Source organism: Rhizobium sp. P38BS-XIX (genome assembly GCF_012641435.1).
Lineage (GTDB): Bacteria > Pseudomonadota > Alphaproteobacteria > Rhizobiales > Rhizobiaceae > Rhizobium.
In genome coordinates this window covers 56,356-146,496 of record NZ_JABAIJ010000015.1, presented here as the reverse complement: position 1 = coordinate 146,496, position 90,141 = coordinate 56,356, and the positions used below count along the sequence as shown (strand labels likewise).

General features: G+C 59.8%; 79 protein-coding genes (1 of these 79 only partly in view). 41 read left to right on the top strand and 38 right to left on the bottom strand.

The window, feature by feature from the left end:
- Window positions 1-499: 499 nt before the first annotated feature.
- From hrpB to HGP17_RS30840, 3 genes are all read left to right on the top strand, one after another.
- Window positions 500-2,968 carry an ATP-dependent helicase HrpB gene (gene hrpB / locus HGP17_RS30850; RefSeq protein ID WP_168815326.1) on the top strand — a complete coding sequence of 823 codons (2,469 nt, stop codon included), beginning with the start codon at window positions 500-502 and terminating at the stop codon, window positions 2,966-2,968.
- A 2-nt stretch (window positions 2,969-2,970) separates the two neighbouring features.
- Window positions 2,971-4,308: an ActS/PrrB/RegB family redox-sensitive histidine kinase gene (locus tag HGP17_RS30845; RefSeq protein ID WP_168815324.1), complete on the top strand. Its 1,338-nt coding sequence runs from the start codon at window positions 2,971-2,973 to the stop codon at window positions 4,306-4,308.
- Window positions 4,309-4,383: 75 nt separating this feature from the next.
- On the top strand, window positions 4,384-4,971 hold the full coding sequence (locus HGP17_RS30840) for an ActR/PrrA/RegA family redox response regulator transcription factor (RefSeq protein ID WP_168815315.1): 588 nt from the start codon (window positions 4,384-4,386) through the stop codon (window positions 4,969-4,971).
- A 1-nt stretch (window position 4,972) separates the two neighbouring features.
- On the opposite strand, the gene HGP17_RS30835 is transcribed toward HGP17_RS30840, so the two are convergent.
- Entirely contained in the window at window positions 4,973-5,461 is a 489-nt protein-coding gene (locus tag HGP17_RS30835; protein WP_168815312.1) for an MmcB family DNA repair protein, read from the bottom strand.
- Window positions 5,462-5,642: 181 nt separating this feature from the next.
- Here HGP17_RS30835 and HGP17_RS30830 point away from each other — a divergent pair, with 181 nt between their 5' ends.
- Window positions 5,643-6,317: a L,D-transpeptidase gene (locus tag HGP17_RS30830; protein WP_168815310.1), complete on the top strand. Its 675-nt coding sequence runs from the start codon at window positions 5,643-5,645 to the stop codon at window positions 6,315-6,317.
- A 184-nt stretch (window positions 6,318-6,501) separates the two neighbouring features.
- Here HGP17_RS30830 and HGP17_RS30825 read toward each other — a convergent pair whose 3' ends face one another.
- The 6 genes from HGP17_RS30825 to hslV all read right to left on the bottom strand — a co-directional run bounded on the left by HGP17_RS30825 (window position 6,502) and on the right by hslV (window position 15,500).
- Entirely contained in the window at window positions 6,502-8,670 is a 2,169-nt protein-coding gene (locus tag HGP17_RS30825) for a malate synthase G (protein ID WP_168815308.1), read from the bottom strand.
- A gap of 118 nt (window positions 8,671-8,788) precedes the next feature.
- A complete protein-coding gene (locus HGP17_RS30820) occupies window positions 8,789-10,792 on the bottom strand; it encodes a hydantoinase/oxoprolinase family protein (RefSeq protein WP_168815306.1) in 2,004 nt (667 codons plus the stop codon).
- Window positions 10,793-10,879: 87 nt separating this feature from the next.
- Window positions 10,880-12,274, bottom strand: coding sequence for a cytochrome P450 (locus tag HGP17_RS30815; protein WP_168815304.1), 1,395 nt, complete (start codon window positions 12,272-12,274; stop codon window positions 10,880-10,882).
- A gap of 224 nt (window positions 12,275-12,498) precedes the next feature.
- A complete protein-coding gene (locus HGP17_RS30810; protein WP_168815302.1) occupies window positions 12,499-13,452 on the bottom strand; it encodes a DUF1402 family protein in 954 nt (317 codons plus the stop codon).
- A 162-nt stretch (window positions 13,453-13,614) separates the two neighbouring features.
- Window positions 13,615-14,925 (bottom strand): ATP-dependent protease ATPase subunit HslU, encoded by a 1,311-nt coding sequence (hslU, locus tag HGP17_RS30805; RefSeq protein WP_168815300.1) that lies wholly within the window; start codon window positions 14,923-14,925, stop codon window positions 13,615-13,617.
- 47 nt (window positions 14,926-14,972) lie between these two features.
- The gene (gene hslV / locus HGP17_RS30800; RefSeq protein ID WP_068390505.1) at window positions 14,973-15,500 is read right to left on the bottom strand and encodes an ATP-dependent protease subunit HslV; all 528 of its coding nucleotides are present in this window, start codon (window positions 15,498-15,500) and stop codon (window positions 14,973-14,975) included.
- 212 nt (window positions 15,501-15,712) lie between these two features.
- Here hslV and hisB point away from each other — a divergent pair, with 212 nt between their 5' ends.
- From hisB to coaA, 7 genes are all read left to right on the top strand, one after another.
- The gene (gene hisB, locus HGP17_RS30795) at window positions 15,713-16,321 is read left to right on the top strand and encodes an imidazoleglycerol-phosphate dehydratase HisB (protein WP_015338215.1); all 609 of its coding nucleotides are present in this window, start codon (window positions 15,713-15,715) and stop codon (window positions 16,319-16,321) included.
- A gap of 87 nt (window positions 16,322-16,408) precedes the next feature.
- Window positions 16,409-16,906 (top strand): DUF2628 domain-containing protein, encoded by a 498-nt coding sequence (locus HGP17_RS30790; protein ID WP_168815298.1) that lies wholly within the window; start codon window positions 16,409-16,411, stop codon window positions 16,904-16,906.
- 2 nt (window positions 16,907-16,908) lie between these two features.
- Window positions 16,909-17,559: an imidazole glycerol phosphate synthase subunit HisH gene (hisH, locus tag HGP17_RS30785; protein WP_168815296.1), complete on the top strand. Its 651-nt coding sequence runs from the start codon at window positions 16,909-16,911 to the stop codon at window positions 17,557-17,559.
- 24 nt (window positions 17,560-17,583) lie between these two features.
- Window positions 17,584-18,327, top strand: a complete 744-nt coding sequence (gene hisA / locus HGP17_RS30780; RefSeq protein WP_168815294.1) for a 1-(5-phosphoribosyl)-5-[(5-phosphoribosylamino)methylideneamino]imidazole-4-carboxamide isomerase — start codon at window positions 17,584-17,586, stop codon at window positions 18,325-18,327.
- Window positions 18,324-19,112 (top strand): imidazole glycerol phosphate synthase subunit HisF, encoded by a 789-nt coding sequence (gene hisF, locus HGP17_RS30775; protein WP_168815292.1) that lies wholly within the window; start codon window positions 18,324-18,326, stop codon window positions 19,110-19,112. The genes hisA and hisF overlap by 4 nt, the downstream gene beginning before the upstream one ends.
- A gap of 13 nt (window positions 19,113-19,125) precedes the next feature.
- Window positions 19,126-19,440, top strand: coding sequence for a phosphoribosyl-ATP diphosphatase (locus HGP17_RS30770; protein WP_168815290.1), 315 nt, complete (start codon window positions 19,126-19,128; stop codon window positions 19,438-19,440).
- A 7-nt stretch (window positions 19,441-19,447) separates the two neighbouring features.
- Window positions 19,448-20,443 carry a type I pantothenate kinase gene (coaA, locus tag HGP17_RS30765; protein WP_168815288.1) on the top strand — a complete coding sequence of 332 codons (996 nt, stop codon included), beginning with the start codon at window positions 19,448-19,450 and terminating at the stop codon, window positions 20,441-20,443.
- A gap of 3 nt (window positions 20,444-20,446) precedes the next feature.
- Here coaA and HGP17_RS30760 read toward each other — a convergent pair whose 3' ends face one another.
- The 3 genes from HGP17_RS30760 to HGP17_RS30750 form a co-directional block, all read right to left on the bottom strand.
- The gene (locus HGP17_RS30760) at window positions 20,447-21,055 is read right to left on the bottom strand and encodes an alpha-ketoglutarate-dependent dioxygenase AlkB (protein ID WP_168815286.1); all 609 of its coding nucleotides are present in this window, start codon (window positions 21,053-21,055) and stop codon (window positions 20,447-20,449) included.
- Between the two features lie 289 nt (window positions 21,056-21,344).
- Window positions 21,345-21,779: an alternative ribosome rescue aminoacyl-tRNA hydrolase ArfB gene (arfB, locus tag HGP17_RS30755; protein ID WP_106999661.1), complete on the bottom strand. Its 435-nt coding sequence runs from the start codon at window positions 21,777-21,779 to the stop codon at window positions 21,345-21,347.
- 118 nt (window positions 21,780-21,897) lie between these two features.
- A complete protein-coding gene (locus HGP17_RS30750; RefSeq protein WP_168815284.1) occupies window positions 21,898-23,508 on the bottom strand; it encodes a phosphoenolpyruvate carboxykinase in 1,611 nt (536 codons plus the stop codon).
- 350 nt (window positions 23,509-23,858) lie between these two features.
- On the opposite strand from HGP17_RS30750, the gene HGP17_RS30745 reads away from it, so the two are divergent.
- The 12 genes from HGP17_RS30745 (at window position 23,859) to trxA (ending at window position 41,837) form a co-directional block, all read left to right on the top strand.
- Complete coding sequence (locus tag HGP17_RS30745; protein WP_205926207.1) at window positions 23,859-24,590, top strand: response regulator transcription factor; 732 nt, start codon at window positions 23,859-23,861, stop codon at window positions 24,588-24,590.
- A gap of 194 nt (window positions 24,591-24,784) precedes the next feature.
- Complete coding sequence (locus HGP17_RS30740; RefSeq protein ID WP_205926206.1) at window positions 24,785-26,578, top strand: sensor histidine kinase; 1,794 nt, start codon at window positions 24,785-24,787, stop codon at window positions 26,576-26,578.
- Between the two features lie 8 nt (window positions 26,579-26,586).
- Window positions 26,587-27,039, top strand: a complete 453-nt coding sequence (locus HGP17_RS30735; protein ID WP_168815278.1) for an HPr kinase/phosphorylase — start codon at window positions 26,587-26,589, stop codon at window positions 27,037-27,039.
- Window positions 27,040-27,190: 151 nt separating this feature from the next.
- Window positions 27,191-27,592 carry a PTS sugar transporter subunit IIA gene (locus tag HGP17_RS30730; RefSeq protein WP_004127534.1) on the top strand — a complete coding sequence of 134 codons (402 nt, stop codon included), beginning with the start codon at window positions 27,191-27,193 and terminating at the stop codon, window positions 27,590-27,592.
- Window positions 27,593-27,609: 17 nt separating this feature from the next.
- On the top strand, window positions 27,610-27,885 hold the full coding sequence (locus tag HGP17_RS30725; protein ID WP_168815277.1) for an HPr family phosphocarrier protein: 276 nt from the start codon (window positions 27,610-27,612) through the stop codon (window positions 27,883-27,885).
- 182 nt (window positions 27,886-28,067) lie between these two features.
- Window positions 28,068-29,468 (top strand): adenosylhomocysteinase, encoded by a 1,401-nt coding sequence (gene ahcY / locus HGP17_RS30720; protein WP_168815275.1) that lies wholly within the window; start codon window positions 28,068-28,070, stop codon window positions 29,466-29,468.
- 317 nt (window positions 29,469-29,785) lie between these two features.
- Window positions 29,786-32,371, top strand: a complete 2,586-nt coding sequence (locus tag HGP17_RS30715; RefSeq protein WP_168815273.1) for a PAS domain-containing sensor histidine kinase — start codon at window positions 29,786-29,788, stop codon at window positions 32,369-32,371.
- Window positions 32,368-33,879 carry a tRNA (adenosine(37)-N6)-threonylcarbamoyltransferase complex ATPase subunit type 1 TsaE gene (tsaE, locus tag HGP17_RS30710; RefSeq protein ID WP_168815271.1) on the top strand — a complete coding sequence of 504 codons (1,512 nt, stop codon included), beginning with the start codon at window positions 32,368-32,370 and terminating at the stop codon, window positions 33,877-33,879. The genes HGP17_RS30715 and tsaE overlap by 4 nt, the downstream gene beginning before the upstream one ends.
- 74 nt (window positions 33,880-33,953) lie before the next feature.
- A complete protein-coding gene (locus HGP17_RS30705) occupies window positions 33,954-34,685 on the top strand; it encodes a nucleotidyltransferase family protein (RefSeq protein WP_168815262.1) in 732 nt (243 codons plus the stop codon).
- A gap of 4 nt (window positions 34,686-34,689) precedes the next feature.
- Window positions 34,690-37,881, top strand: a complete 3,192-nt coding sequence (gene addB / locus HGP17_RS30700) for a double-strand break repair protein AddB (protein WP_168815260.1) — start codon at window positions 34,690-34,692, stop codon at window positions 37,879-37,881.
- Window positions 37,874-41,440, top strand: a complete 3,567-nt coding sequence (gene addA, locus HGP17_RS30695; RefSeq protein ID WP_168815258.1) for a double-strand break repair helicase AddA — start codon at window positions 37,874-37,876, stop codon at window positions 41,438-41,440. The genes addB and addA overlap by 8 nt, the downstream gene beginning before the upstream one ends.
- A 76-nt stretch (window positions 41,441-41,516) precedes the next feature.
- Entirely contained in the window at window positions 41,517-41,837 is a 321-nt protein-coding gene (gene trxA, locus HGP17_RS30690; RefSeq protein ID WP_168815256.1) for a thioredoxin, read from the top strand.
- 87 nt (window positions 41,838-41,924) lie between these two features.
- Here trxA and HGP17_RS30685 read toward each other — a convergent pair whose 3' ends face one another.
- The 11 genes from HGP17_RS30685 to HGP17_RS30635 all read right to left on the bottom strand — a co-directional run bounded on the left by HGP17_RS30685 (window position 41,925) and on the right by HGP17_RS30635 (window position 53,846).
- Window positions 41,925-43,253 carry a folylpolyglutamate synthase/dihydrofolate synthase family protein gene (locus HGP17_RS30685; protein ID WP_168815335.1) on the bottom strand — a complete coding sequence of 443 codons (1,329 nt, stop codon included), beginning with the start codon at window positions 43,251-43,253 and terminating at the stop codon, window positions 41,925-41,927.
- A gap of 56 nt (window positions 43,254-43,309) precedes the next feature.
- Window positions 43,310-44,224: an acetyl-CoA carboxylase, carboxyltransferase subunit beta gene (accD, locus tag HGP17_RS30680; RefSeq protein WP_168815254.1), complete on the bottom strand. Its 915-nt coding sequence runs from the start codon at window positions 44,222-44,224 to the stop codon at window positions 43,310-43,312.
- A 108-nt stretch (window positions 44,225-44,332) separates the two neighbouring features.
- Window positions 44,333-45,172: a tryptophan synthase subunit alpha gene (trpA, locus tag HGP17_RS30675; RefSeq protein WP_168815252.1), complete on the bottom strand. Its 840-nt coding sequence runs from the start codon at window positions 45,170-45,172 to the stop codon at window positions 44,333-44,335.
- 10 nt (window positions 45,173-45,182) lie between these two features.
- Window positions 45,183-46,397 carry a tryptophan synthase subunit beta gene (trpB, locus tag HGP17_RS30670; RefSeq protein WP_168815250.1) on the bottom strand — a complete coding sequence of 405 codons (1,215 nt, stop codon included), beginning with the start codon at window positions 46,395-46,397 and terminating at the stop codon, window positions 45,183-45,185.
- The gene (locus HGP17_RS30665) at window positions 46,394-47,068 is read right to left on the bottom strand and encodes a phosphoribosylanthranilate isomerase (RefSeq protein ID WP_168815248.1); all 675 of its coding nucleotides are present in this window, start codon (window positions 47,066-47,068) and stop codon (window positions 46,394-46,396) included. The genes trpB and HGP17_RS30665 overlap by 4 nt, the downstream gene beginning before the upstream one ends.
- Window positions 47,069-47,158: 90 nt before the next feature.
- A complete protein-coding gene (locus HGP17_RS30660) occupies window positions 47,159-47,920 on the bottom strand; it encodes a SprT family zinc-dependent metalloprotease (protein ID WP_168815246.1) in 762 nt (253 codons plus the stop codon).
- A 202-nt stretch (window positions 47,921-48,122) separates the two neighbouring features.
- The gene (locus HGP17_RS30655) at window positions 48,123-48,563 is read right to left on the bottom strand and encodes a DUF2852 domain-containing protein (protein ID WP_168815244.1); all 441 of its coding nucleotides are present in this window, start codon (window positions 48,561-48,563) and stop codon (window positions 48,123-48,125) included.
- Window positions 48,564-48,899: 336 nt separating this feature from the next.
- Entirely contained in the window at window positions 48,900-50,177 is a 1,278-nt protein-coding gene (phaZ, locus tag HGP17_RS30650) for a polyhydroxyalkanoate depolymerase (protein WP_168815242.1), read from the bottom strand.
- A gap of 297 nt (window positions 50,178-50,474) precedes the next feature.
- Entirely contained in the window at window positions 50,475-51,317 is an 843-nt protein-coding gene (locus HGP17_RS30645; RefSeq protein WP_168815240.1) for a fumarylacetoacetate hydrolase family protein, read from the bottom strand.
- 92 nt (window positions 51,318-51,409) lie between these two features.
- Window positions 51,410-52,828: a pyridoxal-dependent decarboxylase gene (locus HGP17_RS30640; protein ID WP_168815238.1), complete on the bottom strand. Its 1,419-nt coding sequence runs from the start codon at window positions 52,826-52,828 to the stop codon at window positions 51,410-51,412.
- Between the two features lie 64 nt (window positions 52,829-52,892).
- Window positions 52,893-53,846 carry a glutathione S-transferase family protein gene (locus tag HGP17_RS30635; protein WP_168815236.1) on the bottom strand — a complete coding sequence of 318 codons (954 nt, stop codon included), beginning with the start codon at window positions 53,844-53,846 and terminating at the stop codon, window positions 52,893-52,895.
- Window positions 53,847-54,005: 159 nt separating this feature from the next.
- Here HGP17_RS30635 and HGP17_RS30630 point away from each other — a divergent pair, with 159 nt between their 5' ends.
- Window positions 54,006-54,305, top strand: coding sequence for a DUF2218 domain-containing protein (locus HGP17_RS30630; RefSeq protein ID WP_168815234.1), 300 nt, complete (start codon window positions 54,006-54,008; stop codon window positions 54,303-54,305).
- 84 nt (window positions 54,306-54,389) lie between these two features.
- Window positions 54,390-54,989: a nitroreductase family protein gene (locus HGP17_RS30625; protein WP_168815232.1), complete on the top strand. Its 600-nt coding sequence runs from the start codon at window positions 54,390-54,392 to the stop codon at window positions 54,987-54,989.
- 65 nt (window positions 54,990-55,054) lie between these two features.
- Here HGP17_RS30625 and gyrB read toward each other — a convergent pair whose 3' ends face one another.
- The 5 genes from gyrB to HGP17_RS30600 all read right to left on the bottom strand — a co-directional run bounded on the left by gyrB (window position 55,055) and on the right by HGP17_RS30600 (window position 60,391).
- The gene (gyrB, locus tag HGP17_RS30620; protein ID WP_168815230.1) at window positions 55,055-57,484 is read right to left on the bottom strand and encodes a DNA topoisomerase (ATP-hydrolyzing) subunit B; all 2,430 of its coding nucleotides are present in this window, start codon (window positions 57,482-57,484) and stop codon (window positions 55,055-55,057) included.
- A 147-nt stretch (window positions 57,485-57,631) separates the two neighbouring features.
- Window positions 57,632-57,997 carry a helix-turn-helix transcriptional regulator gene (locus tag HGP17_RS30615; RefSeq protein WP_168815228.1) on the bottom strand — a complete coding sequence of 122 codons (366 nt, stop codon included), beginning with the start codon at window positions 57,995-57,997 and terminating at the stop codon, window positions 57,632-57,634.
- Entirely contained in the window at window positions 57,994-58,575 is a 582-nt protein-coding gene (locus tag HGP17_RS30610; protein ID WP_168815226.1) for a Smr/MutS family protein, read from the bottom strand. The genes HGP17_RS30615 and HGP17_RS30610 overlap by 4 nt, the downstream gene beginning before the upstream one ends.
- A complete protein-coding gene (locus HGP17_RS30605) occupies window positions 58,575-59,693 on the bottom strand; it encodes a murein transglycosylase A (protein WP_168815224.1) in 1,119 nt (372 codons plus the stop codon). The genes HGP17_RS30610 and HGP17_RS30605 overlap by 1 nt, the downstream gene beginning before the upstream one ends.
- Complete coding sequence (locus tag HGP17_RS30600; protein WP_168815222.1) at window positions 59,690-60,391, bottom strand: Tim44/TimA family putative adaptor protein; 702 nt, start codon at window positions 60,389-60,391, stop codon at window positions 59,690-59,692. Before HGP17_RS30600 ends, HGP17_RS30605 begins: the two co-directional genes overlap by 4 nt.
- A 148-nt stretch (window positions 60,392-60,539) precedes the next feature.
- Between HGP17_RS30600 and HGP17_RS30595 the strand changes: the two genes are divergently transcribed.
- A complete protein-coding gene (locus HGP17_RS30595) occupies window positions 60,540-61,058 on the top strand; it encodes an FxsA family protein (protein ID WP_168815220.1) in 519 nt (172 codons plus the stop codon).
- A gap of 92 nt (window positions 61,059-61,150) precedes the next feature.
- Window positions 61,151-61,627 (top strand): protein-export chaperone SecB, encoded by a 477-nt coding sequence (gene secB / locus HGP17_RS30590; RefSeq protein ID WP_168815218.1) that lies wholly within the window; start codon window positions 61,151-61,153, stop codon window positions 61,625-61,627.
- Window positions 61,628-61,711: 84 nt separating this feature from the next.
- Here secB and dnaQ read toward each other — a convergent pair whose 3' ends face one another.
- Genes dnaQ through HGP17_RS30565 form a run of 5 tightly spaced genes read right to left on the bottom strand, consistent with a single transcriptional unit; the run spans window position 61,712 to window position 65,349 of the window.
- On the bottom strand, window positions 61,712-62,428 hold the full coding sequence (dnaQ, locus tag HGP17_RS30585) for a DNA polymerase III subunit epsilon (protein WP_168815216.1): 717 nt from the start codon (window positions 62,426-62,428) through the stop codon (window positions 61,712-61,714).
- Window positions 62,428-63,045: a dephospho-CoA kinase gene (coaE, locus tag HGP17_RS30580; RefSeq protein ID WP_168815214.1), complete on the bottom strand. Its 618-nt coding sequence runs from the start codon at window positions 63,043-63,045 to the stop codon at window positions 62,428-62,430. The genes dnaQ and coaE overlap by 1 nt, the downstream gene beginning before the upstream one ends.
- Window positions 63,045-63,902: a shikimate dehydrogenase gene (locus HGP17_RS30575; RefSeq protein WP_168815212.1), complete on the bottom strand. Its 858-nt coding sequence runs from the start codon at window positions 63,900-63,902 to the stop codon at window positions 63,045-63,047. Before HGP17_RS30575 ends, coaE begins: the two co-directional genes overlap by 1 nt.
- Complete coding sequence (locus HGP17_RS30570) at window positions 63,895-64,494, bottom strand: Maf-like protein (RefSeq protein ID WP_168815210.1); 600 nt, start codon at window positions 64,492-64,494, stop codon at window positions 63,895-63,897. The genes HGP17_RS30575 and HGP17_RS30570 overlap by 8 nt, the downstream gene beginning before the upstream one ends.
- Window positions 64,495-64,527: 33 nt before the next feature.
- A complete protein-coding gene (locus HGP17_RS30565; protein ID WP_168815208.1) occupies window positions 64,528-65,349 on the bottom strand; it encodes a pyruvate, water dikinase regulatory protein in 822 nt (273 codons plus the stop codon).
- 401 nt (window positions 65,350-65,750) lie between these two features.
- Here HGP17_RS30565 and hemE point away from each other — a divergent pair, with 401 nt between their 5' ends.
- From hemE to HGP17_RS30525, 8 genes are all read left to right on the top strand, one after another.
- Window positions 65,751-66,785: a uroporphyrinogen decarboxylase gene (gene hemE / locus HGP17_RS30560; RefSeq protein ID WP_168815206.1), complete on the top strand. Its 1,035-nt coding sequence runs from the start codon at window positions 65,751-65,753 to the stop codon at window positions 66,783-66,785.
- A complete protein-coding gene (gene hemJ, locus HGP17_RS30555) occupies window positions 66,785-67,330 on the top strand; it encodes a protoporphyrinogen oxidase HemJ (protein WP_205926200.1) in 546 nt (181 codons plus the stop codon). The genes hemE and hemJ overlap by 1 nt, the downstream gene beginning before the upstream one ends.
- A gap of 198 nt (window positions 67,331-67,528) precedes the next feature.
- On the top strand, window positions 67,529-68,794 hold the full coding sequence (gene rho / locus HGP17_RS30550) for a transcription termination factor Rho (RefSeq protein WP_004127423.1): 1,266 nt from the start codon (window positions 67,529-67,531) through the stop codon (window positions 68,792-68,794).
- A 136-nt stretch (window positions 68,795-68,930) separates the two neighbouring features.
- Complete coding sequence (mnmE, locus tag HGP17_RS30545; RefSeq protein ID WP_168815204.1) at window positions 68,931-70,250, top strand: tRNA uridine-5-carboxymethylaminomethyl(34) synthesis GTPase MnmE; 1,320 nt, start codon at window positions 68,931-68,933, stop codon at window positions 70,248-70,250.
- Between the two features lie 108 nt (window positions 70,251-70,358).
- On the top strand, window positions 70,359-72,239 hold the full coding sequence (gene mnmG, locus HGP17_RS30540) for a tRNA uridine-5-carboxymethylaminomethyl(34) synthesis enzyme MnmG (protein WP_168815332.1): 1,881 nt from the start codon (window positions 70,359-70,361) through the stop codon (window positions 72,237-72,239).
- 25 nt (window positions 72,240-72,264) lie between these two features.
- Window positions 72,265-72,882 (top strand): 16S rRNA (guanine(527)-N(7))-methyltransferase RsmG, encoded by a 618-nt coding sequence (gene rsmG, locus HGP17_RS30535; RefSeq protein ID WP_168815202.1) that lies wholly within the window; start codon window positions 72,265-72,267, stop codon window positions 72,880-72,882.
- A 21-nt stretch (window positions 72,883-72,903) separates the two neighbouring features.
- Window positions 72,904-73,701, top strand: coding sequence for a ParA family protein (locus HGP17_RS30530; RefSeq protein ID WP_168815331.1), 798 nt, complete (start codon window positions 72,904-72,906; stop codon window positions 73,699-73,701).
- A 31-nt stretch (window positions 73,702-73,732) separates the two neighbouring features.
- Window positions 73,733-74,617 carry a ParB/RepB/Spo0J family partition protein gene (locus HGP17_RS30525; RefSeq protein WP_168815200.1) on the top strand — a complete coding sequence of 295 codons (885 nt, stop codon included), beginning with the start codon at window positions 73,733-73,735 and terminating at the stop codon, window positions 74,615-74,617.
- 120 nt (window positions 74,618-74,737) lie between these two features.
- Here HGP17_RS30525 and holA read toward each other — a convergent pair whose 3' ends face one another.
- The 3 genes from holA to leuS are packed head-to-tail and all read right to left on the bottom strand — an operon-like array spanning window position 74,738 to window position 78,930.
- The gene (gene holA, locus HGP17_RS30520) at window positions 74,738-75,775 is read right to left on the bottom strand and encodes a DNA polymerase III subunit delta (protein WP_168815198.1); all 1,038 of its coding nucleotides are present in this window, start codon (window positions 75,773-75,775) and stop codon (window positions 74,738-74,740) included.
- 13 nt (window positions 75,776-75,788) lie between these two features.
- Window positions 75,789-76,310 carry a hypothetical protein gene (locus HGP17_RS30515; RefSeq protein ID WP_168815196.1) on the bottom strand — a complete coding sequence of 174 codons (522 nt, stop codon included), beginning with the start codon at window positions 76,308-76,310 and terminating at the stop codon, window positions 75,789-75,791.
- Window positions 76,300-78,930 (bottom strand): leucine--tRNA ligase, encoded by a 2,631-nt coding sequence (gene leuS / locus HGP17_RS30510; RefSeq protein WP_168815194.1) that lies wholly within the window; start codon window positions 78,928-78,930, stop codon window positions 76,300-76,302. Before leuS ends, HGP17_RS30515 begins: the two co-directional genes overlap by 11 nt.
- Before the next feature lie 200 nt (window positions 78,931-79,130).
- Between leuS and HGP17_RS30505 the strand changes: the two genes are divergently transcribed.
- Window positions 79,131-79,790: a YggS family pyridoxal phosphate-dependent enzyme gene (locus HGP17_RS30505; RefSeq protein ID WP_168815187.1), complete on the top strand. Its 660-nt coding sequence runs from the start codon at window positions 79,131-79,133 to the stop codon at window positions 79,788-79,790.
- A 60-nt stretch (window positions 79,791-79,850) separates the two neighbouring features.
- On the opposite strand, the gene HGP17_RS30500 is transcribed toward HGP17_RS30505, so the two are convergent.
- Window positions 79,851-80,558, bottom strand: a complete 708-nt coding sequence (locus HGP17_RS30500; RefSeq protein WP_168815186.1) for a DUF1013 domain-containing protein — start codon at window positions 80,556-80,558, stop codon at window positions 79,851-79,853.
- 222 nt (window positions 80,559-80,780) lie between these two features.
- Here HGP17_RS30500 and acs point away from each other — a divergent pair, with 222 nt between their 5' ends.
- Complete coding sequence (gene acs, locus HGP17_RS30495; RefSeq protein WP_168815185.1) at window positions 80,781-82,739, top strand: acetate--CoA ligase; 1,959 nt, start codon at window positions 80,781-80,783, stop codon at window positions 82,737-82,739.
- A gap of 40 nt (window positions 82,740-82,779) precedes the next feature.
- Here the strand turns inward: acs and HGP17_RS30490 are convergent, their stop codons facing one another.
- Both HGP17_RS30490 and HGP17_RS30485 read right to left on the bottom strand, forming a co-directional pair.
- Window positions 82,780-83,160 (bottom strand): hypothetical protein, encoded by a 381-nt coding sequence (locus HGP17_RS30490; RefSeq protein ID WP_168815184.1) that lies wholly within the window; start codon window positions 83,158-83,160, stop codon window positions 82,780-82,782.
- Window positions 83,161-83,231: 71 nt separating this feature from the next.
- Window positions 83,232-83,459, bottom strand: a complete 228-nt coding sequence (locus HGP17_RS30485; protein ID WP_168815330.1) for a DUF1674 domain-containing protein — start codon at window positions 83,457-83,459, stop codon at window positions 83,232-83,234.
- A 177-nt stretch (window positions 83,460-83,636) separates the two neighbouring features.
- On the opposite strand from HGP17_RS30485, the gene htpX reads away from it, so the two are divergent.
- The 4 genes from htpX to purH all read left to right on the top strand — a co-directional run bounded on the left by htpX (window position 83,637) and on the right by purH (window position 89,649).
- A complete protein-coding gene (gene htpX / locus HGP17_RS30480) occupies window positions 83,637-84,635 on the top strand; it encodes a zinc metalloprotease HtpX (RefSeq protein ID WP_168815183.1) in 999 nt (332 codons plus the stop codon).
- Window positions 84,632-86,041: an RsmB/NOP family class I SAM-dependent RNA methyltransferase gene (locus tag HGP17_RS30475; RefSeq protein ID WP_168815181.1), complete on the top strand. Its 1,410-nt coding sequence runs from the start codon at window positions 84,632-84,634 to the stop codon at window positions 86,039-86,041. Before htpX ends, HGP17_RS30475 begins: the two co-directional genes overlap by 4 nt.
- Window positions 86,042-86,290: 249 nt before the next feature.
- Window positions 86,291-87,937 (top strand): heparinase II/III family protein, encoded by a 1,647-nt coding sequence (locus HGP17_RS30470; protein WP_168815179.1) that lies wholly within the window; start codon window positions 86,291-86,293, stop codon window positions 87,935-87,937.
- Window positions 87,938-88,032: 95 nt separating this feature from the next.
- On the top strand, window positions 88,033-89,649 hold the full coding sequence (gene purH / locus HGP17_RS30465) for a bifunctional phosphoribosylaminoimidazolecarboxamide formyltransferase/IMP cyclohydrolase (protein ID WP_168815177.1): 1,617 nt from the start codon (window positions 88,033-88,035) through the stop codon (window positions 89,647-89,649).
- 67 nt (window positions 89,650-89,716) lie between these two features.
- Here purH and HGP17_RS30460 read toward each other — a convergent pair whose 3' ends face one another.
- A protein-coding gene (locus tag HGP17_RS30460) for an MFS transporter (RefSeq protein WP_168815329.1) crosses the window boundary here: on the bottom strand, window positions 89,717-90,141 show its 3' end. 964 nt of this gene lie beyond the right edge of the window; 425 of the gene's 1,389 nt are visible here — the last part of the coding sequence; the start codon falls outside the window, past its right edge — the gene reads right to left on this strand; its stop codon occupies window positions 89,717-89,719.

Sequence of the window (90,141 nt, the reverse complement as noted above, 5' to 3'; positions counted from 1 at the left end):
CCACAATCCCAGGCACCTAAGCCCAGAACCACAAATCAGCATCGCAGCCAATCTAGGAAACACCAGAGCGAGAGACTTCGTCGCCAGCAGCGCCGCCGCCCTCGTCAGTGATCGGGCTTATAGACCCCCCAACCCGACATAGTCAACACTATCACTGTAAAAATTCTGACATTTTTCTAACCAACTGAATATAAACAATAATTTTAAGAGATGACAGGAAATGGGGCGGTTTATACCGAATCCTATGCGTTTTCCGGATTCATTTTACGTCTTTTGCCGGAATCGCCCAGCTCGCCCCAAAAAGCCGGCCCGAACACCCTCAACGGCCCTGCGCCCGACGTCGCATTGCCAGCAAAACGCCCAGGACCTAATAGACATCAAACAAACAAAGGAAGCGGAGCATGTTGCTTCTTCATAAAGCGCCAGCGCGAATGGCAGCGCGATGCGGATACGGCAGCACCTCATATACAGCGGTATGGAGCCGACAGGCGTGACATATATGGTGCCTCCATTGCCGGAACTTCCGGTCTCACATGTCCTTGCCGATATCAGCACTGCGCTCGCCGGCCACAGGCGTGCCGTGCTGTCCGCGCCGCCCGGCGCCGGCAAGACGACGCTCGTGCCGCTTTATCTCCTCGGCCAGCAGTGGCGCGGTGATGGCCGGATCATCCTTCTGGAACCGCGGCGGCTGGCAGCAAGGGCTGCGGCGGCACGCATGGCTTCGCTGCTGAGCGAACAGGTGGGCGAGACGGTCGGCTACCGCATGCGCCTCGACAACCGCATCTCCGCGAAAACCCGTGTCGAAGTGGTGACGGAAGGCGTGTTTGCGCGAATGATCCTGGACGACCCGGAGCTGTCAGGCATTTCCGCCGTCATCTTCGACGAATTCCACGAACGCTCACTGGATGCCGATTTCGGACTGGCACTGGCGCTCGACGTGCAATCGGCGCTGCGGGACGATCTGCGCATTCTGGTCATGTCGGCGACACTCGACGTGGCACGCGTCGCAGCATTGCTGGAAAACCCACCCATCATCGAGAGCATGGGCCGAAGCTTTCCGATCGATATTCGCCATCAGGACCGGCCGGCGGGCGAACGGATCGAGGATGTCGTGACCCGCGCGATTCTTGAGACACATGCGGAGGAACAGGGTTCGATCCTCGCCTTTCTGCCAGGTCAGGCGGAAATCACCCGCACCGTGGAGCGGCTCGATGGCCGCTTCGGCTCGCATACGATGATCGCGCCGCTTTACGGCAATCTCAGCCAGAAGGAACAGGACGCGGCGATCAGACCGGCTCCGCAGGGTACGCGCAAGATCGTCCTTGCGACCTCGATCGCTGAAACATCCATCACTATCGACGGCGTTCGCATTGTCATAGACAGCGGCTTGCAGCGCCTTCCCGTCTTTGAAGCTTCGACCGGCATTACCAGGCTGGAGACGGTGCGTGTATCCCGCGCCTCGGCCGATCAGCGCGCCGGCCGCGCCGGGCGAACCGAGCCCGGCATTGCCTTGCGGCTTTGGCATCCCGGCCAGACGGCGGCGCTCCCGGCCTTCACGCCGCCGCAGATTCTCTCCAGTGACCTCTCGGGTCTCGCGCTCGATCTGGCCCATTGGGGCGTGCAGGATCCGGCAACGCTTGCCTTCATCGACCAGCCGCCGGCAACGACGCTTGCCGAGGCGCGGACCTTGCTGCGGCAACTGGGAGCGCTCGACACGGACAACGGACTGACCGCACGCGGTCGGCTGATGCGGGAGCTTGCCTTGCCGCCGCGGCTGACGGCCATGGTGATTTCGGCTGCGGAGTTCGGCGAGGCGCGTGAAGCAGCGCTGCTGGCCGTGTTGCTGACCGAACAAGGCCTCGGCGGCCAGAGCATCGACCTGGAAGAGCGGTTGCGGCGCTTCAAGACCGAAAAGGGTGAACGCGCGGACGCGGCCCGCCGATTGGCTGCGAGGCTTGCATCGGCGGCAGGCGGCGGCAAGGATGTCCTATCCACACCGTCACCTCTGGCCGGCTCATTGTTGCTGCATGCCTTTCCCGATCGAATCGCGCTTCAGCGCGGCGGGCGAGGACGCTTTGTCATGGCCAATGGACGCGGTGCGGAGTTGCAGGAGACCGAACGGCTGGCTGGCTCGCAAATGCTCATCATCGCCGATCTGACCGGCAGGGCGGCGCAGGCTCGCATTCTGGCGGCGGCTGAGATTTCCCGTGCGGATGTCGAAGAACACTTGCCGGGAGAGATTCGCACCGAGGAACAGAGCTTCTTCGACAAAGCGAGCCGGCAGGTACGCGCACGGCGCGCGACGCGGCTCGGCGCGATCGTCTTTGAGGAAACGCCCCTGCCGCGCCCTTCCGGCGAGCAGGCCGCCAAGGCGCTGGCCGAAGGCATTCGCGAGCTTGGCATCGACATCCTGCCTTTTTCGAAAGAGGCGGCGCAGCTGCGCGACAGGATTGGCTTCCTATATAGGACCATCGGCGATCCCTGGCCCGATATGAGCGACCAGGCGCTGCTTGCGCGGCTCGACGAATGGTTCACCCCGTTTCAGACCGACGCGCGCGGCCTTTCCGATATCTCGACCGGCGGTTTGTCCAATGGGCTGATGTCGCTGGTGCCGCATGAACTTCAGCGCGACGTCTCCCGCATGGCGCCGACGCATTTCGAGGCACCGACCGGTCAGCGCCACCCGATACAGTATGATGGCGAGGAGCCGCTCCTGACCATTCGCGTGCAAGAATTGTTCGGATTGAAGCAGCATCCGACCATCGGCGGCGGCAGGTTGCCGTTGCTGCTGGAACTGACCTCTCCCGCGCATCGGCCGATCCAGACGACGCGCGATCTACCCGGCTTCTGGGCGGGATCCTGGAAGGATGTGCGCGCCGACATGCGCGGGCGCTATCCAAGACATCCCTGGCCGGAGGATCCGGCCGATGCATTGCCGACGACACGCGCCAAACCAAGGGGGACCTGACGATGGCACGCTTCTTCAGAGGGCTGGAAAAGCTATCGGAAGCCGAGATCAAGGCGCAGGACGACCATCACAGCCGCCGGCGGCTTCGCCTGCAGACACTGGTGCGTCTGCGCTGGCTTGCGGTCGCCGGGCAAACGGCAACGGTGATGATCGTTGCCTTCTGGCTGAAATTCCCCATGCCGCTCATGCCGTGCTGTGTGTTGATTGCATGCCTCGCCTGGATCAATTTCTTCCTGACCTTGCGTTTCCCGCCGACTCACCGGCTTGAGCCGCCGGCGGCCTTTGCGCTGCTCGGCCTCGATCTGCTGCAGCTGTGCGGATTGCTGTTGATCACCGGCGGCCTGACCAATCCTTTCTCGGTGCTGGTTTGCGTGCCTGTGATCATCTCCTTCGCCTCGCAGCCGATCCGTTACAGCATGCCGCTGATCGGTTTGGCGATGATCTGCATTACCGGCCTTGCCTTTTCCCCTTTCCCTCTGCCCTGGTACGAGGGGATCTCGGTCAGCGTGCACAGCGTCATGCAGCTTGGCGTCTGGTGCTCGATCGCCTCGACCATGGCCTTTGCCGCCTTCTATGCCTATCGCGTCTCCATGGAGGCCTCGCAGCTCGCCGATGCGCTGTCGGCGACCGAGTTGGTGCTGCAGCGTGAGAAACACCTGTCGCAGCTGGATGGACTTGCCGCGGCGGCGGCACACGAGCTGGGCACGCCGCTCGCCACCATCAGCGTCGTCGCCAAGGAGATGGAGCGCGAGTTGCGCGAGGACGATCGCTTCCGCGAGGACGTGGCGCTGCTGCGCAGCCAGAGCGAACGGTGCCGCGATATCCTTCGCCGGCTGACGACCCTCTCTTCGGAAGACGAAGCACATATGCGCCGGCTGACGCTCTCTTCGATGATGGAGGAGATCATCGCGCCGCACCGCGAGTTTGGAATCGCGCTTGAGCTGATCGAAAAGAGCCCGCGAGCCGGCGAGCCGGTTCTCAACCGCAATGCCGGCATCATGTATGGGCTTGGCAATCTCATCGAGAACGCCGTCGACTATGCCCGCAAGACCGTGACCGTCACCGTGGAATATACGGTCGAAAAATTGATCATCGCCATAGAGGATGACGGCAACGGCTATTCGCCGGAAATACTGGCGCGGATCGGCGAACCCTATGTCACATCGCGCCAACGCGACGATACGGCCGGCGGCCTCGGCCTTGGCCTTTTTATCGCGAAGACCCTGCTGGAACGTTCCGGCGGCACGCTTTCCTTCAGCAACCGAGATCCGGAAACGCCGGGTGCCCGCGTCCGCGTCGAATGGCCGCGCGTGTTGATCGACAGTAATTCGACAAAATGATTTTCACGGCTTACAACAACCTTCGTCAAAATCGGTAGAATATGCAGGCGGAAGGTCGCCGGGATAGAAGATAGAATGACGGATAAAGAGATCGCTGCCCCGCATGCCGGGGACAAGGACGCCGCAGCCCATATCGGCGCGGATGCGACATTGCTGATCGTCGATGACGACGGCCCCTTTCTGCGCCGGCTGGCCCGCGCAATGGAAACCCGCGGCTTCATGGTCGAGACGGCGGAATCGGTGGCGGAAGGTGTTGCCAAGACCAAGGCCAATCCGCCGCAATATGCCGTGGTTGACCTGCGGCTTGGCGACGGCAACGGCCTCGATGTCATCGAAGCCATCAGACAGAAGCGCGACGACACGCATATCGTCGTCCTGACCGGATACGGCAACATCGCGACGGCTGTCACCGCCGTGAAGCTCGGCGCGCTCGACTATCTGGCAAAGCCAGCGGATGCTGACGACGTGTTTGCTGCGCTGACCCAGCGCCCCGGCGAAAAGGCGGAAGTTCCCGAAAACCCCATGTCGGCGGATCGCGTCCGCTGGGAGCATATTCAGCGCGTCTACGAAATGTGCGAGCGCAACGTGTCCGAGACGGCTCGCCGCCTCAACATGCATCGCCGGACGCTGCAGCGCATTCTCGCCAAGCGCGCGCCGAAGTAGATCATTCCGGCGCGAAAGATTTTCCCGTCGCCCATTCGGCCATCATCAGGCGTTGGGCGGCAGCGCGAGAAAAACTCAAAGTCACGGATTTGCGGGTGGCCGGCGGCAGACGATGCTCCGGCGCCTCGCGGATCATGTGAGCGCCGTAACCATCCGACAGGAATAGACCGCATTCCTCCGGGAAGATATCCAGCGGCACGTCCTTATGCGTCGCAAAGAACAGCCGGTCGCAATGCTGCCGGTATTCGGGCCATTTGCGATCGACGCGAAAATCCTCGATCGAGGTCTTGATCTCGATGATCCAAATCTCGCCCTTTTCCGACAACGTCATGAGATCGGCCCTGCGGCCGCTGGCGAGCGGTAGCTCCGGTAGTACGGAATGGCGCATATCGTGCAGTAATAGTTGCACGCCCTTGCGTACAAGCATGGCCCGCTCCGACTGGCGGCCATCTATTAACGGATTGTTATTGTAAACGTTCAAAATCGTCATGAATTGCCTCAAGGACAGGGCAAGCATTGTTGCAAAAAAGCCATGTCCCCTTAATTTGCGCGGCGGAGCTATTTTGTAGCGCCGCAGCAGCTTGCAAAGTTTAGTTTAATGGAAAATAAACTGTAGACAACGATGGTTGATAACCATCCCGTTCCCCGCCACGAAAATTCAAGAGACTTCCATGCGCATCCGTAATGCTATGACTGCACTCGGCCTTGTCGCAATGCTCGCATCGGCTGGCTATGCCACCACCGCCGCAGCAGCGCCGGCCGCAACCGCAAATTCGGCCACCGACACCATCAAGACCTTTGATGGCGATTATGGTGTGACCAGCGACAACGGTTTTCAACTTCCGGCGATCCCGATCCAGAAGGTGAAGCCGCAGTTCCGCCGCCAGATCGTCGAGTACAAGACGGATGAGGCTGAAGGCACGATCATCGTCAATACGCGCGAGCGTCATCTCTATTACATCCTCGGCAACGGCGAAGCGATGCGTTACGGCATCGGCGTCGGCAAGCAGGGCTTCTCCTGGTCCGGCACGGCTTACGTCGCCTGGAAGCAGGAATGGCCGAACTGGCACCCACCGAAGGAAATGGCTGTCCGCCGTCCGGAAATCGCCAAGTATGTCGATGGCGGCATGAACCCGGGCCTCTCCAACCCGCTCGGCGCACGCGCCATGTATCTCTATAACGAGAAGGGCCAGGACACGCTGTTCCGCCTGCACGGCACGCCGGAATGGGCGTCCATCGGCACGGCTGCCTCCTCCGGCTGCATCCGCCTGATCAATCAGGACGTGATCGATCTCTACAGCCGCGTTCTTCCGGGCCGCAGCACCAAGGTTATCGTTATCCAGTAATCGCTGGATATTCGGATTGAAAAAGGCCGCCGGATAACGATCCGGCGGCCTTTTTGTTGCTGGTCATAGCCCGGGGCTATCCCCGTCCTTGGAAACTCCAGCCCCTCAGGGCTCCCGCACCTGAGGGTGAGATGCGTAGCTCCTTGAAGGCGCGCGCGGCTCGAACCACGAGAGCGGGTGAAGCTCACCCCGCCTGTTTTGCCTTCAGCTCAATACGGCGGCGATGCAGGACCGGTTCGGTGTAACCATTCGGCTGCTCGCGTCCCTTGAGCACGAGATCGAGAGCAGCCTGAAACGCAAACGAACTATCAAAATTGCCAGCCATGGCGATGTAGTTGGCATCGCCAGCGTTCTGCTGGTCGACCACGGCGGCCATGCGCTTCATCGTCTCCAGAATCTGCGCTTCGCTGATGACCTTGTGGTGCAGCCAGTTCGCCATGTGCTGGGCAGAGATGCGCAGCGTGGCCCGGTCTTCCATGAGGCCGACATTGTTGATGTCAGGCACCTTGGAGCAGCCCACGCCCTGATCGACCCAGCGAACGACGTAGCCGAGAATGCCCTGGCTATTATTGTCGATCTCGCGCTGGATTTCCTCCGGCGTCCAGTTTGGCCGTGAGGCGACCGGTACGGAGAGGATATCGGAAAGCTTGGCGCGGCCACGGCTTTTCAGGCTCTTCTGCACATCGGCAACGTTGACGCGATGATAGTGGGTAGCATGCAGCGTCGCGGCGGTCGGCGACGGCACCCAGGCCGTGTTGGCGCCGGCCTTCGGATGGGCGATCTTCTGCTCGAGCATGGCCGCCATCAGATCCGGCATGGCCCACATGCCCTTGCCGATCTGCGCATGGCCGGAGAGGCCGCATTCGAGGCCGATATCGACGTTCCAGTTCTCATAGGCCGCAATCCAGGCCGCCTGCTTCATGTCACCCTTGCGGATCATCGGGCCGGCTTCCATGGAGGTGTGGATTTCATCGCCGGTGCGATCGAGGAAGCCGGTGTTGATGAAGACTACGCGCTCACGTGCGGCGCGGATCGCCTCCTTGAGGTTGACCGTCGTGCGGCGCTCCTCATCCATGATGCCCATCTTCATGGTGTTGCGCGCCATCCCAAGCAGGTCTTCGACGCGCGTGAAGATATCGACCGCGAAGGCGACTTCTTCCGGTCCGTGCATCTTCGGCTTGACGACATACATCGAACCCGCGCGTGAATTTTGGCGACGCCCGTTCGGACCGATATCGTAGAGCGCGATCAGGCCGGTGATGACGGCGTCCATGATGCCTTCCGGCACCTCGTTGCCATCCCGGTCGAGAATGGCCGGATTGGTCATCAGGTGACCGACATTGCGCACGAGCATGAGCGAACGGCAATGCAGATCGAAGGTGCTGCCATCCGGCGCGGTGTAGGTGACATCGGGGTTCAGCCGGCGCGTGAAGGTCTTGCCGCCCTTGGCGACTTCCTCGGTCAGATCGCCCTTCATCAGGCCGAGCCAGTTGCGGTAGACCTCCGTCTTGTCCTCGGCATCGACGGCGGCGATCGAATCCTCGCAGTCCATGATCGTCGTGATCGCCGATTCCAGGCGAACATCGGAAATGCCAGCGGGATCGGCCTTGCCGATCTCTGTGCCGGCGTCGATGACGATTTCAATATGGATGCCGTTCTGCTTCAACAGGACATGCGAGGGGCTGGTGGCATCGCCGAGATAACAGGCGAAATGATCAGCCTCTGTCAGTTTTGCGGCGCCATCCTTCGTGGTGATCGTCAGGGCGCCGTTCTTTACGGCGAGATTGGTGACGTCCTTCCAGCTTGCGCCATCAAGCGGCACGGCCGAATCAAGGAAATCACGGACCCAGGCAATGACCTTCTCGCCACGCTTGGGGTTATAGCCCCTGCCTTTTTCGGCGCCATCGGTCTCGGCAATGGCATCGGTGCCGTAGAGCGCATCGTAGAGCGATCCCCACCGGGCATTGGCGGCATTCAAGGCATAGCGCGCGTTCATGACCGGAACGACAAGCTGCGGGCCGGCGATCTCGGATATTTCCGGATCAACATTGGTGGTCGAGATCGTGAAGGCTGGGCCTTCCGGCACGATATAGCCGATCTCGCGAAGGAAAGCCTCGTAGGCGGCGAGATCGACAGGCGCGCCATTCTTGCGATACCAGTCGTCGAGCGCTTGCTGCATGCGGTCACGCTTGGCGAGCAACTCGCGGTTCCTGGGTGCGAGGTCGTGAACGATCTTGGAGAAGCCGGCAAAGAAGCTGTCGGCATCGACACCCGATCCTGGAAGCGCATCCTTGACCAGGAAATCATACAGCACCGATTCGATCTGCAGCCCGTTTTTCTCAATGCGGCTCATGCCAACTACTCCTCAAGTCCGTTTCACGGCTCATCTTTCACATGCTGCCACTTTGCCGATGGTTACGCTCTCGTCAATTTGGAAATAGTTCGAAAGATTTATGCACTGATGGAAAGAATCAATTTGCCGCAATGCGCGGGCGGCCGCTGGCCGTGGCGATGAAACGCGCCTCGATCAGCTTGCGATTGCCCTCGACTTCCGGCGCATCCACCTGCTCGTCGACCGCCACGACGAGGTCCACCGCGCCGTTGAGTCGCGCCTGGGCCATTGCCGCTTCGATGGCGCGTGCCCGGGCATCGGCGAAACTCTTGTCTTCATCGACAAAGCGCAACGTTTCACCGGCACCGTTCAGCACATAGATGCCATCCTCCGGCATGGTCACGAAGACGATGGCGCTGGTTCGCACCTGTCCGACCACCGCGCCAACGGCGTTGGCAACGTCCGAATCATCCGGGATGGCGCTCTCGGTCGCGAGCATTTCCGCGATCGCGGGATAGTAAACCGGCGCGGACGCACCGAGCCCGACCAGCGGGCGATCGAGCGAGATCGCGAAACGGGCGATACCCGGCACGCGACGAAGCGCCCGATCGATGGAGATCGATTTGGCGGGATCGAGATCCGTAACGCCATCCTCGGCAAGACAGGCGGCAAGAATGACTTCCGAGGACTGTCGGGTGAGACGATCGACGATCTTTTGGGCGAGCTCTTCGACCGACACTGCGATGGCGCGGCCGGATCCATCCTTCAGCCGCATCGCCAGCGCCAATCCGAGGCGGGCGCCTTCGGAATTCCACTGGCTCTGCCGGCCGAGCACATGCATGGCATCCGAGGGCGTCAGGCCACTCAGATGGACTAGGCCTCGCGCGACAAGCCGATCCAGCGTCGCCTTCTGCGATGTCATGGTGAACAGCTTGTCGAGCGCTACGGGGACTGCGCCAATCCGATCGAACAGTGCCTGCTCCGGTCCCGTGAGACCGCTTGCCAGATGATCCGGCACGCCGGTGCGGAGTGCAAAGCGACCGGCATTGCGGGCAAGATGCGGCGCTCGCAGCTGCTGTTCCAGAACCTCCAATACCGCCTCGCCATGCATATGGGCGGCAAGGCTCAATGGCAGCAGCCGGCGCGGGCCAAGCTCGAAAGCCGCGACGAGACCGCGATCGTTAATCTTCACTTCGGAATCGCCGCCGAGTCCGTAAGTGCGCATGGCAACGGCTTCGACCATGGTGCGATAGCCGCCGACCACGGCACCATCGGCATCGAGCCGCGGCCGCCCATCCTCCATGACGGCGACGTCTGTCGTCGTGCCGCCGATATCGGACACGACAGCATTGTCGAGGCCGGTGAGATAGCGGGCGCCAACCAGGCTTGCCGCTGGACCGGACAGGATGGTCTCGATCGGCCGCAGCTTGGCTTCGGCAGCGGAAATGAGGGCACCATCGCCACGGACGACCATCATCGGCGCGGAAATGCCGCGCGTCGCCAAAAACCCTTCGCAGGCGCCGACGAGACGATCGATCATCGAGACGAGCCGGGCGTTCAGCAGCGTCGTCAAGGCGCGGCGCGGTCCGCCCAGCTTGGACGAAAGCTCATGGCTGCAGGTGACCGGCAGATGCGATAGCTCGCGGATGCAATCGCGCACCCTGATTTCATGAGCCGGATTCCGCACGGCGAAATAGCCAGCAACAGCGAAAGATGAGACCGACTTCGACAGGTCCGGCAGGGCGTCCTGCAATGCTGCCATATCGAGCGGGCTTTCATTGCCGTGAACGTTGTGGCCGCCGGGGAGGAACAGCACGGGATCCGATCCCAGCGCCTCGGCGAGACCATCGCGCTTGAGATCTTCGGGACCGAAGCCGATCATGATCAAGCCGGCGCGGCCGCCCTGCCCTTCGACCAAGGCATTGGTGGCGAGCGTTGTCGACAGGGACACCAGCCCGATCGCCGATACGGGAATGCTGGCCTTGGCGATCACGGCATCGACGGCGCCGGCAATGCCGACGGCCAGATCGTGCCGTGTGGTCAGCGATTTCGCCTTGGCGATCACGCCATCGGTTTCATGAAAGAGAACGGCATCGGTGTAGGTTCCACCCGTATCGATGCCGAGCAGGAAATGAGACGTCACGACAATATCCAGCCCTTGAATGCACTGCGATGTCGTTATTGCACCCTTCCCGGCCGGGCCGCTAGCTGGCAAACGGCAAAAACAGTTCTATCGTCTCGTCACCCGCATCGGCAAACCGCCGCGTGGCTGCGTTGTCAGCTTCTGCACCGGCCAAGGGTCGGTCTCTTCGGTGAGATCGAAGCGGAACCGGCGCATCATCACGGCAAGGGCGATGACCGCTTCCTGAAGCGCGAAAGTCGCTCCGATGCAAACGCGCGGGCCGGCGCCGAAGGGCAGATACTGGAAGCGATTGATCTTTGAGCGGTTCTCCGGAAGGAAACGCTCCGGCATGAAGGCGCGCGGCTTATCCCAGTAAAGCTCATGGCGATGGAGCGTCCATGGCATGATCAGGACAGTGATGCCCTTTTCCATCGTCACGCGCTCACCTGTGGCACTGGTCCATTCGTCATCGGCAATAGCGGCGCGGTTGATCGAGGGAGCCGGCGGATAAAGGCGCATCGCTTCCTCGAAGGCGGCGCGGACATGCGGCATCAGATCGAGCCAGGCGACAGGCTCGGCATCGGTTGCGAGGACGCGGTCGATTTCCTCTTCCATCGCGTTGCGAATATGCGGACTATTGGCAACGCAATAGAGCGTCCAGGCCAGTGCACGAGCCGTTGTCTCATGGCCTGCCCCAATGAAGGTGAGGATGTTGTCCTCGATTTCCTCCATGGTCAGCCCGTCGGGGCCGGCCTTTTCGAGCAGTAGCGTCAGAAAATCGTCCGGCGCGCTTGCGCGATCTCTGCGCATCTTTTCCAGACGCTGGTCCATCGTGTTGCGGACGATACCGCGAAACTTGTCGAGCATGCGCTGGCCGCCGATGCGGGTGAGGCGAGGCACCCAGGCAGGCGCGCGCAGCAGATCCATGGGATCGACGCGACCCATCCTGTGCAGCAGCTCGTTGACGTCATCGGAGAAGTGCGCACTTTCGGTGACGATCTCTCCGGAGAACAAGGTCTCTGCGAGAATGACGAACGTCAGCTCGGTCATGTCGGCGGCGATATCGAATACCGCGCCTTCACTCCCGATCTCCTCGTACTTCTGCAGATACTCCAGGCTCTGGCTCAGCATTTGCCCGGCGAAACCCTGGGCGTGGCGTGGCGTGAACACCGGTGCCACAGCCTTGCGCGAACGCTTCCAGACGGGGCCTTCCGCCGTCAGCAGGCCATCGCGCAGAATTGGCCGGAGCACGAGCTGGCGGATATCGGCCATGCGGTAATTGGCTGAATTGTCGACCAGCACATGCTTGATCAGGCCGGGATCGTTGACGATCAGCGTCCGCTCGTTGAAGAATTTCGTCTTGATCCAGGGCAGCGTGTAGGAGGGGGCGCCCCAGAGTTCGAGCGGATTTCGCAGGATCGTGCGGATGATCGTCAACCGCGACGGCGGCACGGTTCGCGGGATCGGCGCCGGCGGGGAGAAGGCTTCCGGAATCATGTCCATTGGATCCATTCTCCTCGAAAACCGCAATATTGGTCGATCTCACACAACGTGAGCGGCGCATCCATCCGATATGGGGAACACCGCCCGCAAAATCCAGACGATAAAACGTCGCGCCGCGCGCCTAAAGCGCATCGCGATCTTTCAGATTCGCTTCTCGCGCTTTAGGTTCTGGATTGTGCGCATGTCGTTGTCGCAAAACCGCTGCGCACTTTTGCACGACATGCCTAGAGCAACGACTTCAGATCGCTCAGCTTATCGTTGATGAGCCAGCCGTAGTAGTTTTCCTCCGGCCAGACCGGCTGCGAAGAGCCGCGGTTCCTGGCGGCAAGGGCGGCTGCGCGTCTGCGGGAATTGCCGAGATTGTAGAGCGTCGCGGTAATGCCGGGATTGCCCGAGATATCCATGCCGGCGATCGAGCGATAATCGTCGATCGACTTGCGGATCGAGGCGGCGACGAAAGCCAGCGACAGATCCGGATCCATGATCGCCTTGTAGACGCCGCCGGCATCCTTCTCGTCCAGCTTCGGGATACCCGAGGTGCGGCTGACGAGATCCGACAGCTCAAGCGCCGTCAACGGGTTGACCTGGCCGAGGCCAAAGGTCTGCCCGGCATAGAAGGGCTGGAAGAAAACCGCGCTGAAGCGATTATCCGGATAGGACTTGCCGCCGACCGTCTTGCCACGGAAATCGTCTTCCCAGACATCCTCTCGGCAGATCCAGAGGCTGTAGGAATCCTTCTTGCTCTTGCAGCTATCGAATTGCGGGCGAGCGATGAAATCGTCGACGTTTTCGCCGTTATAGGCAAACCGGAAGTTCTGGCCGGCATAGGACGCCGCCTTGACGTAGTAGGACTGCAGGCCGTCATAGGCATCGACATTGTAGGTATGTTCGCCCACGAGCGCGCCGATGATGTGGATCGGATCGATACCATAAGCCCGCGCCGTCGATTTGATCTTCGACATCAGCTTCGTATCGGTCGCCAGAAGCTCGCGGACCTTTTGATACTTGCGATCAAAGGTGGAGTTCGTGCCGCGCGTACGGCGCACGGAGGCGCCGGGAACCGGTGGCTGCTCGGCGTTGCGGTTGCCCGGAGGCACCGAAGTCGCCGCGTCCGCATAGGCGGGAATCGAGGAGAGGCTGACAACCGCCAGAAGAAGAGTGATCAGTATACGTCGCAAGATGGCCGTCCTGTCGAAGTTTCAACCGATGTTTCCGTGCGCGTCCCTGACGGATAATCTTGGCCGAATAAAGCCACACCGCACAAGAAACGGGCCCTTAACTAAAAAGTTAACGGCCCGCTGTCGAGTGTTTACTGTTTTAAATCGCTTCCGTCAGTCCACTTAGAGAATGAAGCGGGACAGATCGGTGTTGCTGGCGAGGTCGCCGACATGCTCGCGGACATAGGCGGCGTCGATGTTGACGGATGCGCCGGCGCGATCCGAGGCGTTATAGGAAATATCGTCCAGCACGCGCTCCATGACGGTCTGAAGCCGGCGGGCGCCGATATTCTCGACCGTGGAATTCAAGTGCACGGCGACATCGGCCAAAGCGTCGATGGCATCGTCGGTGAACTCGAGCTTCAAGTCCTCCGTTTCCATCAGCGCCTTGTACTGACGGATCAGGCTTGCTTCCGGTTCCGTCAGGATGCGGCGGAAGTCTTCCTTGGTCAGCGGACGGAGCTCGACGCGGATCGGCAGGCGGCCCTGCAACTCCGGCAGAAGGTCCGAAGGCTTCGAAACGTGGAACGCACCGGAGGCGATGAAGAGGATATGGTCGGTCTTCACCGGGCCATACTTTGTCGAAACCGTCGTGCCTTCGACCAGCGGCAGCAAGTCGCGCTGAACGCCTTCTCTGGAGACGCCGGCACCCATGCCGCCGTCGCGTGCGGCGATCTTGTCGATCTCGTCGAGGAAGACGATGCCGTCATTTTCGGCCGAACGCACGGCTTCGCGCTGGATGGCCTCGTTGTCGATCAGCTTGTCGGATTCGTCGCGGATCAGTTCCTTGTAGGAATCCTTGACCGTGGTGCGGACTTTTTTCGTGCGGCCGCCCATGGCCTTGCCGAACATTTCGGAGAGGTTGAGCACGCCGATATTGGCGCCCGGCATGCCGGGAATTTCGAAGCCGCCGGGCATGCCGGAGCCGGTATCAGCCACTTCGATATCGATTTCCTTGTCGTCGAGCTGACCGTCACGCAGCTTCTTGCGGAAGCTGTCGCGCGTTGCCGGCGATGCGGTGGCACCGACCAGCGCATCGAGCACGCGCTCTTCGGCGCTCATATGCGCCTTGGCCTGCACCTCGGCGCGCTTCTTTTCGCGCACCAGACCAATGCCGACTTCGACGAGATCGCGGACGATCTGTTCGACGTCACGGCCGACATAGCCGACTTCGGTGAACTTCGTGGCTTCGACCTTGATGAACGGAGCGCCGGCAAGCTTGGCGAGGCGGCGGGAAATCTCCGTCTTGCCGACACCGGTCGGGCCGATCATCAGGATGTTCTTGGGCATGACTTCATCGCGCAGATCGGGCTCGAGCTGCTGACGGCGCCAGCGGTTGCGCAATGCGATCGCGACGGCGCGCTTGGCTTCATGCTGGCCGACGATATAACGATCAAGCTCGGAAACGATCTCGCGGGGGGAAAAAGTGGTCATTTCGTATGTTCCCTATCAGGGCTGAAAACTATCAAGAGAGGAACGTCTTACGCTTCGGCATCGAGCGTTTCGACAACCACATTATGGTTGGTGTAAACGCAGATGTCGGCAGCGATATCGAGGGCACGGCGGGCGACATCCTCAGCGGACTTGTCGCTATCCATCAGAGCGAGGGCAGCAGCGAGCGCGTAATTGCCGCCGGAGCCGATCGCGAGCGCACCATGCTCGGGCTCAAGCACATCGCCGTTGCCGGTGATGGCGAGCGTTACGCTTTTGTCGGCAACGAGCATCATGGCTTCGAGGTTGCGCAGATATTTGTCGGTCCGCCAGTCCTTGGCGAGCTCGACGGCGGCGCGCATCAACTGGCCAGGATATTGTTCGAGCTTCTTTTCAAGGCGCTCGAGCAGGGTGAAGGCATCGGCGGTCGCGCCGGCGAAACCGGCGATGACATCGCCCTTGCCGATGCGGCGAACCTTGCGCGCATTGCCCTTCATGACAGTCTGGCCAAGGCTCACCTGGCCATCGCCAGCCATCACGACCTTGCCGTTCTTGCGAATAGTCACGATTGTCGTCATTTAACACCTGTTTGCCCCCGTTCCGGCGGGCTTTCTGCCGGGCCGCGTTTCGGCCCCGTCAGCACCTATGTAAGAGTGCTTTTGGCGATTGCAAATGGCAGCCAAACCGGATTGAGGCATGCCAGCCGGCTAAAGACGCGGGCCCGCGCGTAACTTCTGGATATTTCTCGATACGCCTGATAAGGAACGGCCGTATTCCGATGGAGCAGCCCATGGCAGAGACCGCAGCGAGCCGCACGGCAAGCGTTTCCCGCAAGACCAACGAGACTTCCGTCTCCGTGTCCGTCAACATCGACGGCAGCGGCAAGTCGACGATTTCGACTGGCGTTGGCTTCTTCGACCATATGCTGGAACAGCTGTCGCGACATTCGCTGATCGACATGGAGATCGACACCAAGGGCGATCTGCATGTGGACGACCATCATGCGGTCGAGGATACCGGCATCGCCATCGGCCAGGCCATTGCCAAGGCGCTCGGCGACCGGCGCGGCATCACACGCTATGCCTCGATCGATCTTGCCATGGACGAGACGATGACCAAGGCGGCCGTCGATCTTTCCGGCCGGCCTTTCCTCGTCTGGAACGTCTCGTTCAGCGCCCCGAAGATCGGCACCTTCGACACCGAGCTGGTGCGCGAATTCTTCCAGGCGCTCGCGCAGAATGCCGGCATCACACTGCATATCCTCAACCATTATGGCGCCAACAATCACCATATCGCCGAGACATGCTTCAAGGCCGTTGCGCGCGCATTGCGCACCGCAACCGAGATCGATCCGCGGCAGGCAGGCCGGGTGCCCTCGACGAAAGGCACGCTCGCCTGAGCCAAACAAATAGAGCATGATGTCGTCCGAAAACCGCTCACACTTTTCGGCATCATGCTCTGGGCCCCAACCTGGGGAATTGAGGAAATGGCAAGCTATCTGATTTTGACTCCACCCGGGGCGGCGAACCGATCCAAAGTGTCGGATCGGTATCGCGACGAGACGCGATTCATTCGCGACGGTTTTTCGTGGACAGCGTTCGTGTTTCCGACGCTCTGGATGCTTTTCAACCGTCTCTGGCTGCATGCCGTCGCGGCCGCTCTGCTGCAGGGCCTTGCCCTGGAACTGATGCGTCATCAAGAATTTTCCGCTGCCGGCGCGGCCATTCTGCTGGGGGTCCATCTTCTGGCGGCACTCGAAGGGCGGCATGCGCTCAGCCAGCGGCTTCTGGATCGTGGCTGGAAGGTTGAAAACCTCGTGTCGGCACACGATCTGGCAACGGCAGAGCAAATCCACTTTCCCGAGCTGGAGCAGGAACCAAAACCGGATATCCATCCGAAAAACTGGGATATCTCGGCCACCAACACGAATACCAGCCGCCCGGGCCCGAGCTTCGGCCTTCCCGGCTATGACGGAGGACGCTGACCATGCGGGTCGCGATTATCGATTACGGTTCCGGCAACCTGCGCTCGGCCACCAAGGCCTTCGAACGAGCTGCCTGCGAGGCGGGTATCGACGCTGAGATCGACCTGACCGATGACGCCGAACGCGTCGCCACCGCCGACCGCATCGTGCTTCCCGGCGTTGGCGCCTATGCCGATTGCCGTCGGGGCCTCGATGCGGTGCCCGGCATGGCACAGGCTGTTATCGACGTCGTGGAACACAAGGCCCGCCCCTTCCTCGGCATCTGTGTCGGCATGCAGCTGATGTCGTCGCGCGGACTGGAGAAGACGGTCACGCATGGCTTCGGCTGGATCAAGGGTGACGTCAAGGAAATGACGCCCGGCGACCCAAGCCTGAAGGTTCCGCAGATCGGCTGGAACACGCTGGAATTGCGCCATCCGCATGCGCTGTTCGACGGGATCGACACCGGACCGGACGGCTTGCACGCCTATTTCGTCCATTCCTACCATTTGGCAGCAGAGCACAGCGACGATGTCATTGCCACGACGAGCTATGGCGGCCCCATGACCGCCTTTGTCGGCCGCGACAACATCGCCGGCGCGCAGTTCCATCCGGAAAAGAGCCAGAAGCTCGGCCTTGCCCTCATCGCCAATTTCCTGCGCTGGAAGCCGTAAGGCTCGCGCTAAAAGGACAAAAACATGATTCTGTTTCCCGCAATCGACCTCAAGGACGGGCAATGCGTGCGCCTCAAGCTCGGCGACATGGAGCAGGCGACCGTCTACAATCCCGATCCCGGCGCGCAGGCGAAAGCCTTTGAGGACCAAGGCTTCGAATGGCTGCATGTCGTCGATCTCAACGGCGCTTTCGCTGGCGAGACCGTGAACGGCGCGGCCGTCGACGCCATTCTCAAAGCAACCAAAAACCCGGTGCAGCTGGGCGGCGGTATCCGCACGCTGCAGCATATGGAAAACTGGCTGTCACGCGGCCTTGCCCGCGTCATCCTCGGCACGGTCGCTGTGCGCGATCCGGCGCTTGTCGTCGAAGCTTGCCGCCACTTTCCCGGTCACATCGCCGTCGGCATCGACGCCAAGGGCGGCAAGGTGGCGGTGGAGGGCTGGGCCGAAGCTTCCGAGCTTGGCGTCATCGAACTCGCCAGGAAATTCGAAGGCGCCGGCGTTGCAGCAATCATCTATACCGATATCGACCGCGACGGCATTCTGACAGGCATCAACTGGGACTCGACGCTGGAGCTGGCCGAAGCCGTTTCCATTCCGGTCATCGCCTCCGGCGGCCTTGCCTCGATGGACGATATCCGCCGCATGACGCAGCCGGATGCCCGCAAACTGGAAGGTGCGATTTCCGGACGCGCGCTCTATGATGGCCGGATCGATCCGGAAGAGGCAATGGCCCTGATCAAGCAGGCCAAGGAGGCAGCGCAATGACCCTGAAAGCCCGCGTCATCCCCTGCCTCGACGTCAAGGACGGCCGCGTCGTCAAGGGCGTCAACTTTCTCAATCTCGTCGATGCCGGCGATCCTGTCGAAGCCGCCAAAGCCTATGACGCTGCCGGTGCCGACGAACTCTGCTTTCTCGACATCACCGCTTCCTCGGACAATCGCGACACCATCTTCGACGTGGTGGCCCGCACGGCGGAACAGTGCTTCATGCCGGTCACGGTCGGCGGCGGCGTGCGCGCGATCGCCGACATCCGCAAACTGCTGCTGTGCGGTGCCGACAAGGTTTCGATCAATTCGGCGGCGGTCAACAATCCCGATTTCGTGGCTGAAGCTGCAGACAAGTTCGGCAACCAGTGCATCGTCGTTTCGATCGACGCGAAGCGCCGGCAGACAGAGGTTGCCGGTGGCGACGATTTGAGCGCCTGGGAAATCTATACCCATGGCGGCCGCAACGCGACGGGCATCGATGCCGTCGATTTTGCCCGCAAGATGGTCGAGCGCGGCGCCGGCGAGCTGCTCGTCACCTCCATGGATCGCGACGGCACCAAGGTCGGCTACGATCTGGAACTGACACGGGCAATTGCCGATGCGGTGCGCGTCCCCGTGATCGCGTCCGGCGGGGTCGGCGATCTCGACGATCTCGTTGCCGGCGTCAAGGACGGTCATGCGACTGCGGTGCTTGCCGCTTCGATCTTCCACTTCGGCACCTACTCGGTGGGCGAGGCAAAGCGCTACATGGCCGAGCGCGGCATTCCCATGCGGCTGGACTAGGAGACAGCGAGAGATGAGCGGATTTACTCTTTCCGACCTCGAGCGAATCGTCGAGGAACGCGCGAAGGCTTCGCCGGACGAATCCTGGACGGCGAAACTTTTTGCCGCCGGCCAGCCGAAAGCCGCCAAGAAACTCGGCGAAGAGGCGATCGAGGCCGTGATGGCCGCCGTCGTCAACGATCGCGACAACCTCACCTACGAGGCGGCCGATCTGCTATATCATCTTTTGGTCGTATTGAAGATTGCGGGCATTCCGTTAGAGAATGTCATGGGTGAGCTCGAGAGGCGCACCTCACAATCCGGCCTTCAGGAAAAGGCCAGCCGGTAAGAACGCGATGACGATAGCGACCAAGAGCGAGCCTGCGCCCGAGACACTCGATATTTTCGAGGCGAAGGCCTATTCGCCGTACTACTTCTTTTCCTCGGAAGAATGGGCGAAATTCCGGGCGGACACGCCGCTGACGCTGACATCAGACGAAGTGAAGCGACTGCGTTCGATGGGCGACCCGATCGATCTCGACGAAGTCCGGCGCATCTATCTGTCGCTGTCGCGACTTCTGTCCTCGCATGTGGAATCCTCGCAGATCCTGTTCGAGCAGCGCAATCGGTTCCTCAGCCTCTCCGATGTCGCCAAGACGCCCTTCGTCATCGGCATTGCCGGCTCGGTCGCTGTCGGCAAGTCCACCACCGCCCGTATCCTGAAAGAACTGCTGGGCCGCTGGCCATCGAGCCCAAAGGTCGATCTCGTCACCACGGACGGCTTTCTCTATCCGAACGCGGAACTGCAGCGCCGTAACCTGATGCAGCGCAAGGGTTTTCCGGAAAGCTACGATACGGCCGCGCTGCTGCGTTTCCTCTCAGCCATCAAGGCCGGCCAGCCGAATGTGCAGGCGCCCTCCTATTCGCATCTCGTCTATGACGTGTTGCCGAACGAATTCAAGACGGTCGACCAGCCGGATATCCTGATTTTCGAAGGCATCAACGTGCTGCAATCGCGGCATCTGCCCGCCGACGGCAAGATCGTGCCCATGGTTTCGGATTTCTTCGACTTCTCGATCTATATCGACGCCGAGGAACAGCAGATCCACAATTGGTACGTCGCCCGCTTCATGCGGCTGCGCGAGACCGCCTTCCGCGATCCCAATTCCTTCTTCCATCGCTATGCCTCGATCAGCGAGGATGAAGCGCTGGCGATTGCCGAAGGGCTCTGGAAGAACATCAACCTGAAGAACCTGCGCCAGAACATTCTGCCGACGCGCCCACGCGCCGATCTCATCCTGCAGAAGGGCAAGAATCATCTGATCGAGCAGGTTGCGCTGCGGAAGCTCTGAAGATCAGGGCTGAACACGCCGGAGGGTCAGGTTGATCCGACCGCCGTTCTTCAAGAGCGTCGAGGTTGCCGGATAGATACGATCGACTCCGTGGAAGCAGAGTCTCCCCTCGCCGCCAAGAACGACGATATCGCCGCTCGCAAGCTTGAACGAGAGCGTAGGATCATTGCGGTTGAGACCGCCGACCCGAAAAAGGCAAATATTTCCGAGCGAGACCGAGAGGACGGGTGCGCTGAGATCCTGCTCGTCACGATCCTGGTGCAGGCCCATGCGAGCATCGTCGCTGTAGAAGTTGACGAGGCAGGCTTCGGGCGGCTTTTCATAGCCTGCTATATCGCGCCAGAGGTCCAGAAGCTTCGACGGTATGGCCGGCCACGGACGATCGGTGACCGGATGCGTCGGCTGATAGCGATAACCTCGCTGTTTGTCCGTTACCCAGCCAAGCGAACCGCAATTGGTCATACGCACCGACATCTCCTTGCCGGTGCCCGGCATGACCGGCGTATATAGCGGCGCTTCCGCCACAACGGTGCGGATTGCCTCGACCATCGCCTCCTGGGCGGGGCGGTCGAGATATCCTGGCAGATGGCGAATTCCATTGTGGAGCTGCATCGAGTTGTTCCAGTGAATTGTGCCGGTCAGGTGAATATGCCGATGCCGCGACTTTGTGCGTGGCCCCTCACCCCAACCCTCTCCCCGCAAGCGGGGCGAGGGAGCTATCTTGCCCTAAGCCAGCTCGCAGTAATGGAAAGGCTCGCTGTTTCGTGCTGCCGTCCCTTCTCCCCGCATCGCGGGGAGAGGGCTAGGATGAGGGGCCCGGCATATAGCCTCCGCAAAATCGAACTCACCTGACAAGCCACTTTGGCGGAGCGAAACCAAAAACGCAGCCCGAAAACAAAACCTAGTCGCCGCCGACCTTGCCGCGCATCTTCTTGACTTCGGAACGGCCGGATTTTTCCTTCAGCCTGCGTTCGATGGAACCCTTTGTCGGCTTGGTCTTTCGGCGCGGCGGCGGCGGTGGGGCGGCGGCTTCGAGAATCAGCTCTTTCAGTCGCTCGCGCGCATCCTCGCGATTGCGATCCTGGCTGCGGAAGCGGCTGGCCTCGATCATCAGCACGCCGTCCTTGGACACGCGGCGGCCGGCAAGTCTGATCGCATTCGCCTTGACGCGGTCCGTCAGGGAAGGAGAATTCTGGACGTTGAAGAAAAGCTGGACTGCAGTTGCGACCTTGTTGACGTTCTGGCCGCCGGGACCGCCCGCCAGAACGAATTGCTCCGTCAGCTCCCAGCCGGCGATCGTGATCCGGTCGTTGATGTAAAGCGCTTCGCTGGCCATGATTTTCTCCGCGCCTGTCTATCCCACATTGACGCGCGGTTGAAAACTGCTGCCGGACAAAATGAAACCCGGCGAACTGGCCGCCGGGTTTCACGTGAGTCATTCCCGTTCTGGATGTTTATTGGGCAGCGACACGGATTCCCGGAGCCGCATCGCGGACGTTGCCGTCGACATGGTCTTCGAACTTGGCGAAGTTGGTGACGAACATCTGTACCAGCTTCTTCGCCTGCGCATCATAGGCATCGCCATCAGCCCAGGTGGAGCGCGGGTCGAGGATCGCCGTGTCGACACCATCGACCGCAACCGGCACCGCAAAGCCGAAATTCGCGTCGGTGCGGAATTCGACATTGTCGAGATCGCCCTTCAGGGCAGCCGCGAGCAACGCACGCGTCGCCTTGATCGGCATGCGGCTTCCCTTGCCGTAAGCGCCGCCGGTCCAGCCGGTGTTGACCAGCCAGCAACGGGCGCCGTGGCGAGCGATCAGTTCCTTGAGCAGATTGCCGTACTCGGCCGGATGGCGCGGCATGAAGGGGGCACCGAAGCAGGTCGAGAACGTGGCTTCCGGCTCGACGACGCCCTTTTCCGTGCCAGCGACCTTGGCGGTGTAGCCGGACAGGAAGTGATACATCGCCTGATCCGGCGTCAGCCTGGCGATCGGCGGCATGACGCCGAAAGCGTCGGCCGTCAGCATGATGATCGTCTCGGGATGGCCCGTGATGCCGGACGCCGAAGCGTTCGGGATGAAATGCAGCGGATAGGCGCTGCGGGTATTTTCCGTCAGCGAGCCATCGTCGAGATCCGGCCGGCCATGTTCGTCGAGCACGACGTTTTCCAGCACAGTGCCGAAACGACGTGTCGTTTCATAGATTTCCGGCTCGGCTTCGGCCGAAAGACGGATGGTCTTGGCGTAGCAACCGCCTTCGAAATTGAAGATACCGTTTTCGCCCCAGCCATGCTCGTCGTCACCGATGAGGGTGCGGGTCGGGTCGGCCGAGAGCGTCGTCTTGCCCGTGCCGGACAGGCCGAAGAAGATCGCAGCATCGCCTTCCGGGCCGACATTGGCCGAGCAATGCATCGGCATGACGCCACGCTCCGGCAGCATGTAGTTCAGCGCCGTGAAGACCGATTTCTTCATCTCGCCGGCGTAGGAGGTGCCACCGATCAGGACGATGCCGTTGACGAAATCGCAGGCAATGACCGTCTCGGTGCGGCAGCCGTAGCGCTCTGGGTCGGCGCGGAAGCTCGGCAGATCGATGATCGTCAGCTTCGGCACAAAGCTTTCGAGCTTCGAGCGATCCGGACGGATGAGCAGATTGCGGATGAACAGCGAGTGCCATGCAAACTCCGTCACGACGCGGGTCGGCAGGGCATATTCGTCATCGGCGCCGCCGATCAGATCCTGAACGAACAGGTCCTTGCCGCGGGCATGCGTCAGCATGTCTTCATGCAGCAGCGCAAAGTGCTCCGGCGACATCGGCTTGTTGTTGTCCCACCAGATCTGGTCTTCGGTAGTGGCGTCGCGCACGACGAACTTGTCCTTCGGGGAGCGGCCGGTGTGCTGTCCGGTGATGGCTCTCAAGGCGCCATCGGCAGTCAGATCTGCCTCGCGGCGGCGAATCGCTTCCTCATACAGGTGAGCCTCCATGAGGTTATAGCGCACGCTGGCAGCGGCTCCCAGACCGATCGATCCGAGTTCAGTCGCGGGATTACGGACGCCGAATTGCTCCATCACATTTTCCTCTACAAGGGGCTTTGCCGTTAGAACTAACTAAAGCGTAGAGACGTCTTTTTAAAAGCACAAGAGCCGAAACTCAAAAATATTTAATGATATCAGTTATTTAATCGATTTAAATAAAATCAGCCAATTTTAAATCGTTTGAAAATCGGCGGCCGAGACGTTTCGTCGCACAACCTCCGATCACTCAGCTTTCGCCTCGGCAATCCACCCCTTTATCTTTGCCACAATTTGTTCCACCTTTATCCCCATAAGCGCGCCAGGTTACCGCCGACCGAGCTGGCAGACCGCCTGGGCTGGATTCCAAATCCGGGAGACGCGCACTGATGACGGAGACGAACACCATGCTGACAATCGCGCTCGTTGACGACGACCGCAATATTCTGACTTCCGTATCGATTGCCTTGGAAGCAGAGGGATACAAGGTAGAAACCTATACGGACGGTGCCTCGGCTCTGGACGGCCTGCTTGCCCGGCCGCCTCAGCTGGCGATCTTCGATATCAAGATGCCGCGCATGGACGGGATGGAGCTTCTCCGCCGCCTGCGTCAGAAATCCGATATTCCCGTCATCTTCCTGACCTCGAAGGATGAAGAGATCGACGAGCTCTTCGGCCTGAAGATGGGCGCTGACGACTTTATTACTAAGCCGTTTTCACAGCGCCTGCTTGTCGAGCGCGTCAAGGCCGTGCTCCGCCGCGCTTCGGCACGCGAGGCGGCGAACGCTGCCGGCGGCGCTGCCGCTGCGAAGCCGGGCGCCGCACAGCAGGCCCGCTCGCTGGAACGCGGACAGCTTGTCATGGACCAGGAACGGCATACCTGCACCTGGAAGGGCGAGCCGGTGACGTTGACTGTTACCGAGTTTCTGATCCTGCATTCGCTTGCCCAGCGCCCCGGCGTGGTCAAGAGCCGCGATGCCCTGATGGATGCCGCTTATGACGAGCAGGTCTATGTCGATGACCGCACCATCGACAGCCACATCAAGCGCCTGCGCAAGAAATTCAAGATGGTCGACATCGAATTTGATATGATCGAGACGCTGTATGGCGTGGGTTATCGTTTCCGCGAGGCAGCCTAGAGCCGAAAAGTTTTAGGCCGAACCGGCCTAAAATCGGCCTGCGCTCACGACGCGACCATTCAGCATGATATCGTCCGAAGGTCTCTCATACTTTCGGCATCATGCTCGAATAGTTAACTGGACCATGCAGCTGAGAATGGAATAAGAGCATGCGAACGGGGTCTTGGATCCCGTTCTTCGAAAGGGCCGTAGGCTTGGCACAGCTGGTGCAGGACAGGGATATAGACGACTCGGAAAGCCCGGGCGGCGCTCGAATCGCGCGCCGCCGATGGACGCATCCGTTTGTTCTGATCCGCCGCATCTTCGGCAATGCCGTCTTTTCGAGCCTGACGCGACGCATCCTCTTCTTCAATCTCGCGGCTCTGGTCGTCCTTGTCGGCGGCATTCTCTACCTCAATCAGTTTCGAGAAGGTCTGATCGACGCCCGCGTCGAGAGCCTGCTGACGCAGGGCGAGATCATCGCCGGTGCAGTCTCGGCATCGGCATCGGTCGACACCAACTCCATCACCATCGATCCGCAGAAGCTGCTGGAACTGCAGGCCGGTCAGAGCATCACACCCGTTCCGAACGATGAGGATCTCGAATTCCCGATCGATCCGGAAAAGGTGGCACCGGTGCTGACGCGGCTGATTTCGCCGACGCGCACTCGCGCCCGCATCTTCGACGCCGATGCGAACCTCTTGCTCGACAGCCGCCATCTCTATTCGCGCGGCCAGGTGCTGCGCTACGACCTGCCGCCCGTCGACGACGAGAAGCAGAGCTGGTCCGACTGGTTCAGCGGGTTGCTCAACAAGATGCTGCAGCCGGGCAATCTGCCGGTCTATAAGGAAGCGCCCGGCGGCGACGGCTCGATCTATCCGGAAGTCATGAATGCGCTGACCGGCGTGCGCGGCGCGGTCGTCCGCACCACGGAAAAGGGCGAGCTGATCGTTTCGGTGGCCGTGCCGATCCAGCGTTTCCGCGCCGTTCTCGGCGTGCTTCTGCTCTCGACCCAGGCCGGCGATATCGACAAGATCGTTCATGCCGAGCGCCTTGCGATCATGCGCGTCTTCGGCGTCGCGACGCTCGTCAACGTCGTGCTGTCACTGCTTTTGTCCTCCACCATCGCCAATCCGCTGCGCCGGCTTTCGGCCGCCGCCATTCGCGTGCGCCGCGGCGGAGCGAAGGAACGCGAGGAAATTCCGGACTTCTCCGCGCGTCAGGATGAAATTGGCAACCTGTCGATCGCGCTGCGCGACATGACCTCCGCGCTCTACGATCGCATTGATGCGATCGAGAGTTTTGCCGCCGACGTCAGCCATGAACTGAAAAACCCGCTGACGTCTCTGCGAAGCGCCGTCGAGACGCTGCCGCTCGCCAAGAGCGACGATTCCAAGAAGCGGCTCATGGATGTGATCCAGCACGACGTGCGCCGCCTCGATCGCCTGATCAGCGACATCTCGGATGCGTCACGCCTCGATGCCGAGCTCGCCCGCTCCGATGCGAAATCGCTCGATCTCGAAGTGTTGCTGCGTGACATGATCGATATTTCGCGGCAGGTCGGGCACAGCAAGAAGGCCGTCGAAATCGAGTATGTGGTCGATCGCAAGCCGGCCAACAAGGCGAAGTTCTCGATCGATGGCCATGATCTGCGCATCGGCCAGATCGTCACCAACCTCATCGAGAACGCCCGCTCCTTCGTGCCGAACGATACGGGCAAGATCACGGTGCGCCTGACACGCACGCGAACGCGCTGCGTCATCTATATCGAGGACAACGGTCCCGGCATTCAGGCTGAGAATATCGATCGCATCTTCGAGCGCTTCTATACCGACAGACCTGAATCCGAGGCCTTCGGCCAGAATTCCGGCCTTGGCCTTTCTATCAGCCGACAGATCGCCGAAGCGCATGGCGGCTCGCTGCGGGCCGAAAACATCATCGATGGTGATGGCGCAACGTTGCTCGGCGCCCGCTTCATTCTGTCCCTGCCCGCCGAAACGCACGTTTGAACGGCCGCATGACCGGCGAAGCGATCAATATCCACGCAACGGCAATCCTGATCGGCAAAACCGGGCTGCTGTTTCTCGGACCATCGGGAAGCGGCAAATCCTCCCTCGCCCTATCCTGCCTGGCTGCCGCCAAGCAGCTCGGGCTCGATGCGCGACTGGTCGCCGATGATCGCGTGCTGATCGCTGGAGACGGTGATCGCGTCTTTGCCGAGTGCCCGCCTTCCATCGCCGGCCTGATGGAAATCCGTTATACGGGCATCGTCCGCATGCCCCATATTTCGAGAGCGGAAATGCATTTTGCGGTCCGCCCGGTCGATCCGGCGACGGCAGAAAGGCTGCCTCCCGAGAATGAGCAGATCGACATTGCGCCGTCTATCCGCCTTCCCCTCATCCGTCTGGTTGCAAACTCAGCCAGTCCGCTCGCCATAATAACGGCGAAAATCGGCATCAGACTGGATTAATCGGCAATTTTGGCCCAAACAGGCGTTCAAATCCTGTATTTTAAGCTTGCACTTCGTCTTTTCATCGCCAAGATGTCCCCCCACGGTGGACGGCATTGCTGCATTGCGATATGGGCCACCTGTTTGCATATGCAATGGGAGCAGTAATATCATGATTGGACTTGTGCTTGTCACTCATGGCAAGCTGGCTGAAGAGTTTCGGCATGCCGTCGAGCATGTCGTTGGTCCGCAGAAGTTCATAGAAACGGTATGTATTGGCCCCGAAGACGACATGGACAAGCGCCGGCAGGACATCCTGCAGGCCGTCGCGGGCGCCGATGACGGCCATGGTGTCATCATCCTCACGGATATGTTTGGCGGCACTCCTTCCAATCTTGCAATCTCCGTCATGAATAGCGGCCACACCGAAGTCATCGCAGGCGTCAACCTGCCGATGCTCATCAAGCTTGCAGGCGTGCGCGGCGACAACAACATGGAAAAAGCCCTGGTCGAAGCTTCCGAAGCCGGGCGCAAATACATCAACGTGGCCAGCCGCGTGCTCAGCGGCAAATGACGGATAGCACCGCCTCCATGACCGAGCTTTCCAGGGAACTCCTGATCATCAACAAGCGCGGCCTCCACGCCCGCGCCTCAGCAAAATTCGTGCAGACCGTCGAAGCCTACGACGCGGCGATTACCGTTTCGCGGGACGGAACGACGGTCGGCGGCAATTCGATCATGGGCCTGATGATGCTTGCAGCCAGCCCCGGCTGCAGCGTGCTGGTTACGGCAAGCGGCAACCAGGCGGCCGAAGCGCTCGAGGCTCTGGACCAGCTGGTCGCCAACAAGTTCGGCGAGGAAATGTAGGCCCCGGCCGCCAGCTCCTGCCGAGATATAAAGACATAAAGACTTCTTTATATCTTCATTGATTTCCCTCCTGAAGCCTGATACACGGCATCATCCACACGCTATAGCGTGCAATTCTTGTTGCATTCGGCCAGGGCGTTCAGCCTCGGCGCGATTGCATCGTTCAGGCTGGAGACCAATTGATGAGCACTGAAAAGGACTACATCGTCGCCGATATCGGCCTTGCAGACTATGGTCGCAAGGAAATCACGATCGCCGAAACCGAGATGCCCGGCCTGATGGCTTGCCGCGCCGAATTCGGCGAAGCGCAGCCGCTGAAGGGCGCACGCATCACCGGCTCGCTGCACATGACGATCCAGACGGCCGTCCTGATTGAGACCCTGGCCGCTCTCGGTGCCGATATCCGCTGGGCATCCTGCAACATCTTCTCGACCCAGGACCACGCAGCTGCGGCGATCGCCGCTTCCGGCATCCCGGTTTACGCCGTCAAGGGCGAAAGCCTGGAAGACTACTGGATCTACACCGACAAGATCTTCCAGTGGGCCGATGGCGGTCTTTCCAACATGATCCTCGACGATGGCGGCGACGCCACGATGTACATCCTGCTCGGCGCCCGCGCCGAAGCCGGTGAAGACGTGCTGTCCAACCCGCATTCCGAAGAAGAGGAAATCCTCTTCGCGCAGATCAAGAAGCGCCTGCAGGCTTCGCCGGGCTGGTTCACCAAGCAGCGCGACGCCATCAAGGGCGTGACGGAAGAAACCACCACCGGCGTCAACCGTCTCTACCAGCTCAGCCAGAAGGGCCTGCTGCCTTTCCCGGCAATCAACGTCAACGACAGCGTCACCAAGTCGAAGTTCGACAACAAGTACGGCTGCAAGGAATCGCTGGTTGACGGTATCCGCCGCGCCACCGACGTGATGATGGCCGGCAAGGTTGCCGTCGTTTGCGGTTACGGCGACGTCGGCAAGGGTTCTGCCGCTTCGCTCTCCGGCGCCGGCGCCCGCGTCAAGGTCACGGAAGTCGATCCGATCTGCGCACTTCAGGCTGCCATGGACGGCTATGAAGTCGTTCAGCTCGAGGATGTCGTTTCCTCGGCCGATATCTTCATCTCCACGACCGGCAACAAGGACGTCATCCGCATCGACCACATGCGCGCGATGAAGGACATGGCGATCGTCGGCAACATCGGCCACTTCGACAACGAAATCCAGGTTGCCGCTCTGCGTAACCTGAAGTGGACGAACATCAAGCCGCAGGTCGACATGGTCGAGTTTGCCAAGGGCAACCGCATCATCCTTCTGTCGGAAGGCCGCCTGCTCAACCTCGGCAACGCAACGGGCCATCCGTCCTTCGTGATGTCGGCTTCCTTCACCAACCAGACGCTGGCCCAGATCGAGCTTTTCACCAAGCCCGGCCACTACCAGAATCAGGTTTACGTGCTGCCGAAGCACCTCGACGAAAAGGTCGCCCGTCTGCATCTCGCCAAGCTCGGCGTAAAATTGACGGAGCTCTCCGACGAGCAGGCTGCGTATATCGGCGTGACGACGCAAGGTCCTTTCAAGTCTGACCACTACAGATACTGATCTTCAGATCAATATCCACAACATCTTGTGGCCTCGGCATTGACAAATGCCGGGGCTTATTTTTTGGCCCGCTCCCTTTCCGCAGATTCCCTTAAGCAGTATTGTTTTTGAACTTGATTCGTGACGAACCGGGTAAGCCCGGAGCCATGAAAATGGGATGTCTTGTCAGGATGCGGCACAGTAGAGCCGGGTGATTTCAGGTCTGCTCGACCCGAAGTCTGAATCCGCTCTACAAACAAATAAGTAGAGCATGATGTCGTCCGAAAGCCGTTTAGACTTTTCGGCACCATGCTCTGAAGGACGGAGACAGACCTCTTATGTTTGAAGGGGCAGACAGCCTGTATCAGTCAGCGTTACGTCGGGCGGCGGCGCGGCTGCAACGGGGCGGTGAACAGATGTTTTCGCCATTGGCAAAACGGGGACCCACCAAGGGCCGGTTGGCATCGCTGACCCGTCTTCTGCGGCTGAGCGTTTTCGGCGGCTTCATCGCCGGTATCGCAAGCCCGGTGCTGGCCCAGAGCGATGGTGTGGCCCAGACGACCGTGCGCCTCTTCACCTCTTCGGAAATGGCCGTTTTCTCCATCATCATCGGCGTGATTTCCGCGGCATTGCTGTCGACCGTGTGGATGGTCCGGCAACGCGGCAATATGGAAAGCGAAAGCCGCGAAATCCGCACTGCGCTGTCCGACGCCAACCAGCGCATTTCGCAATACCAGGCCCTGATTGCCGACAAGAACCGCCGCATCGTCATCTGGGACGGCCAGAATGCCCGGCCCGAATTGCTCGGCCAGCTTCCTGTCGAGACTGGCGCCCCTCAGGACAACGAATTCCTTGCCTTCGGACGCTGGCTTAAATCATGGTCCGCCGGCGAACTCGACAAGGCGATCGACAAGCTGCGCGGCAGCGGCCAGAGCTTCGATATCGTTGTCGAAACCAATCGCGACGAGATCCTCGAAGCCCAAGGCCGCATTTCCGGCGGCCGCGCCTTTGTTCGTTTCATCGCGCTCAACAACCTGCGCGCCGAACTGGCGGAGCTGAAGATCGAACGCGACCGGCTGATGACCTCGATCTCGGCCTTCCAGAACCTGCTCGATGCCATCGACCTTCCGGTCTGGCAGCGCGATTCGGAAGGCAAGCTTACCTGGGTCAACCAAGCCTATGGCGAAGCCGTCGAAGCGATTTCGAGCGAAGAAGCCATTCGCGAGGAGCGCGAATTCCTGACGACGGTGGCCCGCGAACGCATTCGTGCATCAACGACGCCGGAATCGCCTTTCCACGACAAGATCTCGACCGTCGTTCATGGCAACCGCACCTTCTTCGACGTCGTGGACGTCAAATCGTCGAACGGCTCGGCCGGCATGGCCATCGATATTTCCGAGGCGGAAGCTGTGCGGGCCGAACTGGCCCGTACGTTGAAAAGCCATGCCGAAACCCTCGATCATCTGGCGACCCCGGTCGCGATCTTCGATGGCGAGCGACGGCTGCAGTTCTATAACCAGGCCTTCGTCCAGCTCTGGGAACTCGATATCGCTTTCCTGGAGAAGCGCCCGGACAACAGCGAGCTTCTGGACCGGCTGCGCGGCGCCAAGAAGCTGCCAGAGCAGCTGAATTGGAAGACATGGAAGGATGGCGTGCTTTCGGTCTATCGTGCGCTCGATACACAGACCGATCTATGGCATCTGCCCAACGGCCAGATCCTGCGCGTCTTCGCGACAGCGCATCCCCAGGGCGGCGCCACCTGGGTATTCGAGAACCTGACCGAACAGGTTGATCTCGAAACGCGTTACAACACACTGGTCAAGGTTCAGGGTGAGACCATCGACCACCTGTCCGAAGGTGTCGCGGTGTTCGGGCCCGACGGGCGTATCCGCCTATCCAATCCGGCTTTCCGTATTCTCTGGAACATCACCGAAATACAGGCAAATCCCGGCACCCATATTCAAGCACTGGCCGAAGCCTGTGCGCCTTCCTATGACCGGCCTGATGGCTGGAAGCGCTTCGCCGAGCAGATCACCAGTTTCGACGACGAGCGCCCATCCTCACAAGGAACGCTGGAGCTCTATTCCAACCTGGTGCTCGATTACGCCGTCATCCCGTTGCCGAATGCGCAGACCATGCTGACCTTCGTCAATAAAACCGACAGCGTACGCGCCGAACGCGCCCTCACCGAAAAGAACGACGCGCTCCTGAAGGCAGACGAGCTGAAGAACGATTTCGTCCAGCATGTCTCCTACGAGCTGCGCTCGCCGCTGACCAACATCATCGGCTTCACGGACCTCTTGAAGACGCCGGGCATCGGCACTCTCAACGATCGACAGGCCGAATATATCGACCATATCTCGACGTCGTCTTCCGTGCTTTTGACGCTGGTCAACGACATCCTCGATCTGGCGACGGTCGATGCCGGCATCATGCGGCTGAATTACTCCGAGATCGTGCTCTCCGACCTGCTCGACGAAGTCTCGATGCAGATCGCAGACCGGCTGCAGGAAAGCGGCGTGACGCTGGAAATCACTGTGCCGACGCATCTCGGCTCCATTGTCGCCGATCAGCAGCGGCTGAAGCAGATCCTGCTCAAGCTTCTGACAAACGCCGCCAATTTTGCCCCAGAGGGATCGACGATCACGCTGAAGTGCGGACGTGAAAGCTCGGATTTCGTCTTCTCGGTGTCCGACAAGGGTCCCGGCATACCGGAAGAGCTGATCCACAGCGTCTTCAACCGCTTCGCTTCCGGCGGCAAAGCCGGCAAACGCAGCGGTGCTGGCCTCGGCCTTTCCATCGTCGAAAGCTTCGTCAGCCTGCATGACGGCGAAGTTTCGATTGAAAGCCAGCCCGGCAAGGGCACGACCGTCACATGCCGGATCCCTTCGGCTGATCTGCCCCACTCCGTCGCCGCAGAATGACAAGCTCCGACAGCAGTATTTCGCTTTTCCTTGCGGATGATGCGGCCACGGCCCAGCTAGGCGAGGACCTGGCGCTCGCTTTGAAAGCAGGCGACTGTCTGGCTCTGTCTGGCGATCTCGGCGCCGGGAAATCCTCGCTTGCCCGCGCTCTGCTGCGGGCCATAGCCGACGATGCCGAACTGGATGTGCCGAGCCCGACCTTCACGCTCGTCCAATCCTACGAGCTGCGCATTCCGGTCTCGCATTTCGATCTCTATCGCCTCGGTGACCCCAGCGAATTGATGGAGCTCGGTTTCGATGAGGCCCTGCAGACCGGCATCTGCCTTGTCGAGTGGCCCGAGATGGCCGAGGGGGAACTACCGAAAGAGCGCCTTGACCTGAAGCTGACGCATGAGGGCGAAGGGCGGCGCGCCGTCCTCACGGCACCGGCCAAGCAGATGGCGCGCATCCAGCGTGTGCTTGATATCCGCGCCTTTCTGGATGCGCGTGGCTATCGCGGCGCACATCGACGCTTTCTGACCGGCGATGCCTCCTTGCGCGCCTATGAGTCCGTTTATCCTGCCGACGGCAGCAGCCGCATCATTCTCATGGACTGGCCGCGCCTGCCGGAAGGGCCGCCGGTGCTTGACGGCAAGCCCTACCCCAAGGTCGCGCATTTGGCCTGGGACAGCTATCCCTTCGTGGCGATCGCCAATATCCTGAGCGAGAATGGTTTTGCCGCACCGGCAATTTTCGCCGCCGATTATGATCAGGGCATCCTTCTGATCGAAGATCTCGGCACCGATGGTGTCCTCGACGCCGACGGCAAGCCCATTGCCGAGCGCTATCGCGCCAGTGTCGCCTGCCTCGCGCATCTGCACGGGCTTTCGATCCCCCACGACATTCCGGTGACATCGGACCACATCCATCATATCCCGGATTTCGACCGGACGGCGATGAAGATGGAAGCGCGGCTGCTTCTCGACTGGCACCTGCCCTGGAAGCGCGGCACCCCGGCGAGCGACGAAGAACGCGCCGAATACCTGGAGATATGGGACGGGCTGATCAATCAGCTCGAAGACTCGGAAAAGAACCTGCTTCTGCGCGACATGCATTCGCCGAATATCATCTGGCGGGCGGAAAAAGAGGGTATCCAGCGCGTCGGCATCATCGATTTCCAGGATGCGATGATCGGGCCGACATCCTATGACGTGGCCTCGCTGGTTCAGGATGCGCGCGTGACGATCGAGCGAGATCTGCACGACCAGCTGATGTCGGACTATCTTGCCTTGCGCCACGCCCAGGGCGGCTTCGACGAAGCGAAATTCCTGAAGAGCTGGGCAATCATGTCGGCGCAGCGCAATTGCAAGCTTGCCGGCCTCTGGGTGCGGCTCCTGCAGCGCGACGGCAAGCCCGGCTATCTAAAGCATATGCCGCGCACGCTCGCCTATCTCGCCATCGCCTTCGAGCACGATGCGCTCGCACCTCTGCGCGAATGGTGCGAGAAGGCCGGTATTGGCCGGGCATAACGGCCAGAGACCGGGCGACGGCTTTCCAGCCTTGTGCTAAGGAAAGCAGACACGAATCGAAAGTTCGAGACGAAATGAGCATCAAGCAAGCCATGATATTGGCGGCGGGGCTTGGAACCCGCATGCGGCCGATCACCGACACCATTCCAAAGCCGCTGGTGACGATCGCCGGCAAGCCGATGATCGACTATACGCTGGATGCTCTGGTGCAGGCAGGCGTCGAGCGAGCCGTGGTCAACGTTCACCATCACGCCGACCAGATGGAAACGCATTTGCGCAATTATCGAGGTCTCGAAATCCTGATCTCCGACGAACGTGATGCGCTGATGAACAATGGCGGCGGCCTCGTCAAGGGCTTCAAGCTGTTGAGCCGCGATCCGGTTTTCGTCATGAACGCCGATCTCTTCTGGATCGGCGAAGAGCCTGGTCATCCCAGCAACCTTGATCGCTTAGCCGGATTCTACGACGCACAGCGCATGGATATGGCGATGCTGTGCGTGGAGCTGGACCGGACCACCGGTCATAACGGCAAGAACGACTTCAGCATGGCAGAGGGCGGAGGGCTTGCCCGTTACCGCGATGTCGGGCACAGCGGCGTCGTCTATGCGGGCGCCATCGCAATGCACCCGTCATTCCTTGATGATGCGCCGGATGACGCGTTCAACATCAACATCTACTTCGACAAGGCCATCGCGCACGGCCGGCTCTATGGCACGATGCTCGACGGCCATTGGCTGACCGTGGGAACGCCGGAGGCGATCGGCGAGGCTGAGGAAGCGATCCGGAATTTCCGGGCGCTTGCGTGACCCCATGACAGGCGGGCACCGGCAACGCATCCTGACGATCCCGGCAGGCCTGCCCTTTTTGAAGACTCTCGCGGTCGCCTTGTGCGACGGCCGGCTGACCGAACATTTCCGTCATGACCCGGATGATCCGCTGTCGCTCACCAAAGTCAGCATCTTTCTGCCGACGCGCCGCGCTGTTCGCGTTCTGCGCTCGGAGTTCGTCGATCTTCTTGGCGGTCGCGCCGCCATTCTCCCGGTCATTCGTCCGCTCGGCGAAACCGATGATGACAGCGGCTATTTCGAGGAGGCCCTGCCTGAAGCGGCCGATCTGGCGCAGCCTCTTGCCAACACCGCACGGCTTCTGGAGCTGGCGCGGCTGATCCTTGCCTGGCGCAACAAGCTGCCGCAGATCGTGCGTGACATCCATTCCGATTCTCCGCTCGTGGCGCCCGCCAGCCCGGCCGATGCCATATGGCTGGCGCGCAATCTTGCGGAGTTGATTGATTCGCTCGAGACCGAGGACCGCGAGTGGAACGAACTCGCCAATCTCAGCGCCGAGGAACATGCGCTCTGGTGGCAACTGACGGCGGAATTCCTGGCGATCGCCAGCGCCTTCTGGCCGGCACGACTGGAAGAGCTCGGCAAATCCTCGCCGGCGCGCAACCGCAATGCCGTGCTTCGCGCCGAAGCCCAAAGAATTGCCGCCATGCAGCATCCAGGCCCGGTGATTATCGCCGGATCGACCGGCTCCGTACCGGCAACGGCGGAACTGATCGCGGCCGTCGCCGCGCTGCCGCAAGGGGTCATCGTGCTGCCTGGTCTCGATCTGTCGATGCCGGACGAGGATTGGCAGCTAGTGGCGCCGGAAACGGCGATCGGTGAGAGATCGGATCCCACCACGCGCAGCCACCCGCAATATGGTCTTTCGCTGCTTCTGAAGCGCCTGCGCGTCACCCGACGCGATGTCGAGACCGTGGACGAGGCGGCGGAGGCGATGCAAATGCGGGCGCAAATCCTGTCTCGCGCATTGGCACCCGCCAAAGCCACGAGCGGCTGGGGACATTGGCGCAAGGCGCTGCCTCCCGAGGCGATTACCGACGCCTTTGCCGAGGTTTCGCTTATCGAGGCATCGAATGAACGTGAGGAAGCGACCGCGATCGCGATCGCGTTGCGTCTGGCGCTTGAGAAGCCGGGACGTTTTGGCGGCGAAAGCCAGGCAGCCCTGATCACGCCTGACCGCAATCTGGCACGGCGCGTGACTGCCGAACTTGTCCGCTTCGGCATCACCGCCGACGATTCGGCCGGCACGCCGCTTTCGGCCATGCCGCAAGGCACGCTTCTGCAGTTGCTGCTGGAAGCGGCGCTGCGGCCAGGCGATCCTGTCGCCGTGGTCTCCCTGCTCAAACATCCGCTTGCCTGCTTCGGCTTGCCGCCCGAAACGCGGCTGCCGGGAGTCGATGCACTGGAAATCCTGGCGCTCAGAGGCGGTGTCGCCGAAATCGATATAGCCACGCTGGAAACACTGCTCGACATCAGGCTGGCCGAACAGGCAAGTGATCGGCACGCGCCGCAATGGCGCAAGTCACTTGCACCGGAAGCGGTTGAGCATGCGCGCAGGCTGGCGCAACAGGTCACCAAAGCGTGCGAGCCGCTGATCGCGGCGCTATCGTTGCAAACGGCGGAAGGGCTTCCCACGCTTTCCGAATGGGCTGAGCGTACAGGTCGAGCGCTGGAAGCCGTTGCCGTGGACGAGCGCGGAGACCTGGCAGCACTCTGGTCCGGCGAGGCGGGCGACACGCTTGCCAGTCTGCTGAAGGACGTCATCGATACCGACGGCCAGCTGGAAGCGGATGGGCCGCAGTGGATAGATGTCATGGCGGCGCTTTGTGTCGGCCAGGCGGTCAAACCGAAGGCACTCAGCCACCCCCGGCTTTTCATCTTCGGTACGCTCGAGGCGCGCCTGCAGAGCGTGGATACGCTGATACTCGGCGCATTGAACGAGGGCTCTTGGCCGGGCCAGACCGCCAACAATCCCTTCATTTCCCGCTCGATGAAGACCGAGATCGGCCTTGAACCGCCGGAGCGGCGCATTGGCCAACTCGCACACGACTTCGAGATGGCCAATGGCACGCGTGACCTCATCTACTCGCGCGCATTGCGCCAGGGCTCGACGCCGACGGTCGCTTCGCGCTGGCTGCAGCGGCTCATCGCGCTTGGCGGCGATGAACTTGAAGCGGCGATGAAAGCCCGCGGCGATCAGTATCGTCATTGGGCCGGAATGATCGATGAGGGTGACAATCAGGCTCCAGCCCTGCGACCGGCACCGCGGCCGCCGGCCGAACTGCAGCCGAAAAGCTATTCCTTCAGCGAAGTGGGACGACTGCGCAGAGACCCCTATGCGATCTATGCACGACGTGTGCTGCGGCTCGACCCGGTCGATCCATTCAACCGTGATCCCGGACCGGCAGAACGCGGCACGCTCTACCACAAGATCATCGATCGTTTCGTCCGTGAAGGACATGTTGCGGGCACACCGGACGCAGCGCTGGCCATGGATCGCATCATCGCCGAGCTTTTCGATGCTCAGCAGCTGCCCGATCACATCGACAGCGTCTGGCGGCCGCGTTTCCGCGAGGTGGCGCGCGCCTTCCTTGGCTGGGAAGCCGAGCGACGACCGGAGGTCCGCCAGACGGCGACGGAGGTGCCGGCCGGCGTCGAGATCGAGCCGATCGGCATCAGGTTGACCGGCGTTGCCGACCGCATCGACATCAAGAACGACAAGGCTGCCGACATCATCGACTACAAGACCGGCTCCAACCCCTCGCCGCCGCAGGCCCGCGCGCTGCTCGATCCGCAGCTGGCACTGGAAGCCTATGCGCTGAAACAGGGCGCCTTTCGCAATATCGGTGCATTGCTGCCGGAAAACCTCCTTTATGTCCGGCTGCGACCGGGTGATCGCTTCAAGGCCGAGACCGTCAACAACGAGCATTCGACCCGCGGCGGCAAGACGGAAACGAAGTCGGCTATGGATCTCGCTCAGGAGTCGATGGACCAGCTGGTCAAGTTCGTTTCGCTGCTGCAGACAGGCGAAAAGGGCTTTTCCTCGCGGTTGATTCCTGCCCAGCAATTCGAATACGGCGGCGATTACGATCATCTCGCGCGCGTTTCCGAATGGTCGACGGCCGAGACCGAGCAGGAAGGCGGCGGCGATGAGTGAATCTTCAGCCGACGACATCGCCATCCTGCCGGAAAGCGATGATCCCGGCGTCTGGATCAGCTGGACGACCATCCAGCAATCGATCGCCTCCGACCCGGAGCGCTCGGCCTGGGTTTCGGCCAATGCCGGCTCCGGCAAGACGCATGTGCTGACACAGCGCGTCATCCGACTGCTATTGGCCGGTGCACGGCCTTCGGCCATCCTCTGCCTCACCTATACCAAGGCTGCGGCTTCCGAAATGTCGAACCGCGTCTTCGACCGGTTGGCCGCGTGGGCGACGATGCCGGACGAGGAATTGAGAACGCGCATCGGCGACATCGAAGGCAGGGAGCCAGACCTTTTCAAGCTTGCCGAAGCACGCCGGCTGTTTGCCAAGGCCCTGGAAACGCCAGGTGGCTTGAAGATCCAGACGATCCACGCCTTCTGCGAAGCACTGCTGCATCAGTTTCCACTCGAAGCTAACGTCGCCGGGCATTTCTCGGTGCTGGACGATCGCGCTGCGGCAACCCTGCTCGACGATGCAAGACGGGCGCTGCTTTCTTCCGCCACGCCGCATGGCGATGCCGAACTGGCGCAAGCCTTCACCTATGTGCTGGATCTCGGCGACGAATCGGGCCTCGAGACGCTGCTCGGCGATATTGTCGCGAATCGCAACGCCATTCGCCGTTTCACCGAAGCAGCAGAGCGAAAAGGTGGTTTCGACGCGGCCCTGCTGGCGCGCCTCGGCCTATCGGCCGACGACACGGAAGCCGGCATCGCAGGGCAATTTTGGCCTCTGCCCGGTCTCTCCGGCGCGACTCTGGAGCTTTATCTTACGCTCGCCGACCAGAAAGGCGGGACCTACGCTCAGGAGGTTGCCTACGCACTGCGGCTCGCCAAACGTGAGGCAGACCCGATCGCCCGGGTCGGCATCATCGAAAAGGCCATGCTGACGGCAAAAGGCGAGCCAAAGGCGGACAGTCGCATCGTCGCCAAGGCAATGCTGCTGGATGCTCCCGCACTCGCTGATGCTGTGGCGGAAGCGCGTGCCCATGTCGTTGCCTGCCGCGATCGGCTGAAGCTGATGCGGATGTATCAGGCGACGCGTGCTGCGCTTATTCTCGCCGATCGCCTGAACCGCGACTACGAGGAGCTGAAAAAGAGGCGCAGCCAGCTCGATTTCGAAGATCTCATTACACGCACGGCCGATCTTCTGACCAAGAAGGATGTCGGCCCGTGGATCCACTACAAGCTGGATCAGGGCATCGACCATATTCTGGTGGATGAAGCGCAGGATACCAGCCCAATCCAGTGGAGCGTCATCCAGTCGCTTGCGGAGGACTTCTTCTCGGGTGACAGCGCGCGGCCAACGCTGCGCACCATTTTTGCCGTCGGTGACGAGAAGCAATCGATCTACTCATTCCAGGGCGCGCGTCCCGAGCGCTTTTCCGAGGAAAGTGACAGGACGCGAAGGCGTGTGGCGGCCAGCGGCCAACAGTTCTCATCGATCCGCCTCCCCCTCTCCTTTCGCTCGACCGCCGATGTCCTCGGCGCCGTCGATCATGTTTTTACCAGCCCGGATAATGCGCGGGGGCTCAGTGCCGTTGGCGAACCGGTGGTCCACCGCTCCAGCCGTATCGGCCATCCGGGCACCGTAGATCTTTGGGAGATGATCGCGCCGGAGCCGGCCGCCAAGGAAGAAGACTGGACGGCACCCTTCGATTCGACGCCGGAAAGCGCGCCGCCCGCCATACTGGCACGACGGATGGCCCAGACGATCGGCAACCTCGTCGGCCGGGAAACGATCATCGAGAAGGGTAAAGCTCGCGTCATCGAGGCGGGCGACATTCTCGTGCTGGTGCGCAAGCGCGACAGCTTCGTCAACGCGCTGACACGCGCTTTGAAGCGGCGCGGCAACATTCCCGTCGCCGGTGCCGACCGGTTGGTGCTGACAAGCCATATCGCCATTCAGGATCTCCTCGCACTCGGGCGCTTCCTGCTGCTGCCGGAAGACGACCTCTCACTCTGTGCGGTCATGAAAAGCCCCCTGTTCGACCTCAACGAGGAGGATGTTTTTGCCGTTGCCGCCTATCGTGATGACGAGGAAAGCGCCTGGAGCCATATGCAACGGTTTGCAAAGGATGGCCACGAGCGCTTTCACCAAGTGGTCGAACGGCTGAGAACCTTTCTAGCCTTGTCCAAAACACTGGCCGTGCATGATTTCTACGCGCGCGTGCTCGGCAGCTTCGGAGGCCGGCGGCAGTTTCTCGCGCGGCTCGGCACGGAGGTCAGCGACATTCTTGATGAATTCCTGACCTTCACGCTGGATCACGAAACCAGCGGTCTGCCCGGCCTGCAATCCTTCATCTCGACGCTGGAACTCGAAGCGCCTACGGTCAAGCGCGAGCAGGACAAAGGCCGCAACGAAGTGCGGATCATGACGGTGCACGCCTCGAAAGGGCTGGAAGCGCCGATCGTCTTCCTGGTCGATGGCGGCGGCAAGTCCTTTACCCATACGCATCTGCCGAAGATGCGGCTCATTGAAACGGGCCGGGAAGAAATCCCGCTGCCGGTCTGGGTTCCGGTTACCGCGCTCGTAAACTCGTTCACACAAGCGGACACGGCTCGGCTGCAGGCCCTGGCGGAAGAGGAATATCGTCGCCTGCTCTATGTCGGCATGACGCGCGCCGCCGACCGGCTGATCATCTGCGGCTATCGCGGCATCCGGGAAAATGCAGATACCTGGCATTCGATGATTTCGACGGCATTGCGCGGGGACGAAGAACATTGCACGCTGAAGACATTCACCGGCGCCGATGGTGACTGGCAGGGTCTCAGCTGGCGCGTGGCGCAGGTCCAACGCGAATTCGAAACCATGCGCGAGCCGGAAAAGCCGGCGGAGCGCGCCGGCCTGCCCGCCGGTCTCAGCCGCCCGCTGCCGCCGACAAAGAGCCTGCCGAGACCATTGAGCCCCTCCGGCGTCGGCACCGTCATCGATGACGAGGCCGACAACCTTCTCGTCACCTCGGCGCTCTTTGGGGAAAAGGCGAAATCGGACCGTGCCCTGCAGAAGGGGCGTTTCATTCACCGCATGCTGCAAACCCTGCCCGATATTGCGCCGGATGAGCGCGCGGATGCGGCGCGGCGCTATGCCGAGCGAGCCGCCCGTTTCTGGCCGCAGGATGAGCGTGAGGCGTTGATCAACTCCGTGATGGCACTCCTCGCTCATCCGGATTTGCAGGGCACGTTTAGCAGCCATGCGCAGGCCGAAGTCTCGATCATGGGAACGCTGAAGCTCGGCAGCCAATCCTATGCCGTCTCCGGCCGTATCGACCGACTGGCGGTGCTCGAGGACCGAGTCATCATCCTCGATTACAAGACGAACCGCATACCGCCTCGCAGCGAGCTCGAAATTCCATTTGCGCACAGAGCGCAGCTAGCCATTTATCGCGGTATTCTGGCGCCGCTTTATCCTGGCAAGCCGATCGATTGCCTGCTCGTCTACACCGAAGGCGCGTCGATTTATACGCTATCCGAGGGCACGCTTGCATCCGCGCTTGCGGAGCTCCAGACAAAGTGAAATATCGGACATTGAAATTCAGGCGCCGGCGCCTCACATAGATAGCAACCCGCAAATCCTGGTAAAGGAGCAGCCTATGGCTACCGTAAAAGTCGATACCTCCAACTTCGCAAGCGAAGTCCTGCAGTCCGCAGAGCCCGTTGTCGTTGATTTCTGGGCAGAATGGTGCGGTCCGTGCAAGATGATCGCTCCGGCTCTTGAAGAGCTGGCCGTGAAGTTTGAAGGCAAGGTCAAGGTCGCCAAGCTCAACATCGACGAAAACCCGGAACTGGCTGCCCAGTTCGGCGTTCGCTCCATTCCGACGCTTGCGATGTTCAAGGCTGGTGAAGTTGCCGACATCAAGGTTGGAGCTGCTCCCAAGACCGCCTTGGAAAACTGGATTTCCAGCGCTTCCTGATCCAAGTATCGATTGAATGAATAAAAAAGCCCGGCTCGACCGGGCTTTTTTTATTGCGTTCGACTTTTTTATTGTGTTCGACAGGCCTTATTGCGGCGGCGTGCCGTTATCCGCAAGTACATCGCCGACCAGATAAAGAGAGCCGCCGATCAGGATGCGCGGACCGGGCGCATTCGGCACCACGAGGGCCTTGATGGCCTCCAGCGCCTGTGCGACATCGGACATGGGCTCCGCCACCAGACCTGCGTCATAAGCCGCATTCGCCAGGATAACAGGATCGATCATCGCGTCGCTGGCGTGGATCGGCACGCAATAGACCTTCTCGGCAAGACCGGCGAAGGCCTTGAAATAACCGACAGGATCCTTGGTGTTGATCATGCCGATGATCAGGAACAAAGGGCGCGGCTGACGCTCCTCGAAATTGGCCATGGCTTCGGCGATCACTTCGCCAGCACCGGGATTGTGACCGCCGTCGACCCAGATCTCCGCGCCATCGGGCGCATGCTGGATCAGATTGCCTTCATTCAAACGCTGCAGGCGTCCCGGCCAGTCGACCGAGGTCATCGCCTTTTCCATCATCGCTTCCGTCACGACGAAACCGGCAGCCTTGACCGCGCGGATAGCAGCAGCGGCATTGCCATATTGATGGCGGCCGGGCAGGCGCGGCAACGGCAGATCGGCGAGACCGAACTCATCCTGGTAGACCAGCTTGCCGTACTCTTCGTGGGCGGAGAAATCCTGACCGAAGATAGCCGTCGGGCAGCGAAGCCGCTCGGCCGTCGAGATCAACACATCGAGCGCCGCATCATATTCCTGATGGCCGATCACGACCGGATGACCGGGCTTCATGATGCCGGCCTTCTCGGCGGCAATGAGCTCGACGCGATCGCCAAGATAGGCCTGGTGGTCGAGCGAGATCGGCATGATGACCGAGACGGCCGGATCCGACAGGACGTTGGTGGCATCGAAGCGACCGCCGAGACCGACTTCGATGACAGCGGCGTCCGCCGGATGCTCGGCAAATAAAAGAAAGGTCGCGGCCGTCAGAATTTCGAAGACGGTGATCTGCTGGCCCGCATTGGCGTCGCTGATCCGGCGCAGCACATCGGCAAAAACAGCATCGTCGACAAGCTTGCCGCGACCGCCCTTGACGCCCATGCGATAGCGCTCATGCCAATTGACCAGATGCGGCGAGGTGTGGACATGGACGCTGTAGCCGCCTGCCTCGAGCAGCGCACGGCAGAAGGCCGTGACCGAGCCCTTGCCGTTGGTGCCGGCGACATGGATCACCGGCGGCAGCTTCTTATGGGGATTGCCGAGGATATCGAGCAGCCGGGTGATTCTCTCCAGGGAGAGATCGAAACCTTTGGGGTGCAGCCCCAAAAGCTTCTCGATCTCCCGAGCCGCCTCGCTCATTGCGGATTGATCCATAGCCGTCATCCCGCACCTCCGCCTTCAGGCCATCGATGATATCAGGCGCTGGCCGCTACCGCCAGCGCAGCACCATTCTTGCTCTTGATGGACACAACATCGTTTGCCGGCGCCTTCGTGAAGATCTTCAAAAGCGTCGCAAGGGTATCCGGAATATCGTGGCGCTTGACGACCATGTCGACCATGCCGTGCTCCAGCAGGTATTCCGAGGTCTGGAAGCCTTCCGGCAGCTTTTCACGGATCGTCTGCTCGATGACGCGCTTGCCGGCAAAGCAGATTTCAGCGCCCGGCTCGGCGAGATGAACGTCGCCCAGCATGGCGTAGGATGCCGTGACCCCGCCCGTGGTCGGGTTGGTGAGAACGACGATATAGGGCTGGCCCGCTTCCTTCAGCATGTCGACGGCAACGGTCGTGCGCGGCAGCTGCATGAGCGAGAGAATGCCCTCCTGCATGCGCGCTCCACCCGAGGCCGGGAACATCACCAGCGGGCACTTTTCGGAAATCGCCCGCTCGAACGCCTTGACGATGGCTTCGCCGGCGGCGATGCCGAGCGAACCGCCCATGAAATTGAACTCGTGGACGACTGCGACGAGCTTGACGCCACGGACCTTGCCGACGCCGGCAAGGATCGTGTCTTCCTGCTCGGTCTTGATACGGCTGTCCTTGAGGCGATCGGTATATTTCTTCGAGTCGCGGAACTTCAGCGGGTCCTGCGCCACCTTCGGCTGCGGCAGGGCTTCATAGTCACCATTGTCGAAGAGGTCGGCAAGGCGGGCCTTGGCCGGCATTTTCATGTGGAATCCAGATGCGGGAATGACCCACTTGTTGTCTTCCAGATCCTTGTGAAAGACCATCTCGCCCGTTTCCGGGCACTTGATCCAGAGATTCTCCGGAACCTCGCGACGGCCCAGCATGGAATTGATCCGCGGGCGGACGTAGTTCGTGATCCAGTTCAATTCGAAACTCCTAATCGACCAAATTCATCGATAACCCAATCGTCACCAAATGCACATAGGCCTTTTCCTCAATCCGCAGGGGATTGCTGAAAGGCCTATATGGGGGAACTATTCGGCGGCAACAAGGCGGGCGGAACGGGTGCCTGTCGACAAGCCGCGCACCAGAGTGGCGACAGCCTGGATGGTATCGGCGCTTGCCTTGCCGTCCTTCGTCAGGCTGTTGGCGATCTGATTGACGATCGCGGTGCCGACAACGACGCCATCGGCCGAAGCGCCGATCAGCTTGGCATGTTCGGCGGTCTTGACGCCGAAACCGACGCAGACCGGCAGCTCGGTGTGCTGCTTGATACGCTCTACCGCGCCTGAGACCAGCGACGGATCCGGCAGTGCCGAACCGGTGATGCCGTTCATCGACACATAGTAGACGAAGCCCGTCGTGTTCTTCAGAACCGTCGGCAGACGCTTATTATCGGTGGTCGGCGTTGCCAGGCGGATGAAGTTGATGCCCTTGCGGATTGCCGGGATGCAAAGCTCGTCATCCATTTCCGGCGGCAGATCGACGACGATCAGGCCGTCGATGCCGGCGGCCAGAGCATCGTCGAGGAACTTTTCGACGCCGTAGATGTAGATCGGATTGTAGTAGCCCATCATCACGATCGGCGTATCGGCATCGACCTTACGGAAATCGGCGGCGAGCTGCAGCGTCTTCTTCAGCGTCTGGCCGGCCTTCAGGGCGCGCTGGCCGGCAAGTTGGATCGCCGGGCCGTCGGCCATGGGGTCGGAAAAGGGCATGCCGAGTTCGATGACGTCGGCGCCGGCTTCCGGCAGCGCCTTCATGATGCCGAGCGAGGTCTCGTAATCGGGATCGCCGCCCATGAAATAGGTGACGAGTGCGGGGCGGCCTTCAGCCTTCAAAGCGGCGAAGCGTTTGTCCATACGTGCGGTCATGGCGTCTAACTCACATTCCCAGAATCTTGCCGACGGTGAAGATGTCCTTGTCACCACGGCCGGAGAGGTTCATCAGGATGATCTCGTCCTTGCCCATTTTCGGGGCACGCTTGATCACTTCGGCCAGCGCATGGCTCGGCTCGAGCGCCGGGATGATGCCTTCGAGGCGCGTCAGCGTCTGGAAGGCTTCAAGGGCTTCATGGTCCATGATCGGCACATATTCGGCGCGGCCGATATCGTTCAGCCACGAGTGTTCCGGTCCGATGCCGGGATAGTCGAGACCAGCCGAAATCGAATGTCCCTCTTTGATCTGACCGTCGCCATCCTGCAGCAGATAAGTGCGGTTGCCGTGCAGCACGCCGGGCGAGCCGGCGGTGATGGAGGCGCAATGCTCTTCGCCATCCAGGCCCTTGCCGCCGGCTTCGACGCCGACGATCTTGACGCTTTCGTCATCGAGGAAAGGATGGAAGATGCCGATGGCGTTCGAACCGCCGCCAACGGCTGCAACGACGAGATCCGGCAGCCGGCCCTCGGCTTCCAACATCTGTGCTCGGGCTTCGGTGCCGATCACGGCCTGGAAATCCCTAACCATTTCCGGATAGGGATGCGGGCCGGCGGCCGTGCCGATCAGGTAATAGGTGTCCTCGACATTGGTGACCCAGTCGCGGAGCGCTTCATTCATCGCATCCTTCAGCGTGCCGCTGCCAGCCGTCACCGGGATAACCTCGGCACCGAGAAGCTTCATGCGGAAAACGTTCGGCGCCTGACGCTCGACGTCGGTCGCGCCCATGTAGACGACACATGGAAGACCGAAGCGGGCGGCGACCGTCGCAGAGGCAACGCCATGCTGGCCGGCACCGGTCTCAGCGATGATGCGGGTCTTGCCCATGCGCTTGGCGAGCAGAATCTGGCCGATGCAGTTGTTGATCTTGTGCGAGCCGGTGTGGTTCAGCTCTTCGCGCTTGAAGTAGATCTTTGCGCCGCCAAGCTCCGCCGTCAGGCGCTCGGCGAAATAAAGCGGGCTCGGGCGGCCGATATAGTGCGCGCCGAGAGATTTCAGCTCCGCCTGGAAAGCCGGATCATCCTTTGCCTTGGCCCATTCCTCCTGCAGATCCAGGATCAGCGGCATAAGCGTTTCGGCTACGAAACGACCGCCGTAAATGCCGAAACGGCCGTCCTCATCGGGGCCGGAGCGGAAGGAATTGGGTTTGGGCGTCTGGTTCACTCTCTACTCCCTGCTGCCGGTTCCGGCAGACATGCTTCTGCAAAAGCGTCGAAAAATTGGTCGATCTTACCGAGATCCTTCACACCCGGCGCGCTTTCGACCGCGGATGAAAGATCGATGCCGGTGGCCTTGGTGGAGGCCAGCGCCTTGGCGACGTTGTCCTTGTTGACGCCGCCCGACAGCATATAGTCCACGCGATCGTCGAGCCAGCTCATCAGGCTCCAGTCGAAGGATACGCCGTTTCCGCCTGGCAGCACAGAGCCGGCCGGGGGTTTGGCGTCAAACAAAAAGCGGTCGGCAATACCGATATAGGATTCGACCCGCTTCAGATCATCGGCCTCGCGCACAGACATGGCCTTCATGACCGGCACGTTGTGGACCGCCTTGATGGTCAGCACGCGCTCCGGGCTTTCGTTGCCATGAAGTTGCAGCATGTCCGGCTTCACCAGCGCCATGATCTCATCGAGATCGTCATTGGTGGGGTTGACCGTGACAGCGACGATCTTCGCCTTGCCGCGAGCACGCTCGGCCAGCTGGCCGGCGATATCGGGCTCGATATAGCGGGGGCTTTTTTCAAAGAAGATGAAACCGATATGGGTAGCGCCACGCTCAAGAGCGCGATCCACCGCTTCCGGCGTCTTCAGACCACAAATTTTGACATCGGGGCTCATGGCAGCGGAGTGACACGAAATTTGGAAAGAGTCGAGCCTAAAGGCGATGTTGGCGGGATTTTTGAGTGCAGCGCACCCTGTTTGACCGGATCAATCGAAATCGATCGCGTGCAGCTGACTCCCGTGGCGCTTGAGCCAGGCCTTGGCTTCGTCCATGTCGGGGCAGAGCTTGCGGCAGAGCGCCCAGAAGCGCGGGCCGTGGTTCATTTCCTTGAGATGCGCGACCTCATGGGCAGCAAGATAATCGATGACCAGCGGCGGCGCCATGACGATGCGCCAGGAGAAACTGAGATTTCCCTGCGATGAACAGGAACCCCAGCGGCTGCGGGTATCCTTCATGGTGATGGAGGTGAAGCTGGCGCGGATCGCTCTGGCGTGAACGGCCACAAGTTTCTCCAGATCGGCACGAGCCTCTTTCTTCAGAAAAGTGGCAATGCGCCGCCCGGTATGTTCCGGCATGCCGCTGACGCGCAGTACAGGCAGGCCGTCGACAACAGCCGTTTCTGTGAGACCGCGAAGCGTGCCGGTATGCTCGATGCGGTGGCGCACGCCGCGCAGCAGGATTTCGCTGCCGCTGCCAAGATTGCCATCGACACTGAATTTCGCAAGCTTGGTCAAAAGCCAGCCCTGATGGCGGTCGAGGAAAGCATTCACTTCCCGGGCGGCAAGACCACGCGGAATGGTCATTTTCAGCGAACGTCCGCCCGGTTCGATCCTCAGGGTGATGCGGGTTGCGCGTTCGTGCTGGCGGATTGTCAGCGGCATCAGCCGCCCGGCGATGTCGAGAGTGCGCGTTTCCGGCGCGGGTGGCCTGGGCGGCGATTTGCGGGATCTGGAAAGCAGCGGAAACATGGGGAAGTTTTATATGATTCGCCAAAGCGCGTCGCAATCTTTCAAGGCCGCGTCTGGCGCTTTGATCTGCGATTTTTGCGTGTCGTTATCGTGAAGCCTCAGCGCAGGTCTGTGCCTTTTGCCTTGCGCGTTCGCCTTATGAAAAACCGGCACCTGACGATGCCGGTTTCTTGCTGGATTTGCGGCTGCCGTCACAGCCCGATTACGGGGTCTGGAACTCGGTCGGCGAGCCGCCATTGTCGTTGCGCTTGACGCTGTTGCGCTCGCGCATGAAGCGATCGAACTCTTCCTGATCCTTGGCGCGGCGCAATTCGCGAGCGTAAGCGTCGAAATCGGCGCGCATTTCGTCCAGCTTGCGGCGCTCCTGTTCGAGGCGCTCAAGCTCTGCCCGGCGCCAGTCGTCGAAGGCGACGTTGCCGGTCGCGGAGAAGGAATGGCGATGACGATTGCGATAACGTCCGCAGCCAGCAAACATGCCGTCGGTCCTTTCGTTCACATCCCGTTTGAATTCCCGCAAACGTTCTCCGAAGAGAATATAAGCAAGCATGGCAAAACCGAGCGGCCAGAAGACCACGAAGCCAAGCACCATGAGGGCAATAGTAGCCGGAGTCCAATCCGGTCGAAGCAATGCAGATTGGTTCATTTTCAGGTATCCTCGCACGGCGCATCGCCCAGCGATCTATACCGATCAATGGTTAGGCTTCTGCGCGTTTTTTAAAGCTCTACCTGCATCTCAGCGCGTTCCAAGGACGCGCGGCGCGGCAAACGGCCCGATCTCTGCGGTACCGCTGGAATCGAGATGGTAACCTCTTCGTGAGGCTTCAATGGGATGTTCTGATGAAATCGGACAAGTGCTTGAATCCGTGCCGATAATTCAACAAAAGCTAATATTTTGCGCTTGTGTGAAATGAGGTCTGAGGGGGAAGATGGCGTCTTTTTTGAACGCCATCTTGCCGTTGGCTCCGTGTCTCAGACGGCGTCAGGCAGATTTTCCGCCCTTGATGACGCGCTTCACCACCGGCCGGCTGGCGCGGGCGTGCTCGCGTGTGAAGGCCAGGATGCGCGGCGCGATCTCGCGACGGAAACGCGAGCCGTTGAACACACCGTAGTGGCCGACATCCGGCTGGAGATAGTGCATGCGCATGTGCTCGGGGATATTGGTGCAGATGGTCTGCGCCGCATGTGTCTGCCCGACGCCGGAGATATCGTCGTTCTCGCCCTCGACGGTGAGCAGCGCGACGTTGCGGATGGCCGAGGGGTCGACACGCTGGCCGCGATGCATGAGTTCACCCCTGGGCAGGGCATGCTTGATGAAGACCTGATCGACCGTCTGCAGATAGAATTCCGCCGTCAGATCCATGACGGCGAGATACTCGTCGTAAAAGTCGCGGTGCTTCTCGGCCGGCTCGCCGTCATTCTTGACGAGATGCACGAAGAAATCCTTGTGCGCGATCATATGCCGGTCGAGATTCATCGACATGAAGCCGGAAAGCTGCAGGAAGCCGGGATAGACCGGTCGCATGAAGCCGGGTTGCGGCCAGGGCACGTTCATGACGACATTATCGGCAAACCATTCCAGGGGCTTGTCCTTGGCGAGCTGATTGACGGCGGTCGGATTGATGCGGGTATCGATGGGGCCGCCCATCAGCGTCATCGACGAGGGCACTAGCGGATCACCGGCCGCTTCCATGACGGCAGCAGCAGCCAGAACCGGCACCGAGGGCTGACAGACGGCAACGACATGCGTGTCGGGCCCGAGGTGATGCAGCATCTCGACGACATAATCGATATAGTCTTCCAGATCGAAGGTGCCTTCCGTCATCGGCACCATGCGGGCATCGATCCAATCGGTAATATAGACATCGGCAGCCGGCAGCAGGGCTTCCACCGTGCCGCGCAGCAGCGTGGCGTAATGGCCCGACATCGGCGCGACGATCAGTATCCGCGGATCGGCGGCATGGCCGGCGGGAAGGCTGCGCTCGAAGTGGATGAGATTGCAGAAGGGCTTCTTCCAGGCAATCTTTTCATGCACGGAGACGGATTTGCCTTCGATCTGCGTCTGATGCAGGCCGAACTCAGGCTTGCCATAGCGTCTCGTCGTGCGCTCGAAAACCTCAAGGCTTGCCGTCAGCGTGCGGCCGAATACCGTGTGCGACAAAGGATTGAGCGGATTGGCATAGGCCAGGCGCATCATATCTGCCGCAACGCGAAAAGGGGCGAGAGCAGCGTGGTTGAGTTCGTAAAACTGATAAAACATGGGGGCTTTACCTCTTGTGATGCGGGCAGCCGGCCTCGCAAATCACCTGGATCATGGAAGCGCACGCGCCTTGCGTAACGCTGCTTTGCTGGGCGCTCCTCCTGTCGCGCTGTGCAGCAGGATGATCACGGCTCCTCGTGCGCGATCCTCATCCTTTAAGCTCTTACTATCCACCCTAGCAGTTTTTGCTGCAGAGCAACATAACTGCCGACGTATCTCTGCATAAAAAATGCCGGAGAATCGATTCTCCGGCATCAACAATGATCTCAAAAAGTTAAAGTTCCTGAGCCTTACACCTTATGCGTCGGCGAGGAAGGTCTGCTTCTGCGTGCCGAGGCCTTCCATGCCGAGTTCGACGACATCGCCCGGCTTCAGATACTGCGGCGGCTTCATGCCCATGCCGACGCCGGGAGGCGTGCCGGTGGAGATGACGTCGCCCGGATGCAGCGACATGAACTGGCTGAGATAGGAGACGAGGAAGGCAACGCCGTAGACCATGGTCTTGGTGGAGCCGTTCTGCATCATCTGACCGTTGACCTTGAGCCACATGCCGAGGTTCTGCGGGTCGGCAACCTCATCCTTGGTGACGAGCCAGGGGCCGATCGGACCGAAGGTGTCGCAGGACTTGCCCTTGGTCCACTGTCCCGAGCGCTCGGTCTGGAAGGCGCGTTCGGAGACGTCGTGCAAGACGCAGTAACCGGCGACATAATCGAGCGCATCGGCTTCGCTGACATATTTCGCGGTCTTGCCGATGACGACGCCGAGCTCGACTTCCCAGTCGGTCTTTTCAGAGCCGCGCGGGATCAGCACGTTGTCGTTCGGGCCGACGATGGCGGAGCTTGCCTTCATGAAGATGATCGGCTCCGGCGGCACGGTGGCGCCGGTCTCTGCAGCGTGGTCGGAGAAATTCAGACCGATGCAGATGAACTTGCCGGTGCCGGCAACGCAGGAACCGAGGCGGCCTTCTGCCAGTTCCGGCAGGCTCTTCGGATCAAGAGCCGCGATCTTTGCGAGACCTGCGGGCGAAATTGCCTCGCCGCCGATATCGGCGACATGAGCGGAGAGATCACGGATCTTGCCATCGCTATCTAGAAGCGCCGGCTTTTCCTTGCCGACTTCACCAACACGCAACAGTTTCATGGATTTTCCTTCCCTGCATTTTCAAAGATAAGATCGGTTTCACCATATATGAATGAATTATTCGCCAGTGTCACCAAACGATTTCGGAAAGCCTAGTTCGCGGTCAGCGATCGGGCAATTTCGAGGATAACATCGTAGGCGATATCGACATCAGCCTCGGTCGATTCAAACTGACCCGCCTGGAAGCGAATGACCAGCCGGCCGCCGACGCGGGTCTGCGTCAGATAGATGCGGCCGTCATTGTTGATCGCGTTCAGCAGGCGCTGGGTATGGCTTTCCTGATCGATACCCACGGGCGCCTTGTGATCGAACGAGAAGAGCGACAGAAAAGGCTCGGTGACGATTTCGAAATCCGGTTCGGCGGCAAGGCGCTTAGCCAGATTCTGTGACCAAGAGACATGATTGCGGATCATCGCACGCAGGCCTTCCAGGCCGTGATAACGCAACAGGAACCAAAGCTTCAGCGCGCGGAAACGGCGGCCGAGCGGCACCGACCATTCCGAATAGTTGATGATGCCGTCATGGCCGTGCGTGCGCAGATATTCCGGCTGAATGGCAAGCGTGCGCACCAGCGTCTCCGGCTCGCGCACGAACTGAACGGAGCAATCGAACTGCGCGCCCAGCCATTTGTGCGGATTGAAGACGACGGAGTCGGCCTGCTCGATGCCCTGCCACAGCGTGCGGAATTCCGGGCAAATCATTGCCGAGCCTGCCCAGGCGGCATCGACATGCACATAAAGCCCATGCGCATGCGCGACCTCAATGACAGCGGCAATATCGTCGCACGCTCCGACACTGGTGCCACCAACACAGGCGATAACACCGGCCGGCAACAAGCCGGCGGCGCGATCCTGCTCGATTGCGGCCGCAAGCGCCTTCGGATCCATGCCCTTGTTAGGCCCTATGGTGGGAATGCGGACCAGGTTTTCCTGCCCGACGCCTGATATCCAGATGGCACGATCGATTGAGGTGTGCACCTGATCGCTGGAGTAGATGCGAACCGCCTTGTTGGCCGCAAGCCCGGACTTATTGCCCTGCCAGTCGAGCGCCTTCTCACGCATGACAAGGACGGCGGCAAGGGTGGCGGTCGAGGCGGAGTCTTGAATGACACCCGTGAACGTGTCCGGCAGGCCAAGCGCCTGGCGAAGCCAATCGACGACTTTCGTTTCGAGTTCCGTGGCGGAAGGCGATGTCTGCCAGAGCATGCATTGAGCCGCGACGGCGCTGACCAGATATTCAGCGACGACGGAGACAGGAGCGGCATTGGCGGGGAAATAGGCAAAGAAGCGCGGATGCTGCCAATGCGTCATGCCAGGAACGAGGATATCCTCAAAATCCTTGAAGATATCCTCCATCGCTTCGCCTGTTAAAGGCGGGGAGTCGGCAATGTGGGCGGATATTTCACCGGGCGCCGTCTGTGCCCTGACCGGCCTGTCGCGAAGTGAGGCGCGATAATCCGCGCCCCAGTTTGCCGCCTTTTCCGACCACTGCCGGAATTCTTCCCAATCCATGACGGCCTTCCTTCCATATCGAACGAGGGCGGACCTTAGACCGGTTTCGGTATGTGGTCGAGTATCAGAAAATCTCGTCGAGAGCAGGCCCGAGTGGCACGATACCCGTAGGGTTGAGCGTCGCTATCGAGTAGTAGCCGCGCTTGATATGATCGAAGCTGACCGTTTCCGCAATCCCGGGCCAATCGTACATGCGGCGGCAGAAGGACTGAAGATTGGCATAGTCGGACACGCGGCGCTGATTGCATTTGAACAGGCCGTGATAGGCGACATCGAAGCGCACGAGCGTGACGAACAACCGGATATCGCTTTCCGTGGGATGGTCGGCAAAGAGGAAGGTCTTCCCCTCCAGCTCCGTTTCGACGCGATCGAGGCAGTCGAAGACATCGTTGAACGCCTCTTCATAGGCGATCTGCGTGGTGGCGAAGCCGGTGCGATAGACGCCGTTGTTGAGCGCAGGATAGATGCGGGCATTGAAAGCATCGATTTCTTCGCGCCGGCCGGCGGGATAAAGGTCGATATCGTTGCGTGCCAGACCACCGAAGCCGTCGTTCAGCATGCGCAGGATATCCGAAGACTCGTTGTTGACGATGGTGCCGGCCTGCTTGTCCCAAAGGACAGGCACAGTCGCACGGCCGGTAAAATGCGGATCAGCCCTGGTATAGATCTCGTGCATGTAGGTGGCACCGTTTATCGGATCATCGGTTGCGCCGGGATAGTCCCCGAAGCGCCAGCCCTGTTTGGAGAGTGCCGGCTCAACGATCGACACGGAAATGGTGTCTTCCAGACCTTTGAGCTTGCGGCCGATCAGCGTGCGCGACGCCCAGGGGCAGATGAGCGCGACATAGAGATGATAGCGACCAGGCTCCGCCTTGAAACCGCCGTCCCCCGTCGGACCCGCCGCTCCATCCGGCGTGACCCAATTTCGGAAGCTCGACGTCTGGCGGACGAAGCCACCCTTTTCATCCTTGGCCTGGACCGGCTGCCAGTCTTCAGTCCATTTTCCATCTACCAGCACGGCTCTGTCTCCACTCGCACCTATTTCATGATGATAGCAGCATAGCGGAACAGAATTTCACTGGAATAACGCAAACTTGAAACAGACTGTCTACCTGGCGTATGCGGAGACCTCTATGTATGAGGACGCGTATTGCGATCAGCTTTATCGGAGCATTCCATGGCGACATCCGTATCCCGCGTGAAAACCGAGCATGCCAGCCGCTATCTTCAGCAGCTCTGCAAACACTGGAGCCACCGCTTCAGCGTGGAATTCGATGCGAATGCAGGCAAGGTGCCCTTCAGCGATGAAAACTTTCTCGATCTGGCGGCCGAGCCCGATACACTCATTATGACGCTGACGGTCGAAAAATCCGAAGATCTCGAACGCATGCAGACTGTTGTCGCCGATCACCTCAAGCGCTTCGCGTTCCGTGAAGAGCTGGATGTGACCTGGACTGCCGGCGCGACCGAAGTATAGGTTCCCACCCCGAATTCTTAGCCAGCCCGCACGCCGCGTCCAGTGGAGATTGCGGGCCAAACCTCCCTGACGAAAGAAGCTCCCATGACATCAAGCAACAGCCGCGAATCGCAATATCCGATCGACAAACTCTTTCTCGATCGCTGGTCTCCCCGCGCCTACTCCAACGAGGCGATGCCGGAAGCCGATCTGCTGACTATCCTGGAAGCAGCCCATTGGGCGCCGTCGGCTTCGAACCTGCAACCTTGGCGGTTCCTCTATGCCTTGCGCGATTCCGAGCAATGGGAAAAGTTCCTGAGCGTTCTGGTCGAGTTCAACCAGGGTTGGGTGAAATCCGCATCCGCCTTGCTGTTCGTGATTTCGCGTACGCACAACGGCGAGCTCGGCTCGGCCGACCAGAAGCCCAGCTACAGCCACTCCTTCGATGCCGGCGCGGCCTGGGGCTTCCTCGCGGTTCAGGCACATCTAGCCGGCTACCAGGCTCACGGCATGACCGGCATTCATGTCGAAAAGTCCTATGAAATTCTCGGCATTCCGGAAGGTTTCCGCGTTGAAGCAGCGGTCGCGATCGGCAAGGTCGGTGACAAGAACCAGCTTCCGGAAAAGCTGCGCGAGCGCGAAGTCCCGAGCCAGCGCAAGCCGATTTCGGACGTCGCCTTCAACGGCACCTTCATCGCCAAGTAATTGACGACAAAGAAAAAGGCCCGCCGAATTCGTTCGGCGGGCCTTTTTATGTCTGATGGAAACAATCAGATATCGAGATTGGCGACGCTCAATGCGTTGTCCTGAATGAACTCACGACGCGGCTCGACTTCGTCGCCCATAAGCCGGGCAAACAGGCCGTCGGCATCGTTCGCATCGGTGACCCGAACCTGCAACAGCGAGCGCACATTCGGATCCAGCGTCGTTTCCCACAACTGCTCGGCATTCATCTCGCCCAGACCTTTGTAACGCTGCATGGTCAGGCCCTTGCGGCCGGCGGTGAAGATCGTCTCCAGCAATTTGCGCGGACCGGAAATCTCGGTCTCGCCATCGCGACGCACCAGCTTCGGCGGGACGATGTAGGTTTCCTTGAGACGAGCGCCGAGCTGGTCGATCATGCGCGCATCCTGCGAGCCGATGAGCGCCATGTCGAGCACCATGACTTCCTTGACGCCGCGCACCATCCGCTCGAAGCGCAGGCCGCCTTCTTCCGTGAGGTTGCCGATCCAGCCACGCTCGGTTTCATCGGCGATAAGATCCAACCGCTTGGCGACATCATCCACGAGAACGGAAGCCCGCGCCTGATCGCTGACCACTTCCGCATTGAGGGCACCAGCGATCGCGGCCTGTTCGACGACATCGCGATTGTAGCGCGAATGCAGATTGTCGATCAGCGTGCGCAGACGCAATGCATCAAAAATGACCTCGCGCAGATCCTGGCCGGCTCGGACTTCACCGCTGCCGAGCCGCAGGCTTGCGTCGTCGAGACCCTGCGCGATCAGGTATTCTTCCAGCGCCTTTTCGTCCTTCAGATACTGCACCGACTTGCCGCGCGAGACCTTATAGAGCGGTGGCTGGGCGATATAGAGATGACCGCGCTCGATGAGGTCAGGCATCTGGCGGAAGAAGAAGGTGAGCAGCAGCGTACGAATGTGGGCGCCGTCGACGTCAGCGTCCGTCATGATGATGATCTTGTGGTAGCGCAGCTTGTCGGCGTTGAACTCGTCCTTGCCGATGCCGGTGCCCAGCGCCGTGATCAGCGTGCCGATTTCCTGGCTCGACAGCATCTTGTCGAAACGGGCGCGCTCGACGTTGAGAATCTTGCCGCGCAGCGGCAGGATGGCCTGGTTTTCGCGCGAACGTCCCTGCTTGGCCGAACCGCCTGCCGAGTCACCCTCGACGAGGAAGACTTCCGACTTGGCGGGATCGCGCTCGGAGCAGTCGGCAAGCTTGCCGGGCAGCGAGGCGATATCGAGCGCACCCTTGCGGCGGGTCAGTTCGCGGGCCTTGCGGGCCGCTTCGCGGGCGGCGGCGGCTTCCACGACTTTGCCCACCAGCACCTTGGCGTCGGACGGATGCTCTTCGAGCCAGGTGCCGAGCGCCTCGTTGACGAGGCTTTCGACGACCGGACGGACTTCGGAGGAAACCAGCTTGTCCTTGGTCTGCGAGGAGAATTTCGGATCGGGAACCTTGACCGACAGCACAGCCGTCAGACCTTCGCGGCAGTCGTCACCCGTCAGCGTGACCTTTTCCTTCTTGGTGATGCCGGACGTATCGGCATAGGAGGTGATCTGGCGCGTCAGAGCGGCGCGGAAGCCGGCCATATGCGTGCCGCCATCGCGCTGGGGAATGTTGTTGGTGAAGCAGAGCACGTTCTCGTGGTAGCTATCGTTCCACCACATCGCCACTTCGACGGTGATGCCGTCCTTCTCGCTGCGGATCGAAACCGGCTTCTGGACGAGCGGCTTCTTGGCACGGTCGAGATAGGAAACGAAGGCTTCGAGACCGCCATCATAGAGCATCTCTTCCTGCCTGACGTCGGAATGACGCTTGTCGGTCAGGAGAATGCGGACACCGGAATTCAGGAAGGCGAGTTCGCGCAGGCGATGCTCGAGCGTTCCGTAATCGAACTCCGTCATCGTGAAGGTTTCGGCGCTCGGCATGAAGCTGACTTCGGTGCCGGTTAAGCTTCCGGCCTCGCCTGTCTCCTTCAGCGGAGCATCGGCAACGCCATGGGTGAAACTCATCTCATGGATCTTGCCGTGGCGGCGGATCTTGAGCTTGAGCCATACGGACAGCGCGTTGACAACAGAGACGCCGACGCCGTGCAGACCGCCCGACACTTTGTAGGAATTCTGGTCGAACTTACCGCCGGCATGAAGCTGCGTCATGATAACTTCAGCCGCCGAAACACCTTCGCCGCTGTGAATATCCGTCGGGATACCGCGGCCGTTGTCGGTTACCGTCACCGAGCCGTCCGGATTAAGGGTAACCGTGACGATATCGGCATGGCCGGCCAGCGCTTCGTCAATGGCGTTGTCGACGACTTCGTAGACCATGTGATGCAGGCCGGAGCCGTCATCCGTATCACCGATATACATACCGGGACGCTTGCGCACGGCATCGAGGCCCTTCAGAACCTTGATGCTATCGGCGCCATATTCGGCGCTGCCGCCGTTTTCGGTGATATCGGTCATGTATTGAAGTCTTTCCAGTGTTTAGAGAATCTCGCCGATCCCTAGCGAATCAACGGTTTTTCTTGCCCTGAATATAGGATGTTTCGCCCCGAAGTTCCAAACGGCAGGCCCCGAAATAGGGTATAAAACAGGGGATTAAGGCGCTTTTCAGCCTGATTTTCCACCATTTTCGAGGATACGGGATAGCTCTTGTATCGTCGCGGCGTCAAGACTGCGAATCTTGCCCGCAAGGCGGTTGACGAAAGCCGTATATTCAGGTGCAAGCCCGGAGGTATCGACCACCACACGGGGGTCTGAAAATCGGGCCAGCAGAAAGAGTTCTTCGGCCTCGTCCCAGATGATGTTGAAGTAGCCGGCGATACGCTGCAGCAGGTCGAAGGTCGGCAATCCGCGCTTGCCGTGCTCCAGGGCAGAAAGGTAGGCCGGGGTTACATTCAGCGCAGCCGCCATCTGCTTTTGCGAGACGCCCTTGCGCAATCTCAGTTTCCGCACGGCTTCGCCGAAAGGCGTCAAGGCTTCTCCCCCTTCGAGCGCGATAATCTGATATAGAGCGCGCCATCGCCGCCATGGTGCTGCGCTGCCGCCTCATAGGAGGAGATCAGAAACCGAAATTCCGGTTTTGAGAACCAGAGCGGCACAGCGCGCCGCAAAGCCCCCTCGCTGCCCATCGAGCTGCCTTTGCCCGTGATGACGAGAACATGGCGCAAGCCGCGTGTGTGGGCGCGCAACAGAAAATCGAGCAGCATGGAATGTGCTTCGCTCTGGATCAGGCCATGCAAGTCGATCCGTGCCTCCAGCGCCAGATGACCTTTTGCGATCTTGCGCTTGACGGGACGTTCCAGCGGATGGTGGCGGCCGCTGGGCTGCTTTGCCGGTGCCGGCGTTTCCTGGGATTCTGCAGCAGGCGCCGCCTTTGCCTTTGCAACGCGGCTGCTCTCTTCACTTTCGGCATCAGCCTGAAGCGCCGCCTCGAACGCTTCCATGTCGGCCATTCGACCCGGCATGGGACGCGTGCTCTTTGCGACCTTACCCCAAAGGATACGGTCTTCCGCACTGAGCTTTCGATCCTTGTTCTGCCGTTCCGGGGCCATCAGCCGAACCTCTGCGCCGCCGCCTTCGGAATAAGTATATAAAAATCGGCGTCGTTGCGCACGGTGCCGGCGAGCTCGCCCGCGTCATAGCCTGAGCCGGTAAAGATATCACCCCGCGCCGGCCCGACGATCGCCGAGCCCGTATCGAGCGCCAGCATCAGCCGTGCAAAAGGCTTCTGCGCATCGAGATGCGTCAGGCTTTCGGAGCGGATGAAGAAGGGAAAGCCGAACGTGTGGATCAGCCGGTCGACCGCCAGGGAGCGACCGGCCACAAGCGGCACCTTAGCCGCTGCGATCGGGCCCAGAGCAGAATCGCTGACATCGGCCTCGCGGAAGAATATATAGGATCGATTGTGCGAGAGGACTTCGTCAACCTCTTCCGGATGGCCATAAAGCCAGTCTCGGATGGTCTGCATCGAGATCGTCGCGCGATCCAGCGAGCCGCGATCAATCAGCAAGCGCCCGACGGCCGAGAAGGGATGACCGGCCTTGGCGGCATAGGTGATGCGACCGAGCCGCCCGTCCGGATAGCGCAGACGCGCCGCACCCTGGACATGGACGAAGAAAATATCGACCTTGGATTTCGCCCAGGCGATTTCCAATCCCTTGCCATCCAGATAACCGCGATCAATTTCGCCACGATCGGGGTAGGCGGAAATCGTGCCGTCTTGAAGCCTGCCGAACATGTAGGACGGATCGAGATCGGCAGGCCTATTGCCATCGTCCAGGTCGATCAGATCATCCGGGCGCCGATAGAAGGGATAGCGATAGGTTTCATCCCGCTCAGCCGACACTTCGATTTCGGGTTCGAAGAATGCCGTCACAAAGCCGGTCGCACCATCAGCACGGCGAATGAAGAAGGGCTGACACTGTTGCTCGAAGAATGCCCGGGCTTCCGCCGCGCTGTCAGGCTCTCTTCCCTCCGCAGCATCGAGAAGCGTCAGGAGATCATCCGCTGTTAGGCCGGCAGCACCGGTTCGATACGGTTTTACCGCGCGGATATGAAATCGACAGTCCTTCATAGCGCGAAAAAGGCTGGAAGGATCATCGTCCTCCCAGCCCTTCAAATCAGCGAAGGTTGCCGGCTCCAGCCTGAATTCCTGCGTTGGGCTTGTCATTGTTCCGATTCGGTCGCCACAAGTTTCCAGTTCGGATCGCGCGAACGCGTGTCGCGGGCAAATGTCCAGAGGTCGTTGATCTCCGCCACGCTTTCCGCGTCGCCATCGATCAACGTGCCGGCCTTGTCGTAGGTGGCCGAAATCATCTGGCTGACGATGCGCATGGTGACGAAGGCTTCCGTACCCTTCATCTCGGCGACGACGATATCGGCCTTGTCGATACCGACAAAGGTCGATTTCACCTTTTCACCCTTCGCTTCGCGATCGGAGATGGCGGCATCGAAACCCTCATAGACTTCGCGCGACAGCAATCCCTTCAAAGCCTTGCGATCGCCATCGGCAAAAGCCATGACGATCATCTCGTAGGCCATGCGGGCGCCGTTGACGAATTCCTTCGGCGTGAAGGCGGGATCGGACTTGCTCAGTTCACGCAAGGAATCATTGAGCGGTGTGCCGGCCGGGGTGAAAGCATCGATCGCGGCAAAGCGATCTTCCTCTTCAGCGGCATCGCGCCGAGGCAGCGTAACCACCTTGCCGGCGTCGGGCGGCGTCGGGCTATTCGCCTGATCTGCCGAACCGTAAAGATCTCGCGGCGGCTTCTCATTCCCTGTGCGGCGGCCAAGGACGCTACGCAGCTGAAAGAAAATCAGCACTGCCGCAACCAGGAAAAAGATCGTCACAAAGTCGTTTGCACCCATCTCGTATCGGAACCACCGTTAAAATTAAAAGTTCAATCCCCATATAGTCCGCATCCATCTATCATTCAAATAGCGGACGAGTTTCTTTATTGTACGTGATCAACTAACGCTTACATGGAGAAACCCAGCTTTCAGGACCAAAGGTAACATGCGCCTATCACTTCTTCCTATCTTCGTTTTTCTGATGCCGCTTGCGGAAATCGCCGGCTTCATTGTCGTTGGAAAAATGGTTGGCGTTTGGGCGACTCTCGGCTTGGTCATCCTCAGTGCCGTGCTCGGCGCAGCGCTCTTGAGAATTCAGGGCATCGGCATCCTGCAGCGCATATCGAGCGAAAGCCGCAATGGTGGCGATCCCGGCCGTGAGATGGTGCACGGCGCCATGATCGTCATTGCCGCCTTCTTCCTGATGCTGCCGGGCTTTATCTCGGATATCATCGGCCTGCTGCTGTTCATTCCGGCGGTACGCGATATCGCCTGGAAGATCCTGCGCAACCGCATTGTCGTCGTCGGCAACTCCCCCGCCTTTCGCCGCGGACAACAGCCCGGCGCCGGCCCTCAGGCTCAGCCGCGCAACACTGGAACCGTCGTCGATCTCGACGAAACCGATTTCCATCGCGAGCCAAAACGCAACTCCCCCTGGTCCGATCAAAAGCGGCTCGAGGACTAGGGCTGCCGCCAGAAAGCGCTCGTGGCTAAGGGTTGTAAGCCCTTATTCGAAATGCTAGATGGCGACACCCATAGACGTGAGAGGACACCCCCATGGCCAACGAGACAAACGGCGCAGCAAGCCCGAGCCTCAGCATTCTTGCCCAGTACACGAAGGATCTTTCCTTTGAAAATCCGGGTGCTCCGCGCTCGCTTCAGGCCCGGGAAAACGCTCCTGACATCAATATCAATGTCAATGTCAACGCCAATCCGCTGTCGGACTCGGATTTCGACGTGGTGCTGACGCTGAATGCCGAAGCCAAGGATGGCGAGCGCGTTCTCTTCCACACCGAGCTGGTTTACGGCGGCGTCTTCCGCGTGACCGGCTTCCCGCAGGAACACATGCTGCCGCTGCTGTTCATCGAATGCCCGCGCCTGCTGTTCCCGTTTGCACGTCAGATCATTGCCGACATCACGCGCAACGGTGGCTTCCCGCCGCTGATGATCGACCCGATCGATTTCGCGCAGATGTTTACGCAGCGCATGGCTGAAGAACAGGCCCGCGCCCAGGTTTCGGCCGTACCGAACTAAGCATCGACAAATTTCCATCGCTGGAAACAGAAATGCCCGGACATAGATCCGGGCATTTTCTTTTCTACCTCGCAGAAATCGCCTCTATTCCGAAGAACCGTATTTCGACCAGATGCCCTTCGCGCCGAGCTTTGCGACCAGCGCCGCGTGGCTGGCCAGCTCCTCTTCGCTCACACGGTTTGGCAGCGGATTGGGCCTGACGAAAACATCGGCAACAATCCCCTCGGCATCGTCGTTCTGGCGCGAGCGTGCCGACGAACCACCGATGCTACCAAGACCAAGCGCAGTCTGCCGGCCACCGATCATCTCGATATAGACTTCGGCGAGCAGTTCGGAGTCGAGCAGTGCGCCGTGCTGGGTACGGTGCGAGTTGTCGATACCGTAGCGCCGGCAGAGGGCGTCGAGCGAATTCGGACCCATCGGATGTTTGCGGCGCGCCATGGCGAGCGTATCGATCACCATATCGGGCAGGATCGGCGGTCGGCCCAATCGTGCGAATTCGGCGTTGACGAAACCCATATCGAAGGTGGCGTTGTGCGCGATCCATTTGGCATCGCCGAAGAATTCCAGAATCCGATCGGCGACCTCTTCGAAGGGCGGCTTATCCTTCAGCGATTCATCGGTAATGCCATGCACGGCAAGCGCATCCGGATGCACCTTGCGGTCGCCCGGATTGATAAAGAGATGAAGCGTGTTGCCCGTGGGAAAATGATTGAAGAGCTCGATGCCGCCGATTTCGATGATGCGGTCAGCCCTGTTGTCGAGCCCGGTGGTTTCCGTATCGAAAATAATCTCACGCATCAGGGCTCTCCGCTTTCGGTTCCATCGGCTTTCGGCTTGCGCCTCAAATCCGCTACGATCTCTTTGACCTGTTCGCGCGCCGCATCGATGCTCCGACTGGTATCGATGACGTAATCCGCGCGCGCCCGCTTTTCCGCATCCGGCGTCTGGCGGGAGAGAATCATATTGAATTTCTCCTCCGTCATGCCCGGTCGGGCAAGCACCCTCTGCCGCTGAATCTGTGGATCACAGCTGACGACGACGATCTTGTCCAACCGATTTTCAGCGCCGGTTTCGAACAAAAGCGGGATATCCAGCACCACCATGTCCGCGCCGGCTTTGCCATGTCGTTCCAGAAACGCGCGCTCACGTTCGCGAACGAGCGGATGCACAATGGCTTCGAGGCGCTTGAAACCGGAGGGATCGCCCGCAAGCTTGCGGCTCAATTCCTGTCGGTCGACCTTGCCGTCGGCGGTCGTCCCGGGAAACGCCGCTTCGACCAGGGCAACGGCGTCGCCGCTATAGAGATCGTGCACGACCGCATCGGCGTCATTCACAGGGATACCGGCGTCGGCAAAGAGTTTCGCCGAGGTCGACTTTCCCATGCCGATCGATCCGGTGAGGCCGATTTTGATCATCAATGCTTTTCCATGTCCGCGATGATCAGTGCCCGCAATGCTTCGTCGACGACCGGGCGTCTCCCGAACCATGTCTCAAAACCCGGCACTGCCTGATGCAACAGCATGCCCAGGCCATCGACGATTGCGAAGCCCTGGTCTTCCGCCTGGGTAAGAAGCGGCGTCTTCAACGGCACATAGACAATGTCGGTAACAACAGCCCCGTGCGCAAGGGCAGAAAAATCGATCGTTGGAGCCGCCTCGCCATCCATGCCGAGCGAGGTCGTATTGATGAAGAGACCGGCACCCTGCATGACGTCCACGAGTGCGCCCATCGGATGGGCATGAACGCGATCGCCGAACCGATCCGCCAATTCCTGCGCTCGCTCCACCGTACGATTGACCACATGAATTTCCTTGAAGCCGCGGTCGCGCACGGCCTGGATCACAGCGCGGCTTGCGCCCCCTGCCCCGAGGATGACGGCGCGATCGCTACGATCCCAGCCGGCATGGCGCTCGTCGAGATTTGCCGTGAAGCCACGGCCATCCGTGTTCGTCGCATGGAGTTCACCATCCTGGAGCCAGAGCGTGTTGGACGCACCAAGCTCCTTGGAAAGCTCGTCAGGCCGATCCGCCAACTTGAAGGCGACTTCCTTATGAGGGATCGTGACATTGCCGCCGACGAAACCGCTCGTTCCATTTTTCAGGGATGCGATGAAAGTAGCGAAATCCTCGGCCGGCACTTCATGTGCGCGATAGCTGCCGGGCAACTGGAGCTGCTTCAGCCAGTAACCATGGATCAAAGGCGAGCGTGAATGCTTGACCGGATGACCCGTTACGAAAGCGTTTACGCCTTGTGTTTCACGTGAATCATCCATCGATCGTCCCCAGTTCTCTCAGTTTTTCCAGAAGCGGCAGCATCGGCAGTCCGACGATCGTGAAATAATCGCCATCGATCTTGGAGAAGAGCTGAATGCCCTCGCCTTCAAGCTGATAGGCGCCAACGCTCGACAGGGCCTTTTCGCCAACCCGGTTCACATGGCGAGTAATGAACTCGTTCGAAAGAGCACGCATCGTCAGCGCGGCATGCGACATATGTTCCCATATGACATCGCCGTTCAGCGCCAGCGCGATGGCGCTGTTCAGGCGATGTGTCTGCGCCGAGAGAGATCGCAGATGATTCTCGGCATCCGCCATGGTCTTTGGCTTGTGAAAGACCCGATCACCAAGCGACATGGTCTGATCCGAACCGATGACAAGCGAACCGGGGAAGCGATCGCTGACCTCTTTTGCCTTTGCCTTGGCAAGCACCAGCGCGACGGCATCGGGGCTGGCGCCGTTCTTCTCCAGCGGCGCCTCAATCGCACGTTCATCGATATTGGCGGGAATGGCCTCGAACTGCAGTCCTGCATTGTTCATCAGCATGCGCCGAAACGGGCTTGACGATGCAAGGATGAGGGGCACGGTCATAACTGTTGCCTCCAGAAGAATAGTGTGCAGCGCTTAGCGCAGCTTGGGTCGCAGGGCAACAATGGCGGCCGCGGTCTCTTCGATCGAGCGGCGCGTCACGTCGATGATCGGCCAGTTATGCCGGGCACAGAGCGAGCGCGCATATTTCAGTTCTTCTGAAATGGCGGCACGATCCGTGTAGTCGCCGCGATCGAAACCGAGGGTGCTGCCGAGGATCCGATTTTCGCGAACCTGCGATATCCGGTCTGTCGTCGCCACCAACCCGACGATCAGTGGCCTCGTCGCCTTTATCAGGCCCTCCGGCAGGGGAACACCATGGACGATCGGTATGTTGGCCGTCTTGATGCCGCGGTTGGCGAGGTAGATGCTTGTCGGTGTTTTCGAGGTGCGGCTGATGCCGATGATCACCACGTCGGCGTCTTCATAATCATCCGGCATCTGGCCGTCATCATGATCCATGGTGAAGTTCAGCGCTTCGATGCGAGCAAAATAGTCGGCATTCATCACATGCTGCGCGCCGACCCGACGGCGCGATGCCGTGCCGAGATAGGTCTGAAAGACGTTCATGACGGGCTCGAGAACGTTGACGCAGGGAACACCCATCTCTCGGCAACGTTCGTCGATGAAATCGGCAAGCTCGCGATCGACGATCGTATAGAGGACTATACCCGGGCTGTGATCGATCGCTTCGAGGACAGGCAGAAGCTGCTTCCTGTTTCTGATCAGCGGATAGACATGCTCAATCGGCTGCGTCGCATGGAATTGCACGGAAGCGGCACGCCCGGCCGAGATCAGAGTCTCTCCCGTTGAGTCAGAAATCAGGTGCAGATGAAAGAAGCTCGTTCGGTTTTCCACGCTACTTTCCATCGCCTGTTGATATCTCGGGACAAAAGAGAGGTACGAGAACCGCCCTATCCTGGGCAAGTGGAAAACGGCCGAGTTTTCCACATTTGGAATTTTCGAGAATAGGGCTTCGGCATGCCTGTGGGCAATGTGGACAACGTGAAGTGAGCGCTACGTCTCCCCAGCTTATCCCCAGGCAGACGGAAAACTGAATCTCCCGCAACCATCTCAAAAGATTGGAGGATCTCGATTTCTTTCCACATTTCAAATGATCAGCTGAGATTTCGACCGGAATTTGCACTTTGCCGCGACAAATTGGACAAGCGCTGGATCAACTTTAATCCTTGATAGTCACCGACTCTAAGAAATAGAAACCTTTAGATATATGTTTGATTTTATATAGGACGATGTCTGTGAGCGATGAACGCCGGAAGATCATGCGGGTTCTCAGCGGAGAAACGCTGACCCCCCCTCCTGTTTGGCTGATGCGCCAGGCAGGCCGTTATCTTCCCGAGTATAGAGAAACGCGCGCGAAGGCAGGAAGTTTCCTCGATCTCTGTTATTCTCCGGAGCACGCAGTCGAGGTGACGCTCCAGCCCATTCGGCGTTACGGTTTCGACGCTGCGATTCTCTTCTCGGATATCCTCGTCGTTCCTGACGCCTTGAAGCGGAACGTCCGCTTTACCGAAGGACATGGACCGGAGATGGATCCGATCGACGAGGCTGGAATTCTTGCCTTGAAGCTGGATGGTGTCATTGCGCATCTTGCGCCGGTCATGGAGACGGTTCGGCGGCTGCGGGCGGAGCTGCCAGCGGAAACGACGCTTCTCGGCTTCTGTGGCGCTCCCTGGACGGTTGCCACCTATATGATCGCCGGGCATGGCACGCCGGATCAGGCCCCTGCCCGTCTCTTTGCTTACCGATATCCAGAGGCCTTCGAACATCTGCTGATGTTGCTCGCCGACATATCCGCCGAATATCTGGTGGCGCAGATCGATGCGGGCGCCGACGCCGTGCAGATCTTTGATTCCTGGGCAGGCGTGCTTGGGGAAAGAGAGTTCGAGGCATTTGCTGCAAAACCCGTCGCGAGGATCATCGCATCCGTCAAGGCGCAACGGCCGAACGCTCGCATCATCGCCTTTGCAAAGGGTGCGGGATACCAGCTGAAGACCTATCGCCAGAAGACCGGAGCGGATGCGATCGGCCTCGATTGGTCTGTGCCGCTCGCCTTTGCACAGGAGTTGCAGAAGGAAGGGCCTGTGCAGGGCAATCTGGATCCCATGCGTGTCGTGGCGGGCGGCAACGCGCTGCAGAGTGGCATTGACGATATTCTCGGGCATCTCGGCGACGGGCCACTGATTTTCAATCTTGGGCATGGGATCACGCCACAGGCCGACCCGGCCAATGTCGCGGCGCTTGTCGAGCGCGTGCGGGGATGGAGACGCTGATGACGATGGAAAAGCAGACGGACGCTGCTCCAGGCAAAAGAGCCGGCAAGCGGGCCTATTTCATGATCCTGATCTTTGCGGCGCTGGCGATCGGCCTGTTTGCCTGGCACCCGGCGGACCTTTATCTCTGGATCAAGGCTCTTCACATCATTGCGGTGATTTCGTGGATGGCCGGGATGTTCTATCTGCCGCGGCTTTTCGTTTATCACACGGATGCCGAGCCGGGCTCGCAGCAATCCGAAACCTTCAAGGTGATGGAACAGCGTCTTCTGCGCTACATCATCACGCCGGCGATGATACTGACCTGGATCTTCGGCCTTTATCTTGCCTGGTCGGTTTATGATTTCCAGGGCGGCTGGCTGCATGCCAAGATCGGACTTGTCGTCATTCTCTCCGGTGTTCACGGCCACTTCAGCAGTGCGGCGCGCGCCTTTGCCCGTGACGAAAACAAGTACTCTGCTCGCTACTGGCGCATGATGAACGAAGCACCGACACTGTTGATGATCGCGATTGTGATCCTTGTCGTGGTGAAGCCCTTCGCCTGAAAACGACGTATTTTAGCGGGCACGTTAAATTTCCTTCATTTTGCGTGCCCCCCTTGCGGTTCAGAAAGTGAGTCGCTATTTTCCCGCCATCTTCTCTTCGTGGCATGTATCCATTCTGTCGCCCGCGAGCGCCCCTGTCGCGGTTCTGAATACGAACAACATTGCCTTTCCCTTCCAGAAAAATGAGTAATTCCCTTCATGGCTGAAATGAAGCTTCAGGAACTGAAAAATAAATCCCCGACCGATCTTCTGGCCTTTGCCGAATCGCTCGAGGTCGAAAACGCCAGCACGATGCGCAAACAGGAATTGATGTTTGCAATTCTCAAGGTGCTCGCAAGCCAGGACGTGGAAATTATCGGCGAGGGCGTCGTCGAAGTTCTGCAGGATGGCTTCGGTTTCCTCCGTTCTGCCAACGCAAACTATCTTCCAGGTCCGGACGACATCTACATCTCTCCCTCCCAGATTCGCCGCTTCTCGCTGAAGACGGGCGACACGGTTGAGGGACCGATCCGTGGACCGAAGGAAGGCGAGCGTTATTTCGCACTGCTCAAGGTCAACACGATCAATTTCGACGATCCGGAAAAGATCCGTCACAAGGTTCACTTTGACAATCTGACGCCGCTCTATCCGAACGAGCGTTTCCGTATGGAACTCGACGTCCCCACGTCGAAGGATCTGTCGCCGCGCGTCATCGATCTGGTGGCGCCGCTCGGCAAGGGCCAGCGCGGCCTAATCGTCGCACCGCCGCGTACCGGTAAAACTGTTCTCCTGCAGAACATCGCTCACTCCATCACCGCCAATCATCCCGACTGCTACCTGATCGTTCTTCTGATCGACGAGCGTCCGGAAGAAGTGACCGACATGCAGCGCTCGGTTCGCGGTGAAGTCATTTCCTCGACGTTTGACGAGCCGGCGGTTCGCCACGTTCAGGTCGCCGAAATGGTCATCGAGAAGGCGAAGCGTCTCGTCGAGCATGGCCGTGACGTTGTTATCCTGCTCGATTCCATCACCCGCCTTGGCCGCGCCTACAACACTGTCGTTCCCTCTTCCGGCAAGGTTTTGACCGGTGGTGTCGACGCCAACGCCCTGCAGCGCCCGAAGCGCTTCTTCGGTGCCGCCCGTAACATCGAGGAAGGTGGCTCTTTGACCATTATCGCGACCGCGCTGATCGATACCGGCAGCCGCATGGACGAAGTGATCTTCGAAGAATTCAAGGGCACGGGTAACTCGGAAATCGTGCTCGACCGCAAGGTTGCGGACAAGCGCATCTTCCCGGCGATGGATATCCTCAAGTCGGGTACGCGTAAGGAAGACCTGCTGGTGCCACGCCAGGATCTGCAGAAGATCTTTGTTCTGCGCCGAATCCTTGCGCCGATGGGCACGACCGATGCAATCGAATTCCTGATCGACAAGCTGAAGCAGACGAAGAACAATCCGGATTTCTTCGACTCGATGAATACCTGATTTATCGATCGGGCCCATGTGACGCTCGCTGGCGTCATTCATCATGTGATACAATCGGGTCGCTACCAGCGGCCCGATTTGCTTTATGAGTCACACGGGCTTGGCCCGAATAATCGATTCGGATGCGGATCAATTGATGCAGTCAACCAACGATACGATCTATGCGCTGTCCAGCGGCGGGCTTCCGTCAGGCGTAGCCGTCGTTCGCATCAGCGGGCCGCAAGCCCTTGATGCCACGAAGGTATTGTGCGGATCATTGCCTGCACCGCGAACAGCTTCACTAAGAACGATTCGGACTCGTAACGGTCTGGTCCTTGATCGTGGTTTGATTCTCGTCTTTCAGGGTCCTGCATCTTTCACTGGCGAGGATTGCACCGAGATTCACGTTCATGGCGGCAAGGCCGTCGTCGCTGCCCTTCTTGCGGAGCTCGAAAGCCTCGACGGATGCCGCCTTGCTGAGAATGGCGAGTTCTCGCGGCGCGCGCTGGAAAACGGCAAAATGGATCTGGTCGAGGTCGAAGGTCTCGCCGATCTAATCGCATCCGAAACGGAAATGCAGCGGCGGCTGGCGGTGGAACATTCCGCCGGTGGTCTGTCTCTGCTCTACAATGGCTGGGCTGATCGGTTAACCCGTGCTCGTGCTCTCATTGAGGCCGAGTTGGATTTTGCCGATGAAGACGACGTTCCGGGATCGGTCTCGGATCTCGTTTGGAATGATATGGCCAGCTTAAGGACGGAACTGACCGATCATCTGGCTGGTGCCGATTTTGGTGAAATCATTCGCGATGGTCTGAAGGTGGTCATCGCTGGTCCACCGAATGCTGGTAAGTCCAGTCTGATGAATATGCTTTCCCGGCGCGAAGTTGCGATCGTGACGGATATCGCTGGCACCACGCGCGATGTACTGCATGTGGATCTGAATATTGAAGGCTATGCGGTCAAGCTTTATGATACGGCCGGTCTTCGTGAGACCGATGAGGTGGTTGAGCGCGAGGGAATACGCCGTGCGTTGAAAACTGTTGCTGACGCCGATATCGTCCTGTCTCTCGCCGAAGTGGGCGATCGCGCTCAGGCAGAATTTCCCGGCTTTGACGGCAGGGTTATCAAGGTTGGCACCAAAGCCGACCTTCATGTTATGACGACTGGAGACTATGATCTCCGCATCTCATCGAGAACCGGCGCCGGTTTGGCTGACTTCCATGCGATGTTGGTGGATGATTTGCGGGAGAGATCCGCGTCACTGACTTTGGCACTTCCGAGCCGGCTGCGCCATCGCGCCCTGCTTTCGGAAAGCCTGAAGGCGTTGACCTCAGCACTTGAATGGAAATCCAGCGGACTCGATATTCGAGCGGAATATCTGCGGCAGAGTGGAAATAGTTTGGGCCGCATCACAGGTCGTGTCGATGTTGAAGATCTCCTGGATGTGATCTTCTCCGAATTCTGTATCGGCAAATGATTCACGTGAAACATCGCGGTTGTCTTATCTAGCCAGCGTTTCACGTGAAACCTTCTTGACTCCTGAAATTGGTGTGCCAAACAGGCGGCACGACCGAGGACTTTTATGATGCTCGACAAACCATATGATGTGATCGTCGTGGGTGGCGGACATGCCGGCAGTGAAGCCGCAGCTGCAGCCGCGCGGCTTGGCGCGCGGACGGCGCTCATTACCCATAAGAAAAGCACGATCGGCGTGATGTCCTGCAATCCGGCCATTGGTGGCCTCGGGAAAGGCCACCTTGTTCGGGAGATAGACGCGCTCGATGGCTTGATGGGTCGCGTGGCGGATGCTGGCGGTATCCAGTTTCGAATGCTGAATCGCAAGAAGGGCCCCGCTGTTCGTGGGCCCAGAACACAAGCGGATCGCAAGCTCTATCGTCAGGCGATGCAGGCTGAAATTGCAGCGATCGATAATCTGGACGTTATTGAGGGTGATGCCTTTGATCTGGCGATCGAGCATGGTCGCGTTGCCGCCGTCATCTTGAAGGATGGTCGAAAGTTTGCCTGTGGCGCTGTCGTGCTGACGACGGGGACATTTCTTCGCGGTCTCATCCACATCGGCGAAAAGAAGATTCCCGCGGGTCGTGTAGGCGAAGAGCCTTCGATCGGCCTCTCAGCAACCTTGTTACGATATGGTCTTGCACTTGGCCGCCTGAAAACCGGGACCCCTGCCCGGCTCGACGGAACCACGATAGACTGGGAGTCGGTCGGCCGTCAGGGGGCGGATGAGGACCCGACACCATTTTCCTTCATGACTGAAAGGATTGTGAATCCGCAGATTGACTGCGGGGTCACGCGCACGACGCCAGAAACGCACAAAATCATTGCGGACAATCTGCGCCGCTCTGCAATGTATTCCGGTCAGATTGAAGGGATTGGCCCGCGCTATTGTCCTTCAATCGAGGACAAGATTGTCAAATTTGGCGAGCGCGACGGACACCAGATCTTTCTTGAGCCCGAGGGTTTGGACGATACCACCGTTTATCCGAATGGCATTTCAACATCCCTGCCTGAAGATGTTCAGGAAAGCTTCATTCGAACCATTCCGGGGCTGGAACGAGTTCGCATTTTACAATGCGGTTACGCGATTGAATATGATCATGTGGATCCGCGTGAATTGAAGCTCTCGTTGGAAGTTGAGAAAATACCAGGCCTGTTCCTGGCCGGGCAGATCAACGGCACCACGGGTTATGAAGAAGCCGGTGCGCAGGGCCTGCTTGCCGGGCTGAATGCGGCTCGTTGTGCGTCCCGTGGTGAGCCTATCGAACTGAGCCGAACGGAATCCTATATCGGTGTGATGATCGATGATCTGACGTCTCGGGGTGTTGCCGAGCCTTATCGAATGTTTACATCGCGGGCTGAGTATCGACTTTCGCTTCGTGCTGATAACGCCGACGTGCGATTGACGCCGGTCGGCCTGTCGATCGGCTGCGTCGGCCACGATCGTGCGGAGCGCTTTCAGCGCTATATCGATAAGCTCGAGAGCGCCAGGCAACAATTGCGAGAGCTGAGCGTGACGCCGAATGAGGCTGAAAAAGCTGGCCTCCATCTTAACAAGGACGGGCAGCGTCGTTCCGCCTATGAATTGCTTTCTTATCCAGAGCAATCGATCGGTTCGCTTTCGACGCTGTGGCCGCAGCTTGCAGAAATTGAACGTGCCGTTGGTGATGCTTTGGAGATCGAAGCTGCCTACGCCGTGTATATGGATCGTCAGACCTCAGACATTGTTCAGGCACGGCGCGAAGAAGAGCGCGGAATCCCGATGGATTTTGACTTTGGTGCGCTTTCCGGTTTGTCGAACGAGCTGAAGCAAAAGTTGACGTCGGCGCGGCCTAAGAACATTGCGCAGGCCTCTCGTATTGACGGTATGACGCCGGCGGCCATATCGCTGCTCCTGGCACATCTTAGGAAGCTGGGGCTTGCTGAAGAGCGGAAGCTCGTTTCCTGACACTACAAGGCTTGAGAGTCCAAATATGGAATTGAACGGTGTGCGTGTTTCACGTGAAACACAGGAGCGACTTACGCATTTTGCGGAGCTCTTCCAGAAGTGGGCGAAGACGATCAATCTCGTCGCGCCGTCTACACTGGCGGATTTCTGGCAGCGGCACATTGCCGACAGTGCGCAGATATTTCAGCTCCATCCACAGCCGTACCATTGGGTTGATCTGGGTAGCGGAGGTGGTTTTCCAGGCATCATCACTGCGATTCTTCTGACAGAATTGGGCTCCGGACACGTTGATCTTGTAGAGAGCAATCAGAAGAAGGCTGCATTTCTACGTGTATGTCTTCGGGAATGCGGGGCACGCGGCACTATTCACGCGATCCGAATTGAAGATGCACCCGCTATTATCCCTCACGGCGATATTATATCCGCGCGCGCTCTTGCTGAATTGGATATGCTGCTTGCGTATTCGGCACCATGGCATGAACGCAATGAAAATCTCCGCCTTTTGCTGCATAAAGGCCGGGATTATGATCGGGAGCTTCAGAAAGCCCGTGGCCGTTGGGAATTCGATCTGGTAAAACATCAGAGTGTCGTCGAGCGGGATTCTGTGATTTTGGAGTTTAGCCGCCTTCGACGCCTGATTTAACCGAAATTGGATATGCGGCAGATGATCGGCGAGCGAAATCGTATTATTACCATCGCAAATCAAAAGGGCGGCGTTGGAAAGACGACGACCGCGATCAACTTGGCGACGGCGCTGGCTGCCATCGGTGAGCGCGTGCTGATTGTCGATCTCGATCCGCAAGGGAATGCAAGCACGGGCCTTGGAATAGAGCGCCGCGATCGCAAACTATCTTCTTACGATCTGCTGGCTGGCGGCCATACGATTCTGGAGACGGTGCAGGAGACGGCTGTTCCAAATCTCTTCATCGTGCCCTCGACTATGGATCTGCTTGGCGTCGAGATGGAGATTGCGCAGCAACCGGATCGCGTTTTCAAGCTTCGCCGCGCATTGAATAGCTCCGAAGCGCTGGCTTTCTCCTATATCCTCGTCGATTGCCCGCCATCATTCAATTTGTTAACCATGAATGCAATGGCTGCCGCCCATTCGGTGCTGGTGCCGCTGCAGTGTGAATTCTTCGCCCTTGAAGGGCTGAGCCAGTTGCTTGAAACGGTCGATCAGGTTCGTCGTACGGTCAATCCATCGCTGGATATCCAAGGTATCGTGCTGACGATGTTTGATTCACGCAATAACCTTGCGCAACAGGTCGTCAATGACGTGCGCACCCATTTGGGCGAAAAGGTCTACCATACGTTGATTCCACGCAATGTTCGCGTTTCAGAGGCGCCTTCTTACGGCAAGCCCGCTATCCTCTACGACCTGAAGTGTGCGGGAAGTCAGGCATATCTGCAGCTTGCGTCGGAAGTGATCCAGCGCGAGCGCCAGCGGAAGGCTGCGGCCTGATATAGTATTTGTTCCAGAGTGAGTATCGGCGATGAATGATGATCTTTCGAAACGGCGTCTCGGACGCGGGTTAGCGGCTCTCATCGGTGAGATGGATCAGCCGACGCCTGTCGAGGCCGGTCGTCCTGCCGTCAATCCTGATCGCCTGGTGCCCATCGAGTTCATCAGCCGGAACCCTAGAAATCCTCGTCGTTACTTCGACGAAACGGAACTGCATGATCTTGCGAGTTCCATTCGTCAGCACGGTATTGTTCAGCCGGTGGTGGTTCGTACCGTTTCGACGGAGCGCTACGAAATCATCGCAGGTGAGCGGCGTTGGCGTGCGGCGCAGCTGGCCGGCTTGATCGAGATCCCAGTCATCGTTCGTGACGTCGATGACAAGACGGCGCTCGAGATTGCTATCGTCGAGAACGTCCAGCGTGCCGATCTCAATCCACTTGAAGAAGCGTTGGGTTACGAGCAGCTGATCGCTGAGCATGGCTACACGCAGAATGATCTGGGCGAGATTATCGGCAAGAGCAGAAGCCATGTCGCCAACTCGCTGCGTCTGTTGAAGCTGCCCGATCCGGTGCGGGACATGCTGGCCGGCGGCAGCCTTTCGGCCGGTCACGCAAGGGCGCTGGTATCGACCTCAGACCCCGCCGCACTGGCGCGGACGATCGTGTCCAAGGGCATGTCGGTTCGCGATGCCGAGCGTCTGGCGCAGAACGATATCAAGGCACAGAACGATCCCCGCCCCGCTGGCGCCCGCAAGGACGAAAAGGATTCCGATACACTAGCGTTGGAGCGCACGCTTTCCGACACGCTCGGGCTGGATGTCGCGATCAATCATCGCGGCAATGGCGGCCAGGTGAAGATTTCCTATAAGACCTTGGAACAGCTGGAAGAAATCTGCCGTTTGCTGGAGCGCCGCTAAAGCTTTAGCTTCGATTTTTCATAAATCGGGAAACGCTCTATGTCGTTGTTTTCGCATGGTTTAACGCGGAAACAGTTGCGCAATTTCCCGAGCATTTTCCAAAACGTTTGCCGTGAAACATCAGCCCTTTCGGGCTGACTGCAGTGTCGTCGCCAGCAAGGTCTGTGTGGCGATGGTATCTTCCAGACTTGCGCGCTGGCGCGTTTGCAGGATCGCCGCTTGCAGCCTGTTCATTTCGCGCGCTATCGCCGGCGCGGTCCACGTCTTGAGCGCCTGCTCGATGATTGGTTTGCGCCGAAAATGTAGATGGCGCCCATGCGACTGCATGATTTGGGCGGGGGCCGCCCGCTTCTCGTCCATCTCGGCCCGCATTGTATCGAGCAATTGGAATTGCTTGAGGCAACCCTGCAGAACGAGAAACATTGACGCCTTGGACGATGCGATTTTCTGCATCGCATGTAGAAATGTCTGCGCGTCACCCTTCAGAATGGCATCGACGGCGTCGTCGGCTGATATGGCACTCGCATCTCCGATAATCTCGATGACATGATCTTCTTCGATCGTCCCCTGCCCGCGACAGTAAAGCGCAAGCTTTCGGACCTCATTGCGCGAGGCGATGCGATCGCCGCCCAGCAATTCGAGCAATACCTGTCGGGCTGGTGGCGCAATACGGAGATTTTCAGCTGAAAGTTCTGCGTCGATCAAGGCGTTGAGTGCCCTGGTATCATCGGCGTAACAGGGGATTGTAGCGACGGAGCGCGCCGGCTCGGCGATTTTGCGCAGTCCCGAGCCCTTCTTGAGGTCGCCGGCCTCAATGATGACGAAGCTCGCATCCGGTGGATTGTCGGCAATGATCTGGAGGGAATCGACAAGCGTTTTCTCGTTGGCGGCACCGCGAATCCAGACAAGCTTTTCCCCGCCAAAGAGACCGATTGCATTGACCTCATCAAGGAGGCGGCCCGCATCACTTTGCAGATCGCTGACGTCGAGTTTGATCAGCGAGAAGGGGTCTGTCAGATCGACGCTGGTCTTGGCGGCGATCTGGCTTGCCCGTTCCGATACAAGACCGCGATCCGGCCCGTAGATGACGAAAATACGGTAATGGCGCGCGGCATTCTGCAGAAATCCGTCAAACTCGTGAGACTTGATTTCTGACATGCCGCACTCGTGCTCAGCGGCTGAGCGCGGCAGCGATATCCGCAGCCACCATTTCGGCAACTTCCCGAGCAGCGCGGTCTTCCGAATCGCGGATTGCACGTAGCTTGGCAAATTCTTGCGTCGGGAAGTCTACGAGGGACGTCACCGAGCGGCTGCCAGATTTGATGACCTTGCCGGTGCTGATTTCCTTCAGCGTAAAGGATGCGTTGACGGTGGTCCGGCCAGCGCCTGACGTGTCAGAAGACGGCAGATAGAGCACGCCACCGGTGCCAGACGAGACATTTAGGTCAACGTTGTATTTCGGTGTCTTCGTTTCGCCCGCGCCGCGCCCAGCGATAAAGACTAGCTGGTTGCGGACTTCCTGGCTTACACGCGTGCCGACATCCGAAAAGGATACTTCCGACAGCTTCTGCGTTACACCGGTGCTGACAGCATACAGCGGCCGAACCTGGCAGGCAGATAGAAGGCCGGCTACGGCCACAAGGGATGTCACCGCAGCAATGCGGGTGAACTTGAACAATCTATCAGACGACAATGTTTACGATCCTCTGTGGAACGACGATGATCTTCTTTGGCGCCTGACCATTCAATGCGCTCGTAACGGCATCCAGGGCGAGCACGGCCTGTTGCACGGCATTCTGATCTGCATCGCGCGCGATTGTCAATTCGGCGCGTTTCTTGCCGTTGATCTGAACAGGATAGGCGATCTCGTTTTCGACGACCAGAGCTTCGTCATAGGCTGGCCATGCGCTGGTCGCGATCATATGCGTGTTGCCGAGCGCGGCCGAGCATTCTTCAGCCAGATGTGGCGTGATCGGTGCGACCAAGGCAATCAGAATTTCAACCGCTTCACGGACGGCCGAGCGATAGCCCGCGTCTGCCTGACCGGCCGCGACCTTGCTCAGCGGAGCTGCCAGCGCGTTCACAAATTCGTAGATACGCGCGACGGCCTTGTTGAAAGCCAGCTTGTCGTAATCGCCCTGAACCGCTTTCAGCGTGCGATGGGCGATCTGCGAGATGGACAAGGCCTCGCCTTCCTTAGCCGGATTCGCCTCGACGGTCTTCAATGCATCTGCGGCTTCGGAGACCAGGCGCCACATGCGCTGGGTGAAGCGATGCGCACCTTCGACACCGGCTTCCGACCAGATGACGTCGCGATCTGGCGGTGAATCCGAGAGCACGAAGAAGCGGGCGGTATCGGCACCGTAGGAGGCGATGATGTCATCGGGATCGACGACATTTTTCTTCGACTTCGACATCTTCTCGATCGAGCCGATGGTGACGTCTTCGCCATTCGAGAGCAGCGTCGCGCGGCGCTGGCCGTCCACTTCCTCGATGTTGATGTCGGCGGGAGACACCCATTCGCGCGTCAGGCCATTGCCGCGGCTGTAGGTTTCATGCACCACCATCCCTTGCGTGAACAGGCCCTTGAAGGGTTCCTTCACATCGAGATGGCCGGTTTCGCGCATGGCGCGGGTGAAGAAGCGTGAATAGAGCAGGTGAAGGATCGCGTGCTCGATACCGCCGATATACTGGTCGACCGGCAGCCAGTGATTGGCGGCCTTCTGATCCGTCGGCTGGCTTTCCCAAGGGGCTGTGAAGCGGGCGAAATACCAGCTCGAATCGACGAAGGTGTCCATCGTGTCGGTTTCACGGCGGGCATCCTTGCCGCATTGCGGGCAGGAGACGTGCCGCCAGGTGGCGTGTCGGTCGAGAGGATTGCCCGGCTGGTCGAAGGTGACATCGTCCGGCAGCCGGACGGGCAGATCCTTTTTCGGAACCGGCAGCACACCGCAATCATCGCAATGGATGACCGGGATCGGGCAGCCCCAGTAACGCTGACGGGAAATACCCCAGTCGCGCAGCCGGAAATTCACCTTGCGCTCGGCCTGCGGTGCATTGCCGAGGCTCGTTTCGGAGAGCTTTGCGGCCACCGTCTGGAAGGCTTCGTCCGTGCTCATTCCATCGAGGAAGCGCGAGTTCATCATGACGCCATCGCCATCGTAGGCAACGTCACCCACAGTGAAGCTTGCGGCATCCGCATCCGCGGGCATGACGACGGGCACGACTGGCAGTCCGTATTTGCGAGCGAAATCCAGGTCACGCTGGTCGCCGGACGGGCAACCGAAGATGGCGCCTGTGCCATAGTCCATCAGCACGAAATTGGCGATGTAGACGGGAAGCTCCCAGGACGGGTCGAAGGGATGGCGAACACGGATGCCCGTGTCCATGCCCTTCTTCTCGGCCGTTTCCAGCGCAGCTAACGAGGTGCCTGCGCGGCGGCATTCTTCACAGAAGGCTTCGATTGCAGCGTCCTTGGCAGCTGCTTCCTTGGCCAGCGGATGATCGGCTGAAATCGCCAGGAAAGAGGCGCCGAACAGCGTATCCGGGCGCGTCGTGTAGACGGTGATGTCGCGATCGCTGTTGGGAGCGGTTTCGGGCACGATTTCCCAGCGAACGGTCAGACCCTCGGATCGGCCGATCCAGTTTTTCTGCATCAACCGCACTTTTTCCGGCCAATGGTCGAGCGTATCCAGGGCGTCCAGCAGATCCTGGCTGAATTCGGTGATCTTGAAGAACCATTGCGTCAGTTCGCGCTGCTCGACGAGCGCGCCGGAGCGCCAGCCGCGACCGTCGATCACCTGCTCATTGGCGAGAACAGTATTGTCGACCGGGTCCCAGTTGACCTTGGACTTCTTGCGATAGACCAGGCCCTTCTCCATCATGTCGATGAAGAGCATCTGCTGACGATGGTAGTAATCGACGTCGCAGGTCGCAAACTCGCGGCTCCAGTCGAGCGACAGGCCCATGGCCTTCAGCTGGGTGCGCATCGAGGCGATGTTCTGGTAAGTCCATTCCTTCGGATGCACCTTGTTGTCGCGTGCGGCGTTTTCCGCCGGCATGCCGAAGGCGTCCCAACCCATCGGGTGAAGGACATTGTAGCCGCGGGCACGCTTGTAGCGGGCGACGACATCGCCCATGGCGTAGTTGCGCACATGGCCCATATGGATGCGGCCCGACGGATAGGGAAACATCTCTAGAACGTAATATTTCTCACGCGGATCGGCATTGTCCGTCACGAAGACCTTTTCTTCGTTCCATTTTCCCTGCCAGCGGGGCTCGGCGTCGCGTGGATTATAACGTTCGGTCGTCATCTGATCTTGTATTCCGGAAAATCATGGGGATTAAGGCGTGACCTTCACCACGAAACCACCCAAGCGTCAAGTTTAGCGGTCGCAGCAAGTGCTTTATCTTGCAAAGCAAAGCCGGATTCCGGCGCATTCACCCTTGGCAAAGGCCGTATCCCTCATTACTGCAAAGTCTGAGAAGCAAGCGTGAATATCGAGGCGAAAAGATGGAACTTCAAGAGCGCCTGAACGAAGTTCGTTCCCATATCGCGGCGGCGGAGCGCCAGGCTGGCCGGTCGGCCGGATCCGCGCAGCTGGTAGCCGTTTCCAAGACGTTCGATGCCGACCAGATTCGTCCGGCGATTTCAGCCGGCCAGCGTGTGTTCGGTGAAAATCGTGTGCAGGAAAGCCAAGGCAAATGGCCGGAGCTCAAGGCCGAAACGCCTGGGATCGAGTTGCACCTCATCGGGCCGCTGCAATCGAACAAGGTGGCTGATGCCGTTGAATTGTTCGATGTCATCGAGACGATCGATCGGGAAAAGATCGCGCGGGCTATTGCCGATGAAATGAAGCGGCAGGGCAAGGCCATCCGGCTCTACGTGCAGGTCAACACCGGTCTGGAGCCGCAAAAGGCAGGCATTGCACCTGACGACACGGTCGCCTTTGTTGAGCTTTGCCGCAAGGAGCTCGGGCTTTCGATCGAGGGTCTGATGTGCATTCCGCCGGCGGAGGAAAATCCGGGGCCGCATTTCGCCTTGCTGGCAAAACTTGCCGCACAGGCCGGTGTCGAAAAGCTTTCGATGGGCATGTCGAGCGACTATGAAATCGCCGTCGCCTTCGGCGCGACCAGCGTCCGCGTCGGATCCGCGATTTTCGGCGCGCGATAGGCCGCAAACAAAAAACCCCGGTCGAAAACCGGGGCTTCATGAAAATCAAATCGTCCGATCTCAGAACTGATCGTCGTCTTCGTCGTCCGGTGTGGTCGACTTCAGCGACTTGAGCTTGGCGAAAACGGCGTCGGCGTCGATTTCCTTTTCCTTGGGCTCGTCACGCTCATAGCTGAAGCCGAGCTTCTCCGTTTCCTGGGCGGGCTGCAGGGTCGCGCCGAGTTCGGCAGCGGTCGGCAGCGGACGGCCCTTGGCGGCCTTTTCCACTTCCATGTCGAGGTCGATCTGGCTGCAGAGACCGAGCGTTACAGGGTCCATCGGCGCCAGGTTGGCCGAGTTCCAGTGCGAACGGTCGCGGATCTGCTCGATGGTCGACTTCGTGGTGCCGACGAGGCGGGAAATCTGGGCATCCTTGAGTTCGGGATGATTGCGCACCAGCCAGAGAATGGCGTTCGGGCGATCCTGACGCTTGGAGACCGGCGTGTAGCGCGGGCCGCGGCGCTTGGATTCCGGCACGCGAACCTTCGGCTCGGAAAGCTTGAGCTTGTAGTTCGGATTGCCTTCCGCGCGGGCGATTTCGTCACGCGTCAGCTGGCCGGTCGAGATCGGGTCGAGGCCCTTGATGCCCTGTGCGGCTTCGCCATCGGCAATGGCCTTCACTTCGAGCGGGTGCAGCTTGCAGAACTGCGCGATCTGGTCGAATGACAAGGCTGTATTGTCGACAAGCCAGATGGCGGTTGCCTTCGGCATGAGCAATTGTTGAGCCATGGATATAGTCCTTCTGTCAGTCCGCGCCGGTGTCGCGGTCCGGGGTGTAACACCACAATGTCCGGGAAATACGGCCCTATATAACGATAGTGTCGCGGAATTGCAATTCTTTGCGCATGAAATGCACTTTGTCCAATTGCTGTCGTAGTTTGACCTGCTATTTATGGCCCGGAAACAGCACCCGCCATTGCGAGAGGGGTGTGAGGATTTGAGGAGGAAACAATGTCGGAAAAGATTCATCCGGTGACGAAGCCGGTCAAGGCGCATGCGTTGATCGACAAGGCGAAATATCAGAAATGGTATGAGCAGAGCGTCCAGGATCCCGACAAGTTTTGGGGCAAGCACGGCAAGCGCATCGACTGGTTCAAGCCCTACACAAAGGTCAAGAACACGTCCTTTACCGGCAAGGTTTCGATCAAATGGTTCGAGGATGGCGTGACCAACGTCTCCTATAACTGCATCGACCGGCATCTGAAGAAACATGGCGATCGCGTTGCCTTCATCTGGGAAGGCGACAATCCCTATATCGATAAGAAGGTCACCTATAACGAGCTGTACGAGCAGGTTTGCCGGTTGGCGAACGTCCTGAAAAAGCAGGGCGTCAAGAAGGGCGACCGCGTTACCATCTACATGCCGATGATCCCCGAAGCTGCCTATGCGATGCTCGCCTGCGCCCGCATCGGTGCCGTGCATTCGGTCGTCTTCGGCGGCTTTTCGCCGGAAGCTCTGGGCGGTCGCATCGTCGATTGCGAATCAACCTTCGTCATCACCTGCGACGAAGGTGTTCGCGGCGGCAAATCCATTCCGCTGAAGGAAAACACCGATACCGCGATCAAGATCGCTGCCAAGCAGAAGGTCGCGGTCAAGAATGTTCTCGTGGTGCGTCGCACCGGCGGCAAGATCGCCTGGGAAGCTGGCCGCGATCTTTGGTATCACGAGGAAATCGGCAAGGTGAAAGCCGATTGTCCGCCAGCGAAGATGAAGGCGGAGGATCCGCTTTTCATCCTCTACACCTCCGGTTCCACCGGAAAGCCGAAGGGTGTGCTGCACACGACGGCCGGCTATCTCGTCTATGCGGCGATGACGCACGAATATACGTTCGATTATCACCCCGGCGATATCTACTGGTGCACGGCCGATGTCGGCTGGGTGACCGGCCATTCCTATATCGTCTACGGGCCGCTGGCGAATGCCGCGACCTCGCTGATGTTCGAAGGCGTACCGAATTACCCCGATCAGGGCCGCTTCTGGGATGTCATCGACAAGCACAAGGTCAACATCTTTTATACTGCACCGACGGCGATCCGCTCGTTGATGGGTGCCGGCGATCAGTTCGTCAAGCGCGCGTCCCGCTCCAGCCTGCGCCTGCTCGGCACGGTCGGCGAGCCGATCAATCCGGAAGCATGGGAATGGTATTACAAGGTGGTCGGCGATAGCCGTTGCCCGATCGTCGATACCTGGTGGCAGACTGAAACCGGCGGTCACATGATCACGCCGCTTCCGGGCGCGACCGATCTGAAGCCGGGCTCTGCCACTCTGCCCTTTTTCGGCGTGCAGCCGCAGCTGGTAGATGGCGAAGGCAATGTGCTGGAAGGCGCCGTCGACGGCAATCTCGTCATCGCCGACAGCTGGCCCGGCCAGATGCGTACCGTGTATGGTGACCACGAGCGCTTCATCCAGACCTACTTCTCCACCTACAAGGGCAAGTATTTCACCGGCGACGGCTGCCGCCGTGACGAGGATGGCTATTACTGGATCACCGGTCGCGTTGACGACGTGCTGAACGTCTCGGGCCATCGTCTCGGTACGGCGGAAGTGGAATCGGCGCTAGTGTCGCACAGCCACGTGTCCGAAGCCGCCGTCGTCGGCTATCCGCATTCGATCAAGGGCCAGGGCATCTACTGCTACGTGACGCTGATGGTCGGCCAGGAAGGCTCGGATGCGCTGCGCCAGGAGCTGGTGAAACACGTCCGCGCCGAAATTGGCCCGATCGCCTCGCCGGACAAGATCCAGTTCACCCCCGGCCTGCCGAAAACCCGCTCCGGCAAGATCATGCGCCGCATTCTGCGCAAGATCGCCGAAGACGATTTCGGCGCGCTTGGCGATACCTCGACACTCGCCGATCCGGCTGTGGTGGACGATCTGATCGCCAACAGGCAGAACAAGGCGGATGCGGCGTAGCTAAAAATTCTGCTTCTTAAACGACAAGGCGCCGGGATTTTCATATCTCGGCGTCAATTTTTCCGAACGGCTTCGCTCTTCTTTTGTAACCTGCACGTGGTGAATTTGCCTTAGTACTTGTAATGGCAACGTTAAAACATTCATCAAAGCAAAAGAGTCGCCAATCGGGTATGGGAGGCGTATTGCTTTGGCCATCTATCTGATAGGCGCTCATTGCGGCACGCCCAGCAGTAGTTACTCCAACAGTATGGACCTCAACTACACGGGGAAGGCCATCGTAAGTTAAAGTCAGCAAAACACCGGTATGCAAAGCAGTTATCGCGAGCTCTTTATTAAACCCGGCCTGAGAAAAATTCTTTGGTTTAATTGAAGCAGCGGGCTTTGGCCAAACGGAGTTACCCCAGTTCGAACTCTTTCGCATTAATATCTCCATCAATTGCCGAAGATATTATTCTAAATGATTCTCTGTCTGGTCGCTAATATACTTAAGAATCAAAAATCGATCGCCCGGCCGTTGATTTCCCAATCACCGAAGCGTGCGGGGTCGGCGCCGCCGCGGCCGCCGATTTCCGCGGGGGGTTCGGCCTGAGCCTGGGCTTCCTGTGCCTTGCGGCGCTCCTCGGCTTCGGCAAGCGCGCGCTTGGCCGCAGGCGATAGTGGCTTGTGAGTGATTTCACCGGCTTCGGCGTCGAGTTTATTGTCGTTATCGGCTGTCTGCATGATCTGATCGGCCTGGAACTGTTGAATTAGGCGGCGGAATAGCCAAATCATAGAGCATGATGCCGAAAAGTGTGAACGGTTTTCGGGCGACATCATGCTCTGCTTTTTGAATCCGCTCCGGCGCGTCCGGACGGAAAGAAAAAGGTTTGGACGACAGATGTTTTGGAGACCCCTTTAATGAATCTCATGCGTACTGCCATGCTGCTTGCCTTCATGACCGCCCTGTTCATGGGCGTAGGCTTTCTGATTGGTGGTCAATCGGGCATGTTGATCGCATTCGTCGTCGCCGCCGGCATGAATTTCTTTTCCTACTGGAATTCGGACCGGATGGTGCTCTCCACCTACGGAGCGCAGGAGGTGGATGAGCGCAGCGCGCCGGAATTCTACCGGATCGTCCGCGATCTCTCCCGCAATGCCGGCCTGCCGATGCCGAAGGTCTATCTCTACGACAGCCCGCAGCCGAATGCCTTTGCTACGGGCCGCAATCCGGAAAATGCCGCCGTTGCCGCCTCGACAGGTCTTCTGCACGCGCTGACGCCGAACGAAGTGGCCGGCGTGATGGCGCACGAGCTTGCCCACGTCCAGAACCGCGACACGCTGACCATGACGATCACGGCGACGCTTGCCGGCGCCATTTCCATGCTCGGCAACTTCGCCTTCTTCTTTGGCGGCCGCCGCGACAACAACAATCCTCTCGGCATGATCGGCGTCCTCGCGGCGATGATTGTCGCGCCCCTGGCTGCGATGCTGGTGCAGATGGCGATCAGCCGCACGCGCGAATATTCCGCCGACCGTCGCGGCGCCGAGATCTGCGGCAATCCGTTGTCGCTGGCCTCCGCGCTCGGCAAGATCGCGCGTGGTGCGGCGCATGTCCCGAACGAGGCGGCCGAAGGGCATCCGGCAACGGCACATATGTTCATCATCAATCCGCTTTCCGGCGAGCGTATGGACAATCTGTTTTCCACCCATCCGAACACCGAAAATCGCATTGCCGCGCTGCATGAAATGGCGCGTAGCGGTGGCGGCCGTTCCGCGCCGATTACGCCATCTTCTGAACCAACTTCGGGGTTTGGCTCGACTGGACCGTCCTTCGCTGCTAATCCGGGACGCAAATCGCGTTCCGTGCCGAATACGGGTCGCGGTGGTTCGCAACCGCCGAAGGGTCCCTGGTCTTGAGTTCTGACACGAAAAACAACGCTTCCAACAGAGATGGAAAACGATCGGGCAAGCGGCCGCAACAATCGCGGCCGCACGATCAGTCTCCGCCGAAGCCCGGCCTTGCAGCCCGGGCCGCAGCGTCAAAGATCCTGGGAGCCGTGCTCGATCGCAAGACGCCGCTCGATGGCATGCTGGATGCCGAAGGCGGCAGCGCCGCCTATACGACGCTCAGCGACAGTGACCGTGGGCTTGTGCGCGCCATCCTGAACAGCGCGCTCAGGCATCTGCCACGCATCGAGGTGGCGATCTCGTCGCTGCTCGACACGCCTTTGCCGGAAGGCGCGCGTGCCCTGCATCATGTCCTTGTCGTCGGCGCGACGCAGATCCTCTATCTCGACGTACCGGATCATTCCGCCGTCGATCTTGCCGTCGAGCAGGCCAATCGCGATCCACGCAATCGCCGCTTCGCCAAGCTGGTGAACGCCATTCTTCGTCGCATCGGCCGCGAAAAGCAGGAGATTCTCGAGCGGGTCGCTAGCGTGCCGGCAATGCCGGACTGGTTCCTCTCCCGCCTGCAAGCGGCCTATGGCGCGCCCGCAGCGCTCAAAATTTCCGATACGCAGCTTGAGCCGGCCGCGATCGATCTTACGGTGAAATCCGATGCCGAAGGCTGGGCGAAGCGGCTGAACGGCACTGTGCTGCCGACCGGCGGCGTCCGGCTTGCCGCTTTCGAGGGCTCCATTCCCTCGCTGGAAGGTTTCGAAGAGGGTGAGTGGTGGGTTCAGGATGCCGCCGCCAGCATTCCGGCCAAGCTCTTTGGTTCGCTTTCGGGCAAGCGGGTCGTTGACCTTTGCGCAGCACCCGGCGGCAAGACCGCCCAGCTTATTCTCGCCGGGGCGGATGTGACCGCCCTCGATCAGTCCGCCAATCGGCTGAAGCGCCTGTCCGCCAATCTCGAGCGCCTCGGCCTGAAGGCCGAAACGGTCGTGGCCGACATGAGCAAATATCAGCCGGATATGCTGTTCGATGCGGCCCTACTCGATGCGCCCTGTTCGTCGACGGGCACCACACGACGCCATCCCGATGTGCTCTGGACCAAAGGGCCTGAGGATATCGCCAAGCTGGCCGCTCTCCAGGGCCGCCTCCTTCGCCACGCGCTGACGCTCGTCAAACCGGGCGGCGTGGTGGTGTTTTCCAACTGTTCGCTGGACCCTGAAGAGGGTGAAGAGCTGGTCGCGCGCCTCATCGCCGAGAAGGACGATGTCGAACGTGTGCCGATCGCTGCAAGCGACTGGCCGAGGCTTGAAGCGGCGATCTCGCCGCTTGGCGACTTCCGCACCACGCCGGATATGCTGTCGCTTTCCGATGGCTTTGCCTCCGGTCTCGACGGTTTCTTCGCAGCCGTGATTCGCCGCATCCGTTAGTTCCCGTCCGCCTTTCTTCGAAACACGGGCAGGAACTATCTCTTTGTTTTCTCGCAATTTCGGACGGAAAACCGCTATGCGCTTTTCCTGGAATTGCTCTCGGCATGTTTCGCTGTGTCGTTTACCAAACGGTAAAAAACCAGTGAACATGCACTTAATTGGTATATGGGTAACCTCTTTTTAACCACGGCTCATGAGAGTAAGCAGAGCAAATATGCAGGTCTGCGGCAGGGTTTTGTGAGTACATACATGCGGGAAGCATGGCGGCGGATGTCGCGCCGCGCGGCGTTGACGCGATTGCGTCTCACCCGCCACACGATGCGTGTGCCGGAACGCCTGATCGTGGCCCCGACCGATCTGCGCAGCGTCGATCCCTTTTTCGTCGAGGAATTGCTGAACGGCCGCATCCTGCTCGCCGGTCGCGTTCTGGAAACGCAGGGCGCCTCTCCATTTTCACTGGAATTGCCATCGCGCGCCTTTGCCGCGCGACTGCATAATTTTCGCTGGCTTCGGCACTTGCGGGCGGAAAAGAGCGATCAGGCCTCGGCGCTGGCGCGGGCGATCCTGACGGATTGGATTGCGGTCCATGGCCGCCGGTTGCACGGGCTAGCATGGTCGCCCGATATTGCGGCACAGCGGTTGATCGCACTTCTCTCACATTCACCCGTGCTTCTGCATGGTACGGATAGCGCCTTTTATCGCCGTTTCATGCGCATGCTGGTCTTTCACGTCCGCTTTTTGCGCCGGATGGCGCCATCGGCGCGCGATGGCATGACGAAGTTTCGCGTCCGCATCGCGCTTGCCATGTCCTCTGTTGCCATGCCCAACAGCGCTCTTGCCGTGAAACGCGCGGGGCAGGCGCTGGATCGCGAGATCGACCGGCAGATCCTGCAGGATGGCGGCCATATCTCCCGCAACCCACGCGTATCGTTGGAGTTGCTGCTCGATCTGCTGCCCCTGCGCCAAACCTATGTCAATCTCGGCCATGATGTGCCGATCCGGCTTATTCCCGGCATAGACCGCATGTATCCGGCGCTGCGCTTCTTCCGGCACCAGGACGGCGATCTGGCATTGTTCAACGGCGCAACCTCGACGCTTGCCAATGAGCTGATGTCGGTGTTGCGTTATGACGAGACGGCCGGCCAGGTTTTCAAGGCGCTGCCGCATACGAAGTATCACCGGCTGGCTGCCGCACAGGCTGTGGTCATCATCGATGCCGGTGGTCCCGCCTCCTCCGATCTCAGCCGCACGGCGCATGCCGGCTGTCTCTCCTTTGAGATGTCTTCGGGCAAGACGCGCTTCATCATCAATTCCGGAGCGCCGGAATTTGCCGGCGAGCGCTACCTGCAGACAGCGCGCGCCACGGCCGCGCATTCGACTGTAACGCTCAACGACACCTCGTCGAGCCAGTTCTCCAAGTCGAAATCGCTCGGGCCGATCATGGTCAGCGGCGTGAAGAAGGTCATTGTCGAGCGGGCCGAGACGGAAGATGGGCGCGATTACGTGCGTGCGGCGCATGACGGCTATCTCTCCACCTTCGGCTATGTGCATGAGCGCGAACTGAGCCTGAACGCATCAGGCACCATCCTGGCGGGACGTGATCGCTTTCTGGTGCCGGAGGGCCGCAAGCAGGCGCCGAAGGGTGACGGCATCGCATCCGCCCGCTTCCATATTCATCCCTCCATCAGCCTGCTGCAGACGGAGACCGACAGCGCCCTGCTGATCGCGCCGGATGGAGAGACCTGGGTCTTCTCCTCGCCGGGCAACGACGTGCTTGTCGCGGAAGATATCTTTTTCGCCGATCCCTCAGGCATGCGCTCCTCGGATCAGCTGGAGATCGTTTTCCAGATCGCTGAAAAGCCGGAAATCCGTTGGTTTTTATCCTATCGGCCATAGGCTAAGCTTGTCAGCTATGCTAACGGGGCGGCATTATCGTCCCGCGCCCTCCCCGCCGGACGCCACATCTCCCTATTCCAGATCGGAGAAAGCCCATGGCCGTCGTTTCCAAGAAAATTCCTGCTCCCGACAAGGTGAAGGTGAAAACCGCGCTTCTGTCCGTTTTCGACAAGACCGGCATCGTCGAGCTGGCGCGCGCGCTTAGCGAGCAGGGTGTGCGTCTGCTGTCGACCGGCGGCACGCACAAGGCGATTGCCGCGGCCGGCCTTGCCGTGACCGACGTATCGGAAGTGACGAATTTTCCTGAGATCATGGACGGCCGCGTCAAGACGCTGCATCCGAAAGTGCATGGCGGTCTGCTCGCCATCCGCGACGATGCCGAGCATCAGGCTGCAATGAAGGAGCACGGCATAGAGGGCATCGATCTTGCCGTCATCAACCTCTATCCCTTCGAGGACGTTCGCAAGGCCGGTGGCGACTATCCGACGACGGTGGAGAACATCGACATCGGTGGTCCGGCGATGATCCGCGCTTCGGCCAAGAACCATGCCTATGTGACGACGCTCACCGATCCTGCCGATTATGCCGAGATGCTGGCGCAGCTTTCCGCCGATGCCGGCCAGACGACTTATGATTTCCGCAAGCGCATGGCCGCCAAGGCGTTTGCCCGCACCGCAGCCTATGACGCGATGATTTCGAACTGGTTTGCCGAAGCCCTCGATATCGCCACGCCGCGCCACCGGGTGATAGGCGGCGTTCTGCGCGAGGAAATGCGCTACGGCGAAAACCCGCACCAGAAGGCGGCTTTCTACCTGACCGGCGAAAACCGCCCCGGTGTTTCCACGGCAACGCTCATCCAGGGCAAGCAGCTTTCCTACAACAACATCAATGACACCGACGCAGCTTATGAGCTCGTTGCCGAGTTCCTGCCGGAAAACGGCCCGGCCTGCGCGATCATCAAGCATGCCAACCCCTGCGGCGTTGCCACCGGCCCGAGCCTCGTGGAAGCCTACAAGCGCGCGCTTGCCTGCGATTCCACCTCGGCCTTTGGCGGTATCATCGCGCTGAACAGCCTGCTCGACGCTGAAACGGCGGAAGAGATCGTCAAGCTCTTCACCGAAGTCATCATCGCGCCTGACGTCACCGAGGAAGCCAAGGCGATCATCGCCCGCAAGCCGAACCTCCGTCTGCTTTCGGTCGGCGCCCTGCCCGATCCGCGTGTCGCCGGCCTGACCGCGAAGACCGTCTCCGGCGGCCTGCTGGTGCAGAACCGCGACAATGCCTTGGTCGAGGACATGGAGCTCAAGGTCGTCACCAAGCGCGCGCCGACGGCGCAGGAGCTTGAGGACATGAAGTTCGCCTTCCGTGTCGCCAAGCATGTGAAGTCGAATGCCGTCGTTTACGCCAAGGATGGCCAGACGGCCGGTATCGGCGCGGGACAGATGAGCCGTGTTGATTCCGCCCGCATCGCCGCCATCAAGGCCGAGGAAGCCGCCAAGGCCATGGGGCTCGCCGAGCCGCTGACGCGCGGCTCCGCCGTTGCCTCGGAAGCCTTCCTGCCGTTTGCCGACGGCCTGCTCTCGGCGATCGCTGCCGGCGCCACCGCCGTCATCCAGCCAGGTGGCTCGATGCGCGACCAGGAAGTCATCGACGCGGCCAACGAACACAATGTCGCAATGGTCTTTACTGGCGTGCGCCATTTCCGCCATTGATCGGACGGATATACCTGATTGAGAAAATTTATATCCCGGCCGGTTCGCCTGCCGGGATTTTCTTTGCCTACTTCGCTTTGTCAGCCGGATAGGGTGTTGGCAAAAGTATCAGAAGGCCGCCGGCGAGAAAGATGACGAGGGTTGCCATGCCGAGGCGTGCCGAGCCGCTCCAATAAGTCACGAGCGAGAAGAACAGCGTTGCCATGAAGCTGGTGGCGCGGCCTGACAGAGCGTAGATGCCGAAATAACGTCCGGCCTCCGCGAGGCTGACGCTGCGGGCAAGATAGGAGCGTGAGGAAGCCTGTACGGGGCCAAAGGCTATGCCGATCAACAGACCGTAGCCGATATAGGCCTTTTCCGCTGCCGTGCCGAACAGGCCGCCGGAATTGGCGGTCGAAAGCGGTACGAGGCCGAACAGAGTGAAACCCGGGCCAGTCGAGATGATGCCGAAGGTGGCGATAAGCAGCAAAGTCAGGCTGATGACAACGGTGA

Coding starts and splice junctions, on each gene's coding strand:
- hrpB (WP_168815326.1), top strand. CDS start 500: ATGGTGCCTCCATTGCCGGAACTTCCGGTCTCACATGTCCTTGCCGAT.
- HGP17_RS30845 (WP_168815324.1), top strand. CDS start 2,971: ATGGCACGCTTCTTCAGAGGGCTGGAAAAGCTATCGGAAGCCGAGATC.
- HGP17_RS30840 (WP_168815315.1), top strand. CDS start 4,384: ATGACGGATAAAGAGATCGCTGCCCCGCATGCCGGGGACAAGGACGCC.
- HGP17_RS30835 (WP_168815312.1), bottom strand. CDS start 5,461: ATGACGATTTTGAACGTTTACAATAACAATCCGTTAATAGATGGCCGC.
- HGP17_RS30830 (WP_168815310.1), top strand. CDS start 5,643: ATGCGCATCCGTAATGCTATGACTGCACTCGGCCTTGTCGCAATGCTC.
- HGP17_RS30825 (WP_168815308.1), bottom strand. CDS start 8,670: ATGAGCCGCATTGAGAAAAACGGGCTGCAGATCGAATCGGTGCTGTAT.
- HGP17_RS30815 (WP_168815304.1), bottom strand. CDS start 12,274: ATGGACATGATTCCGGAAGCCTTCTCCCCGCCGGCGCCGATCCCGCGA.
- hslU (WP_168815300.1), bottom strand. CDS start 14,925: ATGACCACTTTTTCCCCCCGCGAGATCGTTTCCGAGCTTGATCGTTAT.
- hslV (WP_068390505.1), bottom strand. CDS start 15,500: ATGACGACAATCGTGACTATTCGCAAGAACGGCAAGGTCGTGATGGCT.
- hisB (WP_015338215.1), top strand. CDS start 15,713: ATGGCAGAGACCGCAGCGAGCCGCACGGCAAGCGTTTCCCGCAAGACC.
- HGP17_RS30790 (WP_168815298.1), top strand. CDS start 16,409: ATGGCAAGCTATCTGATTTTGACTCCACCCGGGGCGGCGAACCGATCC.
- hisH (WP_168815296.1), top strand. CDS start 16,909: ATGCGGGTCGCGATTATCGATTACGGTTCCGGCAACCTGCGCTCGGCC.
- hisA (WP_168815294.1), top strand. CDS start 17,584: ATGATTCTGTTTCCCGCAATCGACCTCAAGGACGGGCAATGCGTGCGC.
- hisF (WP_168815292.1), top strand. CDS start 18,324: ATGACCCTGAAAGCCCGCGTCATCCCCTGCCTCGACGTCAAGGACGGC.
- HGP17_RS30770 (WP_168815290.1), top strand. CDS start 19,126: ATGAGCGGATTTACTCTTTCCGACCTCGAGCGAATCGTCGAGGAACGC.
- coaA (WP_168815288.1), top strand. CDS start 19,448: ATGACGATAGCGACCAAGAGCGAGCCTGCGCCCGAGACACTCGATATT.
- HGP17_RS30760 (WP_168815286.1), bottom strand. CDS start 21,055: ATGCAGCTCCACAATGGAATTCGCCATCTGCCAGGATATCTCGACCGC.
- arfB (WP_106999661.1), bottom strand. CDS start 21,779: ATGGCCAGCGAAGCGCTTTACATCAACGACCGGATCACGATCGCCGGC.
- HGP17_RS30750 (WP_168815284.1), bottom strand. CDS start 23,508: ATGGAGCAATTCGGCGTCCGTAATCCCGCGACTGAACTCGGATCGATC.
- HGP17_RS30745 (WP_205926207.1), top strand. CDS start 23,859: ATGCTGACAATCGCGCTCGTTGACGACGACCGCAATATTCTGACTTCC.
- HGP17_RS30735 (WP_168815278.1), top strand. CDS start 26,587: ATGACCGGCGAAGCGATCAATATCCACGCAACGGCAATCCTGATCGGC.
- HGP17_RS30730 (WP_004127534.1), top strand. CDS start 27,191: ATGATTGGACTTGTGCTTGTCACTCATGGCAAGCTGGCTGAAGAGTTT.
- HGP17_RS30725 (WP_168815277.1), top strand. CDS start 27,610: ATGACCGAGCTTTCCAGGGAACTCCTGATCATCAACAAGCGCGGCCTC.
- ahcY (WP_168815275.1), top strand. CDS start 28,068: ATGAGCACTGAAAAGGACTACATCGTCGCCGATATCGGCCTTGCAGAC.
- HGP17_RS30715 (WP_168815273.1), top strand. CDS start 29,786: ATGTTTGAAGGGGCAGACAGCCTGTATCAGTCAGCGTTACGTCGGGCG.
- tsaE (WP_168815271.1), top strand. CDS start 32,368: ATGACAAGCTCCGACAGCAGTATTTCGCTTTTCCTTGCGGATGATGCG.
- HGP17_RS30705 (WP_168815262.1), top strand. CDS start 33,954: ATGAGCATCAAGCAAGCCATGATATTGGCGGCGGGGCTTGGAACCCGC.
- addB (WP_168815260.1), top strand. CDS start 34,690: ATGACAGGCGGGCACCGGCAACGCATCCTGACGATCCCGGCAGGCCTG.
- addA (WP_168815258.1), top strand. CDS start 37,874: ATGAGTGAATCTTCAGCCGACGACATCGCCATCCTGCCGGAAAGCGAT.
- trxA (WP_168815256.1), top strand. CDS start 41,517: ATGGCTACCGTAAAAGTCGATACCTCCAACTTCGCAAGCGAAGTCCTG.
- HGP17_RS30685 (WP_168815335.1), bottom strand. CDS start 43,253: ATGAGCGAGGCGGCTCGGGAGATCGAGAAGCTTTTGGGGCTGCACCCC.
- trpA (WP_168815252.1), bottom strand. CDS start 45,172: ATGACCGCACGTATGGACAAACGCTTCGCCGCTTTGAAGGCTGAAGGC.
- HGP17_RS30665 (WP_168815248.1), bottom strand. CDS start 47,068: ATGAGCCCCGATGTCAAAATTTGTGGTCTGAAGACGCCGGAAGCGGTG.
- HGP17_RS30660 (WP_168815246.1), bottom strand. CDS start 47,920: ATGTTTCCGCTGCTTTCCAGATCCCGCAAATCGCCGCCCAGGCCACCC.
- HGP17_RS30655 (WP_168815244.1), bottom strand. CDS start 48,563: ATGAACCAATCTGCATTGCTTCGACCGGATTGGACTCCGGCTACTATT.
- phaZ (WP_168815242.1), bottom strand. CDS start 50,177: ATGTTTTATCAGTTTTACGAACTCAACCACGCTGCTCTCGCCCCTTTT.
- HGP17_RS30645 (WP_168815240.1), bottom strand. CDS start 51,317: ATGAAACTGTTGCGTGTTGGTGAAGTCGGCAAGGAAAAGCCGGCGCTT.
- HGP17_RS30640 (WP_168815238.1), bottom strand. CDS start 52,828: ATGGATTGGGAAGAATTCCGGCAGTGGTCGGAAAAGGCGGCAAACTGG.
- HGP17_RS30630 (WP_168815234.1), top strand. CDS start 54,006: ATGGCGACATCCGTATCCCGCGTGAAAACCGAGCATGCCAGCCGCTAT.
- HGP17_RS30625 (WP_168815232.1), top strand. CDS start 54,390: ATGACATCAAGCAACAGCCGCGAATCGCAATATCCGATCGACAAACTC.
- gyrB (WP_168815230.1), bottom strand. CDS start 57,484: ATGACCGATATCACCGAAAACGGCGGCAGCGCCGAATATGGCGCCGAT.
- HGP17_RS30610 (WP_168815226.1), bottom strand. CDS start 58,575: ATGGCCCCGGAACGGCAGAACAAGGATCGAAAGCTCAGTGCGGAAGAC.
- HGP17_RS30605 (WP_168815224.1), bottom strand. CDS start 59,693: ATGACAAGCCCAACGCAGGAATTCAGGCTGGAGCCGGCAACCTTCGCT.
- HGP17_RS30600 (WP_168815222.1), bottom strand. CDS start 60,391: ATGGGTGCAAACGACTTTGTGACGATCTTTTTCCTGGTTGCGGCAGTG.
- HGP17_RS30595 (WP_168815220.1), top strand. CDS start 60,540: ATGCGCCTATCACTTCTTCCTATCTTCGTTTTTCTGATGCCGCTTGCG.
- secB (WP_168815218.1), top strand. CDS start 61,151: ATGGCCAACGAGACAAACGGCGCAGCAAGCCCGAGCCTCAGCATTCTT.
- dnaQ (WP_168815216.1), bottom strand. CDS start 62,428: ATGCGTGAGATTATTTTCGATACGGAAACCACCGGGCTCGACAACAGG.
- coaE (WP_168815214.1), bottom strand. CDS start 63,045: ATGATCAAAATCGGCCTCACCGGATCGATCGGCATGGGAAAGTCGACC.
- HGP17_RS30575 (WP_168815212.1), bottom strand. CDS start 63,902: ATGGATGATTCACGTGAAACACAAGGCGTAAACGCTTTCGTAACGGGT.
- HGP17_RS30570 (WP_168815210.1), bottom strand. CDS start 64,494: ATGACCGTGCCCCTCATCCTTGCATCGTCAAGCCCGTTTCGGCGCATG.
- hemJ (WP_205926200.1), top strand. CDS start 66,785: ATGACGATGGAAAAGCAGACGGACGCTGCTCCAGGCAAAAGAGCCGGC.
- rho (WP_004127423.1), top strand. CDS start 67,529: ATGGCTGAAATGAAGCTTCAGGAACTGAAAAATAAATCCCCGACCGAT.
- mnmE (WP_168815204.1), top strand. CDS start 68,931: ATGCAGTCAACCAACGATACGATCTATGCGCTGTCCAGCGGCGGGCTT.
- mnmG (WP_168815332.1), top strand. CDS start 70,359: ATGCTCGACAAACCATATGATGTGATCGTCGTGGGTGGCGGACATGCC.
- rsmG (WP_168815202.1), top strand. CDS start 72,265: ATGGAATTGAACGGTGTGCGTGTTTCACGTGAAACACAGGAGCGACTT.
- HGP17_RS30530 (WP_168815331.1), top strand. CDS start 72,904: ATGATCGGCGAGCGAAATCGTATTATTACCATCGCAAATCAAAAGGGC.
- HGP17_RS30525 (WP_168815200.1), top strand. CDS start 73,733: ATGAATGATGATCTTTCGAAACGGCGTCTCGGACGCGGGTTAGCGGCT.
- holA (WP_168815198.1), bottom strand. CDS start 75,775: ATGTCAGAAATCAAGTCTCACGAGTTTGACGGATTTCTGCAGAATGCC.
- leuS (WP_168815194.1), bottom strand. CDS start 78,930: ATGACGACCGAACGTTATAATCCACGCGACGCCGAGCCCCGCTGGCAG.
- HGP17_RS30505 (WP_168815187.1), top strand. CDS start 79,131: ATGGAACTTCAAGAGCGCCTGAACGAAGTTCGTTCCCATATCGCGGCG.
- HGP17_RS30500 (WP_168815186.1), bottom strand. CDS start 80,558: ATGGCTCAACAATTGCTCATGCCGAAGGCAACCGCCATCTGGCTTGTC.
- acs (WP_168815185.1), top strand. CDS start 80,781: ATGTCGGAAAAGATTCATCCGGTGACGAAGCCGGTCAAGGCGCATGCG.
- HGP17_RS30490 (WP_168815184.1), bottom strand. CDS start 83,160: ATGCGAAAGAGTTCGAACTGGGGTAACTCCGTTTGGCCAAAGCCCGCT.
- HGP17_RS30485 (WP_168815330.1), bottom strand. CDS start 83,459: ATGCAGACAGCCGATAACGACAATAAACTCGACGCCGAAGCCGGTGAA.
- htpX (WP_168815183.1), top strand. CDS start 83,637: ATGAATCTCATGCGTACTGCCATGCTGCTTGCCTTCATGACCGCCCTG.
- HGP17_RS30470 (WP_168815179.1), top strand. CDS start 86,291: ATGCGGGAAGCATGGCGGCGGATGTCGCGCCGCGCGGCGTTGACGCGA.
- purH (WP_168815177.1), top strand. CDS start 88,033: ATGGCCGTCGTTTCCAAGAAAATTCCTGCTCCCGACAAGGTGAAGGTG.